Annotated in this window: 69 protein-coding genes, 16 tRNA genes, 1 rRNA gene and 1 riboswitch; of the genes, 60 read left to right on the plus strand and 26 right to left on the minus strand. The window is 51.7% G+C overall.

Annotated features, from left to right (window positions below; translation table 11 throughout):
- From ACX1DY_RS26815 to ACX1DY_RS26895, 17 genes are all read left to right on the plus strand, one after another.
- A 23S ribosomal RNA gene (locus tag ACX1DY_RS26815) occupies nt 1–117 on the plus strand; the annotation flags it as partial.
- Nucleotides 118–181: 64 nt separating this feature from the next.
- Nucleotides 182–257: transfer RNA gene (locus ACX1DY_RS26820), tRNA-Asn, on the plus strand.
- Nucleotides 258–260: 3 nt separating this feature from the next.
- Nucleotides 261–353: transfer RNA gene (locus ACX1DY_RS26825), tRNA-Ser, on the plus strand.
- A 15-nt stretch (nt 354–368) separates the two neighbouring features.
- Nucleotides 369–443 (plus strand) — tRNA-Glu (locus tag ACX1DY_RS26830).
- A 170-nt stretch (nt 444–613) separates the two neighbouring features.
- Nucleotides 614–689, plus strand: a tRNA-Val gene (locus ACX1DY_RS26835).
- Between the two features lie 15 nt (nt 690–704).
- A tRNA-Met gene (locus tag ACX1DY_RS26840) sits at nt 705–781 on the plus strand.
- A gap of 4 nt (nt 782–785) precedes the next feature.
- A tRNA-Asp gene (locus ACX1DY_RS26845) sits at nt 786–863 on the plus strand.
- A gap of 157 nt (nt 864–1,020) precedes the next feature.
- Nucleotides 1,021–1,096: transfer RNA gene (locus ACX1DY_RS26850), tRNA-Phe, on the plus strand.
- A 20-nt stretch (nt 1,097–1,116) separates the two neighbouring features.
- A tRNA-Thr gene (locus ACX1DY_RS26855) sits at nt 1,117–1,192 on the plus strand.
- 5 nt (nt 1,193–1,197) lie between these two features.
- Nucleotides 1,198–1,283 (plus strand) — tRNA-Tyr (locus tag ACX1DY_RS26860).
- Nucleotides 1,284–1,288: 5 nt separating this feature from the next.
- A tRNA-Trp gene (locus tag ACX1DY_RS26865) sits at nt 1,289–1,362 on the plus strand.
- Nucleotides 1,363–1,380: 18 nt separating this feature from the next.
- A tRNA-His gene (locus ACX1DY_RS26870) sits at nt 1,381–1,456 on the plus strand.
- 38 nt (nt 1,457–1,494) lie between these two features.
- Nucleotides 1,495–1,570, plus strand: a tRNA-His gene (locus ACX1DY_RS26875).
- Between the two features lie 23 nt (nt 1,571–1,593).
- Nucleotides 1,594–1,668, plus strand: a tRNA-Gln gene (locus ACX1DY_RS26880).
- Nucleotides 1,669–1,673: 5 nt separating this feature from the next.
- Nucleotides 1,674–1,748: transfer RNA gene (locus ACX1DY_RS26885), tRNA-Gly, on the plus strand.
- A gap of 8 nt (nt 1,749–1,756) precedes the next feature.
- Nucleotides 1,757–1,830 (plus strand) — tRNA-Cys (locus ACX1DY_RS26890).
- 37 nt (nt 1,831–1,867) lie between these two features.
- Nucleotides 1,868–1,946: transfer RNA gene (locus tag ACX1DY_RS26895), tRNA-Leu, on the plus strand.
- 298 nt (nt 1,947–2,244) lie between these two features.
- On the opposite strand, the gene ACX1DY_RS26900 is transcribed toward ACX1DY_RS26895, so the two are convergent.
- Entirely contained in the window at nt 2,245–4,533 is a 2,289-nt protein-coding gene (locus ACX1DY_RS26900) for a glycoside hydrolase family 65 protein (protein ID WP_458967241.1), read from the minus strand.
- A gap of 109 nt (nt 4,534–4,642) precedes the next feature.
- Between ACX1DY_RS26900 and ACX1DY_RS26905 the strand changes: the two genes are divergently transcribed.
- The 17 genes from ACX1DY_RS26905 to ACX1DY_RS26985 all read left to right on the plus strand — a co-directional run bounded on the left by ACX1DY_RS26905 (nt 4,643) and on the right by ACX1DY_RS26985 (nt 27,463).
- Nucleotides 4,643–5,395: a helix-turn-helix domain-containing protein gene (locus ACX1DY_RS26905; protein WP_458967242.1), complete on the plus strand. Its 753-nt coding sequence runs from the start codon at nt 4,643–4,645 to the stop codon at nt 5,393–5,395.
- An 88-nt stretch (nt 5,396–5,483) separates the two neighbouring features.
- On the plus strand, nt 5,484–6,494 hold the full coding sequence (locus ACX1DY_RS26910) for a LacI family DNA-binding transcriptional regulator (RefSeq protein WP_458967243.1): 1,011 nt from the start codon (nt 5,484–5,486) through the stop codon (nt 6,492–6,494).
- A 163-nt stretch (nt 6,495–6,657) separates the two neighbouring features.
- A complete protein-coding gene (locus ACX1DY_RS26915; RefSeq protein WP_458967244.1) occupies nt 6,658–8,994 on the plus strand; it encodes a glycoside hydrolase family 65 protein in 2,337 nt (778 codons plus the stop codon).
- 53 nt (nt 8,995–9,047) lie between these two features.
- Entirely contained in the window at nt 9,048–10,364 is a 1,317-nt protein-coding gene (locus tag ACX1DY_RS26920; protein WP_458967245.1) for an ABC transporter substrate-binding protein, read from the plus strand.
- A 58-nt stretch (nt 10,365–10,422) separates the two neighbouring features.
- Complete coding sequence (locus tag ACX1DY_RS26925; RefSeq protein ID WP_458967246.1) at nt 10,423–11,319, plus strand: carbohydrate ABC transporter permease; 897 nt, start codon at nt 10,423–10,425, stop codon at nt 11,317–11,319.
- Between the two features lie 19 nt (nt 11,320–11,338).
- Entirely contained in the window at nt 11,339–12,178 is an 840-nt protein-coding gene (locus ACX1DY_RS26930; protein WP_458967247.1) for a carbohydrate ABC transporter permease, read from the plus strand.
- Between the two features lie 50 nt (nt 12,179–12,228).
- The gene (locus ACX1DY_RS26935) at nt 12,229–14,490 is read left to right on the plus strand and encodes an alpha-L-rhamnosidase-related protein (protein ID WP_458967248.1); all 2,262 of its coding nucleotides are present in this window, start codon (nt 12,229–12,231) and stop codon (nt 14,488–14,490) included.
- A gap of 51 nt (nt 14,491–14,541) precedes the next feature.
- A complete protein-coding gene (gene pgmB / locus ACX1DY_RS26940; RefSeq protein WP_458967249.1) occupies nt 14,542–15,204 on the plus strand; it encodes a beta-phosphoglucomutase in 663 nt (220 codons plus the stop codon).
- 488 nt (nt 15,205–15,692) lie between these two features.
- Nucleotides 15,693–19,208 (plus strand): alpha-amylase family glycosyl hydrolase, encoded by a 3,516-nt coding sequence (locus tag ACX1DY_RS26945; RefSeq protein WP_458967250.1) that lies wholly within the window; start codon nt 15,693–15,695, stop codon nt 19,206–19,208.
- Nucleotides 19,209–19,380: 172 nt separating this feature from the next.
- Nucleotides 19,381–20,232, plus strand: a complete 852-nt coding sequence (locus ACX1DY_RS26950) for a helix-turn-helix domain-containing protein (protein WP_458967251.1) — start codon at nt 19,381–19,383, stop codon at nt 20,230–20,232.
- Nucleotides 20,233–20,438: 206 nt separating this feature from the next.
- Entirely contained in the window at nt 20,439–21,305 is an 867-nt protein-coding gene (locus ACX1DY_RS26955) for a hypothetical protein (RefSeq protein ID WP_458967252.1), read from the plus strand.
- Between the two features lie 260 nt (nt 21,306–21,565).
- Nucleotides 21,566–22,951 (plus strand): ABC transporter substrate-binding protein, encoded by a 1,386-nt coding sequence (locus ACX1DY_RS26960; protein WP_458967253.1) that lies wholly within the window; start codon nt 21,566–21,568, stop codon nt 22,949–22,951.
- Between the two features lie 134 nt (nt 22,952–23,085).
- Nucleotides 23,086–23,976 carry a carbohydrate ABC transporter permease gene (locus ACX1DY_RS26965; RefSeq protein ID WP_458967254.1) on the plus strand — a complete coding sequence of 297 codons (891 nt, stop codon included), beginning with the start codon at nt 23,086–23,088 and terminating at the stop codon, nt 23,974–23,976.
- 21 nt (nt 23,977–23,997) lie between these two features.
- Entirely contained in the window at nt 23,998–24,903 is a 906-nt protein-coding gene (locus ACX1DY_RS26970; protein WP_458967255.1) for a carbohydrate ABC transporter permease, read from the plus strand.
- Between the two features lie 12 nt (nt 24,904–24,915).
- Nucleotides 24,916–25,740 (plus strand): metallophosphoesterase family protein, encoded by an 825-nt coding sequence (locus ACX1DY_RS26975; protein ID WP_458967256.1) that lies wholly within the window; start codon nt 24,916–24,918, stop codon nt 25,738–25,740.
- The gene (locus tag ACX1DY_RS26980) at nt 25,737–26,945 is read left to right on the plus strand and encodes a Gfo/Idh/MocA family oxidoreductase (RefSeq protein ID WP_458967257.1); all 1,209 of its coding nucleotides are present in this window, start codon (nt 25,737–25,739) and stop codon (nt 26,943–26,945) included. Before ACX1DY_RS26975 ends, ACX1DY_RS26980 begins: the two co-directional genes overlap by 4 nt.
- Nucleotides 26,942–27,463, plus strand: a complete 522-nt coding sequence (locus ACX1DY_RS26985; RefSeq protein ID WP_458967258.1) for a GNAT family N-acetyltransferase — start codon at nt 26,942–26,944, stop codon at nt 27,461–27,463. The genes ACX1DY_RS26980 and ACX1DY_RS26985 overlap by 4 nt, the downstream gene beginning before the upstream one ends.
- 111 nt (nt 27,464–27,574) lie before the next feature.
- Here ACX1DY_RS26985 and ACX1DY_RS26990 read toward each other — a convergent pair whose 3' ends face one another.
- Complete coding sequence (locus tag ACX1DY_RS26990) at nt 27,575–28,495, minus strand: aldo/keto reductase (RefSeq protein WP_458967259.1); 921 nt, start codon at nt 28,493–28,495, stop codon at nt 27,575–27,577.
- Between the two features lie 166 nt (nt 28,496–28,661).
- On the opposite strand from ACX1DY_RS26990, the gene ACX1DY_RS26995 reads away from it, so the two are divergent.
- From ACX1DY_RS26995 to ACX1DY_RS27005, 3 genes are all read left to right on the plus strand, one after another.
- The gene (locus ACX1DY_RS26995) at nt 28,662–29,075 is read left to right on the plus strand and encodes a MerR family transcriptional regulator (RefSeq protein WP_458967260.1); all 414 of its coding nucleotides are present in this window, start codon (nt 28,662–28,664) and stop codon (nt 29,073–29,075) included.
- A 354-nt stretch (nt 29,076–29,429) separates the two neighbouring features.
- Nucleotides 29,430–29,533: riboswitch (purine riboswitch) on the plus strand.
- A gap of 125 nt (nt 29,534–29,658) precedes the next feature.
- Nucleotides 29,659–31,071 (plus strand): allantoinase AllB, encoded by a 1,413-nt coding sequence (allB, locus tag ACX1DY_RS27000; RefSeq protein WP_458967261.1) that lies wholly within the window; start codon nt 29,659–29,661, stop codon nt 31,069–31,071.
- Nucleotides 31,072–31,099: 28 nt separating this feature from the next.
- Nucleotides 31,100–31,660 carry a cysteine hydrolase family protein gene (locus ACX1DY_RS27005; protein ID WP_458967262.1) on the plus strand — a complete coding sequence of 187 codons (561 nt, stop codon included), beginning with the start codon at nt 31,100–31,102 and terminating at the stop codon, nt 31,658–31,660.
- A gap of 475 nt (nt 31,661–32,135) precedes the next feature.
- Here the strand turns inward: ACX1DY_RS27005 and ACX1DY_RS27010 are convergent, their stop codons facing one another.
- Complete coding sequence (locus ACX1DY_RS27010) at nt 32,136–33,266, minus strand: AraC family transcriptional regulator (protein WP_458967263.1); 1,131 nt, start codon at nt 33,264–33,266, stop codon at nt 32,136–32,138.
- A gap of 162 nt (nt 33,267–33,428) precedes the next feature.
- Here ACX1DY_RS27010 and ACX1DY_RS27015 point away from each other — a divergent pair, with 162 nt between their 5' ends.
- The 4 genes from ACX1DY_RS27015 (at nt 33,429) to ACX1DY_RS27030 (ending at nt 38,930) form a co-directional block, all read left to right on the plus strand.
- Entirely contained in the window at nt 33,429–34,826 is a 1,398-nt protein-coding gene (locus ACX1DY_RS27015) for an MATE family efflux transporter (RefSeq protein WP_458967264.1), read from the plus strand.
- A gap of 374 nt (nt 34,827–35,200) precedes the next feature.
- Nucleotides 35,201–36,136: an ABC transporter permease gene (locus tag ACX1DY_RS27020; RefSeq protein ID WP_458967307.1), complete on the plus strand. Its 936-nt coding sequence runs from the start codon at nt 35,201–35,203 to the stop codon at nt 36,134–36,136.
- Between the two features lie 14 nt (nt 36,137–36,150).
- Nucleotides 36,151–37,044, plus strand: coding sequence for a carbohydrate ABC transporter permease (locus tag ACX1DY_RS27025; protein WP_458967265.1), 894 nt, complete (start codon nt 36,151–36,153; stop codon nt 37,042–37,044).
- A 290-nt stretch (nt 37,045–37,334) separates the two neighbouring features.
- A complete protein-coding gene (locus ACX1DY_RS27030) occupies nt 37,335–38,930 on the plus strand; it encodes an extracellular solute-binding protein (protein ID WP_458967266.1) in 1,596 nt (531 codons plus the stop codon).
- 1,226 nt (nt 38,931–40,156) lie between these two features.
- On the opposite strand, the gene ACX1DY_RS27035 is transcribed toward ACX1DY_RS27030, so the two are convergent.
- From ACX1DY_RS27035 to ACX1DY_RS27100, 14 genes are all read right to left on the minus strand, one after another.
- Complete coding sequence (locus ACX1DY_RS27035; RefSeq protein ID WP_458967267.1) at nt 40,157–41,674, minus strand: DUF4179 domain-containing protein; 1,518 nt, start codon at nt 41,672–41,674, stop codon at nt 40,157–40,159.
- Between the two features lie 20 nt (nt 41,675–41,694).
- Nucleotides 41,695–42,204 carry a sigma-70 family RNA polymerase sigma factor gene (locus ACX1DY_RS27040; protein ID WP_458967268.1) on the minus strand — a complete coding sequence of 170 codons (510 nt, stop codon included), beginning with the start codon at nt 42,202–42,204 and terminating at the stop codon, nt 41,695–41,697.
- 198 nt (nt 42,205–42,402) lie between these two features.
- Complete coding sequence (locus ACX1DY_RS27045) at nt 42,403–44,634, minus strand: AraC family transcriptional regulator (protein WP_458967269.1); 2,232 nt, start codon at nt 44,632–44,634, stop codon at nt 42,403–42,405.
- Between the two features lie 570 nt (nt 44,635–45,204).
- Entirely contained in the window at nt 45,205–45,813 is a 609-nt protein-coding gene (locus tag ACX1DY_RS27050; protein WP_458967270.1) for a DUF1989 domain-containing protein, read from the minus strand.
- A gap of 24 nt (nt 45,814–45,837) precedes the next feature.
- The gene (locus tag ACX1DY_RS27055; protein ID WP_458967271.1) at nt 45,838–46,521 is read right to left on the minus strand and encodes a cyclase family protein; all 684 of its coding nucleotides are present in this window, start codon (nt 46,519–46,521) and stop codon (nt 45,838–45,840) included.
- 102 nt (nt 46,522–46,623) lie between these two features.
- Nucleotides 46,624–48,438: an adenine deaminase gene (locus ACX1DY_RS27060; protein WP_458967272.1), complete on the minus strand. Its 1,815-nt coding sequence runs from the start codon at nt 48,436–48,438 to the stop codon at nt 46,624–46,626.
- A gap of 3 nt (nt 48,439–48,441) precedes the next feature.
- Entirely contained in the window at nt 48,442–48,723 is a 282-nt protein-coding gene (locus ACX1DY_RS27065; RefSeq protein WP_458967273.1) for a EutN/CcmL family microcompartment protein, read from the minus strand.
- Between the two features lie 31 nt (nt 48,724–48,754).
- Nucleotides 48,755–49,513 carry a hypothetical protein gene (locus tag ACX1DY_RS27070; RefSeq protein ID WP_458967274.1) on the minus strand — a complete coding sequence of 253 codons (759 nt, stop codon included), beginning with the start codon at nt 49,511–49,513 and terminating at the stop codon, nt 48,755–48,757.
- 8 nt (nt 49,514–49,521) lie between these two features.
- The gene (locus ACX1DY_RS27075; protein WP_019908484.1) at nt 49,522–49,803 is read right to left on the minus strand and encodes a BMC domain-containing protein; all 282 of its coding nucleotides are present in this window, start codon (nt 49,801–49,803) and stop codon (nt 49,522–49,524) included.
- Between the two features lie 304 nt (nt 49,804–50,107).
- Nucleotides 50,108–50,473 carry a BMC domain-containing protein gene (locus ACX1DY_RS27080; RefSeq protein WP_458967275.1) on the minus strand — a complete coding sequence of 122 codons (366 nt, stop codon included), beginning with the start codon at nt 50,471–50,473 and terminating at the stop codon, nt 50,108–50,110.
- Between the two features lie 38 nt (nt 50,474–50,511).
- The gene (locus ACX1DY_RS27085; protein WP_458967276.1) at nt 50,512–51,645 is read right to left on the minus strand and encodes a hypothetical protein; all 1,134 of its coding nucleotides are present in this window, start codon (nt 51,643–51,645) and stop codon (nt 50,512–50,514) included.
- Between the two features lie 186 nt (nt 51,646–51,831).
- Entirely contained in the window at nt 51,832–52,098 is a 267-nt protein-coding gene (locus ACX1DY_RS27090; protein WP_458967277.1) for a BMC domain-containing protein, read from the minus strand.
- A gap of 416 nt (nt 52,099–52,514) precedes the next feature.
- On the minus strand, nt 52,515–53,870 hold the full coding sequence (locus ACX1DY_RS27095) for a UbiD family decarboxylase (protein ID WP_458967278.1): 1,356 nt from the start codon (nt 53,868–53,870) through the stop codon (nt 52,515–52,517).
- A gap of 330 nt (nt 53,871–54,200) precedes the next feature.
- Nucleotides 54,201–54,968 (minus strand): helix-turn-helix domain-containing protein, encoded by a 768-nt coding sequence (locus tag ACX1DY_RS27100; RefSeq protein WP_458967279.1) that lies wholly within the window; start codon nt 54,966–54,968, stop codon nt 54,201–54,203.
- A 328-nt stretch (nt 54,969–55,296) separates the two neighbouring features.
- On the opposite strand from ACX1DY_RS27100, the gene ACX1DY_RS27105 reads away from it, so the two are divergent.
- The 6 genes from ACX1DY_RS27105 (at nt 55,297) to ACX1DY_RS27130 (ending at nt 62,728) form a co-directional block, all read left to right on the plus strand.
- Nucleotides 55,297–56,457, plus strand: a complete 1,161-nt coding sequence (locus ACX1DY_RS27105; RefSeq protein ID WP_458967280.1) for a BMP family ABC transporter substrate-binding protein — start codon at nt 55,297–55,299, stop codon at nt 56,455–56,457.
- Nucleotides 56,458–56,565: 108 nt separating this feature from the next.
- Entirely contained in the window at nt 56,566–58,128 is a 1,563-nt protein-coding gene (locus tag ACX1DY_RS27110) for an ABC transporter ATP-binding protein (protein WP_458967281.1), read from the plus strand.
- Entirely contained in the window at nt 58,121–59,167 is a 1,047-nt protein-coding gene (locus tag ACX1DY_RS27115; protein ID WP_458967282.1) for an ABC transporter permease, read from the plus strand. Before ACX1DY_RS27110 ends, ACX1DY_RS27115 begins: the two co-directional genes overlap by 8 nt.
- Nucleotides 59,164–60,099: an ABC transporter permease gene (locus ACX1DY_RS27120; protein WP_458967283.1), complete on the plus strand. Its 936-nt coding sequence runs from the start codon at nt 59,164–59,166 to the stop codon at nt 60,097–60,099. Before ACX1DY_RS27115 ends, ACX1DY_RS27120 begins: the two co-directional genes overlap by 4 nt.
- Before the next feature lie 271 nt (nt 60,100–60,370).
- A complete protein-coding gene (locus ACX1DY_RS27125; protein WP_458967284.1) occupies nt 60,371–61,327 on the plus strand; it encodes a nucleoside hydrolase in 957 nt (318 codons plus the stop codon).
- A 3-nt stretch (nt 61,328–61,330) separates the two neighbouring features.
- The gene (locus tag ACX1DY_RS27130) at nt 61,331–62,728 is read left to right on the plus strand and encodes an ADP-ribosylglycohydrolase family protein (protein ID WP_458967285.1); all 1,398 of its coding nucleotides are present in this window, start codon (nt 61,331–61,333) and stop codon (nt 62,726–62,728) included.
- A 114-nt stretch (nt 62,729–62,842) separates the two neighbouring features.
- Here ACX1DY_RS27130 and ACX1DY_RS27135 read toward each other — a convergent pair whose 3' ends face one another.
- From ACX1DY_RS27135 to ACX1DY_RS27145, 3 genes are all read right to left on the minus strand, one after another.
- Nucleotides 62,843–63,031: a hypothetical protein gene (locus ACX1DY_RS27135; RefSeq protein ID WP_458967286.1), complete on the minus strand. Its 189-nt coding sequence runs from the start codon at nt 63,029–63,031 to the stop codon at nt 62,843–62,845.
- A gap of 26 nt (nt 63,032–63,057) precedes the next feature.
- The gene (locus ACX1DY_RS27140; protein WP_458967287.1) at nt 63,058–63,612 is read right to left on the minus strand and encodes a UbiX family flavin prenyltransferase; all 555 of its coding nucleotides are present in this window, start codon (nt 63,610–63,612) and stop codon (nt 63,058–63,060) included.
- A 164-nt stretch (nt 63,613–63,776) separates the two neighbouring features.
- Nucleotides 63,777–64,142 carry a DUF2294 domain-containing protein gene (locus ACX1DY_RS27145; RefSeq protein ID WP_458967288.1) on the minus strand — a complete coding sequence of 122 codons (366 nt, stop codon included), beginning with the start codon at nt 64,140–64,142 and terminating at the stop codon, nt 63,777–63,779.
- 249 nt (nt 64,143–64,391) lie between these two features.
- Between ACX1DY_RS27145 and ACX1DY_RS27150 the strand changes: the two genes are divergently transcribed.
- From ACX1DY_RS27150 to ACX1DY_RS27205, 12 genes are all read left to right on the plus strand, one after another.
- Nucleotides 64,392–65,933, plus strand: coding sequence for a response regulator (locus ACX1DY_RS27150; RefSeq protein ID WP_458967289.1), 1,542 nt, complete (start codon nt 64,392–64,394; stop codon nt 65,931–65,933).
- Between the two features lie 17 nt (nt 65,934–65,950).
- Complete coding sequence (locus ACX1DY_RS27155; RefSeq protein WP_458967290.1) at nt 65,951–67,768, plus strand: sensor histidine kinase; 1,818 nt, start codon at nt 65,951–65,953, stop codon at nt 67,766–67,768.
- Nucleotides 67,765–69,303 (plus strand): response regulator, encoded by a 1,539-nt coding sequence (locus tag ACX1DY_RS27160; protein WP_458967291.1) that lies wholly within the window; start codon nt 67,765–67,767, stop codon nt 69,301–69,303. Before ACX1DY_RS27155 ends, ACX1DY_RS27160 begins: the two co-directional genes overlap by 4 nt.
- A 115-nt stretch (nt 69,304–69,418) precedes the next feature.
- Nucleotides 69,419–71,116, plus strand: coding sequence for a type 2 periplasmic-binding domain-containing protein (locus tag ACX1DY_RS27165; RefSeq protein ID WP_458967292.1), 1,698 nt, complete (start codon nt 69,419–69,421; stop codon nt 71,114–71,116).
- Between the two features lie 97 nt (nt 71,117–71,213).
- A complete protein-coding gene (locus ACX1DY_RS27170) occupies nt 71,214–72,182 on the plus strand; it encodes an ABC transporter permease (protein WP_458967293.1) in 969 nt (322 codons plus the stop codon).
- A gap of 1 nt (nt 72,183) precedes the next feature.
- Nucleotides 72,184–73,143, plus strand: coding sequence for a carbohydrate ABC transporter permease (locus tag ACX1DY_RS27175; RefSeq protein ID WP_458967294.1), 960 nt, complete (start codon nt 72,184–72,186; stop codon nt 73,141–73,143).
- A 40-nt stretch (nt 73,144–73,183) separates the two neighbouring features.
- The gene (locus ACX1DY_RS27180) at nt 73,184–74,761 is read left to right on the plus strand and encodes a glycoside hydrolase family 43 protein (RefSeq protein WP_458967295.1); all 1,578 of its coding nucleotides are present in this window, start codon (nt 73,184–73,186) and stop codon (nt 74,759–74,761) included.
- Between the two features lie 25 nt (nt 74,762–74,786).
- A complete protein-coding gene (locus ACX1DY_RS27185) occupies nt 74,787–75,800 on the plus strand; it encodes an endo-1,4-beta-xylanase (protein WP_458967296.1) in 1,014 nt (337 codons plus the stop codon).
- 216 nt (nt 75,801–76,016) lie between these two features.
- Nucleotides 76,017–76,778, plus strand: coding sequence for a methionine ABC transporter ATP-binding protein (locus tag ACX1DY_RS27190; protein WP_458967308.1), 762 nt, complete (start codon nt 76,017–76,019; stop codon nt 76,776–76,778).
- Nucleotides 76,771–77,433 (plus strand): methionine ABC transporter permease, encoded by a 663-nt coding sequence (locus ACX1DY_RS27195; protein ID WP_458967297.1) that lies wholly within the window; start codon nt 76,771–76,773, stop codon nt 77,431–77,433. The genes ACX1DY_RS27190 and ACX1DY_RS27195 overlap by 8 nt, the downstream gene beginning before the upstream one ends.
- Before the next feature lie 56 nt (nt 77,434–77,489).
- Complete coding sequence (locus ACX1DY_RS27200) at nt 77,490–78,320, plus strand: MetQ/NlpA family ABC transporter substrate-binding protein (RefSeq protein ID WP_458967298.1); 831 nt, start codon at nt 77,490–77,492, stop codon at nt 78,318–78,320.
- 84 nt (nt 78,321–78,404) lie between these two features.
- Nucleotides 78,405–78,881, plus strand: a complete 477-nt coding sequence (locus ACX1DY_RS27205; RefSeq protein ID WP_458967299.1) for a hypothetical protein — start codon at nt 78,405–78,407, stop codon at nt 78,879–78,881.
- Nucleotides 78,882–79,032: 151 nt separating this feature from the next.
- Here ACX1DY_RS27205 and ACX1DY_RS27210 read toward each other — a convergent pair whose 3' ends face one another.
- The 6 genes from ACX1DY_RS27210 to ACX1DY_RS27235 form a co-directional block, all read right to left on the minus strand.
- Nucleotides 79,033–79,932: a metallophosphoesterase family protein gene (locus tag ACX1DY_RS27210; RefSeq protein WP_458967300.1), complete on the minus strand. Its 900-nt coding sequence runs from the start codon at nt 79,930–79,932 to the stop codon at nt 79,033–79,035.
- Nucleotides 79,933–80,356: 424 nt separating this feature from the next.
- Nucleotides 80,357–80,698, minus strand: coding sequence for a DMT family transporter (locus ACX1DY_RS27215; RefSeq protein ID WP_458967301.1), 342 nt, complete (start codon nt 80,696–80,698; stop codon nt 80,357–80,359).
- Entirely contained in the window at nt 80,695–81,705 is a 1,011-nt protein-coding gene (locus ACX1DY_RS27220) for an HAD family hydrolase (protein WP_458967302.1), read from the minus strand. The genes ACX1DY_RS27215 and ACX1DY_RS27220 overlap by 4 nt, the downstream gene beginning before the upstream one ends.
- A 107-nt stretch (nt 81,706–81,812) precedes the next feature.
- Nucleotides 81,813–83,159 (minus strand): ABC transporter substrate-binding protein, encoded by a 1,347-nt coding sequence (locus ACX1DY_RS27225; RefSeq protein ID WP_458967303.1) that lies wholly within the window; start codon nt 83,157–83,159, stop codon nt 81,813–81,815.
- Between the two features lie 33 nt (nt 83,160–83,192).
- Entirely contained in the window at nt 83,193–84,035 is an 843-nt protein-coding gene (locus tag ACX1DY_RS27230) for a carbohydrate ABC transporter permease (protein ID WP_458967304.1), read from the minus strand.
- A 34-nt stretch (nt 84,036–84,069) separates the two neighbouring features.
- On the minus strand, nt 84,070–84,951 hold the full coding sequence (locus tag ACX1DY_RS27235; RefSeq protein ID WP_458967305.1) for a carbohydrate ABC transporter permease: 882 nt from the start codon (nt 84,949–84,951) through the stop codon (nt 84,070–84,072).
- 220 nt (nt 84,952–85,171) lie between these two features.
- Between ACX1DY_RS27235 and ACX1DY_RS27240 the strand changes: the two genes are divergently transcribed.
- Complete coding sequence (locus ACX1DY_RS27240; RefSeq protein ID WP_458967306.1) at nt 85,172–85,732, plus strand: GbsR/MarR family transcriptional regulator; 561 nt, start codon at nt 85,172–85,174, stop codon at nt 85,730–85,732.
- Nucleotides 85,733–85,913 lie beyond the last annotated feature (181 nt).

Genomic DNA, 85,913 nt, shown 5'->3' on the forward strand with positions numbered 1-85,913 from the left:
AAGATGAGATTTCCCAGTATGTAAGACCCCTTGAAGACGACGAGGTAGATAGGTTGGAGGTGGAAGCACGGTAACGTGTGGAGCTGACCAATACTAATCGGTCGAGGGCTTATCCAAAACACTAATACGCAGATTTCGTTTCGGATTCAGTTTTCAGGCGATCAAGGCCTGATATGAATATTCCCTGATAGCTCAGTTGGTAGAGCACTCGACTGTTAATCGAGTTGTCACAGGTTCGAGTCCTGTTCGGGGAGCCATATGGAGAGGTGTCCGAGTTTGGCCGAAGGAGCACGATTGGAAATCGTGTAGGCGCCACAAGCGTCTCGAGGGTTCGAATCCCTCTCTCTCCGCCACTATTTTTACAGCAAGGCCCGTTGGTCAAGGGGTTAAGACACCTCCCTTTCACGGAGGTAACATGGGTTCGAATCCCATACGGGTCACCACATCTTCTTCGAATTTAGGGATGAGAATCCATAAGGGTTCGTTGAAGCATAGGCTTCGTAAGGAATACTTCGCAATCTCGTAACGGAGTGGAGAGTATCCCATACGGGTCACCATTTCTTCACTTGATTTTAATGTGCAGAATTTGGTAAAATAACGTTTGTTGATTTATGGAGGCTTAGCTCAGCTGGGAGAGCATCTGCCTTACAAGCAGAGGGTCGGGGGTTCGAACCCCTCAGCCTCCACCATAGATTGATTACTGACGCGGGGTGGAGCAGCCCGGTAGCTCGTCGGGCTCATAACCCGAAGGCCGCAGGTTCAAATCCTGCCCCCGCAACCAACATGGAACCGTGGTGTAGTTGGCCTAACATGCCTGCCTGTCACGCAGGAGATCGCGGGTTCGAATCCCGTCGGTTCCGCCATCAGTATTACTTCAGGGATGAGAATCCCAAATAGGGTTCGTTGGAGCATATTCTTCGTTAGAAATTACATCGCAATCTCGTAACGAAGTGAAGAGTATCCCGTCGGTTCCGCCATCAGTATTACTTCAGGGACATCAGATGGCTCAAATAACTATATGGCTCGGTAGCTCAGTCGGTAGAGCAAAGGACTGAAAATCCTTGTGTCGGCGGTTCGATTCCGTCCCGCGCCACCATTTTTCTTACAACTTAATATGCCGGTGTAGCTCAATTGGTAGAGCAACTGACTTGTAATCAGTAGGTTGGGGGTTCAAGTCCTCTCGCCGGCACCACCCGTGGAGGCTTAGCGAAGTGGCCAAACGCATCAGACTGTAAATCTGCTCACGTACGTGTTCGGTGGTTCGAATCCATCAGCCTCCACCATCTTTAGGGGCATAGTTTAAAGGTAGAACAACGGTCTCCAAAACCGTTGGTGTGGGTTCAATTCCTGCTGCCCCTGCCATTTTAATAATTCAATAAGGCGGTCGTGGCGAAGGGGTTAACGCACCGGATTGTGGCTCCGGCATTCGTGGGTTCAAGTCCCATCGATCGCCCCATATACCGTAAATTGAATATGAAATGAATAAATATTATGGCGGTCGTGGCGAAGGGGTTAACGCACCGGATTGTGGCTCCGGCACTCGTGGGTTCAAGTCCCATCGATCGCCCCATAAATTTAACAAATGAATAATGTTGGGGATTAGCCAAGCGGTAAGGCAACGGACTTTGACTCCGTCATTCATAGGTTCGATTCCTATATCCCCAGCCATTTATGCGGACGTGGCTCAGCGGTAGAGCATCGCCTTGCCAAGGCGAGGGTCGCGGGTTCGATTCCCGTCGTCCGCTCCATTTTTTATGGCGCCATAGCCAAGTGGTAAGGCACAGCTCTGCAAAAGCTCTATCCCCAGTTCGAATCTGGGTGGCGCCTCCATTTTTATAGTGGAACTTATTATATTCATTAGATATATGCCGGCGTGGCGGAATGGCAGACGCGCTCGACTCAAAATCGAGTGGGAAACCGTGGAGGTTCGAGTCCTCTCGCCGGTATACCAATGAAAGACTTGTGAGATTGCTTTAGCAATCTTACAAGTCTTTTTTGTAGTGCACGCGGCACGATAACTCGGCGGTGAAAGTCTGCTACAGGCTTGGCAGTAGGAACTGATGGAGTTTTTTACGGAGCTGAACGGAAAGGGATATACGCTGGTGGCTGTGCTGCATGATTTGAATCATGCAGCCAGATACGCCCACATCTCTCATTGCGATGAAGAATGGTGCAATTGTAACTCTCACCACACTACCTAATCGGTAGTGTTTTTTTCTGAAGGAATCAAATACTGAACTCGGACTATTGGATTAACGGCTGTCTGACAATGTGTTCTGGATAAAGCTCAATCGGCTGTCCATGCAAAGTCAACGTTAGAGCGTCGCCCTCCAGCAATTCCAGCTCGACTTCCTTACCACCGATTGTGACTGCGATTAGCCGCCCGCGGAAGGTCAGGCGAAACGCATATTTTGTCCATCCAGCCGGGATCACCGGGGACAGCGATAGCCCGCTTTCTTTCAGCCTCGTCCCGGCAAAGCCAAAGACGATAGCCATCCAGGTTCCGCCCATGTTGGCCATATGCAGGCCATCTTTGGTGTTGCCGTGTGTATTGTCCAGATCAAGCCGGGCTGTCTCGATAAAGTATTCGTAAGCCTTGTCGTGATAGCCGACTTTGGAGGCCATAATGCTGAAAATGCAGGATGACAGAGAGGAGTCATGAGTAGTGATGGCTTCGTAATAGTCATACGAACGCCGGATGGTCTCTTCCGTCTGTTCATCCTCCAGCAAAAAATGGGCCAGCAGTGTATCCGCCTGCTTGCATACCTGATAACGGTATAGCGTCAACGGGTGATAATGCAGCAGCAGCGGGTATTGGTCCTTGGGTGTATTTTCGAAATCCCATACTGCTTTTCGGAGGAAGGTGTCGTCCTGTGGGTTGATGCCTAGCTCCTGGTCATAGGGAAGCAACATTGCTTCGGCGGCGTGTCTCCAACTGTTCACTTCTTCCGGGGTAACTCCAAGCCGGCCGAACAATTCTTGTGCAACCTGCTCTTGATAACACTGCAGGATTTCAAAGCTGCGCGCAGCCCATTTCAAATTATGCTTGGCCATGACATTAGTATAGTAATTGTTATTCACCAGGCAGGTGTATTCATCCGGCCCGGTTACCTCGTCGATATGGAAATTCCCCTCGTGGTAATGACCGATTTCCATCCACAGCCGGGCGGTTTCGAACAGCACTTCAGCCCCGTAGTTCAGCAGAAATTCACGGTCCTCTTCAGCCAGGTAGTACTGGATATAGCTGTAGGCCACGTCTGCACTAATATGATATTGCGCCGTGCCCGATGGGAAGAAGGAGGAGCATTCCGCCCCGGCGATCGTCCGCCAAGGGAACAGCGCACCCCGGGCATGGCCCATTTCCCTGGCCCGATTTCTGGCCTGCTCCAGCTTGGAGTACCGGTACAGCAGAAGCTGCCGGGCCCGCTCCGGGGAGGTCATCAGGAACACGGGCAGCATATAAATTTCCGTATCCCAGAAATAATGCCCTTCGTAGCCTTCACCTGATAATCCCTTGGCGGAAATATTGCTGTGTTCGTCCCGTCCTGCGGATTGCAATAGCTGGTAAAGGTTGAAACGGATTCCCTCCTGGAGCAAGTGGTCATTCTCAATCACCACATCGGATCTTTTCCAGAAATCCTGCAAATACGCCTGCTGCTCTGTCAAAAGATCATCCATCGAAAGCCCTTGAAGCGCTTTCTGAAGTTCGATGCCTTTTTCCACCAAGTGCTCTTCATGACGTAAAGTGTCTGTATATATGTTCCATTTGGTCAGGTGCAGCGGTTCACACAGTTCTGCGGTGACAGTTACTGTTCCTTCTGTGGCGCCAGCCTGCGCCTGGGTCTGCCAGTTTCCTTCCCATTGATGCCGGGTTACACAGCAGGTGCGCAGTGCCGATACGGAAGTCTCATCTTCCACATAGAGGTATTCTCCTTGTACACCACTGCCTACGACAGACAGGAGTTTGGAATGTCCGGCAGCGACTCGGGGATCATTCGGATTGCTGTAATTGCTGACATCTCCGTTGACCCGGGAAACCACCTTGATCTGGCCCGTAAAATTTATCGGCTCAATGTGAATATCTATAGCGAACAGCTCTTTGTGCGTAAAAGATACGAGCCTGCGAAAGCGAAGCTGCAATTCTTTGCCAGTGGGCGATTTCCAGTGCACCCTGCGTTCCGAGTACCCTTTGTCCAGATGCAGGATACGCTCGTAACCGAGAATGCTCTCTTCCGTAAGTGTTACAAGCTCCTCTTCCTCCCCGATATAGATGCGCACATCCTGGGCGTCGATCACGTTAACCAGCTTCTGCTGGGTGTCAGGGAAAGCAAACAGCTTTTCGCCGTATGGAATGCGGATTACATCGTGATAGGCGTTGAGATACGTCCCGCGGATGCTCTGAATTTCAGAGTCCGCGTAGCCTTCTTCGAAGTTGCCGCGCACTCCTAAATAACCGTTCCCTAACGCAAAAATACTTTCAAGATTTAGCAGGGTATCTGCGGAAAGTTCATTACCCAAAATGCTCCAGCTCATCGCCTAATCTCCTCCTGGATTGTTATGGATTGAATTTTAGGTTAGAAAAGCTTAAGATTATACTAAATTATTTATCTTATTATCAAAATTTTTAGGTGGGGGGATCAATATGGTTGATGGCGAAGAGGAAATACAGATGCCCACTTTAGAAGTGCCCTCTTATTGGTCAACACGATCCCAGGATCTCAATAGAGAGTTTGTTCATCCGCCTCTGGATTATGAGCATGAGCTGCTGGAAGCGATCCGGATTGGCGATGAGTCACGGGCGATGAGGGCTTTGCGCAAGATTAATGCGCTGGAGGCGGCCACGCTGGCCCGCTATCCGCTCCGTTCCAAGAAGAACGCGATGATTGCCTCCTGCACCTTGTTCACAAGGGCGATCATCCGCGGCGGCGTGAACCCGGAGATGGCTTTTCAATTGAGTGATACGGTTATTCGCGATATTGAGAACACGGATGACCTCGAACGGCTGCTTCTTTTTGAATATGAGATGGTGCTGCAGTTCATAGCCGTTATGAAAAGAGAGAAGGAGACCCTGCACTATTCGCACATTGTGAATTTGTCTATTTATTTTATTCGCGAGCATATTTGCTGGGAATTGACGCTGGGAAGGATTGCAGAGCATGTCGGCGTTCACCCGTGTTATCTTTCGGACCGTTTCAAACGCGAGATGGGGATGCCCCTTACCGAATTCATCAACCGCCGGAAAATCGAAGAATCCAAGTCCATCCTGATTCACAGCAATCAGTCTATTTCCGACATTTCGCTGATGTTTAAATTTTGTACCCAAAGCTACTATACGCAGTTGTTCAAGCAATACACAGGAAAAACACCCAGACAGTACCGCAAGGAGCGCGGTTGATATGGGCATTTTTGTCTCCTGCCTATGTGTTATAATGAAGACCAGATGAGATACATTGAAAAATAAAAAAAGGATGGGAAAGCCTATAATGGTATCCATAAAAGACGTAGCAAAACATGCCGGTGTTTCGATCTCTGCGGTCTCGAAGACACTCAATGGGTACAGCGATGTAAGTGAGGCAACACGCCGAAAGATACTTGAGGCGGCGCAGGAACTGAATTATTCTCCGAATATGCTAGCCAAGAACCTCAAGCATAAGGTGACGAAGACGATAGCTCTTATTATCTCTAACTTCGAGCAGGCGGACGGTAAGGATGGGGTGGTCTATCAAATTATTAACGGTGTGTATGCCGCCGCCACCCGTTACGGTTATGAGATCGTGATCTATACCCGCAGCCTTTCCGAACAGCAGGATAGATCGTATTGGCAATTCTGCCATGATCACAAAATTGCCGGCGTCGTGATTTCCGGCTTACGGACAACCGACCCCTATTTCGAAGAGCTGATTGACAGCGATATTCCAAGTGTTGTTATTGACGCGGACACGGTCGGGCCGCATGCGGGGTCTGTGATTACAGACAATCTGGAGGCGTCTCGCCGCGCTGTGCATTATTTGATCAGCAAGGGGCATCAGGAAATTGGGCTGATCAATGGCCACCGATACGCTACAGTCAGCATCAAACGGGAGCAGGGATACCGCGAAGCGCTTGAAGAGGCGGGTCTTCCTTTTATTCCGTCACGGGTGGTTGAAGCGGATTTCACTGAGGAAGGCGCTTATGAGCTGGCGGAAGACTATATTGCTGCCAATCCCTTGCTTACGGCGGTCTTTGTCGCCAGCGATCTGATGGCGATTGGATTGATAACGCGCTTCAAGGAGCTGGGGCTGCGCGTTCCTGAGGATATCTCGCTTATGGGCTTTGACGACATTGTGCTGTCGAGCTATACAACGCCAAAGCTGTCCACGATCAGACAGGATTTTGTAGGGCTTGGTTATGCGGCATTGGAGCAGGTGGTAAAGATGCTGGAAAACAATACACCGGGCTACAATAAAATTCTTCCCTTCAGCATAGTTGACAGAGAGACAATAATGAATTTATAATAAACCCGAAAACGTTTTCGAAACCGCTGTACAAAATGACTGAAAAGGGGCCTTTTGCCGGAATAATCGAAATCGTTTTCGTTTTTTTATTCAAATCGAAATCGTTTTCGGTATCGCTTACAGAAATTAGAGACAGATTTAGGAGAGTGAGGAAATTCAAGCTATGCTAAATTACAACAAGAAATTGCCTGACGGGACTTCAGGCTGGGTTGTTACAGAAGAACAATTTTCCAGTCTGGCCCTGGCCAAGTGCGAAGCTATTATGGCGCTCGGCAACGGGTATATGGGACTTCGTTCCGCTGCTGAAGAATCTTATGTCGGCGAGAAGCGCAATCTCTTCGTGAACGGAACCTTTAACCGCTTCGATGAGCTGGAGGTCAGCGAGTTGCCGAATGCAGCTGATGTTACACAGATGGACATACGGATTGATGGCAAGCGCTTTTCACTGGACCAGGGAGAGGTAAAATCATATAGCCGCAGCCTTAAACTTCGGGAAGCCGAACTAGTTCGGACATTCATCTGGGGCAATGGCGACGGCAAGGAGCTGGAATTCACCTTCCGCCGGTTCGTCTCTCTGGAACAGTTGCACCTGATCGGACTGAAGCTGGAAGTAAAAGTGTTAAAAGGTCCAGTTCATTTGTCCGTAGCCTCCGGTATTGACGCTCAAGTCAGCAACAGTGGCAGCCAACACTTCCATGAAGGCGAGAAGCGGATCTACGATAAGACTTTCCTGGAACTGATCCAGACTACCACGGAATCCAAGGTCGACTTTGCGATCGGAGCTTCCCATAAGCTGAAGATCGACGGCGAGGCTGTTGACCTTGCACCGGCGATGGAAATTGAACGCCGTAAGGTAGCTGTAGCTTACAAACTGGATCTGGAAGAAGGTCAAACGTTAACCCTTGAAAAGGTAGCTGTCGTATACACAAGCCGCGACAAGCAGTTTGCCGACAATTACAGCCTGCCAGCGATGCGTGAAGAAGCATTGAAGGTTTTGAAGACTGCACATGAATCCGGTTATAAGGCTCTGTTCAGTAATCATGCTGCTGCTTGGGCCAAAGTTTGGGAAAACTACGGTATTACTATTGAATCGGGCAATCCATTCGATCTGCTGGGTGTACGTTTTGGACTGTATCATCTCGTCGTCATGACTCCAGCGCATGACAATCGAATGGGTATCGGAGCCAAGGGCTTGAGCGGTGAGGGATACAAAGGCCATTCTTTCTGGGATACCGAGATGTTCATCCTGCCGTTCTACATTTACAGCAACCCTGAAATTGCCCGCTCCTTGCTGGAATACCGTTACCTGGGACTGGAAGGTGCCCGGAGCAAAGCGAAAGAGAACGGGTATGCCGGAGCTATGTATCCGTGGGAAGCAGCTTGGCCGTCTGACGGTGAAGTGACCCCGGTATGGGGGGCGGTCGATATCGTAACCGGTGAACAGACCAAGATCTGGTCCGGCTTCATCGAGCAGCATATCACCTCGGACATCGCTTATGCCGTCTGGCATTATTACCGGGCGACAGGAGATAAGGATTTCATGGAGCGCTGCGGGTATGAGATGATCTTCGATACGGCGATTTTCTGGGCTAGCCGACTGGAATGGAATGAGGCTCTAGGCCGTTATGAGATCAATGAAGTTGTCGGGCCGGATGAGTACAAGGAGCATGTCGATAACAATGCATTTACGAATTATATGGCGCACTTCAACATTGAGCTGGCAATGCAATATTACAAGGAATTGGAGCAGAATCAGCCGGAACTGTTTGTCTGCTACAATAAGCTGCTGAACTTGAGCGAGGCTTACAGCGTGTGGGAAAGCAAGCTGAACCTGATCTACCTGCCGCAGCCGAATGAGCGCCTGCTTATTCCGCAAGATGATACGTATTTGCAAAAGGAAATTATTGATCTCACTCCGTACAAGGACCGGGAAAAAGTGGGCAGCATATTCAATGATTACAATCTGGATCAGGTTGGAAACATGCAGGTTTCGAAGCAAGCGGACATCATGATGCTGTTCTTCTTGCTTGAAAATAAATTCTCGCCGGAAGTGAAGCGTGCCAACTACGATTACTATGAGGAAAAAACATTGCATGATTCCTCGTTGTCGCTGTCGACACACTCGATTCTGGCAAGTGACTTCGGCGATAAGCCGCTCGCGTACCGTCTCTTCCAAAGAGCTACCGAGATCGACCTTGGACCAAAGGTGCATTCCTCGGATGCAGGCATTCATTCCGCTTCGCTCGGCGGAATCTGGGAATGCGCAGTCATGGGCTTTGCCGGAGTCAGAATGCTGGACGGCGAGCTTCATCTGGCACCAAAGCTGCCGGAACATTGGGGAAAACTAGCTTTCCCTCTATACTGGCAGGGTCAGCGTCTTGAAATCAGCATTACACCGCAGGAAATCGCCATAACCAAATCTGCGGGTAAGCCGGTTAGCCTGATTGTTCACGGCCAGCTGCAGGAAGTACGGGAAAAAGCAATTTTTGCCAATTCATAGAAATAGGTATTATTGCATTCCAAATAATTAATCATTAAGGGAGGTCATTCAAAATGCAAAAGAAATGGTCTTACAAAATCGCCGCAGTACTCGCTGGTGTTATGATGCTCTCAGCCTGTTCCTCAGGTGGAGAGAACAATGCCAACAGCAACGCCGGAACGGACAATGCAGGAGGCAGCAAGGAAAAAGTAAAGCTTACCTTCTCCATCTGGGGGGATGTGAACAGCGGCGCGGTAGAACAGCAATTGGCTGATCAATTCAATGCCGCCCACCCCGACATCGAGGTCAAATTTGAGCCGATACCGGGAGACGGTTATGGCACAAAGATAACGACCTCACTGGCCAGCGGAACAGCTCCCGATGTGTTTCTGATCGGTGAAGGCGACTTTATCTCCTTTGTAGACAAGGGTGTTATTGAGCCGCTTGATGATTATATCGCCAAGGATTCATCCTTTGATCTGAACATTTACCAGAAGAATCTGATTGATATGGAGCGGATAGGCGGCAAGCTGTATTATTTGCCGAAGGATTTCAATCCGCTGGCCTTGTGGTACAACAAAAAGATTTTTGATGATGCGGGGGTTGCTTATCCGAGTGATAGCTGGACCTGGGATGATATGTTCGCTACTGCCCAGAAGCTGACCAAGCAAGAGAACGGAAAATACACCCAGTTCGGGTTCAATGCCGGTACTTGGGAATATCCGATCTACACCTATCTGTGGGCAAACGGTACTGATATTGCCAATGAAGACGGTACGAAAGCCGAAGGCTTCATGAACGGTGAGAAGACCGTTAAGGCTATGGAGAAATACGTGGCGCTGTCCACGGGCGAGAACAGAGTATCGCCTACGCCGCAGGATACGCAGTCGTTGGGCGGCGACTCCTCGATGTTCATGACTGGTAAGCTGGCTATGATGGTTACCGGACGCTGGATCAAGTCCGATTTGGACAAATCGAACGTGGAATACGGGTCAGCGCTGATTCCTAAAGGATCAGACGGTACACGTACCGGCATTATCGCTGCAGCAGGCTGGGCGATGAACTCCAAGACAAAACACAAGGCGGAAAGCTATGAGCTGATGAAATGGCTGTCCGGCACAGAAGCCCAGAAGCTGCGCTCTAAGAACGGGCTGGTGCTGCCGGCAACTGTAGCAGAACTCGATCAGGTCAAAAAGACCGAAGAGAAGGACAAACCGGTTATCGAAATGATGGACTTTGCACGCAAGCCGGTGTCCCTGCGTTCGGTTAACGGCCCGATCTTTAAGGAAACATTCACACAGGCGCTGGAAAAAGCGCTGCTTGGCAAGCTGGATATGAAGAGTGCGCTCGATGAAGCGGCCAAAGATGCCGATGCCAAAATCAAAAAATAAGCTTAGCGGGTGAAGCGCCATCCTCGGTGCTTCACCCTCTTCCATCAAGGAGGCCGTCATGAATAATGCCAAATCGGAACGCGCCGGGTACTGGTTCATCCTGCCGTGGCTGCTGGGATTAGTTATTTTCACACTTGGGCCGATGATCTTTTCGCTGGTTCTCTCCTTCAGCAAATGGAATGTCATCACCGGTGTCGAGTCGATTCAATATGTGGGGCTGGACAATTTCCGCGATATTTTTCACGATGAATTGTTCTATCAGTCTTTGAAAGTCACTTTTATCTTTGCGCTTGTGTCAGTACCGTTATTCCAGATATCGTCAATCCTGATTGCCCTAATGCTTAACGGGCGTTCGCGCGGAATGAAGTTTTTCCGGCTTATTTTTTTTATGCCGTCCGTTATTCCTGCTGTCGCGACCTCGATGATGTGGGTGATGATCTTCAATCCGGAATACGGGATTCTGAATCAGGCATTGGGCTGGTTCGGCATTCAAGGCCCAGCGTGGCTGCAGGACCCAAGTTATGCGCTCGGCGCTCTGATCGTCATGGGCGTGTGGGGAATCGGAAATACGATTATCATTTATCTGTCCGGTCTGCAGGGAGTGCCGGAGGACTTGTACGAGGCGGGGGAACTTGATGGTGCCGGTCCGGTCCGCCGTTTCTTCAGCATTACGCTGCCGCTGATTACACCAACTGTATTTTTCAATCTGATCATGGGGATTATCGGCGGTTTTCAATATTTCACACAGGCGTTCGTTATGACGAACGGCGGGCCACTCAACTCGACGCTGTTCTACAATCTGTATTTGTACAACAAAGCGTTTATAGAATTTGATATGGGTTATGCGTCCGCGCTCTCCTGGATTTTGTTCCTGATCATTCTGGTATTCACGCTTGTGGTCATCCGCAGCTCTTCTTTCTGGGTGTATTACCAGGGCGATGATCAACATGACTAAAGGAAGGGGGACGCTTACAATGCAAAAATTACAAAGTAAATTCAATCTGTCTCAATGGTTTGCATTCCTGCTGCTAATCGGCGGTTCAGCTATTGTACTGGTGCCGCTGCTGTGGACTGTATCTACCTCGCTCAAGTCGCCGGCCGAAGTATTCGGGACTTCCTTTTTTCCGGAGAAATGGCTCTGGTCCAACTATGCGGATGCCGTGAAGGCCATCCCGTTCTTTTTATATTTGCGCAATACGATTGTCATTCTGATACCGGTCATGATCGGTACGGTGTTCACTTCGGCGATTAGCGCCTACGGCTTCGCCCGCTTCAACTTTCGTGGTAAAAAAACGCTGTTCCTCGTGCTGCTGGCTACAATGATGCTGCCGAGTCAGGTAACGATGATTCCGACCTTCATTCTGTTCAAAGAAGCTGGTCTGACCAACTCCTTCTTGCCGCTGATCCTGCCCTCGTTTTTTGGCGGTGGCGCGTTCAACATCTTCCTTGTGCGCCAGTTTATGCGCGGTATTCCACGTGAGCTGGATGAATCAGCTTTTGTGGACGGGGCGAACCGGTGGCAAATATTCAGCCGGATTATGCTCCCGCTGTCCAAGGCGCCACTCATTGCGGTGTCCATTTTCACCTTTATGGGGGTGTGGAATGATTTTCAGGGGCCGCTGATTTATTTGAATTCTAATGATAAATATACGCTGGCGCTGGGACTGTCCATGTTCAAGGGCTTATACAATGTGGAGTGGAATATGCTGATGGCGGCGACCATTCTGATCATGCTGCCTGCGCTGGTGCTGTTCTTTATTGCACAGAAATATTTTATTGAAGGGATTTCTATCTCTTCTGCTGTGAAGGGCTAAGTGGCCCGCCATGCATTTGTGATCTACAGATAAAGGAGCGGGATTTCCATATGACCGGCATTACTAGCAAGCATCCATTCAATTTATATTATAACGGCGGTGAATACGTCAAAATCTGCGGCGCGCAGGATGGCTATTTCCCTGATTTCGGCCACCATACGGCGAATGAGATGGGCGGAATCTGGCTGCATCCGATCAAGCTGCTGGACGGTTTCTGGCTGAAGCTGACGGATATGAAGCGGAATATTTCCGTCTGGTCACGGGCCGACGGCTTCACGAGCGAGCCCTGGGGCAGCCGTTTCCAGTACGATCATGGCCTAAGCCACATTCCGGTAGCGATGGAGCGGACACAATTTGCCCCTGAACGGGTAAAAGGCATGACTGCTGCCTACGAGCTTCATCATTACGGGGAAGGAGATCTGCATTTGCAGGTGGAACTGCTTGTCCGCACCGATCTCCGGCCGGTCTGGTTCTCGGATGAGGTGGGTGTCTATGACGGAGTACGTGACGAAGCAACGGTGTTGAATTCACGTGAAGTGCTGGTAAAGGATGAAGCTCATCCTTGGTTTACACTGGTTGGGACTGATCTGGCGGGCGATGAGCTGGAGGTTCGGTCCGATCTGTACGGGCCTGAATTTACCGCCGGGGCCGGCTGCGGAATTTCCTTCCGCACTGAACTGACGATTGCTGCGGGGGAGCGGCACAAGTTCCATCTGTTTGCTGCTGGTTCTTATACTTCCCGGGAAGAGTGTGAAGACAGCTATCGGCAGCTCGCCGCTGAACATGAAAATCTGCTTACCGAGAAACAAGAAGTGTATGGCGCTGTAGCTGAGCGGGCAAAGTTTACTGTCGAAGGCGAAGCTGCCTGGAATGAAGCGTTCAGATGGGCCAAGTGGAACAATCAATGGCTGATCCAGCAGGTAGATGGAACAGGCCGGGGTCTCACGGCAGGCGGACCGACTTATCCATGGTGGTTCGGCTGCGATAGCACATATGCCCTGCAAGGCGTGCTGGCCATCGGAGATCCGCAGCTTGCCAAGGATACGCTGAATCTGCTGCTGGAGAAGTCGGAGGAGGCCAACGGCAACGGGCGGTTTATCCATGAGCTGACAACGCTGGGGGCGGTATCTAATCCCGGCAACACGCAAGAGACAGCCCACTATATCGCTTTTGTATGGGAACTGTTCTGTTGGACAGGTGACGAGAAGCTGCTTCGCCGCCACTACGACTATTGCGTCAAGGGAATCGGCTGGCTCCTGGGGGAAATGGACTCTGACGGTGACCTGTTCCCGTCAGGTTACGGGATTATCGAGATTGCCGGACTCAATATGGAACTGATAGATAGCGCCGTCTATACAGCCAAAGCGCTGCAAGCGATGGAGAAGATGAGCGGATATCTGGAGGAGACAGAGGCACAGCAGAAATACAGTGAACTGGCCCGGCGCTGCACGGATGCCGTGAACTCTTCATTCTGGCAGGAGAACGAAGGATTGTTCGCCGATGCGGTTGCTCCGGCCGCCGATGTTGCGGCCAAGGCAGACTTTTTGGTCTCGCTTGCCGAAGCGCAGGGTGTGGCTGGATACCGCGAATATATGGATAGTCTGCTGGGGACGGCCGGAATTGATATTGCCGCCGATGGCGATGATGCCAATGCCAATCTTGCTGCAGGAATCCATGCAAATGCTGATAAAACGGCCGATCGTGGCTGGCTGCTGAACAAGAACTGGGTTATTGTCACTCCAATGGAGGCCGGCATTGCTGAGCCAGACAAGGCCCGCCGGGCGCTGGACAATATGCGGAATGATACCTTCATCGGGGAATACGGCACGTATTTATCCGGGATGTTCCAGCAGGGGACGATGACAATCTCGACCGGGGCTCATGCGATCGCCGAGGCCGCTAGCGGCAACCCGGACGCAGCACTGGCGCTGCTGAACCGGATGCTGCGCAGCTTCTCGCGCGTCCTGCCAGGCTCTTTCTCCGAGATGTCGCCGGATTACGGCTGCGTGGTGCAAGCCTGGACGATCTACGCCCTGGCGGTACCGGTGGTACGCCATTTCTTCGGTGTGCAGCCGTTTGCTGTGCGGAAAGAGCTGAGACTGAAGCCGCAGCTTCCGTCAGCGTGGAACGGCAAAGATTGTAAGCTTGAGCGGCTGGTCATTGGCGAAGCGGAATTTGATTTGTCCTTGACAGGGAAAGACGGGGTTCTGCAGGCGGTCATTCATAATGAAGCCGGGTGGAAGGTAACAGTAGAGTGGAAAGGGCAGATTGTGGACAGCTGTGAGAAACGCATAGTATTGAAACTGTCCTAGACGGAGATTAAAACAAAAGAGAAACGTTATACCAGAGGAGATGGAGAGAGTATGAAACTGGAAGCAGTAATTTTTGATCTTGATGGAGTAATTACCGATACGGCAGAATATCATTATATTGCTTGGAAACAACTTGGGGAATCCATCGGGATTCCGTTTGACCGCGAATTTAACGAGACGCTGAAAGGCATCAGCCGGGGAGAATCGCTGGAACGGATATTGCGGCTTGGCGGCAAGGCTGCGGAGTTCACGCCTGAGGAAAAGGCAGAGCTGGCCCGGCGCAAGAATGAGCATTATGTGTCGCTGCTGAGCGGACTTACGCCCGGCGATACTTATCCCGGGATCGCCGGGCTGCTGGCGGAATTGCAGGCGCAGAACATTCCGGCCGTGATCGCTTCCGCCAGCAAAAATGCGCCGCAAATCTTGCGCTCGCTCAATCTTGACGGATTGTTCCGTTATGTTGTTGATCCCGATTCCGTACAGCACGGCAAGCCTGCACCGGATTTGTTCCTGCGCGGAGCCGCAGAGGTTGGCGCGCAGCCGGAAAACTGCGTGGGCATCGAAGATGCCACCGCTGGAATCCAAGCGATCAAGGCTGCGGGTATGAAGGCGGTTGGCATTGGTGAGCGTTCCGCTCTGGAAGCCGCCGGCGCAGATGTGGTGCTACAAGAGACGACGGCACTGAGTCTGGACTTCCTTAATCGTCTGCTGTAAGTTCAGGCAAAGGATAGAGCAGAACCGTCGTTAGCTTGCTGGTCGCCAATTCGCAAGTTCTTCCAGCAAGTCCCTACCTCGACTATATACCAGGCTGTGAAATAGACAGAACTATTTCACAGCCTGTTTTTATTTAAGTTGAACTAAAGAAAATATAAAAAGGGCAGAAGTGACGGAGGAGAAGTTTGGATAGGTCAGCTTTTATAGCTTCGCCTTAAGACAGTAGATTTCAAGGAATATTCTAGTAAAGATTATCATTGACCAGTAAAAGATTGGAGATTATAATCATAAAAGGAAAAACTCATTGGGTAGATACGGTATAATTATACTTCATGGCAGCTATATTTGAAAACGCATACAATGATATTTTTCCTATTAAAATTTGGGGGGGTGAGAAATGAACAATGTAGGTAAATCTTATTTTTTTTCTCTGAAATGCAAACGTTTGCGCAATTTGGATTTGATAATTTTATAAGGAGGTTGTTTGCTTGGAACGGCAAAAAACTAGGTCTTTTATTTCATGGATGGTTATTTTTGCGTTAATTTGTAGCTTGTTTGGTTTATCCGGCGGGGCATCTGCCAGCAATACTGATTATACAGTTACCTATACAAATTCTACTGCAACGGCAGTGACACTGCATTGGAGTACTAATAATTGGACCAGTGTTACGGACACAGCGATGTCGAAGACGGGGACCACATTTACGGCAAATATTAATGTCCCTGAGGGCGCCACATTAATTTATTGTTATCACATCACAGCTCCTACAGACAGTTGGGACAACAATGGCGGCAAGAACTGGACGGCCGTTATTCCGGTTGCCGGGAAATATGAAGCTGAGAACGCAGCCTTATCAGGTGGGGCGAAAATAAATACGGATCACACCGGATATTCGGGAACCGGGTTTGTTGACGGGTACACAGCCAGCGGAGCAGCAACAACTTTCACTGTTCAGGCTTCTGTTGCGGCTGCCTATAACGCCACTCTTCATTACGCAAATGCCACCGGAAGCGCCAAGAACGTTTCTATTTACGTTAACGGAACAAAGGTGAAGCAGACTGCTCTCGCAAGCTTGGCCAATTGGGATACATGGGGCGACCAGACAGAAACACTCTCTCTGCAGGCGGGTAATAATACAATTGCATACAAATACGATTCAACCGACAGCGGAAATATCAATATTGATTACATCAAGATCGCGCTGGGGACTCCGCCGACACCAACAGCAACACCGACAGCCACACCAACAGCAACACCAACAGCAACACCGACAGCCACACCAACAGCAACACCAACAGCCACACCAACAGCAACACCGACACCGACACCAACACCGACAGTCACACCAACAGTAACGCCTACTCCAACGTCCACAGGGGTAACGGTTCACGTTAAGAAGCCTTCAGGCTGGAATTCGGCGCTGCGAATCCATTACTGGAATTTGAGCCCTGCAACAGTTCCTACAAGCGGAGCGTGGCCGGGGATTCTGATGAATGCGGACGGAAATGACTGGTATAGCTATACTATTACTGGAGCCACGAGCGCAAGCCTGATCTTTAATGATGGCAGCGGCAAACAGACGGCTGATTTGTCCCGCAGCGTGAAGGAGGGCTGGTATTATACAGATAACACGTGGTATGATGCCAACCCGGAAACCCCAAAAATTCCGGTGATTTCAGCCGCTCCTATTCCGAAAACGTATGATTCTGCCCAGACAGTGACGCTATCGAGCAGTAACAGCGGCGATAAAATCTACTATACGACAGATGGGTCGACGCCTACAGCTTCATCGGCTTTGTATACTGCTCCAGTTCAGGTTGCGTCCTCTTTAACGATCAAGGCCTTCGGTGTCAACTCACTCGGTCAAGCGGGAAGCATCGCTTCTTTCGCTTATGTCATTGATCTAAATGCTGATTTACAGGCGCCAACCATTACGGCCAATCTGCCTGTCGGGCATTCGGAGTCCGCGGTTACTGTATCTTTTAACATAAAAGACAACAAAGCGGCAACAACTAAAGCCTATTACACGGATGATGGTACAGAACCAACGGCAAGCTCCAAACTTTATATCTCCGGCAATGCATTGGCGGGCCTGGCTGGACCGTCCATTCTCATTTCCAAGACTACGACCCTGAAATTTCTTGTGGTAGACGGTGCCGGGAATCAAACCACGCAGAGCTTTGTGTACAACATTGGAAAATCGGGCGATTTCCGCGAGGACACCATTTACTTCGTGATGACCTCACGGTTCTATGATGGCGATCCGAGCAACAACGTACACGCATGGGAGGATGTCAAGGCGGGAAATCCGGATTCCGACCCGGCTTGGAGAGGAGACTTCAAGGGGCTGATCCAGAAGCTGGATTACATCAAAGCTCTTGGCTTCAGCGCCATCTGGATCACACCTGTTGTGCAGAATGCGAGCGGGTATGACTATCATGGCTATCACGCGATCAATTTTACCAAAGTAGATCCAAGATATGAATCGGCAGGAGCATCGTATCAGGATTTGATCAATGCGGCGCATGCCAAAGGGCTGAAGATTATTCAGGATATCGTTGTCAATCACACGGGGAATTTTGGTGAAGAGAATCTGTTCCCAATGTTCAAGAAAGATCCAGCTAAAGCGGACACTGTGAATAACATGATGAAAATAACAGATAAGCTGCCGGCAAACTATGATTCCATGACCCCCGATCAGCAGTATCAGGCAAGACTTGCCTTAATGAAGACTGAAGGCACCAATAATAACATGTACCACACGGAGAAAAGCTTGTCTTGGGAATCTTACACTGTACAGACAGGGCAGATCGCCGGAGACTGCGTTGACCTGAACACGGAAAATCCTGTAGTGGATCAATATTTAATCAACGCCTATAACCAATATATTGACATGGGTGTGGATGCTTTCCGCCTTGATACAGTGAAGCATGTGAGCCGGTATATTTTCAATAAATATTTTATTCCTTCCTGGAAGGCCAGAGGAGGCTCTGATTTCTACATCTTTGGTGAAGTGGCTACCCGGTACAGAGATGTATGGAACAGTGGGATTCCGGCAATCTCAACCCCGTTCTATACCTGGAAGAGTGCCAAATCATACCCTGGTGACGGCAAAAATGACTACGCTTCCAATAAAACATCAGTTGAGCAGGAGTGGGCGGATAATTCGACAACAGTAGGACAGCCAACCTCGAACAATGCTTTTTTAAACGGCAATAATTATCATACACCTGACTATTCAATGAAATCGGGTATGGATGTGATTGATTTTCCGATGCATTGGGCCTTTAAGTCGGCACAGGAAGCATTCGGCATGAGAAGCGGTGACCAATACTATAACGATGCTACCTGGAATGTCACCTATGTGGACTCACATGACTATGCACCTGACCAGGCTCCGGAAAATCAAAGATTCGCAGGGACACAGGACACTTGGGCGGAGAATCTGGCGCTGATGTTCACCTTCCGGGGAATTCCCGCCATTTTCTACGGTTCAGAGATCGAATTCCAAAAGGGGAAGGTCATTGATCCTGGCCCGAACGCGCCGCTCAGCACCACAGGCCGCGCTTACTTCGGTGATCAAATAGAAGGAAGTGTTACGGTTCAGGATTACGGCAAATATACAAATGCAACCGGCAAACTTGCGGAATCGCTGAATTATCCTTTGGCGAAGCACATCAGACAGCTTAACTTAATCAGAAGAGCCGTTCCAGCCTTGCAAAAAGGCCAGTATTCCACAGAGAATGTAACGGGCAATCTGGCATTTAAGAGAAGATATACCGATAATGCGAAAGGCATTGACAGCTTTGCGCTCGTTACGATTTCGGGCAATGCTACGTTTACTGGAATTCCGAACGGAACCTATGTGGATGCGGTCACAGGCGATACCAAGTACGTTAACAACGGCACGATCACATTAACCTGCTCGGGTAAAGGAAATGCAAGAGTGTATGTATTAAATGGTAAAGGCGGGATTGGAGAGACGGGAACTTATTTGAAGTAAGCTGTGGGTAATAGGCATAAACCCGTAAAGACCTTGATTGCAAAGGTTTTTACGGGTTTTATCTTTTAATGGGCTGCTTTGCAGCCTCCTTTACAATATGTTCCACCCCTTTTACTTGTCGTTTATACTTTTCGCACAGTGGATTGTTAACGTAATGAAAAGGGGTGATAGGATGAGTACGACGGAAACAGCATATTCAATGAACCGCCAGCCCGTACTTTCAAGTCAAGCTCTTGGTTGGGACAAGCTGCAGGTTGCCAGATGGCCAAACCCTCTGCAGGCAATTGCGAATTTGTCCGAATCAAAGCATCTGATCGGTATACATTGCTCCGCATATTATGAGAACTATTACACAATTCATATTATTCCTGCAGGAGAACCGGTGCTGTCTTCCTGGGGGAAGGCCTCGTTATATTTTCTGCTGATTGAAATTCCTCCCTCCTATCTGGAGCGTATTGCCCGTGAATCCGGGTTTCTCAAGGAAGGTTATATAGAGCTGGAACGCAAGTCTTATGTTAAAGATCCCAAGTTGCTTCAACTCGGACTGTGGATGCTGGAAGAGCTGCAGAATGGGGGCAGACAAGGGAAGTTATACAGCGACTCACTCGCCAATATGCTGGCGGTTCATCTGCTCAGTCATTATGCCGAGGTCAGCAGGGGGCGGGTTGTTTCAAGAGTTGCTGCCAATCAGGATATCCATCAAACCATAGAATATATGAAAGAGAGACTGGGAGAGGAGCTTTCGATACAGGAGCTCGCTGACCGGGCCAATCTGAGCTTATCCCATTATATCCGGCTCTTCAAGCAGCAGACGGGGCATACGCCGCACCATTACTTAATCCGCCTGCGGATTGAACGCTCCAAATCATTGATTTGCCAAGGTGAATACGGGCTGAGGGAAATTGCCGACCGTGCGGGATTTGCGGATCAGGGCCATTTTACGAGAATGTTCAAGCGGTTGACCGGAATGACTCCCAAGCAGTATATGCAGGAGGTAACAGCTAACAGAATTATTGCAAGATGATTGTTTTGTTCAAGAAAAACCGCATTTTGTTCAAGAGAGGGTATCCCCCTGAAGCTACAATTAGGTTAAAGCTTGGCGAATGCGCAATAGGCAGAACCGCCAGCTAAAACTGAGCTTATGTCTCTGTTAAAGGAAGTTCATACTATCTGATTTTTGAACTTTCTTGTATATGGGGACAGGCTGAAAATTCAGGAGGAGACAAGAAAATGAAACTGAAAAGAGTGTCAGGGTTGGTCTGCGCAGGAGCCATTGTTATGGGTTCACTGACTACAGGTGCGGTATGGGCTGATCCGGCCGTTAATGAAGCGGCGGCAACGGCAGAACTTGTTGCGGGAGTCAATGAGTCGTGGCATGAGGTGTCCAAGTCGACCTTTTGGCTTACTGATGCATTCGAGCGCGGACAAGGTGTCACCTCAGACGGCAACTCTTGGATATTCAATTCACAGCTAGGCCTTCTCAAAACAGCACTGGACGGGAAAAGCGTACAAGCCAGAAATGCGGTAGCTATTCCATCAGCAATTGCGCAGAAGGGCGGCGACCATATCGGCGATATCTCTTATTATAACGGATTGATCTATGCGCCAATTGAAGACGGGGATAAATATGAGCATCCTTATATCGCACTTTTTAACGCACAGACACTTGATTATACCGGAACTTCTTATGAGCTGCCGCTTAGCCTTCATCCCGGAGGTGTGCCTTGGGTAGCTGTTGATGCCCCGCGCAATCAGGTATATACGGCTCAATGGAGCCATGCCCCGGTTTTGAATGTTTTTAATCTCGGCGACATGTCTCTGCTTAAGACTGTTCCGCTCAGCCAGACTATTGACCGTATTCAGGGTGCAGAGATGTACAACGGTTTCCTGTATGCCTCTAGCGATGACGCAACAAAGTCGGTCTACCGCATCAACCCGGATACGGGAGAAGTGGTCCTTGCGTTCAGCCGCAATCTGGGAAGCAGCACCGAAGCACAGGGCATCGCGGTACTCCCCACTTCAAACGGTGCCATTCTGCATATTCTTGACGTAGGCTCCAACCGGATCAGTATTAATTTCAGACACTACGCGCCTTGATGCTAAATAAGTTGAACTTTAGATTTTCATATTAGGGTATTGGTCGTAACTGCGGGGAATGTTTGGACTTCCGGCCGCTGTTGTCTGCAGATTTCTTGATTGTATACCGCTCATCGCGGTGGAAATCCGCAGACAAAGGCGGACGCGTTCGCTCCTACAGTTCCAAACCTCCCCTCCGCACTCCTACCTTTTTAATGATTTTATTATGTTCAACTTATACTGCAGAGAGAGAAAGCTCTATTAAAAGAGGGGAGATATCCATGTTGAAATATGGAAAATCCATACTGGTTACGCTAGGTTTTTCATTGGTCCTGGCTGGCTGCGGACAAGGAAATAATAATAGTAATAATACAGCGGGGAGCGGGGGGAGTTCCGGCACGGAAGAGTTAGCGGCACCGGCAAGTGCTGCTCCGGAAAGCGCTGCTCCGGCTGCCAAGGAACCGGTTGAAATTTCCTTTTATTATCCGGTAAATGTAGGGGGGCCGCTCACAAAGGTTATTGACGGTATGGCGGATTCCTTCATGGCAAAGTTCCCTGACATTAAGGTAAAGCCGGTCTACACGGGGAACTACGGTGACAATACGGTTAAGATTCAAGCCGGAGTGCAGGCCAAACAGCCGCCGGATGTGGCAGTAATGATGTCTACCGAGCTGTACAGCATGCTGGACATGAACGCGATTATTCCACTGGATGATTTCATTGCGAAGGATGCGGATTATCAAAAAGATGATTTCTATCCCGCTTTCGTTGAAGATACGCAGGCTGATGGACATACGTATAGCGTTCCATTCCAGCGGAGTACAATTATTCTGTACTACAACAAGGATATGTTCAAGGCTGCCGGCCTCGACCCGAACAAACCGCCTTCCAATTGGGATGAATTGGTGCAGTATGCGCAGAAGCTGAACCGGGATGGGCATGCAGGATTGGAGATTCCGGGGAATGATGATTCTTATTGGATGTTCCAGATGCTGGCCCGCCAGAATGCCAGCGATCCGAAGCAGAGTATTATGGCGGACGACGGCAAGAAGGCAAACTTTAATACGCCGGAGAACGTTGAGGCCCTGCAGTTCTGGCTTGATCTGTCGCATAAATATAAGGCTATGCCGGAGGGTGTCATTGATTGGGCGGCTACGCCGACCGATTTCATCGCAGGCAAAACAGCGATGATGATGCACACCAGCGGTAATCTGACGAATGTGAAGAATAATGCAAAATTCGATTTCGGGGTGACTTTTTCTCCGGCCAAAAAGCAATACGGCTCACCTACGGGCGGGGGCAACCTGTATATCTTCAAGGATACGAGCCCCGAGAAGCAGGCGGCAGCCTGGGAATTTGTCAAATACATGACAGCACCTGAGCAAGCCGCGTTATTCAGTTCCTCTTCCGGTTATGTCGGAGTGCGCAAATCCGCTTATGATACAGCAGCGATGAAGAGCTACACCGAAAGCTTCCCGCAAGCTCTTGTAGCACGCGATCAATTGCAATATGCGTTCCGCGAGCTCTCAACGCATAATCACGGCAAGGTGTCTTCGGCGCTGACGAACCAGATTCAATCCGCACTTGCGGGTAAGGTCGATGCAGCGGGCGCACTGAAGCTGGCGCAGGAGGAAGCAGACCGCGCACTGGCCCCATTTAACAAATAAGGCCGCTGCGGCTAATTTGCAAGGCTTCGATTCAGAGCCCGGCGGGATGCGCTTGTACAGAGCCTCCCGCCGGTATTTCTGTACATGCAAGCCGCCGGCTCATAGATAGAGGCTATAAGGAGGAGAACACCTGCATGAATATCCAATGGGGCAAAAAGCTTAGGCGGAACGGACTGGGCTGGGGGCTTGTATTGCCTTCACTTTTATTTCTGTGTATGTTCACTTATTATCCAATGCTCAAATCGGCATGGCTCAGTCTTTTTGAGAAAAATTTGGCTGTCCGCAGCCCCGTATTCGTAGGTTTGGATAACTATAAGGCATTGATGCATGATCCGGTCTTTGCTGAAGTGTTCCGGAATAATATTTGGTTTGCCATTGGCACGGTGCCAGTCTCTATGGTGCTTGCCTTCCTAATGGCGTTGTTTGCGGATAAAGCAATCCGGGGAAGGGGGCTGATCCGTATTGCCTTTTTCTACCCGAACATGATTCCGATGATTGCTGCAGCCAGCATCTGGCTGTTCCTATATATGCCTCAATTTGGCTTGTTTGCCCAGTTAGCTTCCTGGTTTGCGGGCAGTGAGCTTAACCTGCTCGGGAATCCGGATACGGTGCTTGGCTCTCTGGTGGTAATGACCATTTGGAAGGAAGCTGGTTATTTCATGATATTTTACCTGGCCGGGTTGCAGCAAATCCCCAAAGATCTTTACGAATCGGCCTCGGTAGACGGAATCGGGGGATGGGCGCAGCACTGGAAAATTACGCTGCCGCTCACAATGCCCACCACGTTATTTGTCGCGGTTGTGGCAGTTACGAACGCCTTCAAGTGGGTTGATCATCTCTGGATCATGACCAAGGGCGGGCCGGATCATGCGAGCAGCCTGCTGCTGTATTACATTTATGAGACAACGTTTAATTTCAATGATGAAGGAATGGCAGCAGCGATGACTGTTGTGATGATTGTCCTGCTGCTTATTATATCCTGCCTGCAATTTGCCGGATGGGAACGTAAGATTCATTACCAGTAACCTAAGGGGGAGATGGATAATATGAAAGGTTCTGCAGAACTCCTCCTGCCCGCGAACCGGCAGCGTGAGCGGAAGAGAAGAGCGCAGGAGCGGGAGCTTCAGCCGGCGCGCCGCCGGATGGCCGGAACCGTGCTGTGGCAAACGGTTATGCTGGCGTGTGCGGCTACATGGCTGATTCCGCTGCTGTGGGTGCTGCGCAACGCTTTTTTACCAAAGGGAACCCCGATTGGGGCGGGTTGGTCCTGGAATTTCACATTCGATAATTTCATACATGTGTGGCAAGGCGCACCGTTTGGGCAGTACTTCTGGAATACGCTGCTTGTAACCACAGGAATATTTGCGGTACAGATTTTTACACTGACGCTGGCTGCCTTTGCATTTGCCCGTGTGCCCTTTGCCGGACGAAACGTTGTGTTTATGCTTTTTCTTGTACAGATTATGGTTCCGCAGGATGTGCTCATTTTCTCCAATTACCAGATCATCAATGAAATGGGCCTCTTGGATACGAAGATCGGTATTATGCTTCCTTATTTTGCTTCGGCTTTTGGGGTATTTCTGCTTCGGCAGGCATTCAAACAGCTTCCAGGTGAACTGGAGGAGGCGGCTCGGATGGAAGGCTGCTCAACGCTTGGCATGCTGTTCCGTATTTATATGCCCTTGGCGAGGCCGGTGTATCTCTCGTTCGCAATTGTGTCTATCAGCTTCCATTGGAACGATTTTCTTTGGCCGCTTATTGTAACGAATTCGCCGGAGAACCGCTTGCTGACAGTAGGGCTGGCCATGTTTGCCAAATCAACGGAGGCGGGAGCACAGTGGACGGATGTCAGCGCAGCCACCTTGATTGTGACCACACCTATGATCGTTGGATTTTTGCTGTTTGAGCGGCAATTTATCAGCAGTTTTATGCATGCGGGTATTAAAGGGTGAGGGGGAGTCTCAATGAAGTTGATGATTATGGGCGATTTGCATTATCCGGGAGAGCTGGTCGATGCCGATGACAGGATGAATGAAGCAAGGGATACTTTTTTTGAACAATATTTACAAGAGTTTCTGGCGGCGGAAGCTGACTATCATATATCTGTCGGTGATCTCACCCATGCCGGTACGGCTTCTGAGTTCAAATTCATTATGCAAAATGTAGAACAAGCACTTCCGGGCAGCCCCGGCCGCTTCCTGTATGTTCTGGGCAACCATGATACACACGCCTGCTCCAAGACGGATATTCAGAATTTAACGGGCCAGCCCCGGTATATGGCTATCGAAGAGGCTGAAGCTGTTATTCTCTTGCTGGATACAGCCCGGGAAACTCCCGAAGACTGGAGCGGCGCTATTGATGAGGAACAACTTGAATGGCTCCGCAGCCAGATGACTCAATATGGCGATAAGCCGCTTCTCGTATTCGCGCATCATCCGGTTTATAACACAACCGCCAGGTCGACAGAACCCATGATGTCTCTTGAGCCGGCTCTGGATTTATTGTCTATTCTGGGCAAGCATCAAGGACCGGGGATTTTTTTCAGCGGTCATAATCATGTTCGTTCAATGATCCGGCGTGGGCGCTGGAGCTTCGTACAGACTGCGGCAGTGCCTGATGCTCCTGAAGCTACAGTCATAAATCTGCAGGGTGACGATATCCGTATTGAAACTGTGCAGCTATGTGCTGTTCAGTACAGGGAACTGGCCGGGATTTTTGCCAAAGGCATGTATGACTACGATCCCCGGCCGTACGTGGAAGAAGACGCGATAGAGGAGGGAAGAGCATGACCCGAAAGCGTGTCAGACTGGCCATTGTGGGAGGCAACCGGGGAGCGAGCTTTCTGAACGCTTTGCAAGCCATGTCCGATAGGATTGACCTTACGGCGACCTGCGATTTGAATGAGCTGGTGCTGAACCAGTGGAAGGAGATATTTCCTGAAATCCGCACCTACCATGATTATTCCCAAATGCTGCAGGATTCTTCAATTGACGCAGTATTCGTAATCAGTCCCATGCATTTGCACGCCCGCCATTCCATAGAGGCCTTAAACGCGGGAAAACATGTACTAAGCGAAGTTATTGCCGTTCAATCGCTTGAAGAAGCCTGGGAGCTGGTCGAGACCGCGGAGCGAACCGGGCTGAAATACATGATGTCGGAAAATTATTGCTTCTCCAGGTCGAATCTAATGGTGAAGCATATGACAGAGCAAGGCTTGTTCGGTGAGATCACCCATGTAGAGGGAGGATACATTCACGATCTGCGCCATTTGATTCACCACCCGGACGGCTCGCTTACCTGGCGCGGCCACCTTCACCAAAATTATAACGGGGTCAACTATCCCACCCATTCTATCGGTCCCGCCGCCCAGTGGATTGATATTAACAAGCCTGGCGGGGATCGGCTTAAGAGCATTTCAACCCATGTCTCCAAATCGAGAGCACTGCAGGAATATTTTAGCGGGCACTATGGCAAGGACCATCCGGCAGCCCGCGAAGGCTTCTGGCGGCAAGGCGATTCTGCCGTAGCGGCCTTGATGACGGAGAATGGCGTGCTGATCACGCTGCGTGTGGACTGGACTTCTGTCCGGCCGCATAACAAAACGCATTATATGCTGCAAGGGACTAAGGGAGCTTATTTATCAGCGCGGCATCCGAATGAGGATGATCTTATCTGGCTGCAGGACCGTTCGCCACTGGATGGAGAGAGCGGGGCGGAAATGTGGGAGCTAATGTCCAGCTACCAGCCGGAGTATGATCATCCGAAATGGAAGCAATGGGGAACCATTGCCGCCGGTACGAAGCATGGCGGAGGAGATTTCCTTGTGCTCGAAGAGTTCATCTCGGCGATACAGGAGGACCGGACCCCATTGGTAGACGTATACGATGCAGTTACCTGGAGCGCAGTCTTCTTTCTCTCCATGGCATCTGTACAGGCAGGCGGGAATCCGGTGGCTTTTCCCGATTTCAAAGCGGGAAGAGGGTTCGCCAGATGAGAGACGGGCATTCCAAGCTGGTCATGAAGAAGGAGTCGCTGGCGAAGCTGCCGCAGCTCATTATACCGGAAGGATACAGCTTGAGGTCATTTCAGCCTGTTGACGTGACCGAATGGGAACAGCTGATTCGAATTTCGTTCGCCAGAGAAATAGCGTTCGGCGATAAAATCGGATTTCAGCCGCCGTTTCAGCCGGAGAAGATTCTGTTTCTCTGCCACCAAGGTCTTGCCGTCGCTACGGCTGTTGCGTGGGAAAAGCCGGAGGGAGATCCGCATTGTGGATATTTGCATATGGTCGGCGCAATGCCGGGGCATTCGGGCAAGGGGCTAGGGTATGCTGTCGCATTGGCTGCGCTGCACCGGATGAGGGAAGAAGGCAAACAGGAGGCGATGCTGGAGACGGACGACTTCCGGCTTGCCGCGATCCGGATTTATCAAAAATTAGGTTTTCATCCCGTCTACGTAGAGAAGGACCACCCAGCGCGGTGGACTCATATTTTCTCACAATTGGAATCCTGAGCAAAGGGGAAATGAAAAAAGCCTATAGAAGCTTGGATATAAAGGGGAGGACTAACCCTGTACAAGCTTCTATGGGCTTATGCTTTTTTGTACCAAATCTTATTCAAGAACCTACGGAAGCTTGTTGCCTGCCGCGCGGTAGATTTCATACCATTCTTCTCTGGAGAGAGTAATGTCCGAAGCTTTGGCTATATCGAGCAGGCGTGCGGTATTGGTCGTGCCCACAATCGGCTGCATTTTAGCGGGATGTCTAAGGAGCCAGGCAATGGCAATGGCGGTATCGGCAACACCTTTTACTTCGGCCAGACGGCCAATCACTTGATTCACTTCAGGGAACTTGTCGTTCCCCAGGAATACGCCTTCAAAAAAGCCGTACTGGAACGGGGACCACGGTTGAATGGTCATATCATGCAGGCGGCTATACTCCAGAATGCCTCCATCATGCACAACCGAAGCGGAGTTGGTCATGTTGACGTTGAAGCCGGAATCAATCATGCCTGTAACCATTACGCTCAGCTGCAATTGGTTGAAGATCAGCTTTTGTTTGACATTTTTTTTGAGCAGCTCGATTTGCAGCGGGTTCAGGTTGCTGACGCCGAAGTGCTTGACCATGCCTTTTTGCTCAAGGTAATCAAAGGCCGCAGCGACTTCTTCCGGCTCCATTAAGGTGTCGGGACGATGCAGCAGAAGCACATCCACATAGTCGGTCTTGAGGCGTTTCAGGCTGTTCTCCACCGAATTCACAATATGCTCCTTGGAAAAGTCGAAAAAGCCCTGCCGGATACCGCATTTGGTCTGGATCATCAATTGTTCGCGCATGCCGGGACTGCTGGCCAGAACGTCGCCAAACACCTCTTCGGCTTTGCCGGCAGCATATATATCCGCATGGTCAAAAAAGTCGACCCCTGCCTCAAGCGCGCTATGAATATGCACATCAGCCTCCTTGGAGGACAAGTCGGCAATCCGCATACAGCCAAGTGAAATCTCGGCAACCTCGAGAGCGCCATTGCCTGCGTTAATTCTTTTTACCATGAATGCTTCACTCCTTGAATGGAAGGTATAGTGTAAAGTGTAGACCTTAGAGTTAGGTGTAAGTCAATAGATTTGTTGGCAGGCTTTTAATAGGTTCGCAATGGTGTTAATTTAATGATACAACTAATTGCCGGGACCTGAGCGGCGGAAGTGGAGTGGTAGCTATATGGGTTACAGCATCAAAACAATAGCACAAAAAAGCGGATTAAGCCAATATACACTGCGTTATTATGAAAGAGAGGGAGTTCTGCCTGTTGTAGCGCGGGATGAGCATGGCAATCGTTGCTTTCATGACGAGGATCTGGAGCTGATCTCGCTGATTTGCTGCCTGAAGGACACCGGAATGCCGATTGCCGAAATCAAGCAGTTCATCGCTTTATCCCGGGAAGGGGTGGAAGCGCTATCGGATCAACGAAAGCTGCTTCAGGCGCACAAGCTGCAAATTGACGAGAAGATTAAATTTTATCAGAGCTTTGCGCAAAAAATTGAGCATAAGATCGCTTATTTCGCTTCATTGGAGCGGGAGGCCCAAGAGCAAAGTGCAGGTAAGCAGGCAAGGTCGCTGGCGGAACGGGGATAACAGTATTTTATGATACTAGCCATTTTTGAAGCATAAGGCCAGATTGAATAGGGGAGTTTACTAGAACTGGCATCTGCCCATTCCGTCCCACGCTTGAGTTAGTACTGGCCGAAAGATGACGGTTACAGCAGAAAATATGAGGGAGCCAATAAAATGGGAGAGGAAAGAGTCGGGAGTATAACTGTAATTGTGTTAGGTAATATAACATTTGTTATGACTATTTATTGACAAACAACCTTTCTGTATTGACGAAAGAGACCGTAATGTTATGATATAGGTAATTAAAGCAAAGTGCTTAAGAATTAGTGTTATGTAATATAACATTAAAATACTCTGGAGTGCTTGCTGATAAGATGGACTAACAGGATAGACTCTTGTATAAGCTCAATAATTTGGTTTGAGCGTTTCGACCAGGCGACCGTAAATTGCCCCAGGCTACAAGAGGTATAGGATAGGGAGTGCTGTTCGCTGTGCAGATCTGGCGGATAGAAGAAACTTTTCTGTCGTGTACCTTTTGTGACTTGGGGTTTTTTGTTGTGCGCTAAAACCGAGAGAAAACTAATTGAAGAAGAGGTGTGTATTTATGGGCTATGAACTGATCATCAAGAACGCTAACATTCCGCAAGGCGACAGACAGGTACTGACGGATATTTTGGTCGATAAGGGCGTTATCGTTGGATTTGCAAAGGATATTGAAGCGGAGGCCGATCAGATTATTGATGCCAAAGGCAAGCTGGTGCTGCCGGGAGTCATTGACTCGCATACACACTTTAATGATCCGGGATTTACCCACCGGGAGGATTTCGTTACCGGTACCAGCAGCGCCGCAGCCGGCGGAGTAACGATGATTGTCGACATGCCGTGCTGCAGCGTCCCTTCCGTGCGCTCGGTGGAGAATCTGCACAATAAGCTGAATGCGCTGGAAGGCAAAGGGGTTGTCGATTATGCCATGTGGGGCGGGATTACCGGCGAGGATGTGCGCAATGATGTGCTGAACATCGTGAAGGAGCAGGCCGCTGAGGGGGTTGTTGCTTTTAAAGTCTACATGACGCCGTCCGTGCCTTCATACCCGCGTGTGACGGACCCGGAAATGCTTGAAGCGTTCTACGCGGTAGCGGAGACAGGTATGCCGATCGGAATCCACGCCGAGAATTATGCGATCTGCGATTACTATACCCAGAAGCTGAAGAAGGAAGGACGTATGGATTATCCGGCTTGGGCGGAGGCGCGGAAGATTTTGGCGGAGAAGGCGGCCATTCAGCTCGGCATCAGCTTCTCGGAGGAAACAGGGGCGCGTCTGCATATTGTTCATATGAGCACGGCGGCAGGCAATCAACTGATCAAGGAAGCGAAGCTTAAGGGTGTAAAAGTGACTGCGGAATCCTGTCCGCACTATCTGACGCTGAACGCGGTGGATGCGATGACAGAGTTTGGCACGTTTGCGAAGATCGCGCCGCCGCTGCGCCGTGCGGAAGATAATGAAGCGCTCTGGCAGGGCCTCGTGGATGGAACGATTGACTTCATGGCGACGGACCATGCTCCATATGAGATTGCGACGGAAAAGGATGCCCCCGGCATGGATGTCTGGACCTCGTTCCCGGGCATTCCGGGTGTGGAAACGCTCGTTCCGATCATGATCAGTGAAGGCTACAACAAAGGACGGCTCAGCCTGTCCCGGCTGGTAGAGCTGCTGTGCACGAATCCTGCAATTCATTATGGCCTTTATCCGAAAAAAGGCGCGCTGGAAATTGGCACGGATGCCGACTTTACGATTGTTGATCTGGAGAAGGAATGGACGATCGACAAGGATAAAATGCACTGCAAACCGAAATACACGCCGTTCCACGGCATGAAGCTGAAGGGCAAAGTAGACAAAACCATTGTCAGAGGCACGCTGGTCTACGATGATGAGCTGGGTGTGGTCGGCAAGCCGGGCTACGGTGAATTTGTGAAACGCCAGACGATCGGCGAGCTTCCGCGCGTGCTGAAATACTAACCATTGAACTGAGAGGGAAGTGAATCCTATGGGGAAACACGCTGTTGTCATTATTGATATGTTAAATGATTTTATTCACCCGGATGGGGCGCTAACCTGTCCGAACGGTGCAGGGATTGTTCCGGCGCTGCAGGAGCTGATTGAATTCAGCCATGAGAACGACATCCAGGTGATCTTCGTGCAGGAGGCGCACCGCAAGAACGATGCCGACTTTAGAGTGCGTCCTATCCATGCGATCAAAGGGAGCTGGGGGTCGGATTTCATCGCGGAGCTGACGCCGCAAGAAGATAAAGGCGACTATATTGTGCAAAAAAGACGCCACAGCGCCTTCAGCTACACTGACATGGATCTGTTCCTCCGTGAAGAAGGAATTGATACCGTCGTTGTGACCGGTGTATGGACGAATGTCTGTGTGCGCTCGACAGCATCCGATGCGATGTACCACACGTACAAGGTGATATGCATCAGCGACTGCTGCGCGTCGAAGGATGAGGAGATGCATATCTCAGGGCTGCGCGATATTGGAATCTTCGGTCAAGTGGTGACCCTTGAGGAGTACAAGGAGAGAAATACTGTAGTTAAAGGCTGACGGAGGGAGGAGAACCGGGGCGGTAAGCTGAGTGGTGAAAGTAATGTGGGAAGCTTGGGGAGTTGACGCTTGAAGAGTGTGGGGTTAGTTCCAAAAGGCTTCTTGCACCGCTGCTGGAACAGTTGCGGAGCAGGGGCGAGGAGCGGGTAGAAATGCTGTTGTTGGAGCGAGGTTGACGGGTTTGCTTAGAAACAACGGCAGAAATGCCGTTGTTAGAGCACCGCCAATAACATCAAAGTGTGAAAGGTCAGTAATGTTCACCCAGGTTGCAATCTTGCACTACGCGTTTTGCGAGTGGAAGCATTACCGTTCCTTGGATATAGGACCTTGAGCCGCTGTTCAGCAAGGATGGGGGACATGGAGTGCATTACACATCTTTGGTGGACTGGCTGCAGTAGCAGATAGACATTTATCGGAATAGAGAGCACAGGCCATCACCCGGAAGAACGGGTGATGGCCTGTTTGTGCGCGGACGTCAAGAGAAACGCTGGCGGTACTGGCGCGGGGAAATGCCTTCCAGCTTCAAGAAGCTGGAGCTGAAGTAGGGAGCCTGGTTGAAGCCGACCTCTTCGGCAATCCGCGCAATCGGGAAGCTGGTCTGCATCAGCAGCAGCTTGCTCTGCTCGATGCGGTAGCGGAGCAAATATTCCATCGGCGAGCAGCCGTATTCCCTGTTCATGCAGCGGGCGATGTAGACCGGATGGAAGTTGAGGCTGTCGCCCAGCCTGGCGGTGGTGATCTCCTCGCGGTAATGGGCGCGCAGGAAGGAGGCGGCTTGTTCAGCGCAGGCAGTGGACTGGGAGCCGGAACGGTTCTGGTCCATAGAAGCTGCAAGCTGCTGCAGAATTTCCTGGAAGAGGATCTGCTGCTTGAAGCGAACGGCTGTCAGGTGGGCGTTGCTTTTTAATTGCTCCAGTTGCAGGAGCAGTTCTTCTACTCTGGCGGGCTGGAGCAGGGTGATGAATTGGGACAAACGCAGGCTGAAAGGGCCGATGCCGAAATAGGCAGCGGGAAGCGGCTCGGCAGATATACCGGAATCTCCGGATTTGCTGAGCGCGCTGGAGACATCAGTGTTGCCGGGGACGTTCAGTGTGGTAGATACACTAGATCCACCAGGCCTAGCATCTGCTGAGGGTACACTGGATGGACCGGATTCTCCGTGTATAGCGGATGCGCCAGGCTCGCTAAGAGCGGGGGAGATACCGGTTGAGTCGGTTTCTCCGAGATCGGCGGCTGAATTATACCCGGCTTTGCCGGATTCACCAGCCAGCACTGCTTCGGATGAGTCACTGGCCCCTTCCAAAGCCGCGCTGTCCACACTCCAACTGCCGGAGGTTTGAAAATGCAGCCAATAATAGGCGGTATCTTCATGACAGCCCTCGGTTCCATAGTGGTGGCAGTCCGGGCGCAGGATTAGCGCCTCTCCGGCCCGTACTGCAAAGCGGCGGTCTTCCTCGCCGATGTAGAGGCAGCCCTGGCGAACGATCAGCAGATCGAATACCTGAAGGTGCTGGCGGTTCAAATGAAGATAACCAGGCTGGCATTGGTTAAGCCCGCTGATAATATAATGCGGCAAAGGCGGGATGGAAAATCCCAGGATATCCATTGAGCTTCCTCCTGAATGAAGGTTGGGATATTGAAAGTTTAGGTTTCGGATGTGGTACATTTTTCAGAGTATATCACCTATAATTTATTTCTGACAATAGGATTTGCAAGGAAGCTTGCGCTCAAATACTACAGAGATGAACAGATAGGAAGGGTTGGTTTTGTGAAGCCGATAGCTGGAAAAGCCGGATTGTGGATGCTGGCCTGGCCGATTTTTATCGAGATTTTTCTGCAGACCCTCCTGGGAACGGTAGATACGGTCATGGTCAGCCGGATATCTGACGACGCGGTTGCGGTTGTCGGGATTTCCAATCAATTGTTCGGTGCGTTAATTACGCTCTTCACTACCTTGGCCGGCGGTGCGGGGATTCTGATTGCCCAGCGTCTCGGCTCTAGGCGGACAGAGGAAGCGCGCACAATAGCCATTATGGGGGTAACGTCCAGCAGCCTTATGGGCTTCGTCGTCAGTATTCTGATGTTTCTGTACTCCGATCCCATTGCACGGATGCTGAATATCTCCTCTGAACTGCTGCCGCTTGCCCATGTCTACCTGACTTATGTGGGTGGGAGCCTGTTCATGACGGGCCTGACCGTTTCGCTGGGCTCAGCGATTCGCAATACCGGGAATACGCGGGGGCCGATGTATACTGGAGTAGCGGTGAATGTTATTCATATCGCTCTTAATTATATCCTGATCTTCGGGGTGTTCGGACTGCCGGAGCTGGGTTTGGGCGGGATTGCGGTGTCCAATATGATCAGCAGACTGCTGGGTGTGGGGATTTTGCTGTATATGTTCACCCGGTCTTTTGAACATACAGTAAGATTACGGGATTTCCGGATCTTCAAGCGGAAGCTGTTCGGGGAAATAGTCCGCATCAGTTGGCCGCTCGGCCTCAATTCCTCCTCATGGGTTGTGTCACAGCTAGTGGTTTATTCTTTTCTGGCGATGCTGGGTGCCAAAGAACTGGCTGCCCGCACGTATCTGAATACGCTGGAGTCCTTCTGCTTCACCCTAGGTTATGCTGTGGCTATGGCCGGGCAGATTCAGCTTGCCCATCTTTTTGGCGCCGGGAAAACCAAGGAGGTCTACAGAGGCGCTTACCGCACACTCTATATCGGGCTTATCATTGTGGGCGCGAATGTGCTGCTGCTGTTCCTGTTCGGCAGAATGCTGCTGGGCTTTTTCACAAAGGATGAGGCGATTATCTCGATTGGCGTGTCACTGCTTGCCCTGAACCTGCTGCTGCAGCCCTGCAAAATGCTGAACATGGCTATGGGCAATTCCCTCAATGCCATCGGCGACACCCGCTATACGATGTATGTCTCCATTTTCTCCATGTCGCTCATCGGGGTGGGGTGCTCCTACTGGCTAGGCATCGGGGCAGGCTGGGGGCTTATCGGTATTTACTGTTGTATGATTGCCGATGAAGCAACCAGAGGGCTGCTGGTGCTGCTGCGCTGGCGGAAGCGGAAGGTGCTGCGCAAGGTGGAAGAGCAGGTGGAGGCACTGCAACCTGTGCAACGTGAGCCGTTTGGCGGAACTCTTTTCATGGAATCCTAGAAAAAATATAGCTGTTTGCCCGTGTGCGAGGCCCCGGAGCTGTCCTGAAACAGGAGAGTTTACGGGGTTTTTTGCCGTCCGATATTAGATAACTGCACAAAGGTTGGAATTGTGCACTAGCCAATTAACCACATAATACAGGAATACCCTCAAGCTGCACTGTTCACCGCCGGAGGGGGTCATCTATACTCAAAACATACATTGGACGGGGCGCTATACACAGCCAGAGTGTCCAAGCGGAGGCGGAAAGCGGGTGCCGCCGCAACTTATATATAGATAGGAGAGTGAAGGCTTTGAGACACCGCAAACGCAACGCCGGAACGCCGCTCGCCATCGAGCTTCCCATTAAGGGAACGGGGCAGTTGCCGTCACAGATGGAGGTAGGGAAAAAGAAAAAGAAAGGTTTCCTGCATGAGCTGGTGCATAACCGGGTTCTTTTCCTGATGCTGCTGCCGACATTGCTGTTCTTTCTGGTAAATTCATATTTCCCGATGGTCGGTGTGTATTATGCGTTTACCCAATTTGATTTCAACTCTGGATTGTTTGATTCTCCTTTTGTGGGATTTAAAAACTTCGAGTTTCTCTGGCAGTCCGGCACATTGTTGAAGCTTACCTTGAATACGATCGGCTATAACCTGGCCTTCATCCTGCTGGGGAATATACTGGCTATCGTCTGTGCGATTCTGCTCAGTGAGCTGCGGGTTAAATGGTTCAAAAAGCTGACCCAATCCATCATGTTCCTGCCGTATTTCGTATCCTTCGTTATTCTGAGCGTTATCGTGTACAACATGTTCAATTATGATAACGGTTTCTTGAATACCTTGCTGGCACAGTTTGGCGCTGGCCCAGTGGATGTCTACAACAAACCGGTGATCTGGATCTTTCTGATCATCATATTCTATCTCTGGAAAAATCTCGGCTACAGCATGGTTATCTACCTGGCGTCCATTACGGGAATCAGCGATGAGTATTATGAAGCGGCGAAGATTGACGGAGCGCATATTTTCCAGCGGATCTGGTATATCACGGTGCCAATGCTGAAATCGACCTTTGTCGTGCTGCTGCTGTTCTCGCTCGGAAGTATCATGAAGGGGCAGTTCGACCTCTTTTACCAGCTTATCGGCAACAACGGCGTGCTCTACAACACAACGGATATTCTGGACACGTACGTGTTCCGTTCGCTCAAGGTTACCTTTGACATCGGAATGGCGACGGCAGCCGGCCTGTATCAATCCCTGTTCGGCTTCATTCTGATCATGACGGTCAATTATATTATCCGCAAAATAAATGACGACTACGCTTTGTTCTAGGAGGGGAAAAGAGTATGCATATCAAGGACGATAACTATACAAAGCTGCTGCAGGCGCTTGCGTACACGGTTATCATTATAGGCTCGCTGGCCTGTCTGATTCCGTTCCTGCTGATTATATCGGCCTCCTTGTCTTCTAATGAATCAATCATTAAGGAAGGCTACCATCTGATACCGGCGGAATTCTCGTTTGAAGGGTACAAAACAGTGTTTACGTTCCCGGATGAGGTGCTGCGCGCTTATGGAGTTACTATCTTTACAACGGTGGTAGGTACGGCGCTCGGATTGTTCTTTATGACAATGGCCGGGTATGTGCTGGCCCGTAAAGATTTCAAGTACCGCAATAGCTTCTCGTTCTACATCTACTTCACAACCCTGTTCGGCGGAGGGCTGGTACCTTGGTACATTATGATCACCAAATACCTGCATCTGACGGATTCGTATGGAGCCTTGATTTTTCCGGGGCTAATGACCCCGTTCCTGATTATTCTGATGAAGAATTTCATCCGCTCGGCCGTTCCTGAGGAGCTGTTCGAATCCGCCAAGATCGACGGGGCCGGTGATTTCAAAATCTATTGGAGAATTGTGCTCCAGTTGTCGATGCCCGGCATCGCCACCGTCGGCCTGTTTCTCGCCTTGGCGTACTGGAACGACTGGTTTTCGTCTTCGCTGTTCATCAATGATCCGCATAAGTATCAGCTGCAGTTCCATTTGTACAATGTCATCAACTCGGCAGCTTTCATTGCCAACATGGGCGCCGGTACCGGTGTCAGCCTGGGCAGCGATTTGCCTACAGAGTCAACGAAGATGGCGATGGCTATCGTCGTTACCGGACCGATCCTGTTCTTGTACCCGTTCATTCAGCGTTATTTCGTAAAAGGTCTGACGATCGGGGCTGTAAAAGGTTAGAACCAAATGGCAGAAAGCACCATTATCGGTGCATCTGTTATTCGGCTAACATAGAGTAGTGGATTTTGTAAGCGTATGCTACAAAACTTAAGTATGCGCTTACGAAGTGAGTTTTGCGAAGTGTATCAAGGAAGCGTTATGCTACAAAACTTAAGTATATGCTTCCGAAGTAAGTTTTGCGAAGTGAATCAGGAAGGGTATGCTACAAAACTTAAGTGTATGCTTTCGAAGTGAGTTTTGCGAAGTACATCAAGGAAGCATATGCTACAAAACTTTTAGGAGGGTTCATAATGAGAAAGAAAGCAGGCAGAAAATCTCTGGTTGTGCTTACGGCGGGAATGCTGTCCCTTTCGCTTTTGGCGGGATGCGGCGGCAACAACAATGGCAACAGCGCTAACGCTGGCAAGGACAGCAGCGGCAATACTGCCAAGAACTCAAGCAGCAACACCGCAACCAAAGCGGATACCGGACTTGATACCTCGAAGAAGGTTGAACTGCAGTTCTACATGCTAGGAGACGCTCCCAAGGATCTGCCGGTGATTCAAGACGAAATTAACAAGATGGCTCAAGAAGATCTGAATGCCACCGTGAAGTTCAACTATACGAGCTGGACGGACTGGGATCAGAAATACAAGCTGCTGCTGTCCTCCGGCCAAGCGATTGATCTGATTTTTACAGCGGACTGGACTCAATATCAATCCTATGCTAAACGCGGCGCATTCCTGGCTATTGATGATCTGCTGCCAAAAGCCGCTCCGGAGCTGCAAAAATTCGTTCCTGCATCCATGTGGGAAGATGTGAAAGTAGACGGTAAAATCTATACGGTTCCTGCAACTTATAAAGAGTACGTAACCAACGGTTTTGTATACCGCGAGGATCTGCGCAAGAAATATAATCTTCCAGCACCAACCGACCTGGCCAGCTATGAGGCCTACATGGACGGCATTGCCAAGAACGAGCCGGATTTGATGCCTATGTCCCTGAACAGCGATGTCGGCAACAACCTTCATTACATTTATACTGAGCTGAACAAAATGGTCGGCGCGCTGCCTTACGGTATGGGCGTGAAATATGAAACACCAACTACAGTGTATTCCTACTGGGGCTCCGATGAGCAAAAAGAAGAGCTGAAGACGATGAAACGCTGGGCGGACAAAGGATTTATTCCTAAGAACGTGCTGAATATCAAGGATACAATGCAGGATCCGATTACTTCGGGTAAAGCAGCCAGCATGTTCGGGGATAACCCGACACGCTATAACGACATGAAGATGAAGATCGCTACTACACATCCGGATTGGGAGCTGGCTTATTATCCATTCGGTAAAACTACTGGTTATGCTACTCCTGTGCATCCGATTCACAATGGTTTTGCGATTCCGAAGAGCAGCAAAAACCCTGAAAGAGCACTTGCGTTCTACCAGAAGCTAGTTCTCGACAAACGGTATAACCAACTGACGGAATACGGTGTTGAAGGCAAGAACTACACTGTGGAAGACGGCTACTACAAAATGGTCGGCACCAGCCAATCCAATGGCTTCACCCGTGAAGGCATGAACGGCTGGGCTTGGAGAAATCCGGAGTTCATGTTGTTTGACAAAGGATTTGACGGGGTAAAAGCGATTTTCAACGAGCTTGACAAGATTCAGAAGCCTGACCTGTTCCTGGGCTTTGCAGAGGATTACAGCTCGTACCAGGCAGAGAAAGCGGCGCTTGAGCAGGTAGAGAAGCAGTACCTGTATCCGCTGGAAGCCGGGCTGGTAGATGATGTGGATAAAGGGCTCGAAACCTTTATGCAGAAGGCCAAACAGGCTGGTCTGGAAAAGATTCAGGCAGAATGGACGAAGCAGTGGAACGCTTATACTGCGCAAAAAGGTATTAAATAATAGAGGAATGCCCCGGCAGTGGTGTCGGGGCTTCTTTTTGCTTGAATGATAAAAAATTACTGTTAGGTGCTGGAGTAACTGCGGGGAATGTTTGGACTTCCGGCCGCTGTTATGTTTGGATTTCCTGATTGAAACCGCTGGGCGCGGTAGAAATCCAAACATAAAGGCGGACGCATTCGCTCCTCCAGTTCCAAACTTCCCTCCCGTTACTTTTCACCTAACGCATCAAGCAAGAGCGAAAAGCCCCTTTGTCACTTTCGGGACAAAGGAGGGGAAGAGAAGAGAAGAGCGTGTCTCCGAGTATCTGGCTGGAGACACTCTTTTTTATTGTTGTTTAGGAAATTATGATTACTCATTCTTGTGGATAAGATTTGTATAAAATTGGGGGTAAGTAGATGTGAATTCAGCGAATTCACACAAATGAGTGGAAATCAGTCGGGTTCGTTCGCCTTTTTTCAACTAGCGCTGGCGAAGAAGCAGGTGAGGAATAGACTTTCGGAATACAGAGTTAAAAACAGCTTTTCCAAGGGATTCTAATGTACAGAGTGCAGTAGATTGAGTCCTTCGAATGATTTATGGGTCATCTGCTGCAGAGTTGCAATAGAATGCGAGTTCTGAGCTACCTTTTCTTAGGTTCAAGTTATATAGTTGGAAAAAGGGAACTTATTTCTCTCCAAAATCAACCATTGTGAGTTTTAAGTGGAAAAAGGAAACTTAATTGGGTCATATTCCTTCGTCAAGAGCGAAATGAGCTGAATTAGTTAACCTTTTTCCACTTCACCTGCGGAGAATAGGGTGCTCGAGTAAATTAGTGATCCTTTTTCCACTTGGAATTACCGAAGGATTCATAAAGGGGCCTCCAGGCAACGCAAAACTGAAATCTAAAGCGGCTACGTTGTCCATGAAGGTCGGCGTGGCCGTTTTGTCCTGGAAGGTATCTCTTAGGTGCTGGTGTAACTGCGGGGAATGTTTGGACTTCCGGCCGCTGTTATATTTGGATTTCCTGATTGAAACCGCTGGGCGCGGTAGAAATCCAAACATAAAGGCGGACGCTATCGCTCCTCCAGTTCCAAACTTCCCCTCCGTTACTTTTCACCTAACGCATCAAGCAAGAGAGGGAAGCCCCTTAGTCACTTTCGGGACAAAGGGGGGAGGTAAGGGAAAAGCGTGTCTCCGAGTATCTGGAGACACGCCCACACGCCTTTTGCGATATCTGCGATAATCGCCTATTTCTTTGAGAACAGCTCGATACTTTGCGTCTCCATAATTGGATTCCAAATGTGATCAACCGATATGGTAAGCGGCTGCGGATAAGCTGTGGCTTGATTGTTAAAAAATAAACTCATCTCATGCACTCCCGTACCCTCTCTGGAGGTCGTGGTGCCGCCGAAATTATATAGCGCAGTTTCCCGATTCGTTCTTTCATGCACCCGGCCGTTCGCATCGGTGAAATTGTTGTCGAGCCAAGTGCCGATGTACTCCGCCTGAACCGCCCCTTGTGAATCGGTATAATAAAACAGGTGGGACTCTGTGCGCCGCAGCAGTATCTCTGCCTCAGTCGCATTATGCTCTTGCTTGGATGTGACAATTTCAAAATCGTCTGCCGGTGCTTCAATGACCTGCTGCTTCTTGAGATCGACCACAAATTTCATCCGGTCCGGCTCCAGAGCCGAGATGCCGGCAATCTTCAGCGTGGCGGAGTCCGGCTGGTTAAGCCCGGTATGCTTGAACACCAGCGTCGCCTGCGAGTAGTCTTTGTACTCGGAATTATCGGCCGTGATTCTGCCCGGATAAACCAATTTATTGGTTTGACTCCCGGTTGTTGTGATCAGAACAGGATTAAGTAGGCTGAAAATCCGTTTGGTATTCGCCTTGTCATACTCCAGATCGACATAGGTATTAAGCGGAGTATATTGCACTTGACGTACTTTGATCTTTTGACCGTCCACTGTAAACGTGCGATTCACAGGCAGCGTATGCTCCTGGTCCTTGAACCTGGCCGGATCCAGCTCGAACGATACCTCCAGGCCGGTCCGATACTTGTTGCTGCTGGAAACGAGCGCTTGGTCGGACGTTCCGGTGAGAATCAGAGTGAATTTCACATCCTTGGAATAGGCGATAGAAGACGGATAGTTGGTGGAATAAATAAAATCCTTACTTTGGCCAGGCTGAATCCGGGAGTCGCTATCGTACGCCATTTCCAGGGCTGCGCCTCGATGCGGATATGGAACCTCGAAATCCCCGAATTGAATTTTCGTATCCGCAGGCGCAACTTCTTTATCCGTATCGTTGTGCACGCTGAACAGGATATACACTTTACGGCCATCCGTGACGGCACCGTCCACATCCATGCGGTAACCTTTGTTTGTCGCGCTTTGCCGGACCGGCTTGACCAGATCCCGTTCAAGTATGTCGGCAACCAGCCGATTGTGTAATGGCTGGTTGCGATAGGCCGCAAAATCATTCCAGCTTGTGGTGCTGGCCGCCTGCACTGAACCGCTGAGGCCGGAATCGTCTGTATCCCCGGCTGGCAGGCCGATGGAGGAGAAGATTAGAAAAACGGCTGCCGCCGCGGCCAGTACCGCTCCCACTCCGTAAGAATAGAAACGCCGCTTGCTGCGTTTTTTTCCCTGCGCCATTCCGCTGCGCATTGCATTATAAATTTTCATTTCCCGAATTGTCTCCGCATTTAGATTGACCTCCTGGGCATCCTGAAGCAGGATGCGCTCTTCTTTTTCCGACATTTCTGTCACCTCCCGCATGTTCACAAATAGTTCCGCAACTGCCTCAGTCCTTCGCGCAGCCAGGTTTTGATCGTGCCTTCGGGCTTGTTCAGCACCTTGGCAATTTCGGCGGTCGTCATATCCTGGTAATATTTGAGCATCACAACATGCCGATATTTCGGCTTCAACCGGTTCATCGCCCGCTCCAGATCGAGCCGGTCGCTGCTTCTCATCTCCTGAGTTTCTTTCTCCTCCAGCTTCTCCGCCGGCACGACGCGCTTTTTGCGTCGTAGCTCATCCATGCAGCAGTTGATGGTAATCCGGATTAGCCAGGGCGCGAAGGCCTGCTCGTTTTTGAGCTTTTTGCGCTTCATCCAGGCCCGGCACGACGCTTCCTGCACCGCTTCCAGGGCATCCGCTTCGGAACGCAGATAGCTGAACGCGATCGCATACAGTTTACGGTGCTCGCCCGCAAGCCGCTGAAAGAATACCTCCTCATCCATCAGTGTAAAATCCGCTGTATTGGCCTTGTTCATTATGTTCTCCACCATTCAACACCCCCCTCTTCCTTGTTTGTGCCTCACTATGGAAGAAGTCGCCCCAAAAATTTGTTTTCGCAAGTAAGACGGAGCTGACCGGAAAAACGATTGATTTTTTTCTAAATTAAAACACATACAAGAATAGGCCAACCAGTAGTTTCTGGCTGACCTAATAAAAAAGACACCCCTAAAGGTGTCTTAAGACCAATACTATGCGTGTTTGGAACGGCGGTAGTCGTTAGGAGTGGTACCGAAGCTGCGCTTGAACATCCGGTGCAGGTAAGAGCTGCTAGTGAAGCCGCAGCGTTCGGCAATGGTCGTCACGGGCAGGTCGGTGTTCTCCAGCAGGCTGCATACCTCGCGCATCCGCACCTCCAGAATGACGTCTACGATACTCGTCAGCGTCTGCTGCTTGTAAAGACGGCTGATATAAATCGGGGACATATCCAGTTCATCCGCGATTTGATTGAGGCTTAGGCTGGGCTCCATGTAAGCCCCGTTGATCTTTTGATTAATCAGGCGGACCAGATCATGCTGCTTGGAGCTTTTTTTCTCGGCCAGCTGTTCGTACATCCCGCTGAACAGGGCGAAAAAGGCCTGCTCCAGCTCATCGACGGTTTCTACAGAATCCAAAGTGGGCAGTTCAACGTCTCCCTCACTTTGTAAACGATTACGTTTCTGGACAGTATTGATGATTTCCTTGATCGTTACACTGAGCCTCGATACGGCGAGCTGAACCGTTGGGAACGGATAGGCTGCTGTCTCGCGGATAATGCTGCTGAAATGCTCCCGGGCATCTTCTATTTTACCGCTCATGAGGGTATCCACGAGCTTTTTCTCTTTTTCAGTAGGGTAGTGGTAGGCATTGGCCTGAAACTCACTGATGGACCCAGCGCTGATTATGCAGCCGTGCCCATAGAACAGCCTGTGCTTAGATGCTTCTCTAACCTGCTTGTATAGCTGATGCAACTGCTGGGGATTGTGGTCAATATGGCTGTAGGTCAACGTAAGGCTGATCTTCAAGTAGTCGGAGCAGGCCTGCTGAATCTGCCGGAGCAGGGTTTCGATCAGCACTGTGTCCGTATATTCCTTGGAATCAACGATGTTCAGGAGCACAAGAATGCCGTCATCATTCATATCAACGGTCTCTACCCGGTAGGTCTGGCCGCAAATTTCGGAAGCAATGTTCATAATCGCAAACTTATAGGCCAGCAAATAGGAGGAACGGGCCTCCCTGAACTCTTTGTAATCGTCAATCCGCAGCAGGATCAGGCGATAATCATCGCTAAAGGTAAAATGGATGCCGAGCTGCTGCAGCTTCTCCACCTGCTGAATGGATTGCAGAGGCTTCAGGCCGAGGACAAGGTCCCGTAGCGTATTTTGTTTGATCGTAAACATGCTATCGCGTTTTTCGCTCTCCAGAACATTCATCTCACTGACAATCCGGTCAATCGGCAGATAGAGGCTCCGTGACATAAGCCAGGAGAAGCCGATGCCTGCAACAAATATAACCGCTGCAATCAGCAGGGTGGCGTTACGGATGTTATTGGTCTGCTCGGTGATAATGTCATAAGGTGTAATGCGCACATACTGCCAGCTTAAATCATCCGGCGCCGTATAGGAGATCAGCGAACTCTTTCCACCGAATTTGTCGATAAAATAACCGGCCTGCTGCCCCTTGATCCGCTGCTGAACCCAGTCCGCTTCCTGTGGAGACAATGGCTGCTGCTCCAGCGTGTTGCCGGACAGAAAAGCCCCTTGGTCGCCAAGAATAAAGGTTGCGCTTCTGGAATCTGCCGGACTGGTAATCTCCTTGTTGATCCAAGGAGCGGAAATATTGACGATAACAGCAGAGTTAATCGCCCGGTCCCAGCCGATGGCATCATAGCATAAAAAGGTGTAGGCCCGGACCTGGTCGTTCTGCTCGGCACCGTTCGAATATACCCGGGGAATCGGTGTGAACGGCTTGTATTCCTGATAGTGGTTCAGAATATCCAGAATATTGGTGTCCTCGAGCTCTTTTTCGGTAAATACGCCGTTCTGGCCTTCGGAAGAGGAGATGTACAGCCGCCCGCTTGTAGGATTGTAGACATAAATGGATTCGATATAAGGCATGGAACTCAGATAGTTCCGCAGCTCTGACATAGCGGCCGTGACATCATAGATATCCGGTTTGTCGTAGAAAACAATTTTGGAGACGGTGCTGTTGCGGTAAATTTGAAATGAAAGCGATTGCGCCGCTTCGGTCATGTTAACAACCTCTTTGCTCGTTTGGGTCAGGTTGCTGAGGTCGGAGCGGAAGGCTTGTGTTTTCTCCACGCCAATGTAGTACTTGTAGTAAATAATGGTAGATACGAGGAAGGTTAAGGATACACATAACGTAATACTGACCAATATTTTGCTGTAAAGTGCTCTTTTGTTGCCGATCTTGTTCAGTCTCATAAGCATCCCCCTAATTCACTGTGTACTGACGTATTCGTCATCTCATCTCTTTATTGTTCACAGTAATAGTATAATCTTCACACCGTGAACAGAACAGTGGATCAAGCTGGAAACAGTGTACAAAGATGATGTTCGGGGCAGTGAACAAATCTAATTTTTATGTACAAAAGCTACAATGTGCGCGGAAGTAATGGCTGCGGGGCGAAGCTGGAGGGTGGTGTGTACAGCCTGCTGTGGCAAGCTGGATCATTTGAATAATTGATTTCTCGCCGGCTGAGAGAACAATGAGCGACCTCGGCATGCATAACTCTGAACTCACTTTGAAATGCCTGATAAAAATAAAGGGAAAAAGCCCCGCTACTTTGTATGAAAGCACCATTATCCACGGGTCAAGGGGAATTTCTCCCTGTAAAATCGCCCAATCTACCACGGAAAGGGCTACCGGCCAAATATAGGGGGAGGTTTTCCCTCAATTTTCTCAAAACACCTGCTCCTGCCTAGAATAGAGGGAGATTTTCCCGCTATGAAGGTCCCGGCATAGGAAGTGAAGCAGATGACTGCGCGGCTTGGCTAGCCTTCGGCAATCTGCATTTGGAGCGGGGTGACCTTGAAGCCGTTGACGGGGGCTAAATCCTGCGAGCAGGAGGAGAGGGCGACGATCACATCGGTAAGCGCCAGCAGAGCCACATAATCTCCGGGCTTCGAGAGCGGTTCCTCAATTACATAATCGAGGTTCTCATCAAGTGCATTGTTCATGAACCAGTTGATGGGATCGGGGATTTCCAGGTGGCCGAGCTGGTATTTGTGCAGCGCCTTCTGCAGATTGTCATGGCAGTTCGGATGCTCCTCCAGTCCGAAATCGACCTTGTAGCGGTAATAGTCACAGGCCGGGAAAAAGAAATCATGCTTGCCCACGGTATCCTTCGTTAGCTGCATGAGCGGTCTCCGGCGGTTGCTGTACAGCCCGTCGCCGACCTTCAGCCGGATGCTGCTGAGCGAGGAGCGCATATGCACCGGCGAGACATGCTCGCCCGGGTCCTCCGCATTGAAGCAGATAAAATCGCCGACCTGCTTGCCTTCCACATCAATGATATAGAGAGTCTGGCCCTTGCGTACGCGGAGGCTTCTGCCCTCATAGGGAGGGACCGTAATTTCCTCAACGATATTGCCGCTTCTCATGTTATCTTCACCTGCCTAAAGTGTTTAGTCAACGAACACCGCGACGGCCCGGACAGGGGAGCCGGTGCCTTTACGGATTTTGAGCGGGAGTCCAAAGTACAGGAAGCGCTTTTGAGCGATTTTATCCAGATTGCACAGATTTTCTGTATTGGTCATTCGATACTCACGGCAGACCAGATGACCGGAAAACCGTGTATCCAGCGGATTGTCGATGGAAGGGGCATCAATGCCGATGTTGACAATGCCCTGTTCCGCGAGCCACTTGGCCGCCTCGTAGTCCAGCCCGGTGTAGCGGGTCAGCCATTCATCCGTGCCGTAGGTGCGGCTATAGTGTCCGGTATAGAGCAGCACGATGTCGCCTTTGTCGAGATGAAGATACCCTCTGTGCAGCGCTTCCTCCAGGTCATGGCGGGTAATATAGCTGTCAGGCGAAATATGAGAGACGTCAAGGCAGACGGCCGGTCCGTAAAAATACTCCAGCGGCATCTCGTCGATGGCCGGGCCTTGCGGATCATATTCGTAGATGGCGTCGCTATGGGTGGGACCATGCTCATTGATGAGCAGATTGTTCGTGGCGAACTCGAAGCCCAGCTTCTGGCGGCTCTCCTCATGGCTCATGTTGGGAAAGATCATCGTTTTCTGATGGGGCGGGAATACCGGCATTCCCTGATAAATTTCCTGAGAGAGGTCAATGACTTGAATTCCCATGAAAGACACCTCCTTATGTGTGAGAGTCAAAAGCGTCCCGCTGCTCCGGCAGGCGCTGCCGTTAGCGGGAATATTGGCTGTCAAAGCCGTACGTGCAAGCCCTTAAGCCAGCGGCGGCAGCACGGTGAAGGCATCGGCGTCGATCAGGCCGACGTCGGTGATTTTCCACGCCGGGCTGGTGACGAGCGAGAGGAAGGACAGGTGCATGAACGGCACATGCAGCGTGCAGCCCAGCTCCTCGCGGGCCAGCCGGTGCAGCTCGGTAATTCTGGCGCTCATTTCCTTGCCGGTCAGCTCGTCGGTCATCAGCCCGCCGATGCGCAGGGGCAGATCGCCGACCACCTTGCCGCCTTCGATCATGGCAATTCCGCCGTCCATCGCGATGACGCGGTTGACTGCCGTCACCATATCGGCGTAATTGGTGCCGGTAACGATGATGTTATGGGTATCATGCGCTACGCTCTCGGCAATGGCCCCGGCCTTCAGCTTCATGCCGCGCACAAAGGTCTTGCCGATCTTGCCGCTGCGGCCATGCCGCTCGACAACGAGCAAGGGCAGCAGATCCTCTTCGACAGAGGGCTGCACAACCCCGTCCTTGACGGCGGCAGTGTAGATGCCGGCCCCGGTCAGGTTCTGATCGGGAATCACCTCGATGGCACGCACCTGCACGCTGCCGTGTGCGCCGCCGGAGGACAACTGCAGCTCTTCCAGCTTGACGGGCTTGCGTTTGACGGATTTTTTGACGGAGTCGGGATACTTGTAGGAGGGAATCTCACGGGTAAGCTCGCCATTCTGGGCGACCTTGACTCCGCTGATGTACACCTCAGCAATCGTCATTTGCGCTAGATTGCTGATAACGGCAATGTCGGCTTTGGCCCCTGGAGCCAGTAGACCGATATCCTCGAAGCCAAAATGGGTGGCCGGATTGATCGTCACCATTTGGATCGCCTCAACCGGGTCAATGCCCACGGCAATAGTCCGGCGCACAATATCGTTCATGTGTCCGTGCTTCAGCAGATCCTCGGGCACCATATCATCGGACACCAGGATAGCCCGCCGGGAATCCATGCCCTCCTCGGTAATCGCCCGGATGCATTCAGCCATATTCCGCTGCGAGGAGCCTTCGCGCAAGAAGACACTGACGCCGTAGCGCAGCTTCTCCATCATTTCTTCCTTGGTCGTCGTCTCATGGCAGGAGACATGGCCGCCGCCGCAGATGATGTGGGCGGCAAGCTCCGGGCCGGACAGGCCGGGGGCGTTGCCCTCAATGCTTTTGCCGATGGACTTGGCGTAAGAGACGGAAGCGAGCAGATCATCAATGAGATAAGGCGCATTGCGGTACACGGGATGAACATTGCTGAATCCCTGCAGCTCACCGATTCCCTGCACATAATCATCGCTTAGCAGCACCTGCATATCCTTGGAGCCGATGTCGGCGCCGGCGGTCTCCAGGCCAGGCACATCTGGCGTGAGACAGGGGACGGTGAACAGGACGCGGTTCGGCAAGGTTTTGGCTTCTTCAATCATTGCCTTCATGCCGGGGACACCCAGCACATTGCCGATTTCATGCGGATCAGCGATCAAGGTTGTTGTGCCTGTAGGAATGGACAGCTTGGAGAATTCCGTAACGGTCAGCATCGCGCTCTCAAAATGCATATGCGAATCAATGAACCCCGGACTGATAAACTTCCCGCTCATATCCCTGGTGACGGTGGCAGGACCGATCAGCTTGTCGGCTTTGCCCACAAGCAGGATACGGTCGCCTTTGATTGCAACATCGCCGGGATAGATCTCCCGGGTGATCACGTTGATAATGTAGCCGCCTTTCAGCACAAGGTCGGCGTGAAGATGATCGGACAGCAGGACATCAATCATCCGCCGCCGCTGGATCGCATCTTTAATCTCTGTAGTCAGCATATGCTACAAACCTCCTGCTCCGGGACAATCCACACTGTCCACAATACCCACAATTGCGGCGTCGATGGGGGCATTCGGATGCTGTGTCGCTCTTGACGCCACGCTGCCGATAACGTAAATGACCGTCTCCCCGATGCCCGCGCCAACTGTATCGACGGCAATAACCGGCTGCCCGGCGGGGGTGCCGGCCGGAAGAATCGGCTGTATAATCAGCAGCTTGGCGCCGACGAGATTCTCATCCTTTCTCGTCGCGACGACGTGCCCGGTAATGAGTCCCAGCTTCATGTGAATGTCACCTCTTTGATTTGAATGCGTCTTATTGGAATAGCAGATCTATTCCGTACTGTCTGGCGGTATCCGCAGCAAGCGGTGTGACTACCGCAGGCCCGTTCAGCGCGATGGAGGTTCTGCGCAGCTTGTTTGCGGCGTAGATGTCCTCTGCGGTCAGAACCTGCTTTTTGTGCGCCGCTGCTTTGCTGCCGGACGCACCGGACAGCCACTTGCACACCTGATCCGGCTCAAGGAGCTTGATGCCGTAGCCCTCGATTTTGCTGAGCATAGCGTGCATCTCGGCTTTGAGCAGAGGGGAGGCCTGCGCTAGTCCCTGCTCGCCCCAGCGGTAATGCTCCGGCTCCGCGCCAAGCGCCAAAGCTGCGACCGGTTTACCGGCACATAGCGATGCTACGATCAGATTCACGAAGGGATGGCCGGTATCGAGCCGGGTTAGCCGGGAGAGCAAGGACAGCGACAGCACTGGAATAAACAGGGCATCGGCATCCGTAGTTCCCGGAGAGCATGGGGAGGAGGTGGGGATGACCAGATCATCCACCCCGGTGCGGCTGGCCAGCTCCCTGGCGCTTATTGCAGCAAGGAATTGCTCCTCCGCCCATAATCGTAGCCGAACCTTTTCGCTACTTAGGCTGTGTACCGCCGCAAAACCTTCCTCCATGTCGATAAAATGTCCGGCCAGCAGCACCAGAACCCGGGGATAGTCCTCCTGCAGCGCCGCCGCTCGTGACCGGTAAGACAACCCCAGCAGGGCATTGGCTGCAACCGCGCTACGCCGGCTGTCCATTGGAGCGCTTATTCAATGCCTTTGGACAGCAAGGCCCGTTCGACTTCGCTGTGCGGACGTGGAATAACATGGACGGACACCAGTTCTCCGACCCGTTTGGCGGCAGCGGCTCCCGCATCGGTAGCGGCTTTCACGGCGCCTACGTCTCCGCGGACCATGACGGTAACGAGACCGAAGCCGATTTTTTCATACCCGCAAATTTCCACGTTCGCTGCCTTGACCATTGCATCCGCAGCTTCAATCGCGCCTACCAGACCTTTGGTTTCAATCAATCCGAGTGATTCTCCCATTATAAAAACCTCCATGAAATTATTGGGTGTACTTAAGCGAGTTAAGAGTTAGAAGCTTGTGAGTTACGTGCTAAGGGTTAAGGGTTACGTGTTAAGAGCTGAGAGCTAAGAGCTACGTGTTAAGAGTTAAGAGTTCAGAGTTAAGAGTTAAGCGCTGCTAAATTAAGAGTTACGAACTGCGAAGGTATGAGGTATGACCAAAGGCCAGAAAAGATTCCAGCGCTTGGTTGCCCAAGCAGATTAATAGCTTATTGACCGTTCTAACTTGGTTGACGCTTCTACTGTGCAGGAGGTACGGCGGATTTTATTCCGGTTCATCCGGCAGCTTCTTGTCGGCGGGTTCCTTAGAATCGGTCGCAACAATGTTGTGTTCTAGCGGAGCAAGAAGGAATTTCGTCAGTATTTTGCTGCTGACATCCTCGTGGGCCTTGGCGATGACGTGGGCGGAAATCACTTTCCCGACACGCTGCGCTTCTGCTTGGCCCGCCTCCACCGAAGCGCTGACGGCAGCGACATCTCCGCTCAGATGAATGGTTACTCCAAGTGAACCGCCGACGCCAATAATTTTTTCGACCGCCACTAGCTGCACATCTGCCGCTTTCAGGGCCGCATCCGCAGCAGAAACGGCGGTAGTGTATCCAAGTGTCTCAATCAATCCCAATGCTTGCATATCTACGGCCTCCCCTTCTATTGATCTGCATCAGTGGCCTATGGCCGCTGTTCAACCATTAAGCTGTTCAAAGCAGGCTCTAGAGCAGTTATCCCGGCCGGGGTCCCGCTTATAATACAGCAGCTAAGCTCCGCGCGGAGGCTCAGGCCAGCATCGGGCTGGCCGTACAGCAGCTGCTCCGCAGTCCCGATGCTGCTCCAGCGGGAACCGGCGTCAATCACGGCTATAGCTTCCTGCAGCCCTGCGCCCAAATGCCGTCGCAGCAGGGGACCGGGATTTGGGCTGACGTATACTTGGACAGGCCGCGCGGCTCCGCTGTGCAGCCGTTTCGCCATTTCTGTCAGATGGCGAGTTATTCCACCGGCGTCACTGCTGAACAGCATAAGCTCGAATCCGCTTCCGGCAGGGCTCCAGCGGACATCAGCCTCCAGTCCTGGATCTGCAGAGAGCAGCTCCTCAGCGGCGAAGAGCTGTCCCGGATGGCAGGCCGGGGCAAGCAAAATCCCCGCCGAGCTATAATTGCGGCCGGATATGCCAAGCAGCGGGCGCAGCCTGCTGCTAATCTCGGGGAACAGCCAGCTCTCCATTTCTCCAGGAGTGGGGAGGCGGCAGGGCTCCTGCGAGCCGGGGGCCCATAAGGCAGGAAGCTCCGAATAAGCGGAGGCCGCGCGGGAGTTCTCCCCAGCGATCCGGGGCGGGGAGGGCTTAACCGGCAGGGTACGCAGCAGCAGAGGAGACAGACACTGTTCGGCAAACTGTCTGTTTTGAAACTGTCTGTTCTGAAGCTGTCCGCCCCCGGCAGCGCGGGTGATCAGCCCCAGCCGTTTATCCGCTTTTTCCTTCTGGTAATTAATTCGTTTGATCTCCCCGGACGGTTTGCTGCAATTTCCCGGCTGTAAGCACGTATACGGGCAATCTGCTTTGCTGTTCGCTGTACAGGCGTGGACAGTTCCGCCAGCCGTGGAAAGAGTGGGGGCGCCAGTTGTGTCATAGCTTCGGACAGTTCCCGGAGCGCTGGGAACGCTGGAAGCGGCGTAAATGCTGGAAGCAGCGGAAACGCTGGATGAAGCGGTAAGGCTTGATTTAGCCTGAGTGGACGCAGTCCCGGAAGCTGCCGGGTGGTGGTTTCTCAGCAGCACCTCGGTGACAATATTTTTCATGAAATCGGACATGATCATCACCCCCTCAAGGTTTTGAGTAACATTATATTTGGGTCAGAGAGAAGCTGGGATTTGGTCTATTGCAGCGAATAGCGGGTTTATGGTCCTGACCTATAATGAAGAGGCGCAGGGCGGAAAACCGTTACCGCCTGAGGGTATGAGCTTTACTTAGGTGGTGGCTCCCGTTTGGCAGCGAGGCTAAAAAAGAATTTTGGCTAAATCATGATGCGGCCGCGGGATGACATTTGAAGCCAAAAGCTCGCCGCCCGTTCGCCCGTATGATGCAGCCCCAGCCCCCACGGCTGCTTGCACAGCGGCAACATCGCCTTCGACAATTACGGCCACCAGGCCGGAGCCTACCCGATTGAAGCTGACCAGCTTCACATTTGCGGCCTTGCACATGGCGTCCAGCGCCTCCAGCGCCGGGGTCAGTCCCCGGGTCTCAATTAATCCGATAGCTTGCATGATCCACCTCCTTATAAGCTTTGCTGCGCAAAGCCGGCATCGAAAGCATAAGCTGGGTTTTGCCGGAGAAAAGCGGAAATCGTACGCATCGACACTTGCTCTGAGTAACAAGGTTTCATCGGCTTACATTTGCCCGGATAATCCAAGCAACCGGCATAATACCTGATGGCCGTCCGCCAATCTGCTGTATTTCGTACACTAGATAATCTTCGTAGCTAGTCGAATCAGAGTTCAATTGCATTTTGTACAATTGAATCTGGGAAATTGGCCCTTAAAGGGCATTTCTCGAATAATCTATTGCAGGAACTACAATAGAATGAGATTTTGGGCTGAAATTTGCTTCATCTATTGCACATTCTACAATCACCGCTGGAGCTGCAAATTGCATCTAGCCCGGCCCGCCTTGATTATTTCCCTTACAAATACATGGCCAGCTCAATCTCATCCTGGCCGGGGATGTGAGTGCGGCGGTAATGCTCAGCTTCGGCCAGCGGGAAGGTGGCGTCGATGCCCATCTTGGCCGAGACTCCCCGCAGGTTGTGCGAAGGCTCCAGCGGGGAGCCTTTCGCGCCTGTGACGATGAACGTGTCCAGGTCCGCCTGCACCCGGGTGGCGATGGCCCACTCGACATCGAGCGGGTCAAGCAGATTGACGTCCTCGTCGACCACGACGACATGCTTCAGGTCCTTGTCGCTGGCGAAGGCGGCGAGCAGGGCGGTTTTGCCGTCGCCTTCGTTCACCTTGCGGATGCGGATCACCGCATGATAGCGGCCGACGCCGCCCATGCTGATATGCACATCCTGCACGCCGGGAACCACCTGGCGGATGGAGCCGAGGAGGGCGATCTCCCGGGAGATCGCCATGGGCAGCTTCTCCTCATAGCTGGCCGGGAGGATGGTCTGCCAGATTGGGCTGTTCCGGTAGGTGACAGCGGAGAACTCGACCACCGGCTGCTCCGTGCGCGGCCCGTAGTAGCCGCCCAGCTCGCCGAACGGGCCTTCCGGCTCGCGGATGCGGGGGAGAATCCGGCCCTCGAATACGACCTCGGCTTCCGCCAGCACCTCCAGGTCGACCGTCTTGCAGCGGACCACCTCCAGCGGCTGGCCGAGCAGAGCTGAGGCGACCTCCAGCTTGTCGACATGGAACAGATGGGTGCTGATCTGGGAGGCCAGCACCACCGCCGGCACAATGCCGAACATAAATGCCGCCTCCATCGGCTCACCGCGCTCCTCGAATTCCCTGAACTGCTGGAACAGCTCAGGGGAGGAGATCAGAATGCTGGTGCGGTTGCCTTCCAGCAGTTGCATGCGCCGGATGGAGGTGTAACGCTTATGCCCATCCGCGCCTTTAACAACCATGACGCCGGAGACATAATAGGCTCCGCTGTCCAGTGCATTGTAGGTGCACACCGGGAACAGCTCCCGCAGGTTGAACCTGCCGGTGAGCACGTTGTCGTGCACCGGAGCCTGCTCCCGGCTGCGCGTCGGCAGCGGTTGGACCACGGCCTCGATCAGCCGGGGCAGCAGCTCCGCAGGCTGTATCTCCATGCTCTCGGCCATCAGCTCCTTGGAGCCGCCAAGACCGGCAGCCATCGGCATGTCATAGCCCTTGACCTTCTGGAACACCAGCGGATGTGCTCCCTTGACCGCTTTGATCACTGCCCCAAGCTCAAACCGCGGGTCAACCTCCCTGCGGATATGCAGCAGCTTGCCGGTCTGCTCCCAATGCGCAAGCAGCCCGCGTATGTTCATAAAAGCCATAGTACAAGACACCTCCAGCTAGTCATTAACTTCGATCACTCCTAAAAAAAGCAAAAAAAGAAGCCGCAGAAATAGAGAGTCTCTTCTCTAAATCGCGGCTTCCTTCATTCTGTAAACAGAAATGGGGCAAACCTTATGTTGAGGCGGCTTATCAGGATGCAATCGAGATGAAGCCGTTGATGTTGCAAGAATAATCTGCACTATAAACCGGGTTCAGCCATATTCCCAACTGCAAGATAAATCCCGCAAATATGGGGGAAGCCAGCCGGTACAAGTCATAATCGCGTAAGCTTAAGTTCCATTATAGTGAAAACCTGCGAAAAGTAAATAATCAATGTTACATTAATTCACTTCACTTTTCTTCTTGCTGCTGATGCGGAAGGTGCGCGGAGATACTCCAACCTCTCTTTTGAAAATATTGCAGAATTGAGCATCGTTCACGAAGCCTGCAGCCGAAGACACCTCGGAAATATGCATTTGGTTATGCAATAGCAGGGACTTGGCATAATCCAGGCGTTTCAGTAAAAGATAACGGTGCGGTGAGTGTCCAAATCTTTCCTTGAATAAATGCCGGAACCGGTCATAGCTGTAGCCGGACATTTCTGCCAGCGATGCGACCGAAAGCTTGTGGCGGTAATGCTCATTCATATAATTCAGCATGTACTGCATCTGGTCCTCTGCCGGGGAGTGAAAATCCGACGCGCCAAGCAGACGCTGCAGAAATACGGTGATCTCGCTCATCTGCAAATTCAGCAATTCGGCGAACCCGTCGCGCTTGCGCTTGAACTCTGCATTCATCCGCTGCAGGGTTTGCAGTACGGTGTGTTCCTTATCATCGTCATACACGCCGTACAGGGTATTGATAATCGGATTGCCGCAGTTGAAGCCGACGAACAGAACCTCCGGTCTGGGCTGATGATTCTCGTCATGCTTGAAATTGGGCGGAATCAGCGCGAAGGTGAAGGGCCGGAAGTGGAAGCTGCGGTTTCCGATGCTCGTGGTCCCATGGCCGTGAATGTAATACACAAGCTCGAAACACTCATGCTGATGCGGGGGAATATACGTATTCGCTTCATGCTCTGCATTTACAATATATAGGACACGATCCATGATGCCCCTCCATTTCTCATCATTTAGCCGAATCATGCAAAAATTTGACCGAAAGCATATAAATATTTAGTGATCGATTTGTTATGATCGTATCAATAAAACCGAAGATTCGCAACCAGACTGGCCATCTTGTTCGGGAATTGCAAGGTTTTACGACAAAATGTAACATGAATTGTTTGGTTTTCAACCTGATTCACTCATTTTCAATATTTCAAGTGTCTTTTGCCCAAGCACCACATAAAGAAGGATATATCAAAACGTGCAATTGGAGCATTATGCTGTTTCCTCAGTGGTTAATCAACTTCAAACAGGGGTGTGAACTTACAAAATGAAAAAGAATGTTCTGGCTTTAATGTTGCTGGCGGTAATGGTACTGGTCACTGCGTGTGGGAGCAACTCGTCAGGCAATGGAAATGCTGCGAATGCAGGAACAAATGCAGGAACGAATGCGGGAACAAATACGAAAGGCGAAGGAGCTGCCGCAGGGGACAAGCTGAAGGTTGTACTGCTGATTCCGGGGACACTGGGAGACAAGTCGTTTTTTGATGCAGCCAACAGCGGTTTGCAAAAGGTGAAGGACGAGCTTGGCGCGGAAACCAAAGTGGTGGAAATGGGTACCGACAAGACGAAATGGGAGCCTACCTTCAATGATATCGCCGCTGAGGATTGGGATGTGGTCATCTCGGGCGGATCGGAAATTACGGAAATGTTCAATGCAACTGCTGAAGCAAATCCGGATAAAAAATTCATCAACTACGACACTGACATCGAAGAAGCACCAGCAAATATGTACAACATGTCCTACGCAACCAATGAAGTTTCTTTTTTGGCCGGAGCTGTAGCGGCGCTTGCCACTAAGTCCAACATGCCGAACGCTAACAAGGACAACGTTATTGGATTCCTAGGCGGGATGGATATCCCCGGCATTAATGCGTTCCTCGTCGGCTACATTCAGGGAGCGCAATATGTTGATCCTGATGTGAAGGTGGCGGTATCCTACGCGGGCGATTTCGTGAATCCGGCCAAGGGCAAGGAGCTGTCGCTGATCCAGTATAACTCGGGCGTGGATGTGATTTTCAACGTAGCAGGCGGTACAGGGCTTGGAATCTTTGATGCAGCCAAGGAGAAGAAGAAATACGCCATCGGCGTCGATTCTGACCAGGCAATGCTGCTGAAGGACACGGATAGTGAAAAAGCCAATCTGATCGTTACTTCCGCCATCAAAAAAATCGACATGGCCATTCTCGGAGCAGTGAAAAAGCTGCAGGAAGGCACGCTGCAAATGGGCAAACGTGATGTGCTGGGCTTTGTGGAGGACGGTGTAGGCATCGCTGAGAATGACATTTACAAAGGCGTATTCCCGGCGGACCTGCAGGCTAAGGTAGAAGAAGTGAAGCAGAAGCTGATCAGCAAGGAAATTAAGGTCGACAATGCGATGGGAATGGAAACATCCGAAATTGAAGCGATCCGTAATGCGGTTAAACCTTAAGAACAATCATTAATAAAACAGCTCACGCAGTTGGAATCTCTTCCTTGCACGAAGGGTTCCAACTGTCTATTTTTGCAGATCACCTATGTTGAAAGGCGTTGATGACCCATGCCAAATGCTCTGCTGGAAATGCGGGGAATCACGAAAGTATACCCAAACGGCGTCGTTGCGAACAAGGACGTTGAATTTACCCTCACCGAGGGCGAAATCCATGCGATTGCCGGAGAGAACGGGGCCGGTAAATCGACTCTGATGAAGATCATGTTTGGAATGGAAGAGCCAAGCGACGGCGAGATTTATATCCGTGGAGAAAAAGTAAAGCTGCAGTCCCCACAGGACGCCATTGACCGCGGCATCGGCATGGTCCATCAGCATTTTATGCTGGTGCCTTCTTTTACCGTGGCTGAAAATATGGTGCTCGGCATGGAGCCGCGCAAAGCGATCGGCTTCGATTATAGTGAAGCGGTGCGTCTGACGGAAGAAACGGCGCGCAAATACAATCTCGCGGTCAATGCCAAAGCAAAGGTCGAGGATCTGACAGTCGGCATGAAGCAGAAGGTGGAGATTCTGAAGGCGCTGGTGCGCGGAGCGAAAATCCTTATCCTCGATGAGCCGACGGCGGTGCTGACTCCGCAGGAAACAGAGGAGCTGTTCCATGAGCTGAAGCAGCTTAAGCAGCAAGGGCATACCATCGTGTTCATCTCACACAAGCTGAAGGAAGTCAAAGCAATCTGCGACCGGATTACCATTATGCGCGGCGGCAAAAGCGAGGGCGTCTTTCAGACCAGTGAAGTGACCGAGCAGGAAATCTCACGGCTGATGGTCGGGCGCGATGTTGTGCTGAAATACGATAAGGATAACACTCCGCAGGGTGAGCCCATTCTCACGGTGGACCATTTGGGTGTTACGGACAGTCAGGGAAAAGCTCTCTTGTCGGAGATCAGCTTCTCCGTCCGGGCAGGCCAGATTGTCGGGATTGCCGGAGTGGAGGGAAATGGGCAGACCCAGCTAATCGAGGCGCTGACCGGAGGGCTTCACGGTGTAACCGCCAGCGGGGCGGTGAGTGTCAGAGGTACGGATATCCGGGAGTCGGATATTCTGGGCATCCGCAGCCTGGGGGTATCCTATATTCCTGAGGACCGGATGCGCCAAGGGGCGGCTGGTGACGCCAGCATTGCGGACAACCTGATCTCTACGCAGTATCGTTCGAAGGAGCTGAACAAAGGGCCTTTTTTCAAAGGTTCCAAAATCGCCGCCCTGGCCGCTTCGCTGGTCGAAGAATTCAAGGTGCGCTGTTCCGGGCCGCAGCAGCCGATTGGCATGCTGTCCGGGGGCAATATGCAAAAGGTAGTCGTCGCCAGAGAATGCTCCACCAATCCGAAGTTGCTCATTGCCGAGCAGCCGACCCGGGGCGTGGACATCGGAGCTGCGCAATTCATTCATCAGAAGCTGCTGGAGCTGCGCTCAAACAACTGTGCAATTGTGCTGGTCTCAGCGGATTTGAATGAAATTCTGGAGCTGAGCGACACTCTGCTTGTGATGTACGAAGGACAAATCGTCGCTTATTTCGACAAGCCTTCCGAGGTAAGCGAAGAGGAATTGGGACTGTATATGCTGGGCATCCACCGTCAGGACAAAGAGCAGACCGGGAGGGCCGTTAACCATGTTTAAAGTCAAATATTTCGAGGCTATCCGGACGGCGGCGGTCATTGTGATCGCGCTGATTATCGCTTTTCTGATCATTTCGCTGGTCAGCGATCAGCCTGTGAAGACGATCGGTATTTTTCTGCTGGAGCCTTTATCTACGAAGGGGCATATCGGCAACGTCATTGAAATGGCGATTCCGCTGATGTTCACAGGACTGGCCGTATCGCTCTTGTTCCGGGCGAATATGTTCAATCTGGGGGCGGAAGGAATCTTTTATTTCTCCGGGGTCGTGGCTTCTGTGCTGGCGATTCATCTCAGTCTGAACGGCTGGCTGCATCCGCTTGTGGCGATTGCCGCAGGCTCCGTAGTGGGGGCGCTGCTGTCGGCGATTCCCGGAATTCTCAAAGCCAAATGGAACGCCAACGAGCTGGTAACTTCACTAATGTTCAACAACATTCTTTTTGGCATTGGACTGTACTTGCTGAATTACCATTTGCGGGATGCCAAGGCCTTCGCCAACGTCTCTTTCAAATTCGAGAAGACTGCGCAGCTCAGCAAGCTTTTTACAGGCACACGGATTCATACCGGACTTATCATTGTGCTCGTGCTGATTGTGCTGGCCCATCTGTTTCTCTACAAAACCAAATGGGGTTATGAGCTGCGGATGACCGGGGTGAACCGGGACTTCGCCCGCTACTCGGGCATGAAGACGGCAAAGGTGATTATTCTGGTCCATCTGATCGCCGGATTCATTGCCGGAATGGGCGGATCGGTGGAGGTGCTCGGGATGTACAGCCGGTTTCAGTGGACCTCGCTGCCGGGCTACGGCCTGGATGGAGCGCTGGTGGCGATGCTGGCCAAAAATAATCCGCTGTCCGTCATTGCGTCGGCGCTGTTCCTGGCCTACATTCGGATCGGGGCCGACCTGATGGCGCGGCTGTCCGATGTGCCGTCCGAGATGATCTCGATCATCCAGGCCGTTATTATTCTGCTGATCTCTGCAGAGCAATTCCTTAAGTTCTGGAAGAACCGGATGCTGCTGAAGGAGGCGAAAGAAGCATGAACAGTCTGTTGAATGTTATTTTGACGACGGATTTTGCTTTCTCCGTGCTTCGTGTAACGACACCGATTCTGTTCGCTGCGCTGGGGGCATTGATCTCGAACCGCGCCGGCATCATCAACATCGGGATGGAAGGAATCATGCTGGTTTCGGCTTTGGCCGGAGTAATTGTCAGTGCCTATACACATAGCGCATGGGTCGGACTGCTGGGCGCGGTGCTGCTCGGTACGCTGATTGCGGGGCTGCTGGCTTTTTTCACCTTGAAGTTCAAGACCCATATTATTCTTGGCGGTGTGGCGATCAATATGTTCGCATCGGGTGGTACGGTGTTCATTCTGTATCTGCTCAGCGGGGATAAAGGTTCGTCTACCACTCTGGCCAGCAAGGTGCTGCCGAGTGTGGACATTCCGCTGTTGAAGGACATTCCGGTGCTGGGGCCGATTTTGTCGGGACATCATATTCTGACCTACTTCTCCATTCTGTCTGTGCTGGTGGTCTATTATCTGTTGAACCGTACACCGCTGGGTCTGCGCATCCGTTCGGTAGGCGAGAACCCGCATGCAGCCCAGTCGGTCGGGGTTAGTGTGATCAAAATCCAGTATACTGCGCTCCTGCTCAGCGGATTCTTCGCCAGTCTGGGCGGCGCTTATATGTCGATGGGCTATCTGTCGCTGTTCACCCGCGATATGGTTGCCGGCCGGGGCTGGATCGCGATTGCCGCCGAATCCATGGGCCGGAGCACGACGATTGGAACTGCGCTGACCTCACTCCTCTTCGGAGCCGCCGACGCGCTCGCCAATGCGCTTCAGGTGCTGAAGATTCCAGCCGAGCTGATCGGTACGCTTCCTTATGTGGCGACGGTGATCGGTCTGATTATTTACGCGGTATCCGAATCGCGGAAGAAGAACAAGAAGCTTAAGACTACTGCGAAATAGGGGGGACCTGCCAGGTTCACTCTGTATAAAAAGAAATTATGAAAAAGACAAGCATGGTTGAGTGGCGGAGGGGAAGTTTGGAACTGTAGGAGCGGTAGCGTCCGCCTTTATGACCCAATTTCAACCGCGAACAGCGTTTCAAATCAGGAAATTGGGGCATAACAGCGGCCGGAAGTCCAAACATTCCCCGCAGCTACGAACAGCCACAATTGGAGCAGCCGCTTCATTTCGAACTATATTTTTCACGATAAACGACAAGGGAGAGACAACGATGCCAACACCTATCATTATTGACTGCGATCCGGGGCATGATGACGCGATTGCCATACTGCTTGCGCTGGCTCATCCTGAGCAGCTGGAGATCCGGGGAATCACCACGGTTGGCGGCAACCAGATTCTTGATAAAATCACCGACAATGCGCTCAAAGTGCTGAGCTTTGTGAATGCCGACATTCCTGTAGCCAAAGGTGCGGCGGCGCCGCTGCTGGGCAAGCTGGTAACGGGGGAGGAGGCGCATGGTGAATCCGGCATGGACGGCCCGGTGCTTCCGGCCAGCAAATTCAAGCCGGTGGACCAGGGAGCGGTAGAATTCATGCTGGAGATCATCCGGTCATCGGAAGAGAAAATTACGCTGGTACCGACAGCCCCGCTCACGAACATCGCCCTGCTCATTACGGCTTATCCCGAAGTGAAGGACAAAATCGAGAAGATTTCCCTGATGGGCGGCGGACTGGCTTACGGAAATGTAACGTCAACAGCGGAGTTCAATATTTATGTAGACCCCGAAGCGGCGCGCATTGTTTTCGAATCCGGGATTCCGATTGTGATGAGCGGGCTGGATGTGACGGATAAGGCGGCAATTTTTGAAGAGGAGATTCTGGAGCTGAAAACCCGGGGACCCGTGTCCGTAATGGTCGGCGAGCTGCTGGATTTCTATTCGATCTATGGCAAAAAAATGGGCTATATCGGCAATGCGCTGCATGATCCGTGTGCTATCGCCTGGTTACTGCACCCTGAGCTGTTCGAATCGGAGCAGCTATACGTTACGGTAGAGACCGAAGGCAAGCTGACCCGGGGCATGACCGTTGCCGACCGGCGCAAGAAGCCGGACCGTGCCGCAAATGCGCAGGTGCTGATGGGAGTGGACCGCGAAGCCTTCATCAAGCTGCTGTTTGATTCGCTGGACAGACTCGACCGTGAGCATGGGCTTGCGGCGGGAGAGAAATAGCGGATGGCGGGCTGGGAACGTCTGCAGGAGACGGTGCGGCTGGAGCTGCTGCAGCGCGGGGAGGAGGGCTGCCGGACTGGCAGCCTGTCAGAAAAGCTGACTGCCGCTGGAAGCGATGAAAGCAAGCTTATGGAAGTTTACCGTGAGCTGATGGCGCTGAACGTGGCAGAGGACTTCCCGTATCAGGAGCCGTCGGACCTCGCAGCGATACGGAAGCTGCGCCCGGACGGGCCGCGCAGGCTTGCGGTGGAGTGGACCCCGGAGCAGTGGAGGGACAGATTCTACGGAGCCTGGCTGGGTAGAAGCGTTGGCTGTGCACTTGGCAAGCCGCTGGAATATTGGGATTATCTGTACGGCAAGGACGGGCGTCCGGGCTGGGAGAATATTGAGCTGTGGTTCCGCGGCGCGGATGCCTGGCCGATCACTGGCTATACCCCGGAGCACTCGCGGGCGGAGAAGGAATATGGCCTTCGCTTAAGCGACTGGTCGTTTACAAGCACTCGGGAGAAAATCTCATATATGGAGAGCGACGATGATATCCGTTATACCGTCTTAAGCCTGCTGCTGTTGGAGCAGAAGGGGCTGGACTGGGATTCATGGGATATCGGCAAGCTATGGCACGGCCATCTGACCTACAGCCAGGTATGCACAGCGGAAACGCAGGCCTATATGAATTTCGCCCAGGAAACCTCCCATTTGCATGGAGACAAGCCGGAGGATTGGCCGCTGCGGCAGGAGCGGGTGCGGATGCACCTCAATCCGTACCGGGAATGGATCGGGGCGGCTATCCGCGCGGACGGGCTGGCCTATGGAGCGGCCGGATATCCCGAGCTGGCGGCGGAGCTGGGCTTTCGGGATGCATCCTTTTCGCATGTGAAGAACGGAATTTACGGCGAAATGTTCAATGCCGCAATGATTTCCGCCGCGTTCGCCGGGCTGGACAATGAGCGTATTGTGGAAATCGGGCTGAGCGAGATTCCGCAGACGAGCAGGCTGGCCAGCGATGTCCTGCAGGGGATCGAAATCGCGCAGAAGGCAGGCAGCGAACGGGAACTGGTCAGCAGGCTGTGGGACCGGTTCAGCCATTACGATCCCGTACATGCGAACAACAATGCTGCTATTGTCGCCGCCTCGCTGGTGTATGGGGGCGATGATTTTGAGAAGGCGGTAGTGGCTTCGGTATACGCGGGAATGGACACGGATTGCAACGGCGCTACGGTTGGCTCCATCATGGGAGCGAAGCTGGGAGCCGCGCGGCTGCCGGACAAATGGACGGCCCCGCTGAACGATACGCTGTATGCCGACCTGCCCGGCTTCCACCCGATTGCGATATCGGAGGTTGCGGAGCGGAGCTATCAAGTGTTCCTGAAGCTTCGCGCGGAGCTTGAAGTCCGGAAATGATAGCACGAAGCGAAGCCGATTAAGTTATACAGCTTTGGCACTAAAAGGGAAGACCCCAGCCATGTGAGCAGGCTGCGGTCTTCCCTTTTTCACCTGTTTAGGAAATTACAATTTTCATTTATTGAGGAAATAATGAACTTGTTCAGAAACAACAGCAGAAATGCCGTTGTTGAAGCGCAAACGGTCAGTTTGCTTAGTAACAGCCGGAAATGCTGTTGTTGAAGCGCGAACGGTCAGTTTGCTTAGTAACAACGGCAAAAATGCCGTTGTGTAAGCACCGCCAGTCAATTTGTTCTTGGACATTGGCGCTCCCGCTCATATCACCCCCGCTAAGCTTCGCCCCACCGCTTCATTAGCTGATGATCAATGCCGAGCGCGTCGAGGCTGCGGGCGTTCATGAAATTCACCAGCTCCCAGATTTCCTTCGGATGATTGTAGAAGCCCGGGGACGCGGGCATGATATCCGCCCCAGCGCGGGCAACGCGCAGCATATTCTCCAGATGGATCAGATGCAGCGGCGTCTCGCGCGGCACAATGATCAGCCTGCGCTTCTCCTTGAGCATGACGCTGGCCGCGCGGCTGAGCAGCGTGTCGCCCATGCCGTTCGCAATGGCGCCGAGTGTATTCATCGAGCAAGGGATGATCACCATGCCGTCCGTCTTGAACGATCCGCTTGCTACTGGAGCGAACAGGTCGTTATTGTGCAGCACGGTGGCATATTCGGCGATTTCCTGCATCTGGACGCCGCACTCGTATTTCAACACATTTTCCCCGGCGCTGGTCGCTATGACATAGGTTTCGATCCCTAGCTGGTGCAGGCTGCGGATCAGTGAATAGGCGTAGATCGCCCCGCTGGCTCCTGTAACGGCGACAATAATTTTCATAATTTATGCTCCTTTAGGGTGGATTTTGCGCTGAAAAAACAAAAAAAGAAGCCGCTGAAATAGAGACCTTCTCTAATCAACGGCTTCCTTCAGTCTGTGAACAGAAATCAGGCAAGCCTTATTTTTTGCCAGGTCAGCAGGAGGTCAGCAAGATAAATCCTGCATCATTGCCCTGAACCGGCTTCACTAATTACAATCGTACAGGCCCAGTTGGTTCCGGGATCATAATCCCGCAGCACCCCTGTGACCGTCAGGCCCAGCTCTTCGGTGAGCTTCCTCTGTATCCGCTGCTTAAACTCCTGGTGGAGCGCGGCATCGACGGACTGCTTAAGCTCGGGATAATGCTCCTCCAGCGCCCGCAGAGCAGTTACCCGCTGATGCTTGACCAGGAACATGATCATGGCTTCGCTGGCAGCTTCAATCTTGAGCTGTGTCACTCCTACGCCATACAATTCCTTGTGCACTTCGTTATAACAGCGGGACAAGCGTTTCTTGAACTCATTGGATGACAGAAGCCCGGCCACCGACATGCATCCCACTTCCCTTATAACTGGATATACAAACATTCCCCGCGGTCACGGTCGAATCCCGGAACAGAAGAATTAAACGATCAGTTATATAAAGAATTATAGAGAAAAAAACCAAAATGTAAATGATGATGTCATGTTATCTAACGTGATTTTCTGTTACAAGTTATGTTTCACATCATTATCCAAGTGTGCTAGCATAATTTATATTATTTTGCTGACTTCTATAATATGGGAAAGGGAGCAGGGTTTATGCTAAAAGTAATCATTGTTGATGATGAGCCGTTGGTGCTTGAAGGGCTGAGAACAATGGTGGACTGGGAGAGATACGGCTTCGAGGTATGCGGGGAGGCCCTTAACGGGCCGGATGCACTGAGATTGATTCAGGAGCAGCGGCCGGATCTGGTTCTGACGGATATCAATATTCCGGCCATTAATGGCCTGGAGCTGATCACCAGGCTGAATGAAGTCATGGCGAAGCCCCCGCGTTTTGTAATTCTCAGCGGCTATGATGACTTTCAATATGCCAAGACAGCGCTGCGTCAACGGGTGGAGCAATATCTGCTGAAGCCGATTGATGATGCGGAAATCGGGACACTGCTAAGCAGGCTCGGCAGTTTGATTCAAAATGAAATCGCTTCCGAGAACGAGAGCCGCATAAGACAGGCCTCAATTTGCAGTCATCTGCTGGGAAGGTTCATTCAAGGTGAAGACAACAAAGAGCTAAGGCATTTGGCGCATCATCTGCTGAAGCTGCAGCCGGATACTGAACTGGTATGCATCCTTATCCCTGCCGCTTCCTCCGGGTTCGATACAGAGTTGAAGATGAGCGAGGGCTTTCCGTGGGAGCTAAGCTGTGCCTTTCAGGATAATGAAGGACGATACGGCCTGCTTGTCCAGTCTGCTTCGCTCACACCCGAAAGTCTGGAAGCAGCCGCCATTCTGCTGCAACGGGAGCTTGCGGAGCGGCAGCCGGAGCCTGTCGCCGTGGTTGTTAGTGACAGGCTGACAGGGATCGGCTCCATCCGGGAGCTCTATTTGCAGACCCTTGAGGTGTGGAAGCTGAAGTACCGGAGAGAGAAGAGCAGAATCTTTTATTACAGTGACCTGAAAAAGCTCAAGAATGAGCGGGAGATTCATGAGGACAGCTTCAAAGAGCTGCTACAGAAGGTCAAAGCCGGTGATACGGCAGATCTGCTGTCATGCGTCAGGGATGCCTTCGCTGGGTTTGCCGGGGAGCTGTTGACGGTTGAAGAGGTTCAGGCCGAGGTTGCCCATCTGGAAATGACCCTGTGCCGGCAGGTTAAAGAGATGAATGGCGATCCTGACCGGATCATGGGCAAGCTGCAGATGGAGCATGGGAATTTAGGCGGGCTGGGGGATTATTTTCTGCTGAGCCATTATGTCCACAAGCTGTGTATGGAGACCGCAGGCTATCTGGCGGAATTGAAGCGGGCGAATGAAGGGAACACGATGTATAACGTTATACAATACGTGGACCTTGAGTTTCGGGGCAAGCTGCAGCTCCAGGACCTGGCAAGGCACTTCCATATAAATTCCACCTACCTGGGACAGCTGTTCCGCAAGGAGACGGGGCGCAGCTTCAGCGAATACGTAAATGAGAAACGGATTGAAGCCGCCAAAGGCCTTCTGAAGCGGACGCAGCTAAAAATATCGGATATTGCGCAGCAGGTCGGATTTTCGAATACGGACTATTTTATTGATAAATTCAAGGGGATCGTGGGGGTTCCGCCCTCTGTCTATAAGCATGCGGATAGGAAAAAGCAGATATAAGAAAGCCGGTGCGCGCCATGGAGAAAAAGAGATTCAGATTCGCCCGTTTCGTCAATGACATTCCGCTGAACTATAAATTTTTCCTGATCTACTTCGTAGGTGTGCTGCTGCCCATTATGATTATTAATCTTGTGTTTCTGGGCCGGATTACCGATCTGATCAAATCAAGAGAGCAGCAGAACCTGGAAATTTCACTGGAGAGAGCACGGAAGGATATCCATGACTATATCGAGGGTGGAGTTGCCGTCAGCTATACGCTGGCCGCAGATAAGAACCTGTATGAAATGCTGGACCGGAATTATAAGGATTCTATTGATTTTTACAGTGCCTTTGATGAACAGCTGCGTGACCGGATGAACAGCTATATGCCGGTGAACAATCAGATTGAGCGGATCAGTGTATTCACGAAGAACCAGACTATCGTATCCGGGGGCAACTATCATGTCATGAATGAGCAGGTTTGGAACAGTGACTGGTACAGACAGCTCAAGTCTTCGAATGGCAAGTTAATTGTTACCGCTTACAGAACAAGCGAGAACGGCAGCACCTCTTCAATTCCCACCCTCAGCGTGCTTGAGACAATGGATAAATACAGCGCATACAATAAATACGAGAAGCTGCTGCGGATTGATCTGGACCTTAGCGAAATCTATGACGTCATTGTCCGTGAAAAAGATTATCTAAGTCTCTATCTGGTCAATGATCAGAATCAGATTGTGATGTCGGCGGACAGCGGCTACCAGCGGGTGACCCAAGACCCCTATCCGCTTTTCAAGCAGATGGATGCTGGGCAGCAGGATGTTCGTGTCGTGTCAGTAGGTACGGCCAGCTATTTGAAGGGCTGGAAGCTTGTCGGGATAACCCAGGGCGAGCGGATTACCCAGGCAGTGCTGGACATGCGGCTGTATGCCGCTTTTTTGGCGACGACAATTACCCTTCTGACCAGCGGCTTTATTTATGTGATGCTGAGATCCTACAACTACCGGGTCAAACGGCTGGCTAGACATATGCAGAAGGTCACGAATGAGAAGTTCGAGCTGATCCTCATCGACGAGGGACGGGATGAAATCGGCGGCCTGATCCATAACTTCAACCGGATGACTACCCGGATCAATTCACTCATCAACGATGTGTACAAGCTGGAGATTCAGAAAAAAAATCTGGAAATGGAGCGGGTCAGAGCCGAGCTGAATTTCCTGCAGAGCCAGATGAACCCCCATTTTCTGTTCAACACCCTCAATGCTATTCTGGTCGTCTGCACCAAGAACAACTACTCCGACGTGACGGATATTGTGAAAAGCTTGTCCAAACTGCTCCGCAGGCTTCTTAGCTGGAAAGAGGATCTGGTGTTGCTGGATGAGGAGATCATCTTTATCGAGATGTATCTGAAGATTGAGAAATTCAGGTTCAGGGACAAGTTCGACTATGTCTTTGAGATTGACGAGCAGTCGCGCAAATACAAGATTCCGAAGCTGAGCATGCAGCCGCTGGTGGAGAATTCCTGCAAGCATGGGCTGCAGACGATAGAAGGGCTCGGCATAATCACGGTGAAGACTACCGTGGAGGAGAAGCGGCTGCAGATTACCATCTCCGACAACGGCAAAGGGATTGAAGCCGGCAGGCTCAAGGAATTGCTCTATGCCATTCGGAATGAGGATTCCTCGGGAGCGAATATCGGGCTGCGCAACGTCTACCGCAGGCTGGAGCTGTATTACGAGGATCAGGTCCGTTTTGAGATCATCAGTGCGCCGGACCAGGGAACGGTGGTATCCATTGGCATCCCGCTCCGGCTGCTGGAGAGGCTGAACCCGCTAGAAGGTGAGGAAGGATTATGAAATATAAAGTGCTTTTGATTGATGATGAGCCAAGCAGCCTTGAGGGCTTGCTGCTATGGATTGATTGGGAGGAGCTGGGCTTTGAGATCTGCGGCACCTGCGCTAATGGCCGGGAGGGGCTGCAAATGATGAAGCGGCTGCAGCCGGATCTGGTCATTACGGATGTGAACATGCCTATGATGAACGGGCTGGAGATGGTTGCCGCCTGGCGGCAGGAATCGCCGGAAACCGTCCGGTTCGCCATATTAAGCGGCTACAGCGAATTCGAATACGCCCAGACGGCAATCCGGTATGGCATTTATCATTATTTGCTGAAGCCGATTTTTCCGGAGGAAGCTGCCGAAGAGCTGCGGGAAATGCATGAGGAGCTGGAGCAGGAGAGACGCAAGGTGATGCTTGATCAAATCGCTTTCTCGGAGGCGGCGACAGCGCAGCTGAAGATGCTGATGCACCATAAACCGGAGGACAAGGGAGAGCCGGAGCTTCCGGCGGGGCTGCCGGAGGGACTGAATTCGTGGAACGTTATTTTGCTCCAGAGTGTGCCGGAGCTGTACGCGGAGCTGAGGGGGAGTGCGGCAGCCCTCTCAGCTGGTCATATGGCTATGTATTTGATAGACCTGGATGCAAGCAGTTTAGCCATCGTATATGGCACGGAAGAGTATTCCGGGGAACCCGAAGCAGTGGAGGCTGTACGGGCTCCCTTGCAGCAAAAATATGCGGATAAGCCGCTGCTCATAGCGGTTGGAGCCGCTGTGTCATCCCCGCTTCACTTGGCGGACAGCTACCGTACGGCGAAGGAAGCGCTTATGCATTTCTTTTATCAAACGGAGCCTTACGGTCTTCTGGCTTACCAGGAAATTAAGGACAGACCATTTAGCTACCACTATGATCATATCCGGCTTATGGATGCCATTATGGGACCTGTCAATACACTAGACCTGGCAGGCTTCCGGCAGGCCGTAGCTGCGGCTACCCGAAGCTTCCGCGAGCAGCTTGTGGCACCAGAAGTGGTGAAAAAGCTGGTCATTCATATCATGTACCGGATCTTCGAGCTTATCCCGGAGGAGGGCGGAGGCCGGAGGTCGGCCCTGCCGGGCGGCTTTGGCGCTGCTGAAATTCCGCAGACCATAACTTCATTAACCGGGTTAATGGACCGGTTGCTGGACTGCGGCGAAGCCGGAATCGGCCTGCTTGTACAAGAACAGAACCAGAACTCATACGGAATTGTGCGGGAGATCAATCAATATATCGGGAAGCATTACCGCGAAAGCCTGACGATACAAAAGCTGGCAGAAATCTTCTATCTGCATCCGGTATATCTCGGGCAGCTGCTCCGCAAGAAGAACGGGATTCATTTCAACGAGCAGCTTCATAGCCTGCGGATTGAAGAGGCCGCTGCACTATTGCGCCAGAATGAATTGAAGATTTCGGAAATCGCCGAGCAGGTAGGTTATTCCAACTATGGGCAGTTTCTGAAGCAGTTCGAAAAGAAAATGGGAGTAGGCCCAGGACAATACCGCAACGCAAAGTTCTAAACTTTTTGGGGGTATACCTTTAGTTCAGCCGTTTTTTCCACGCTGCTCCGCCTCTATAATTCAAATATGTAAGTGCTTACAAAAAAGTTGTGCAAACATAATATGGAGGTGCTTTATGGGGGGCAAGTCGAAAAACGTATTTAAGTTATCCTTAATTGTTCTGTTATCCCTAAGCTTTACACTGGCAGGCTGCGGTGGCAACAACAGCAACAATAGCAAGAATGCGGCGAAGAATGGTGGGGCTGCTGCAACAGAAACGGCAGCTAGCACGGATGGCAAGGTTGAGCCGTTCGACATCAGTGTCTTCATCGGTGAAGCAGGCCAGCCGCCGACACCGGATAACAAGATCTTCAAGAAGATCAAGGACGAAACAGGAGCCAACTTCAATTTCGAATATTTGGCCGGGGATATCAATCAGAAGCTCGGCGTTATGATCGCAGGACAGGATTACCCGGATATGATGACAGGGAATACGAAGCTTACAGCGGCAGGAGCTTATATTCCGCTGGAAGATCTCATCGAGAAGTACGCTCCTAATTTGAAAGCGCATTACGCAGATTATTGGAACATGATGAAGGACCCGAATGACGGACATATCTACATTCTGCCTAACTATGGTGTATACAACGGTGAAGTAAAAAGCTCATGGTATTCAGGACCGGCCTTCTGGATTCAAAAAGCCGTGCTCAAGGAATTCGGTTATCCAAAAGTGAAAACACTGGATGAATATTTCGACCTGATTGCCAAATACAAAGAAAAATATCCGAAGATTGATGGAAGCCCGACCGTTGGCTTCGAAATACTTAACTATGACTGGAAAAACTGGGGCCTGCTCAATGCGCCTCAACATCTGATCGGCCAACCGAACAATGGCGGCGTTGTGGTGAAGGATGGCGTAGCCGAGATTTTTGCAGATAAAGATTATGCCAAGAAATATTATCAGAAGCTGAACGAAATGAATCAGCTGGGGCTGATTGACAAAGAAACCTTCGTCCAGAACTACGACCAGTATATGGCGAAGCTGTCCAGCGGTACGGTTCTCGGTATGTTCGACCAGCACTGGAATTTCAACGCAGCGGAAGATTCCTTAACCACACAAGGGAAGATCGAGCGGACCTATGTTGGGCTTCCCCTGGTTTATGACGCATCCACCAAAGACTACTACCGGGATCTTGCAGTGCTGAACCTGAACAATGGCTTCGGAATCAGCATCAATGCCAAGGACCCTGTGAAGATTATCAAGCTGCTCGAAACGCTGATCAGCGAGGATTGGCAGAAGACCTTCTCCTGGGGGATTGAGGGTGAAGATTACATTGTCAAGGACGGCAGATTTATGAAAACCCAGGAGCAGCGGGATAATGCCGCCGATCCGACTTGGCAAATGGCTAACAAGGCCAAGACTTTCTACGGTTTCCTGCCTAAGCTTGAAGGCAGCTACAGTGACGGCAACTCTACAGATGCGTCAGCACAGCCTGAAGAATATGCAGCCAGTGTGAAGCCTTACGACAAGGAAGTCCTTGCTGCATACGGATATAACAGCTATGTGGATTTCTTCAGTACACCGCCGGCTAACCCTATCTATTACCCGGCCTGGTCCATTGACCTCGTGGAAGGCTCGGATGCCAAAGTTGCCAATACCAAGCTGAATGAGCTATCTACCAAGTACCTGCCGAAGGCCATCCTCGCTAATGCGGGCGATTTCGATTCCGTATGGAGCGATTATGTTGGACAGATTGCCAAGTCGAATGTGAAAGCCTACGAAGACAAGATCAATGAGCAGATTAAATGGAGAATCGAAAAGTGGAGTAAATAGACGGAAAGTATTTGTAAAGGATCGGGGAGGAGGTGCGGGGCCGATGGCTGGCCCTCACCTCCTACATTAAAATGATTGTGTGGGGAGATAAACTAATATGGATGAGACCCTAGGGAAAGAAAGCGTCGCCTTGCATCCAAAGAAAAAAAAGAAGCAGCCTATCACCTGGTCGCTGATTAAAAATCAGAACCAGCTAATTTGGATGTCTGTTCCCTTGATGCTGTATATTATTCTTTTTGCCTATGTCCCGGTATGGGGCTGGACTATGGCGTTCCAGAATTACCGCCCGGGCCGTTCCTTCAGTGAACAGGAATGGGTGGGCTTCAAGCAATTTAAGTTCCTGTTTACAGACGATAATTTTCTTCGTGTGCTGCGCAATACGCTGGCAATGGGGGTCATTAACCTCGTTCTCGGGTTTGTCACCGCGATTGCTCTGGCACTGCTGCTGAATGAAATTCGTAAGGTGTTCTGGAAGAGAATAGTACAAACGATCTCCTATTTGCCCCACTTCCTATCATGGATTATCGTAACAGGGATTGTGGCTACGTCGCTCTCCATCAATGACGGGATCGTCAACATTGTCCTGATGAAGCTTCATTTGATCAAGGAGCCTATTCTGTGGCTCAGTGAAGGCAAATACTTCTGGGGCATCGTCGGGGCCTCGCATGTATGGAAAGAGGTTGGCTGGAATACGATTATTTATTTGGCCGCCATTGCCTCCATCGACCCTGCGCTCTATGAAGCTGCCGAAATTGATGGCGCCAGCCGCTACAAGAAAATGAGGTTTGTGACCCTTCCGGGGATTAAAGCAACGATTGTCATCCTCCTGATCATGTCTGTAGGACATGTACTGGAAGCGGGCTTTGAAGTGCAGTATTTGCTCGGCAACGGGCTTGTCGTGGATTGGGCAGAGACGATTGATATTTTCGTACTCAAATACGGGCTGGCCCAAGGGAACTATTCCCTCGCCACCGCAGGCGGAATCTTCAAGACGGTCGTTAGCGTCACCTTGCTGCTAATGGCGAACTTTACGGCAAAACGGCTTGGGGAAGAGAGGTTATTATAGTATGGCGAACCAGCAAATTAGTCCTGGCACAGGTGCAGGCGTATCTGTTCGAAAAAGATTGAGACCCAGCGGACTGGAACCGGTTCTCTTCCATAGCTTCAATACGGTGTTCATGATCTGTCTGGTGCTCGTTACTTTATATCCGTTCATCAATACGATTGCCGTTTCGTTCAATGCAGGAAATGATACGATCCGCGGCGGCATCTATCTGTGGCCGAGAGTGTGGACCATGCAGAATTACAAGGCCATCTTTGCCTCCGGTACCATCTATGATGCGTTCTGGATTTCGGTGGCGCGGACGGTGCTCTCGACGATCCTGAATATTTTTCTGACCACGATGCTTGCGTACACCTTGAGCCGCAGGGAATACGTGTTCCGCAAGCCGATCACCGTGATTTTCGTGCTTACGATGTATTTCAGCGCCGGTCTGATTCCGGGGTATTTCCTGATCAAGGATCTTAACCTGCTGGGCAGCTTCTGGGTATATATCTTCCCTTCGATGATCAGTGCCTTTAATATGATAGTTATCCGTACTTATATCGGAACACTGCCGGAAAGTCTGATGGAATCGGCGCGGATTGACGGTGCAGGAGACTTCAAAATATTCATGCGTGTTGTGTTCCCTCTATGTAAGCCGGTACTGGCAACCATCGCGCTGTTTGTGGCGGTAGGGGCATGGAATGCCTGGTTCGATGCATTTATCTACACGTCTTCGAAGCAAAGTCTAAGCACGCTGCAATACGAGCTGATGAAGCTGCTGTCCACCTCGATGAATTCGAACAGTAATCCGAACGTTGCTGCGGGGGTGGGAATGGACAGGGATTCCGCCAAGGCGATGGTGACTCCGCTGTCCATCCGGGCGGCGATTACGATTGTAGCCTCCGTGCCGATTCTGCTCGTATATCCTTTTATGCAAAAATATTTTGTAGTGGGCCTGAATGTCGGCAGTGTAAAAGAATAAGCTCGCCGTTATTAACTGGCAGCTGAAAGGTAGGCTAAACATGATGAACAGTTCTTCATTATCATCCAAAAAAATATCCTATAAAAACCCGGTGCTGCCGGGTTTTTATCCTGATCCCAGCATCGCACGCAAGGGGGATGACTATTACCTGGTATGCAGCTCGTTTGAGTATTTTCCGGGAGTGCCGATCTTTCATAGCCGGGATTTGATCCACTGGACGCAGATCGGCCATGTGCTGGACCGGATCAGCCAGCTGGATATCCGCAGCTGTCCAAGCTCCGGCGGTATTTATGCGCCGACCCTCCGTTATCATGACGGCCTGTTCTATATGATCACTACGAATGTGAGCGGCATCGGGAACTTTTATGTGACGGCTGCCGATCCGGCAGGACCGTGGTCAGATCCGATTACCGTTCCCTTTGGAGGGATAGACCCGTCGCTGATGTTCGATGCGGACGGCAAAGTATACGTCACGGTCCAGCAGGGAGCAGGGTATGACTCGCACATTATCCAGTATGAAATAGATATCGCCACCGGGGAAGCTTTGTCTGAGCCAGTGGTTATCTGGACCGGAGACGGGGGGCCTTGGGCGGAAGGCCCGCATTTGTACGCTATTAATGGCCTGTACTATATAATGACCGCTTCTGGGGGAACCGGGCCGGAGCACCGTGAGATTATCGGGCGCAGCGCTTCTCCATACGGACCCTTTGAACAGTTGCCCCATCCGATCCTGACCCATAACGCGATACCGCACCCGATTCAATATCTGGGCCATGCCGACCTGATTGAAGGGCCGGGGGGCCAGTGGTGGGCTGTATTTCTTGGCGTCCGCCCTGGGGAGAAAGGCTTCAGTGTGCTTGGCCGGGAGACGTTCCTGGCTCCGGTGAACTGGACGGAAGACGGCTGGCCGATGATCGACAACAACGAGGGAACGGTGAAGCTGGAGATGAACGCCGGATCTGTTTCGGTATCGGAGCCGGGGCTGGAATATGAGGCGGGGGCAGTAACGGAATCCGTATCGAAGTATGACTTTGATGCCGCTGCGCTGCCGTATGACCTGACCTTTGTGCGCAATCCGGCAGAGGGAAGCTGGTCGCTTACGGAACGTCCGGGCTGGCTTGCGCTGTACGGACAGGCCGCAGGTCCGGGAGATGTTGGTTCAATGGCTTTTGTAGGCAGAAGACAGCAGCATATGGAAGCGGAATGGAGCACTCTGCTGGAGCTGGAAGCGCCAGGGGAGGGTACGGCAGCCGGATTGTGCGCCCGGATGAACGAGCAGACGCATTACGAGATTTGTCTGGAGCATAGAGACGGACATAGCATAGTTGCAGCATATTTGACGGTAAAAGGACAAACGCAGCGAGCAGCCGTGGCCCCGGCGGAAGGGCCGAGTGTGTACCTGAAAATTGCCGCTGACCGGGCGGAATATTCTCTGCTGTATTCTCTGGATGGTCAGGAGTGGAGCAAGCTGGCTGCCGGAGAGGCCTATGCCTTGTCACCCCAGGCCATAGAGGGTAACAATTTCACTGGTGTTGTGGCCGGCTTGTATGCTGCAGGCGGCGGGAAGACAGTGCAGCAGCCGGCGTACTTTGACTGGCTTGAGTACCGTGGACTATAACTGAGCCACACAAGGAGGCACTATTATGAGAGAGGATAAGGACTTTACGGAGCCTGCGCTGAAGACCCTTTTTGCCGGGGATTTCAAGATTGGCGCAGCAGTGAATCCGCATACCATCCGCTCACAGGAGCATTTGCTCGCGTACCATTTCAATAGTATCACTGCCGAGAATGAGATGAAGTTCGAGCGTCTGCATCCCGAGGAAGAGGTATACCGCTTTGGAGAGGCCGATCAGCTTGCCGCTTTTGCCCGGAAGCATGGGATGGCGATGCGTGGACATACGCTGGTCTGGCATAATCAGACCTCGGAGTGGCTGTTTGCAGACGATAAAGGCGGTACGGTTAGCAGAGAAGCTCTGCTGGAGCGGCTGGAATCGCACATCCATAGAGTAGTGGGACGTTACAAAGGAGATATCTACGCCTGGGATGTGGTTAATGAAGCCATTGCCGACGAAGGCGAAGACCTTCTCCGCCCGTCGAAATGGCTGGAGCTTGCCGGTCCCGGCTTCATCTCCAAAGCCTTTGAATTCGCCCATGCCGCTGATCCGCAAGCGCTGCTGTTCTATAACGATTATAATGAGTCCCACCCGCATAAGCGGGATAAAATTTATACCCTGCTGAAGTCGCTGCTGGAACAGGGTGTTCCGGTACACGGCGTTGGCCTGCAGGCACATTGGAATGTATATGATCCGTCACTTGATGAGGTTCGTGCGGCGATTGAGAAATACGCCTCGCTCGGCCTCCAGCTCCAGCTCACGGAGCTGGACATGTCTGTATTCCGCTTCGATGACCGGCGGACTGATCTCAAGACACCTCCGGCGGAGCTGCTGGAGCTGCAGGCGCAGCGTTACGAAGCCATGTTCCGGCTGCTCAAGGAATACCGCGGGGTGATCTCATCAGTCACCTTCTGGGGAGCGGCGGATGATTACACCTGGCTGAATGATTTTCCGGTCCGCGGCCGGAAGAACTGGCCGTTTCTGTTCGATGAAGATCACCTGCCCAAGCCTGCCTTTCACCGGCTGGTTGGAATGAGGGGCTGACATAAAGATTAAGCACACCGCTGATTGCGCATCAGCGGTGTTTTTGGTGTGCGGCGCTAATATTTGGTTATATCATTTCTAAAAAAATGATGACACAGCGGAGAAAATACCTTATTATTTAAAGAGATTTTTAATAAAACAGTTTTTAAATAATAGTAGTACACTTTTTGGAAACCCAAAGGCTATGGTCCGGGCGGTCTGGAAGGAGGGCTTCATATTCTATCGCTGAACGGGGTTAGCAAAAGCTTCAACTTGAAGGAAGGCCGCTACTTGGCGGTGGATAAGGTATCGCTCGAAGTCCGGGCAGGGGCCATTCACGGCATTATCGGAGCCAGCGGAGCCGGCAAATCCACCCTGCTGCGGCTGATCAATTTGCTGGAACGTCCCGATACAGGCACGGTTGCGGTAGACGGCAAGCTGTTGACAGCTATGCCGGAAAAGCTGCTCCGCAAGGAGCGGCACACAATCGGCATGATCTTTCAGCAGTTCAATCTGGTTGGCAACGCCACTGTCAGCCGGAATGTGGCTATTCCGCTGGAGCTGGCCGGAGTGCCGCGCAGCGGACGGATGCAGCGGGTGCGGGAATGCCTGCAATTTGTCGGCCTTGAGGACAAGGCGGAGCAGTACCCGTCCCAGCTCAGCGGAGGGCAGCGGCAGCGGGTGGCGATTGCCCGGGCGCTGGCGAACAGCCCGAAGCTGCTGTTGTGCGACGAGCCGACCTCCGCGCTGGACCCTGGGACAACGGCGGATATTCTTGGCGTGCTTCAGCATATTAACGCTGCGCTTGGCGTAACCATAGTCATTGTTACACATGAGCTGGATGTGGTTCGGAGCGTCTGTACGGATGTATCCGTGATGGAAGCGGGACGAATCGTTGATTCCTTTTCCCGCGCGGAGGGCGGTTTTCTTCCGCCGGATGCACACTCCGGTTCTTATCGCGAGCGGATCACCGGGAAGGCGGTGGAAGCTCATGTTTGAGAATATGCTGAAATACCAGGATCAGATGTGGCAGTCCATCGGGGAGACTTTTGTCATGGTAGGCATTTCGGTTGGCGCAGCCGTGCTGCTGGGGCTTCCGCTGGGGACTTTGCTGTATTTTTGCCGCAAGGGCCAGCTTTATGAGAACAGGACGCTGTCGCTTACGCTGAACAGCATCGTCAACGTGGTCCGTTCGTTTCCGTTCCTGCTGCTGGTGGTGGCACTGATTCCGTTCACCCGCCTTCTGGTGGGGACGGCCATCGGTACAATGGCGGCTACGGTGCCGCTGTCTATCGTCGCTATAGCGTATTATTCGCGGCTGGTAGAACAGTCTTTGCTGGAGGTGCCAAAAGGAACGATTGAGGCTGCACTGGCTATGGGCGCGTCGAAGCTCGGACTGATTTTCAAATTTCTGTATGTAGAGGCCCGTTCGGGTCTGGTGCTCGGACTGACGGCCGCAACGATCAGCTTCATCTCCTTTTCGACCGTTATGGGTGTGGTTGGAGGCGGCGGAGTTGGCGATTTCGCTATCCGTTATGGATATCAGCGTTTTGAGACCGAAGTGATGGTCTATGCGATCCTAGTGATGATCGTGCTGGTGCAAATCATACAATTTGCCGGGAGCACGCTGGCCAGGCTGCTGGATAAACGCTGAGAGATGGTCCAATATTCATGAATCAGATAGAAGAATAAATGGGGGTTACTATACAAATGAAAAAAACAATGAAATTTACGCTGATGCTGCTCGTACTGGTTATGGTTGCTGCAGGCTGTGGAAACAACAAGGAAGCCGAAAATACACCGTCCAAGGCCAGCGCCGAGCCTGTCAAAATTAAAGTAGCATCGCTCATCCCGCCAATGACCGATATCCTTGATATCGTTAAACCGCTGCTGAAGGAGGACGGTGTGGACATGGAGGTCGTCATCCTGTCTGACAACGTTCAGCCGAATGAGGCGCTGGCGAATAAGGAAGTGGACGCGAACTTCTTCCAGCATGTGCCTTACATGGAACAGTTCAATGCAAGCAAAGGCTCCAAGCTCGTACCGGTTCAGCCCGTATATGATGCAATTTACGGCGGCTACTCGAAGCGTTACAAGAACATTGCCGATCTACCGGAAGGCGCAACGCTGGTGATGGCGAATGATCCGTCGAATATCGGGCGCTCGCTGCAAATGTTCGCCAAGGCGGGATTGATTAAGCTGAAGGAAGGTGTGGGCATTAAGGCAACTCAGGCCGACATCACCGAGAACACCAAAAACTTCAAGTTCCAGGAGGTCGATCTGCTGATGCTCGCCCGCATGCTGGATGATGCCGATCTGGTAGCTATGACCCCGGCATATGCCAGCCCGCTTGGGCTGACGCCGAAGAAGGATGCGCTGATTACAGAAGGCGATGATTCTGAATTCACCATCACCCTGGTAGCGCGGGAGGACAATAAGGATTCCGACGCCATCCAAAAGCTGGCGAAACGCATCAGCGGCCCGGAAGTGAAGAAGTTCCTTGAAGACAATTATGCGGATATCGCGCTGCCTGCATTTTAAGGCAGCATGCTCGCTGGCAGTCCGGCGGGCGGCGCTGTTGGCGGGTGCAGGTGGTGCAACTGCGGCCCGGAGAGGGGGGGAACAATGGCAGAACTGCCGTTGTTAGAGCGAACCCCCGGGCCGCGGGCCGGAACAACGGTAGAAATACCGTTGTTAGAGGCATCCCCGGCCTTGCGGGCGGAAACAACGGCAGAAATGCCGTTGTTAGAGCGCTCCCCGGCTACGCGGGCGGAAACAACGGCAAAAGTGCCGTTGTTGGGGGCGCTCCCCGGCTACGCGGGAGGAAACAACGGCAGAACTGCCGTTGTTAGGGGCATCCCCGGCCTTGCAGGCCGAAACAACGGCAGAAGTGCCGTTGTTAGCGTGAATTCCCGGGCCGCGGGCCGGAACAACGGCAAAAGTGCCGTTGTTAGAGCGGATCTCCGGGCCGCGGGACGGAACAACGGCAGAAATGCCGTTGTTAGAAGCATCCCCGGCCTTGCAGGCCGAAACAACGGCAAAACTGCCGTTGTTAGAGCGAATCCCCGGCCCAGCCACTACGTACACTGGCCAGCATGTTAGCTCAGTTTCAGCCATCCTGCTGATGCAAGCTGTACAGCAGCAGCCAACACAAAGCAGCCGTTATCCAGTTCATGGGGAACGGCTGCTTTATTGCTGCTACAAATCCGGCTACTCAGATGTTTAGTTGTGCAAGCGAAGCTCCTCCAGAGGATCAGCCGTGTGCCTTAACCAACGTAGCAACCTCATACTGCGCGGATTCAATCCAGCTTCCCGAGGTGAAATCCCGTCCCTTTACAAGCACTCTGTCGCGATAGACTTCCACATAGAAGCCTTGGCTGCCGGTCTTATGCTCATCCGCATTGGTCCAGAGGTAGGCGACAGAAGCAGCATTGAACATGGTGGCTGTCTCCCCGTTGCCGGGATACATTGTGTTGTCTACCTCAAGCTCCCAGTGGGTGTGTCCGGTAAATAGAAGAGTCTGCGGGTGCTTGGACAGTATGGAGCGCAGATCCTGATCTTGAGTAACCCCGTACCACTCCTGAGATTCCAGCGATCCAGCTACCGTGTCCTTCAACGGCTGATGCAGGAAAAGAAAAACAGGCCGCTCACTCATCGAAAGTTCCTCCATTGACTGACCGCTCTCCTGCCGTTCTCCAAGCTTAAGATCCAGCCAGCGAAGCTGCTCGTCTGACAGATGACAGAACGTCGGCAGACCTTCCTCTGTTCCAAGAAAAATAAAATGGTATCCGCCGATCCAATGATCGTGATACGGGCCGGGCATTCCCATGCAGGAAGTATACATTGCCAGGCGGGATTCCCAGTGGCCCAGGCCAACATCATGATTCCCTAAGGTGTACCGGATCTCCGGCAGCTCTGTTTGATACAACTGCAGGATGCGGTGGACCTCCTCATATTCCTCCATGAAACCATGATCCGTTATGTCTCCAATATGCATGATCCCGCTGCTGCCCTGAGCATGAACGGCAAGATCATGCAGCGCCCGCTCGAAATTGAGATTATACTCATGCGTCGGATCGGCAGTGATATGGGTATCTGTTATAATTTGAAAGGTTAGCAGCGGCTGTTGTCCGCCTGATTCGTTTATACTCATGACAAGGAAACCTCCTTCAGTAATGCTTGGATATCAACTTATTTTGAATACAGCTAAGACAGAGCCTAAGCCAGTAATTCGAAAGAGCTGCCTCAGAAAATAGCATCCCATGAGCGCACAGAGATTCATAGAGCGCTTGGAGACTGGAGGCTAGGAAGCCTGGAAGCTAGGTGGAATTAGTACAACTAATTCGCTGAAATTCGTCCCCCTGCGGCAAGTAGTGGGATTTTCTCCAACTAAATTAAGCAAATTCATCATAAAAGGGACAATTCGGGCAGATTAGTTGTACTTTTTCCCACTTGGGCCATCTAGGAGCCAGTTAGCTCGGGTTAGTTGTACTTTTTCCATTTGGGTTCGCTAGCAATTAAATCTACGCGCTCCGAAGCTCGCCAATCATTATTCTTTAACTCCAACCCGAACACCGCTAATGCCCTTTTGCGCTAATGTTCAGTCCCACAATTCCGGCGACGATGACGGTCACCCACAGCAGTGAGGACAGAGACATCCGCTCTTCAAAAAACACCGCACCCGCCACAGAGATCAGAATGATTCCGGCACCTGACCATACCGCATAAGCGACTCCAACCTTGATCGAGGTCAGGGCAACATTCAGCGAGGTGAAGCTGATCCCGTAAAAGAGAAACATCAGCACAGAGGGCCATAAGCGGGTGAAGCCATGGGAGATTTTCATAGAGATGGTTCCCGACAGCTCGAAGATAATAGCCAGCGCCAGAAAAAACCAGGCCCAGGCCCCCTCGGCCCTCAAGGTACAATCCTTTCCATACTAAGCTCCGCAAAAGACTGCACGATACAATCGGCGTCCGGCAAAAGCTCCCGCGCACCCGTCATACCCGCTGCACCGCTAATTCCCGCACCCCCGGCTGCACCAACCGTATCTATCGCTATTCCAGCCGTATCGCCAACTGAACCCGTCGCCACGCCAGCCATATCGCCAGCTACACCCGTCGCCACGCAAGCCGCACCGTCAACCGCATCCGCCGCCACGCAAGCCGCACCGTCAACCGCATCCGCCGCCACGCCAGCCACACCGCCAACCGCACCCCCGGCTGCACCAGCCGCGCCGGCAATCCCGATAGCCACAGCCGCCCCGGCGGCCTTGGCCATCCGCATGTCGCCGTTCGTATCGCCGATCACGGCGGCTGCGCCAGGCTGTACCCCCAGCCGTTCGCAGGCAAGCAGCACCATGTCGGGAAACGGCTTGCCGCGCTCTACCTGATCCGTGCCGATCACGGCGGAGAAATACTCGCGGATGCCCAGCCAGCGGAGATGTGCCTCAGCCGTTGCCGTTTCGTCGGCAGTCACGACGGCCATCGCTATGCCCGAAGCCGCACAATCGTTAAGGAAGCGGAGCAGGCCGGGAAGCGGAAGAACCGGACGATTCCGCTCCAGTATGGCATCCGCCTCCTGGCGGCAGAGATCCACCAGTTCTTTAGATTCGGCCCATGACAAGCCGAGCTGATAGGCCTGCCAGGCCAGAATGGCGTAGAGATCATTCATTGTGCCCATAGCGAGGGGACCGTTGCGGTCATAATCTGTAATGCTGCCTTCGGCATCGTGAACGGTTCCCAGCAGGGAGGGCAGGGAGGATGCCGGAAATTCGAGACCACGTTGTTCCAATTGCCGGGTGAACTGTTCCAGGAAGCAGTTGCTCCAGCTCCCCCACAGAGAGACGAACTGCAGCAGCGTGCCATCCTTGTCGAACAGGATGGCGGATACCGAGGTGTCTCCTCTCGGAGTATTAAGCTTAGGCATGTCGCCGCCCCCTTAAGTTAATATTTCAAGGGAAGCCGCCGTCTTTTACAAGACGGCAAAGCCTCCCCTTTTTGAAAATATGCCTTCAATTAAGCTTTTATTTATGCTTATTTCACTTTATCCAGAGCAGCCTGAGCGGTTGCCTGCGCTTCCTTGAGCGCTTCGGCTGCCGGAATGTTCTCAATCTGCACCTTGTCGGCAGCGATTTTCAGCGCATCGCTGATTTTGCCCCCGGTAGGGTCCTGGAAAGGGGCGGAGGCGTGGGATGCCTGCATCAATGGAACTTTGATCTGCGGATTGCTCGCGCTAAAGGAGACAAATGCCGGATCTTCGAGCGCTGATTGGCGGACGGAAATATATCCGGTGTTGATCGACCAGGAAGCGGTGTTCTCGGAGTTCGTGAAATAGGTCAGCCACTTCATAGCTGCCTGCTTCTCGGCATCTCCGGCCTTGGCGGGAATACCGGCCATAATGGCCTCTGCCACCGGTTTGCCTTCACCCACTCCGGCCCAGCCCGGCTGCTCCATTGCCGAGACAATGCTGAAATCCAGATCGCCCTGGTCGCCGCTGGAGCCGGTGTAGCCTGCCGCCTGACCTTTCATCACATCGTCAATTGTCTTGTACCAGTACTCCCAGCCTTGTCCGCCGGAGTGGATGCGCATGGTTTTGTCCTCGTGAATCCATTTACGGAACAGATCCCAGGTCTCTACCCACTCAGGGGAGTCAATGGTTACTTTCTTTCCGTCCTCGCTAAGAATGCTGCCGCCCTTGCTCAATACGGCATCAACCATGTTGCCGGAGCCCCACATCGGCTCCCAGCCGAAGAAGGTTGTTTTTCCGCCGCTTTTAACAGCCATTTTCTCAGCAGCTGCCGCGAGATCCTCCCAGGTTTTGAGCTTGCTGGCGTCAATTCCGCTTTTCTCAAAAGCATCCTTGCGGTAATACATAACCTGTGTCGTTCCGTACATCGGGAGGAAATACTGCTTGCCATCAACTTGCCCCTGGTTCAGGAAGGTCTGGACAAAATCCTCTTTATTGAAATCCGCCTGCTTAGCGATCAGATCATCCATCTGTGTAAAATATCCCTTGCGCGCCCAGTCTACATTGGAGGACAGCACAGCCGCAGGTACTTTTCCGGTAGCGATGGCTGCCTGGAGCTTCTGCTCGGTTTCGGTATAGTCAGCCTGCACAATCCCTTTGACGATAACCTCCTGCTGCGAGGCGTTGAATTTCTGAATGAGCGATTCCATATTTTCGCCAAGCTTACCGCCGAGTCCATACCAGAATTCGATAGTTACCAGTGCGCTTTGGGCTGGAGCGGCGTCTTGTGCAGGAGCTGCGGAGGCACCGTTTCCTTCCGTAGTATTATTAGAAGCGGAATTCCCGCCACAAGCCGTGAGCACGGTGAAACCGGCAATCATGGATACTGCGGACAACCTTTTTAATACGTTCATCATCATTCTCCTCTTTGGATAAAATATAAGATTTCAGCCTTTACTTGCGCCTGCGGTCATATTAACACTTTGCATAATCGTTTTTTGCGCCAGCAGGAAGACAAGCAGCAGCGGGGCGATGGTGAAGGCGCTGGCGGCCATGATTAGCGGCCATTGTAACCCGTAAGCACCTCCTTCCACGAAAAAGCTGCGCAGACCGGCGGATACAAGCTGCAGGCCAGGGTCCTTGGTAATCAGCATCGGCCAGAAATAATTGTTGTATTGATCAATGAAGGTGATCAGCGCAAGTACGGCAAAAGAAGAGCGCGTAACCGGCACCAGCACCGTCCAGAGAATCCGCATATGGGATGCGCCGTCAACCTCACCGGCCTCCACCAGCTCATGCGACACCTGCAGGAACGCTTGTCTGATCAAAAAGATCGAGAAGACACTCACGCAGTTGGAGAGAATCAGGCCGGCGTAAGAATCCAGCAGATGCAGCTCGGACAACACGAGATAACCGGGCAGATACACCGCTGTAGTCGGAACCATATAACCGAACAGAATCACCCCGGAGAAAAGCCCCTTTAAGCGGAATTTCATATGCGTGAGCGCGTACGCCATCATACCGGAATTGATAATCTGCAGAATGACGATGGACGTGGCGACAAAAATGCTGTTGCCCATGTACCTTGCGAACGGCGCCTCATTCCAGGCCGCAGCAAAATTGCCCCAGAGCGGCACCTCAGGCCAGAGGGTAGGCGGGGAGCGCCAGATTTCATCGTTGGTTTTCAGCGCGCTGGTGACCATCCAGTAGAATGGAAAAGCCATCAGCAGGGCAAGGGCGGCAAAAAACAGATGGCGGGACAGCCCGCCCAGCCGTGTGATCGTACGCAAGCGGTAAGACCTCCTTTTTACACAACACCTGAATTTATTGATAATGCGTGGTCCGTTTGCTGACGCCAAGCGAGAATACCGACAGCAGCAGGCAAATGAACACAAGAACAACAGCTACTGTGGAAGCCTCTCCGATCTGGAAGGATTCAAAAGCGGACTGATAGTACAGATACAGCAAAGTCCGGGTGGAACCGGAAGGGCCGCCCTGCGTCAGCACATTGATCTGATCGTAGGCCTGAAGCGCCTGGATGAGCTGCACTACGAACAGAAACAGGGTAGTTGGCGAGATCAGCGGCAGCGTGATGCGGATGAATTTCTGCACAGCGTTTGCCCCGTCAAGCTCACCGGCTTCCAGCAGATCGGAAGGAACATTCCGCAGCGCCACCAGATAAAAGATCATCGCCCAGCCTACAGATTTCCAGATGGTCACAAGCAGCACGCCAATGAGCGCCCATTTGGGGTCCTGCAGCCAGCCGATTTTGTCCAGCCCCAGGAAATCAAGCACCGTATTGGCAAGCCCGACCTCCGGCTCGTAGATCCAGGACCAGACGATGGATACAGCAACGGTCGGCGTGACCCAAGGGGAGAACAGCAGCACCTGGTAAAGGGCGGAGCCTTTAAGCTTGCGGCTCATCAGCAGCGCAAGTCCCAGTCCGATCAGAATGACCGGCAGCACACTGCCTGCGCAGAAGAGCAAAGTGACCCTCAGTGCTTTGTAAAAGGCTGGATTGCTGAAGAGATCCGTATAATTTTGCAGTCCTACAAAGGTCTTCTCCGGGCTCATGAAGTCCCACTCCGTGAAGCTGAGATACAGCACATACAGCAGCGGCGCCAGCCAGAACACGACGAACGGCACCATGGCCGGCAGGGTGAACAGCACCGGCTTCAAGCCGCTGATAAGCTTTGAGCGTGTCATTTTCGTTACGATACCCCATTCCATCTTCTTTGTTTTGCGGTATAATTCAGAGGTAAGCTCCTCCGTTCAAAAAAAATTGTACACTCATGATGTGATGCTGTGGTCAAGCGGAAGTAAAGATCGTTCGGAAATTGTGTAAAATTTGCAGAAATAGCCCCATGAAGCTTCAGTTTTGTGTAATGTAGAGAGAACGATTCTAATTAGAGTGAAGGTGCAGCGAATGAAACAGGCAGCATTTGGCGAGGACAACCAGCATTTATCTCAGCGTGAGCAGCTCCTGCGTCCTATGATTGATGCGATCGCGCAGACGATGGATTTGTATGGAGCGAATTATTCCTTCGGGCAGCTCTACGGGATTATGTTCTTTGAGGACAAGCCGATGACGCTGGAGGAAATGAAGCAGGTTATGAATATGAGCAAGAGCAACATGAGCTACGGTGTCCGTTCCCTGATTGCTTCCCGGATGGTGACCAAGCTGGACGAGAAACGCGAGCGGAAGGAGCTGTATGCGGCGGAGACGGATTTCTTTCAGGCGTTCAAGAACTTTTTCACTCTGAAGCTGCAGCGGGAGATTGATATCATGCAGGAGGCGATGGGGACGGCGATGCCTGAGCTCCAGGCACTGATGGAGACGGAGGACACTTCTGAAGAGGAGCGGCAGGCTTGTCAGAGAGATTTGGACAAGCTGCGGCACGCGGTGGAGTATTATGTCTGGCTGCAGCGGTTCGTGGATGGTCTGGAGGAAGGAACGGTGTTCGGCGGAATTCCCGGCAAGGAGTAAAGTCCCGCAACTGAGTACAGCTTCATCTCTTCGCCATCTTCCAATCGTAACTGCATTCTATACACTAGCGTTGCATAAAAGTTGACACGAACTAAATCTCAAAAAGGAAGTGGTGATCAATAAAAAAATCCCCTATTGTAAGAAGGTAGGCACGTTGTCCATACCCCTTACAAAGGAGACT

Source organism: Paenibacillus sp. BAC0078 (genome assembly GCF_054483875.1).

Excerpts from the sequence above, each read along its gene's own strand:
- ACX1DY_RS26915 (WP_458967244.1), top strand. The coding sequence starts at position 6,658 with ATGCTAAATTACAACAAGAAATTGCCTGACGGGACTTCAGGCTGGGTT.
- ACX1DY_RS27040 (WP_458967268.1), bottom strand. The coding sequence starts at position 42,204 with ATGGTGGAGAACATAATGAACAAGGCCAATACAGCGGATTTTACACTG.
- ACX1DY_RS27025 (WP_458967265.1), top strand. The coding sequence starts at position 36,151 with ATGCATATCAAGGACGATAACTATACAAAGCTGCTGCAGGCGCTTGCG.
- ACX1DY_RS27105 (WP_458967280.1), top strand. The coding sequence starts at position 55,297 with ATGAAAAAGAATGTTCTGGCTTTAATGTTGCTGGCGGTAATGGTACTG.
- ACX1DY_RS27175 (WP_458967294.1), top strand. The coding sequence starts at position 72,184 with ATGGCGAACCAGCAAATTAGTCCTGGCACAGGTGCAGGCGTATCTGTT.
- ACX1DY_RS26980 (WP_458967257.1), top strand. The coding sequence starts at position 25,737 with ATGACCCGAAAGCGTGTCAGACTGGCCATTGTGGGAGGCAACCGGGGA.
- ACX1DY_RS27185 (WP_458967296.1), top strand. The coding sequence starts at position 74,787 with ATGAGAGAGGATAAGGACTTTACGGAGCCTGCGCTGAAGACCCTTTTT.
- ACX1DY_RS27115 (WP_458967282.1), top strand. The coding sequence starts at position 58,121 with ATGTTTAAAGTCAAATATTTCGAGGCTATCCGGACGGCGGCGGTCATT.
- ACX1DY_RS27100 (WP_458967279.1), bottom strand. The coding sequence starts at position 54,968 with ATGGATCGTGTCCTATATATTGTAAATGCAGAGCATGAAGCGAATACG.
- ACX1DY_RS27060 (WP_458967272.1), bottom strand. The coding sequence starts at position 48,438 with ATGCTGACTACAGAGATTAAAGATGCGATCCAGCGGCGGCGGATGATT.
- ACX1DY_RS27080 (WP_458967275.1), bottom strand. The coding sequence starts at position 50,473 with ATGCAAGCATTGGGATTGATTGAGACACTTGGATACACTACCGCCGTT.
- ACX1DY_RS27165 (WP_458967292.1), top strand. The coding sequence starts at position 69,419 with ATGGGGGGCAAGTCGAAAAACGTATTTAAGTTATCCTTAATTGTTCTG.
- ACX1DY_RS27210 (WP_458967300.1), bottom strand. The coding sequence starts at position 79,932 with ATGAGTATAAACGAATCAGGCGGACAACAGCCGCTGCTAACCTTTCAA.
- ACX1DY_RS26970 (WP_458967255.1), top strand. The coding sequence starts at position 23,998 with ATGAAAGGTTCTGCAGAACTCCTCCTGCCCGCGAACCGGCAGCGTGAG.
- ACX1DY_RS27195 (WP_458967297.1), top strand. The coding sequence starts at position 76,771 with ATGTTTGAGAATATGCTGAAATACCAGGATCAGATGTGGCAGTCCATC.
- ACX1DY_RS27090 (WP_458967277.1), bottom strand. The coding sequence starts at position 52,098 with ATGCAAGCTATCGGATTAATTGAGACCCGGGGACTGACCCCGGCGCTG.
- ACX1DY_RS26950 (WP_458967251.1), top strand. The coding sequence starts at position 19,381 with ATGAGTACGACGGAAACAGCATATTCAATGAACCGCCAGCCCGTACTT.
- ACX1DY_RS26920 (WP_458967245.1), top strand. The coding sequence starts at position 9,048 with ATGCAAAAGAAATGGTCTTACAAAATCGCCGCAGTACTCGCTGGTGTT.
- ACX1DY_RS27160 (WP_458967291.1), top strand. The coding sequence starts at position 67,765 with ATGAAATATAAAGTGCTTTTGATTGATGATGAGCCAAGCAGCCTTGAG.
- ACX1DY_RS27240 (WP_458967306.1), top strand. The coding sequence starts at position 85,172 with ATGAAACAGGCAGCATTTGGCGAGGACAACCAGCATTTATCTCAGCGT.
- ACX1DY_RS26975 (WP_458967256.1), top strand. The coding sequence starts at position 24,916 with ATGAAGTTGATGATTATGGGCGATTTGCATTATCCGGGAGAGCTGGTC.
- ACX1DY_RS26995 (WP_458967260.1), top strand. The coding sequence starts at position 28,662 with ATGGGTTACAGCATCAAAACAATAGCACAAAAAAGCGGATTAAGCCAA.
- ACX1DY_RS27005 (WP_458967262.1), top strand. The coding sequence starts at position 31,100 with ATGGGGAAACACGCTGTTGTCATTATTGATATGTTAAATGATTTTATT.
- ACX1DY_RS27030 (WP_458967266.1), top strand. The coding sequence starts at position 37,335 with ATGAGAAAGAAAGCAGGCAGAAAATCTCTGGTTGTGCTTACGGCGGGA.
- ACX1DY_RS27010 (WP_458967263.1), bottom strand. The coding sequence starts at position 33,266 with ATGGATATCCTGGGATTTTCCATCCCGCCTTTGCCGCATTATATTATC.
- ACX1DY_RS27235 (WP_458967305.1), bottom strand. The coding sequence starts at position 84,951 with ATGACACGCTCAAAGCTTATCAGCGGCTTGAAGCCGGTGCTGTTCACC.
- ACX1DY_RS26935 (WP_458967248.1), top strand. The coding sequence starts at position 12,229 with ATGACCGGCATTACTAGCAAGCATCCATTCAATTTATATTATAACGGC.
- ACX1DY_RS27035 (WP_458967267.1), bottom strand. The coding sequence starts at position 41,674 with ATGTCGGAAAAAGAAGAGCGCATCCTGCTTCAGGATGCCCAGGAGGTC.
- ACX1DY_RS27145 (WP_458967288.1), bottom strand. The coding sequence starts at position 64,142 with ATGTCGGTGGCCGGGCTTCTGTCATCCAATGAGTTCAAGAAACGCTTG.
- ACX1DY_RS27125 (WP_458967284.1), top strand. The coding sequence starts at position 60,371 with ATGCCAACACCTATCATTATTGACTGCGATCCGGGGCATGATGACGCG.
- ACX1DY_RS26925 (WP_458967246.1), top strand. The coding sequence starts at position 10,423 with ATGAATAATGCCAAATCGGAACGCGCCGGGTACTGGTTCATCCTGCCG.
- ACX1DY_RS26930 (WP_458967247.1), top strand. The coding sequence starts at position 11,339 with ATGCAAAAATTACAAAGTAAATTCAATCTGTCTCAATGGTTTGCATTC.
- allB (WP_458967261.1), top strand. The coding sequence starts at position 29,659 with ATGGGCTATGAACTGATCATCAAGAACGCTAACATTCCGCAAGGCGAC.
- ACX1DY_RS27205 (WP_458967299.1), top strand. The coding sequence starts at position 78,405 with ATGGCAGAACTGCCGTTGTTAGAGCGAACCCCCGGGCCGCGGGCCGGA.
- ACX1DY_RS27065 (WP_458967273.1), bottom strand. The coding sequence starts at position 48,723 with ATGAAGCTGGGACTCATTACCGGGCACGTCGTCGCGACGAGAAAGGAT.
- ACX1DY_RS27120 (WP_458967283.1), top strand. The coding sequence starts at position 59,164 with ATGAACAGTCTGTTGAATGTTATTTTGACGACGGATTTTGCTTTCTCC.
- ACX1DY_RS27150 (WP_458967289.1), top strand. The coding sequence starts at position 64,392 with ATGCTAAAAGTAATCATTGTTGATGATGAGCCGTTGGTGCTTGAAGGG.
- ACX1DY_RS26990 (WP_458967259.1), bottom strand. The coding sequence starts at position 28,495 with ATGGTAAAAAGAATTAACGCAGGCAATGGCGCTCTCGAGGTTGCCGAG.
- ACX1DY_RS27135 (WP_458967286.1), bottom strand. The coding sequence starts at position 63,031 with ATGTCCAAGAACAAATTGACTGGCGGTGCTTACACAACGGCATTTTTG.
- ACX1DY_RS27155 (WP_458967290.1), top strand. The coding sequence starts at position 65,951 with ATGGAGAAAAAGAGATTCAGATTCGCCCGTTTCGTCAATGACATTCCG.
- ACX1DY_RS27180 (WP_458967295.1), top strand. The coding sequence starts at position 73,184 with ATGATGAACAGTTCTTCATTATCATCCAAAAAAATATCCTATAAAAAC.
- ACX1DY_RS26900 (WP_458967241.1), bottom strand. The coding sequence starts at position 4,533 with ATGAGCTGGAGCATTTTGGGTAATGAACTTTCCGCAGATACCCTGCTA.
- ACX1DY_RS27055 (WP_458967271.1), bottom strand. The coding sequence starts at position 46,521 with ATGGGAATTCAAGTCATTGACCTCTCTCAGGAAATTTATCAGGGAATG.
- ACX1DY_RS27140 (WP_458967287.1), bottom strand. The coding sequence starts at position 63,612 with ATGAAAATTATTGTCGCCGTTACAGGAGCCAGCGGGGCGATCTACGCC.
- ACX1DY_RS26985 (WP_458967258.1), top strand. The coding sequence starts at position 26,942 with ATGAGAGACGGGCATTCCAAGCTGGTCATGAAGAAGGAGTCGCTGGCG.
- pgmB (WP_458967249.1), top strand. The coding sequence starts at position 14,542 with ATGAAACTGGAAGCAGTAATTTTTGATCTTGATGGAGTAATTACCGAT.
- ACX1DY_RS27050 (WP_458967270.1), bottom strand. The coding sequence starts at position 45,813 with ATGAGAAGCGGCAATATCGTTGAGGAAATTACGGTCCCTCCCTATGAG.
- ACX1DY_RS26910 (WP_458967243.1), top strand. The coding sequence starts at position 5,484 with ATGGTATCCATAAAAGACGTAGCAAAACATGCCGGTGTTTCGATCTCT.
- ACX1DY_RS26965 (WP_458967254.1), top strand. The coding sequence starts at position 23,086 with ATGAATATCCAATGGGGCAAAAAGCTTAGGCGGAACGGACTGGGCTGG.
- ACX1DY_RS26960 (WP_458967253.1), top strand. The coding sequence starts at position 21,566 with ATGTTGAAATATGGAAAATCCATACTGGTTACGCTAGGTTTTTCATTG.
- ACX1DY_RS27200 (WP_458967298.1), top strand. The coding sequence starts at position 77,490 with ATGAAAAAAACAATGAAATTTACGCTGATGCTGCTCGTACTGGTTATG.
- ACX1DY_RS27020 (WP_458967307.1), top strand. The coding sequence starts at position 35,201 with ATGGAGGTAGGGAAAAAGAAAAAGAAAGGTTTCCTGCATGAGCTGGTG.
- ACX1DY_RS27220 (WP_458967302.1), bottom strand. The coding sequence starts at position 81,705 with ATGCCTAAGCTTAATACTCCGAGAGGAGACACCTCGGTATCCGCCATC.
- ACX1DY_RS27130 (WP_458967285.1), top strand. The coding sequence starts at position 61,331 with ATGGCGGGCTGGGAACGTCTGCAGGAGACGGTGCGGCTGGAGCTGCTG.
- ACX1DY_RS27110 (WP_458967281.1), top strand. The coding sequence starts at position 56,566 with ATGCCAAATGCTCTGCTGGAAATGCGGGGAATCACGAAAGTATACCCA.
- ACX1DY_RS26905 (WP_458967242.1), top strand. The coding sequence starts at position 4,643 with ATGGTTGATGGCGAAGAGGAAATACAGATGCCCACTTTAGAAGTGCCC.
- ACX1DY_RS27045 (WP_458967269.1), bottom strand. The coding sequence starts at position 44,634 with ATGAGACTGAACAAGATCGGCAACAAAAGAGCACTTTACAGCAAAATA.
- ACX1DY_RS27225 (WP_458967303.1), bottom strand. The coding sequence starts at position 83,159 with ATGAACGTATTAAAAAGGTTGTCCGCAGTATCCATGATTGCCGGTTTC.
- ACX1DY_RS27170 (WP_458967293.1), top strand. The coding sequence starts at position 71,214 with ATGGATGAGACCCTAGGGAAAGAAAGCGTCGCCTTGCATCCAAAGAAA.
- ACX1DY_RS27075 (WP_019908484.1), bottom strand. The coding sequence starts at position 49,803 with ATGGGAGAATCACTCGGATTGATTGAAACCAAAGGTCTGGTAGGCGCG.
- ACX1DY_RS26955 (WP_458967252.1), top strand. The coding sequence starts at position 20,439 with ATGAAACTGAAAAGAGTGTCAGGGTTGGTCTGCGCAGGAGCCATTGTT.
- ACX1DY_RS27085 (WP_458967276.1), bottom strand. The coding sequence starts at position 51,645 with ATGTCCGATTTCATGAAAAATATTGTCACCGAGGTGCTGCTGAGAAAC.
- ACX1DY_RS27070 (WP_458967274.1), bottom strand. The coding sequence starts at position 49,513 with ATGGACAGCCGGCGTAGCGCGGTTGCAGCCAATGCCCTGCTGGGGTTG.